General features: G+C 63.0%; 112 protein-coding genes (2 of these 112 running past the window's edge). 53 read left to right on the forward strand and 59 right to left on the reverse strand.

Translation table 11 applies throughout. The features are described from left to right. The 3 genes from GN300_RS11425 to GN300_RS11435 form a co-directional block, all read right to left on the reverse strand. Window positions 1-1200: the 5' portion of a histidine-type phosphatase gene (locus GN300_RS11425; protein WP_047272693.1), read on the reverse strand. 249 nt of this gene lie to the left of the window's left edge; only the first 1200 of its 1449 coding nucleotides appear in the window; it begins with the start codon at window positions 1198-1200; its stop codon lies beyond the left edge, outside the window. A 378-nt stretch (window positions 1201-1578) separates the two neighbouring features. Beyond that, on the reverse strand, window positions 1579-3228 hold the full coding sequence (locus GN300_RS11430) for a class I adenylate-forming enzyme family protein (RefSeq protein ID WP_063315303.1): 1650 nt from the start codon (window positions 3226-3228) through the stop codon (window positions 1579-1581). After that, window positions 3225-4178: a cyclase family protein gene (locus GN300_RS11435; protein ID WP_007735859.1), complete on the reverse strand. Its 954-nt coding sequence runs from the start codon at window positions 4176-4178 to the stop codon at window positions 3225-3227. The genes GN300_RS11430 and GN300_RS11435 overlap by 4 nt, the downstream gene beginning before the upstream one ends. A 163-nt stretch (window positions 4179-4341) precedes the next feature. Here GN300_RS11435 and GN300_RS11440 point away from each other — a divergent pair, with 163 nt between their 5' ends. Next, a complete protein-coding gene (locus tag GN300_RS11440) occupies window positions 4342-5220 on the forward strand; it encodes a TetR family transcriptional regulator (protein WP_231782780.1) in 879 nt (292 codons plus the stop codon). Window positions 5221-5266: 46 nt separating this feature from the next. Beyond that, window positions 5267-6994 carry an oleate hydratase gene (locus tag GN300_RS11445; protein ID WP_082845702.1) on the forward strand — a complete coding sequence of 576 codons (1728 nt, stop codon included), beginning with the start codon at window positions 5267-5269 and terminating at the stop codon, window positions 6992-6994. A 7-nt stretch (window positions 6995-7001) separates the two neighbouring features. On the opposite strand, the gene GN300_RS11450 is transcribed toward GN300_RS11445, so the two are convergent. Beyond that, entirely contained in the window at window positions 7002-7379 is a 378-nt protein-coding gene (locus GN300_RS11450) for a DUF5313 family protein (RefSeq protein WP_003943558.1), read from the reverse strand. Between the two features lie 30 nt (window positions 7380-7409). Beyond that, on the reverse strand, window positions 7410-8381 hold the full coding sequence (locus GN300_RS11455) for a GlxA family transcriptional regulator (protein WP_058037004.1): 972 nt from the start codon (window positions 8379-8381) through the stop codon (window positions 7410-7412). A 71-nt stretch (window positions 8382-8452) separates the two neighbouring features. On the opposite strand from GN300_RS11455, the gene GN300_RS11460 reads away from it, so the two are divergent. The 3 genes from GN300_RS11460 (at window position 8453) to GN300_RS11470 (ending at window position 11848) form a co-directional block, all read left to right on the forward strand. Next, window positions 8453-9769, forward strand: coding sequence for an MFS transporter (locus tag GN300_RS11460; RefSeq protein ID WP_030536659.1), 1317 nt, complete (start codon window positions 8453-8455; stop codon window positions 9767-9769). 78 nt (window positions 9770-9847) lie between these two features. Further along, window positions 9848-11401: a succinic semialdehyde dehydrogenase gene (locus tag GN300_RS11465; RefSeq protein WP_063315301.1), complete on the forward strand. Its 1554-nt coding sequence runs from the start codon at window positions 9848-9850 to the stop codon at window positions 11399-11401. A gap of 3 nt (window positions 11402-11404) precedes the next feature. Then, on the forward strand, window positions 11405-11848 hold the full coding sequence (locus tag GN300_RS11470; RefSeq protein WP_003943564.1) for an SRPBCC family protein: 444 nt from the start codon (window positions 11405-11407) through the stop codon (window positions 11846-11848). 61 nt (window positions 11849-11909) lie between these two features. On the opposite strand, the gene GN300_RS11475 is transcribed toward GN300_RS11470, so the two are convergent. Next, window positions 11910-12866, reverse strand: coding sequence for a proline dehydrogenase family protein (locus tag GN300_RS11475; protein WP_063315300.1), 957 nt, complete (start codon window positions 12864-12866; stop codon window positions 11910-11912). A gap of 115 nt (window positions 12867-12981) precedes the next feature. Between GN300_RS11475 and GN300_RS11480 the strand changes: the two genes are divergently transcribed. Continuing rightward, complete coding sequence (locus GN300_RS11480; protein WP_233405623.1) at window positions 12982-13386, forward strand: hypothetical protein; 405 nt, start codon at window positions 12982-12984, stop codon at window positions 13384-13386. A 9-nt stretch (window positions 13387-13395) separates the two neighbouring features. On the opposite strand, the gene GN300_RS11485 is transcribed toward GN300_RS11480, so the two are convergent. From GN300_RS11485 to GN300_RS11500, 4 genes are all read right to left on the reverse strand, one after another. Further along, the gene (locus GN300_RS11485) at window positions 13396-14211 is read right to left on the reverse strand and encodes a siderophore-interacting protein (protein WP_019746297.1); all 816 of its coding nucleotides are present in this window, start codon (window positions 14209-14211) and stop codon (window positions 13396-13398) included. Window positions 14212-14355: 144 nt separating this feature from the next. Next, window positions 14356-15594, reverse strand: a complete 1239-nt coding sequence (locus GN300_RS11490) for an HNH endonuclease signature motif containing protein (protein WP_063315298.1) — start codon at window positions 15592-15594, stop codon at window positions 14356-14358. A gap of 92 nt (window positions 15595-15686) precedes the next feature. Continuing rightward, entirely contained in the window at window positions 15687-16304 is a 618-nt protein-coding gene (locus tag GN300_RS11495; protein ID WP_003943536.1) for a response regulator transcription factor, read from the reverse strand. Continuing rightward, a complete protein-coding gene (locus tag GN300_RS11500; protein ID WP_063315297.1) occupies window positions 16301-17503 on the reverse strand; it encodes a sensor histidine kinase in 1203 nt (400 codons plus the stop codon). The genes GN300_RS11495 and GN300_RS11500 overlap by 4 nt, the downstream gene beginning before the upstream one ends. Before the next feature lie 114 nt (window positions 17504-17617). Between GN300_RS11500 and GN300_RS11505 the strand changes: the two genes are divergently transcribed. The 3 genes from GN300_RS11505 to GN300_RS11515 all read left to right on the forward strand — a co-directional run bounded on the left by GN300_RS11505 (window position 17618) and on the right by GN300_RS11515 (window position 19953). After that, complete coding sequence (locus GN300_RS11505) at window positions 17618-18664, forward strand: ABC transporter permease (protein WP_063315976.1); 1047 nt, start codon at window positions 17618-17620, stop codon at window positions 18662-18664. Then, the gene (locus GN300_RS11510) at window positions 18661-19401 is read left to right on the forward strand and encodes an ABC transporter ATP-binding protein (RefSeq protein ID WP_003943539.1); all 741 of its coding nucleotides are present in this window, start codon (window positions 18661-18663) and stop codon (window positions 19399-19401) included. The genes GN300_RS11505 and GN300_RS11510 overlap by 4 nt, the downstream gene beginning before the upstream one ends. Window positions 19402-19512: 111 nt before the next feature. Next, window positions 19513-19953, forward strand: coding sequence for a PAS domain S-box protein (locus GN300_RS11515; RefSeq protein ID WP_003943598.1), 441 nt, complete (start codon window positions 19513-19515; stop codon window positions 19951-19953). 6 nt (window positions 19954-19959) lie between these two features. Here GN300_RS11515 and GN300_RS11520 read toward each other — a convergent pair whose 3' ends face one another. Continuing rightward, complete coding sequence (locus GN300_RS11520) at window positions 19960-20586, reverse strand: TetR/AcrR family transcriptional regulator (RefSeq protein WP_003943606.1); 627 nt, start codon at window positions 20584-20586, stop codon at window positions 19960-19962. A 51-nt stretch (window positions 20587-20637) separates the two neighbouring features. Between GN300_RS11520 and GN300_RS11525 the strand changes: the two genes are divergently transcribed. Continuing rightward, window positions 20638-21609 carry a sugar nucleotide-binding protein gene (locus GN300_RS11525; RefSeq protein ID WP_037126088.1) on the forward strand — a complete coding sequence of 324 codons (972 nt, stop codon included), beginning with the start codon at window positions 20638-20640 and terminating at the stop codon, window positions 21607-21609. Here GN300_RS11525 and GN300_RS11530 read toward each other — a convergent pair. From GN300_RS11530 to GN300_RS11550, 5 genes are all read right to left on the reverse strand, one after another. Then, window positions 21556-22848 (reverse strand): YcaO-like family protein, encoded by a 1293-nt coding sequence (locus tag GN300_RS11530; protein ID WP_030535883.1) that lies wholly within the window; start codon window positions 22846-22848, stop codon window positions 21556-21558. The two genes, GN300_RS11525 and GN300_RS11530, sit on opposite strands and share 54 nt — an antisense overlap. Beyond that, entirely contained in the window at window positions 22845-24185 is a 1341-nt protein-coding gene (locus tag GN300_RS11535) for a YcaO-like family protein (RefSeq protein WP_030535882.1), read from the reverse strand. Before GN300_RS11535 ends, GN300_RS11530 begins: the two co-directional genes overlap by 4 nt. Next, window positions 24178-25608 (reverse strand): CocE/NonD family hydrolase, encoded by a 1431-nt coding sequence (locus GN300_RS11540; RefSeq protein WP_063315296.1) that lies wholly within the window; start codon window positions 25606-25608, stop codon window positions 24178-24180. Before GN300_RS11540 ends, GN300_RS11535 begins: the two co-directional genes overlap by 8 nt. Continuing rightward, window positions 25605-26417: a hypothetical protein gene (locus GN300_RS11545; protein ID WP_063315295.1), complete on the reverse strand. Its 813-nt coding sequence runs from the start codon at window positions 26415-26417 to the stop codon at window positions 25605-25607. Before GN300_RS11545 ends, GN300_RS11540 begins: the two co-directional genes overlap by 4 nt. 94 nt (window positions 26418-26511) lie before the next feature. Beyond that, a complete protein-coding gene (locus tag GN300_RS11550) occupies window positions 26512-26700 on the reverse strand; it encodes a streptamidine-related RiPP repeat protein (RefSeq protein ID WP_047272767.1) in 189 nt (62 codons plus the stop codon). Between the two features lie 92 nt (window positions 26701-26792). Here GN300_RS11550 and GN300_RS11555 point away from each other — a divergent pair, with 92 nt between their 5' ends. From GN300_RS11555 to GN300_RS11575, 5 genes are all read left to right on the forward strand, one after another. Further along, window positions 26793-28052 (forward strand): MFS transporter, encoded by a 1260-nt coding sequence (locus GN300_RS11555; protein ID WP_063315294.1) that lies wholly within the window; start codon window positions 26793-26795, stop codon window positions 28050-28052. A gap of 84 nt (window positions 28053-28136) precedes the next feature. Further along, window positions 28137-29204 (forward strand): iron ABC transporter permease, encoded by a 1068-nt coding sequence (locus tag GN300_RS11560; protein WP_063315293.1) that lies wholly within the window; start codon window positions 28137-28139, stop codon window positions 29202-29204. Continuing rightward, entirely contained in the window at window positions 29201-29995 is a 795-nt protein-coding gene (locus GN300_RS11565; protein WP_042453274.1) for an ABC transporter ATP-binding protein, read from the forward strand. Before GN300_RS11560 ends, GN300_RS11565 begins: the two co-directional genes overlap by 4 nt. Beyond that, window positions 29992-30972 (forward strand): ABC transporter substrate-binding protein, encoded by a 981-nt coding sequence (locus GN300_RS11570; RefSeq protein WP_063315292.1) that lies wholly within the window; start codon window positions 29992-29994, stop codon window positions 30970-30972. The genes GN300_RS11565 and GN300_RS11570 overlap by 4 nt, the downstream gene beginning before the upstream one ends. After that, on the forward strand, window positions 30969-31652 hold the full coding sequence (locus GN300_RS11575) for a SagB family peptide dehydrogenase (protein WP_063315291.1): 684 nt from the start codon (window positions 30969-30971) through the stop codon (window positions 31650-31652). The genes GN300_RS11570 and GN300_RS11575 overlap by 4 nt, the downstream gene beginning before the upstream one ends. A 1-nt stretch (window position 31653) precedes the next feature. On the opposite strand, the gene GN300_RS11580 is transcribed toward GN300_RS11575, so the two are convergent. From GN300_RS11580 to GN300_RS11595, 4 genes are all read right to left on the reverse strand, one after another. Beyond that, the gene (locus GN300_RS11580) at window positions 31654-31938 is read right to left on the reverse strand and encodes an SHOCT domain-containing protein (protein WP_063315290.1); all 285 of its coding nucleotides are present in this window, start codon (window positions 31936-31938) and stop codon (window positions 31654-31656) included. Beyond that, window positions 31935-32387: a DUF6325 family protein gene (locus GN300_RS11585; protein WP_007735911.1), complete on the reverse strand. Its 453-nt coding sequence runs from the start codon at window positions 32385-32387 to the stop codon at window positions 31935-31937. The genes GN300_RS11580 and GN300_RS11585 overlap by 4 nt, the downstream gene beginning before the upstream one ends. Window positions 32388-32390: 3 nt before the next feature. Then, entirely contained in the window at window positions 32391-34037 is a 1647-nt protein-coding gene (locus GN300_RS11590) for an MFS transporter (protein ID WP_050657053.1), read from the reverse strand. 68 nt (window positions 34038-34105) lie between these two features. Continuing rightward, complete coding sequence (locus tag GN300_RS11595; RefSeq protein ID WP_042920625.1) at window positions 34106-35353, reverse strand: hypothetical protein; 1248 nt, start codon at window positions 35351-35353, stop codon at window positions 34106-34108. Window positions 35354-35371: 18 nt separating this feature from the next. Here GN300_RS11595 and GN300_RS11600 point away from each other — a divergent pair, with 18 nt between their 5' ends. After that, window positions 35372-35959, forward strand: a complete 588-nt coding sequence (locus GN300_RS11600) for a DinB family protein (RefSeq protein ID WP_003944177.1) — start codon at window positions 35372-35374, stop codon at window positions 35957-35959. A gap of 1 nt (window position 35960) precedes the next feature. Here GN300_RS11600 and GN300_RS11605 read toward each other — a convergent pair whose 3' ends face one another. Both GN300_RS11605 and GN300_RS11610 read right to left on the reverse strand, forming a co-directional pair. Continuing rightward, on the reverse strand, window positions 35961-37523 hold the full coding sequence (locus tag GN300_RS11605) for a YfcC family protein (protein ID WP_063315289.1): 1563 nt from the start codon (window positions 37521-37523) through the stop codon (window positions 35961-35963). Beyond that, a complete protein-coding gene (locus GN300_RS11610) occupies window positions 37520-38896 on the reverse strand; it encodes a M20/M25/M40 family metallo-hydrolase (RefSeq protein WP_082845700.1) in 1377 nt (458 codons plus the stop codon). The genes GN300_RS11605 and GN300_RS11610 overlap by 4 nt, the downstream gene beginning before the upstream one ends. Window positions 38897-39046: 150 nt before the next feature. Between GN300_RS11610 and GN300_RS11615 the strand changes: the two genes are divergently transcribed. Genes GN300_RS11615 through GN300_RS11630 form a run of 4 tightly spaced genes read left to right on the forward strand, consistent with a single transcriptional unit; the run spans window position 39047 to window position 46026 of the window. Beyond that, complete coding sequence (locus GN300_RS11615; RefSeq protein WP_019746323.1) at window positions 39047-39682, forward strand: TetR/AcrR family transcriptional regulator; 636 nt, start codon at window positions 39047-39049, stop codon at window positions 39680-39682. A gap of 25 nt (window positions 39683-39707) precedes the next feature. After that, window positions 39708-41405, forward strand: a complete 1698-nt coding sequence (locus GN300_RS11620) for an AMP-binding protein (protein ID WP_063315288.1) — start codon at window positions 39708-39710, stop codon at window positions 41403-41405. Next, window positions 41402-44599, forward strand: a complete 3198-nt coding sequence (locus tag GN300_RS11625) for a carboxyl transferase domain-containing protein (protein ID WP_063315287.1) — start codon at window positions 41402-41404, stop codon at window positions 44597-44599. The genes GN300_RS11620 and GN300_RS11625 overlap by 4 nt, the downstream gene beginning before the upstream one ends. A gap of 56 nt (window positions 44600-44655) precedes the next feature. Next, window positions 44656-46026 carry a sulfatase gene (locus tag GN300_RS11630; protein WP_003944134.1) on the forward strand — a complete coding sequence of 457 codons (1371 nt, stop codon included), beginning with the start codon at window positions 44656-44658 and terminating at the stop codon, window positions 46024-46026. On the opposite strand, the gene cysC is transcribed toward GN300_RS11630, so the two are convergent. The 8 genes from cysC to GN300_RS11670 form a co-directional block, all read right to left on the reverse strand. Further along, a complete protein-coding gene (cysC, locus tag GN300_RS11635) occupies window positions 46023-47903 on the reverse strand; it encodes an adenylyl-sulfate kinase (RefSeq protein WP_063315286.1) in 1881 nt (626 codons plus the stop codon). The genes GN300_RS11630 and cysC overlap by 4 nt on opposite strands. Beyond that, window positions 47903-48817, reverse strand: a complete 915-nt coding sequence (gene cysD, locus GN300_RS11640; protein WP_063315285.1) for a sulfate adenylyltransferase subunit CysD — start codon at window positions 48815-48817, stop codon at window positions 47903-47905. The genes cysC and cysD overlap by 1 nt, the downstream gene beginning before the upstream one ends. After that, window positions 48814-49623 (reverse strand): Stf0 family sulfotransferase, encoded by an 810-nt coding sequence (locus GN300_RS11645; protein WP_007735934.1) that lies wholly within the window; start codon window positions 49621-49623, stop codon window positions 48814-48816. The genes cysD and GN300_RS11645 overlap by 4 nt, the downstream gene beginning before the upstream one ends. 122 nt (window positions 49624-49745) lie before the next feature. Further along, entirely contained in the window at window positions 49746-50687 is a 942-nt protein-coding gene (locus GN300_RS11650; RefSeq protein WP_003944164.1) for a copper resistance D family protein, read from the reverse strand. 4 nt (window positions 50688-50691) lie between these two features. Next, window positions 50692-51210: a copper resistance CopC family protein gene (locus tag GN300_RS11655; RefSeq protein ID WP_003944137.1), complete on the reverse strand. Its 519-nt coding sequence runs from the start codon at window positions 51208-51210 to the stop codon at window positions 50692-50694. Next, window positions 51210-51878, reverse strand: coding sequence for a YcnI family protein (locus GN300_RS11660; RefSeq protein WP_058038085.1), 669 nt, complete (start codon window positions 51876-51878; stop codon window positions 51210-51212). The genes GN300_RS11655 and GN300_RS11660 overlap by 1 nt, the downstream gene beginning before the upstream one ends. A gap of 52 nt (window positions 51879-51930) precedes the next feature. Then, window positions 51931-52446, reverse strand: a complete 516-nt coding sequence (locus GN300_RS11665) for a hypothetical protein (protein WP_063315284.1) — start codon at window positions 52444-52446, stop codon at window positions 51931-51933. Between the two features lie 14 nt (window positions 52447-52460). Further along, complete coding sequence (locus GN300_RS11670) at window positions 52461-53114, reverse strand: DUF6474 family protein (protein WP_003944178.1); 654 nt, start codon at window positions 53112-53114, stop codon at window positions 52461-52463. A gap of 124 nt (window positions 53115-53238) precedes the next feature. On the opposite strand from GN300_RS11670, the gene GN300_RS11675 reads away from it, so the two are divergent. Then, window positions 53239-54795, forward strand: a complete 1557-nt coding sequence (locus GN300_RS11675) for a TM0106 family RecB-like putative nuclease (RefSeq protein ID WP_063315974.1) — start codon at window positions 53239-53241, stop codon at window positions 54793-54795. A 138-nt stretch (window positions 54796-54933) separates the two neighbouring features. Then, window positions 54934-57261 carry a bifunctional diguanylate cyclase/phosphodiesterase gene (locus GN300_RS11680; protein WP_030535863.1) on the forward strand — a complete coding sequence of 776 codons (2328 nt, stop codon included), beginning with the start codon at window positions 54934-54936 and terminating at the stop codon, window positions 57259-57261. 55 nt (window positions 57262-57316) lie between these two features. Here GN300_RS11680 and GN300_RS11685 read toward each other — a convergent pair whose 3' ends face one another. Continuing rightward, window positions 57317-58084, reverse strand: a complete 768-nt coding sequence (locus GN300_RS11685; RefSeq protein WP_003944195.1) for an SDR family NAD(P)-dependent oxidoreductase — start codon at window positions 58082-58084, stop codon at window positions 57317-57319. 158 nt (window positions 58085-58242) lie between these two features. On the opposite strand from GN300_RS11685, the gene GN300_RS11690 reads away from it, so the two are divergent. The 3 genes from GN300_RS11690 to GN300_RS11700 are packed head-to-tail and all read left to right on the forward strand — an operon-like array spanning window position 58243 to window position 60864. Further along, window positions 58243-58833, forward strand: a complete 591-nt coding sequence (locus GN300_RS11690) for a hypothetical protein (RefSeq protein WP_063315283.1) — start codon at window positions 58243-58245, stop codon at window positions 58831-58833. Then, complete coding sequence (locus GN300_RS11695) at window positions 58826-59476, forward strand: DUF6308 family protein (protein WP_030535861.1); 651 nt, start codon at window positions 58826-58828, stop codon at window positions 59474-59476. Before GN300_RS11690 ends, GN300_RS11695 begins: the two co-directional genes overlap by 8 nt. 35 nt (window positions 59477-59511) lie before the next feature. Beyond that, window positions 59512-60864, forward strand: a complete 1353-nt coding sequence (locus GN300_RS11700) for a DUF222 domain-containing protein (protein ID WP_233405624.1) — start codon at window positions 59512-59514, stop codon at window positions 60862-60864. An 81-nt stretch (window positions 60865-60945) separates the two neighbouring features. On the opposite strand, the gene GN300_RS11705 is transcribed toward GN300_RS11700, so the two are convergent. Together GN300_RS11705 and GN300_RS11710 are read right to left on the reverse strand one after the other, a co-directional pair. Next, window positions 60946-61497, reverse strand: coding sequence for a GNAT family N-acetyltransferase (locus GN300_RS11705; protein WP_063315282.1), 552 nt, complete (start codon window positions 61495-61497; stop codon window positions 60946-60948). Continuing rightward, window positions 61494-62177 carry a TetR/AcrR family transcriptional regulator gene (locus GN300_RS11710; RefSeq protein ID WP_007735953.1) on the reverse strand — a complete coding sequence of 228 codons (684 nt, stop codon included), beginning with the start codon at window positions 62175-62177 and terminating at the stop codon, window positions 61494-61496. The genes GN300_RS11705 and GN300_RS11710 overlap by 4 nt, the downstream gene beginning before the upstream one ends. A 102-nt stretch (window positions 62178-62279) precedes the next feature. Between GN300_RS11710 and GN300_RS11715 the strand changes: the two genes are divergently transcribed. From GN300_RS11715 to GN300_RS11735, 5 genes are read left to right on the forward strand one after another with little or no spacing between them, the layout of a single operon-like run. Then, window positions 62280-63470: a lipid-transfer protein gene (locus GN300_RS11715; protein ID WP_007735955.1), complete on the forward strand. Its 1191-nt coding sequence runs from the start codon at window positions 62280-62282 to the stop codon at window positions 63468-63470. A 42-nt stretch (window positions 63471-63512) separates the two neighbouring features. Continuing rightward, window positions 63513-63944, forward strand: coding sequence for an SRPBCC family protein (locus GN300_RS11720; protein ID WP_030535858.1), 432 nt, complete (start codon window positions 63513-63515; stop codon window positions 63942-63944). A 7-nt stretch (window positions 63945-63951) separates the two neighbouring features. Beyond that, on the forward strand, window positions 63952-64827 hold the full coding sequence (locus GN300_RS11725; RefSeq protein WP_030535857.1) for a MaoC/PaaZ C-terminal domain-containing protein: 876 nt from the start codon (window positions 63952-63954) through the stop codon (window positions 64825-64827). Window positions 64828-64868: 41 nt separating this feature from the next. Then, the gene (locus GN300_RS11730) at window positions 64869-65735 is read left to right on the forward strand and encodes an SDR family oxidoreductase (RefSeq protein WP_007735961.1); all 867 of its coding nucleotides are present in this window, start codon (window positions 64869-64871) and stop codon (window positions 65733-65735) included. A 4-nt stretch (window positions 65736-65739) separates the two neighbouring features. Then, window positions 65740-67938, forward strand: a complete 2199-nt coding sequence (locus tag GN300_RS11735; protein WP_047272735.1) for an acyl-CoA dehydrogenase — start codon at window positions 65740-65742, stop codon at window positions 67936-67938. 19 nt (window positions 67939-67957) lie between these two features. On the opposite strand, the gene GN300_RS11740 is transcribed toward GN300_RS11735, so the two are convergent. From GN300_RS11740 to GN300_RS11755, 4 genes are all read right to left on the reverse strand, one after another. After that, complete coding sequence (locus tag GN300_RS11740) at window positions 67958-69370, reverse strand: amidase (RefSeq protein WP_063315281.1); 1413 nt, start codon at window positions 69368-69370, stop codon at window positions 67958-67960. A 90-nt stretch (window positions 69371-69460) separates the two neighbouring features. After that, a complete protein-coding gene (locus GN300_RS11745) occupies window positions 69461-69619 on the reverse strand; it encodes a hypothetical protein (RefSeq protein WP_003944172.1) in 159 nt (52 codons plus the stop codon). A gap of 144 nt (window positions 69620-69763) precedes the next feature. After that, a complete protein-coding gene (locus tag GN300_RS11750) occupies window positions 69764-70414 on the reverse strand; it encodes a sterol desaturase family protein (protein WP_063315280.1) in 651 nt (216 codons plus the stop codon). Next, a complete protein-coding gene (locus GN300_RS11755) occupies window positions 70411-71133 on the reverse strand; it encodes a FadR/GntR family transcriptional regulator (protein WP_063315279.1) in 723 nt (240 codons plus the stop codon). Before GN300_RS11755 ends, GN300_RS11750 begins: the two co-directional genes overlap by 4 nt. 166 nt (window positions 71134-71299) lie before the next feature. Here GN300_RS11755 and GN300_RS11760 point away from each other — a divergent pair, with 166 nt between their 5' ends. Then, complete coding sequence (locus GN300_RS11760; RefSeq protein ID WP_063315278.1) at window positions 71300-72322, forward strand: ABC transporter substrate-binding protein; 1023 nt, start codon at window positions 71300-71302, stop codon at window positions 72320-72322. Further along, window positions 72319-73332: an ABC transporter substrate-binding protein gene (locus tag GN300_RS11765; protein WP_063315277.1), complete on the forward strand. Its 1014-nt coding sequence runs from the start codon at window positions 72319-72321 to the stop codon at window positions 73330-73332. Before GN300_RS11760 ends, GN300_RS11765 begins: the two co-directional genes overlap by 4 nt. A gap of 12 nt (window positions 73333-73344) precedes the next feature. On the opposite strand, the gene GN300_RS11770 is transcribed toward GN300_RS11765, so the two are convergent. The 3 genes from GN300_RS11770 to GN300_RS11780 are packed head-to-tail and all read right to left on the reverse strand — an operon-like array spanning window position 73345 to window position 77314. Continuing rightward, entirely contained in the window at window positions 73345-74796 is a 1452-nt protein-coding gene (locus GN300_RS11770) for an amidase (protein ID WP_063315276.1), read from the reverse strand. Between the two features lie 33 nt (window positions 74797-74829). Continuing rightward, on the reverse strand, window positions 74830-76092 hold the full coding sequence (locus GN300_RS11775) for an amidohydrolase (protein WP_063315275.1): 1263 nt from the start codon (window positions 76090-76092) through the stop codon (window positions 74830-74832). A gap of 13 nt (window positions 76093-76105) precedes the next feature. After that, window positions 76106-77314 (reverse strand): MFS transporter, encoded by a 1209-nt coding sequence (locus GN300_RS11780; protein ID WP_063315274.1) that lies wholly within the window; start codon window positions 77312-77314, stop codon window positions 76106-76108. 99 nt (window positions 77315-77413) lie between these two features. Here GN300_RS11780 and GN300_RS11785 point away from each other — a divergent pair, with 99 nt between their 5' ends. Beyond that, window positions 77414-78448: an Lrp/AsnC family transcriptional regulator gene (locus GN300_RS11785; protein WP_047272740.1), complete on the forward strand. Its 1035-nt coding sequence runs from the start codon at window positions 77414-77416 to the stop codon at window positions 78446-78448. A gap of 3 nt (window positions 78449-78451) precedes the next feature. On the opposite strand, the gene GN300_RS11790 is transcribed toward GN300_RS11785, so the two are convergent. Together GN300_RS11790 and GN300_RS11795 are read right to left on the reverse strand one after the other, a co-directional pair. Next, window positions 78452-79165, reverse strand: coding sequence for a TMEM165/GDT1 family protein (locus tag GN300_RS11790; RefSeq protein ID WP_019746358.1), 714 nt, complete (start codon window positions 79163-79165; stop codon window positions 78452-78454). Window positions 79166-79459: 294 nt separating this feature from the next. Next, window positions 79460-79987 (reverse strand): hypothetical protein, encoded by a 528-nt coding sequence (locus GN300_RS11795; RefSeq protein ID WP_003944138.1) that lies wholly within the window; start codon window positions 79985-79987, stop codon window positions 79460-79462. A gap of 165 nt (window positions 79988-80152) precedes the next feature. Here GN300_RS11795 and GN300_RS11800 point away from each other — a divergent pair, with 165 nt between their 5' ends. From GN300_RS11800 to GN300_RS11815, 4 genes are all read left to right on the forward strand, one after another. Continuing rightward, window positions 80153-81502 (forward strand): DUF1254 domain-containing protein, encoded by a 1350-nt coding sequence (locus GN300_RS11800; protein ID WP_003944160.1) that lies wholly within the window; start codon window positions 80153-80155, stop codon window positions 81500-81502. A gap of 156 nt (window positions 81503-81658) precedes the next feature. Continuing rightward, complete coding sequence (locus GN300_RS11805; RefSeq protein ID WP_003944155.1) at window positions 81659-82231, forward strand: HdeD family acid-resistance protein; 573 nt, start codon at window positions 81659-81661, stop codon at window positions 82229-82231. A 4-nt stretch (window positions 82232-82235) separates the two neighbouring features. Then, window positions 82236-83384, forward strand: a complete 1149-nt coding sequence (locus GN300_RS11810) for an AI-2E family transporter (protein ID WP_042920602.1) — start codon at window positions 82236-82238, stop codon at window positions 83382-83384. A gap of 43 nt (window positions 83385-83427) precedes the next feature. Further along, window positions 83428-84777, forward strand: coding sequence for a hypothetical protein (locus GN300_RS11815; protein WP_063315273.1), 1350 nt, complete (start codon window positions 83428-83430; stop codon window positions 84775-84777). Here GN300_RS11815 and GN300_RS11820 read toward each other — a convergent pair. Further along, on the reverse strand, window positions 84774-85397 hold the full coding sequence (locus GN300_RS11820; protein ID WP_003944189.1) for a superoxide dismutase: 624 nt from the start codon (window positions 85395-85397) through the stop codon (window positions 84774-84776). The two genes, GN300_RS11815 and GN300_RS11820, sit on opposite strands and share 4 nt — an antisense overlap. Window positions 85398-85657: 260 nt before the next feature. On the opposite strand from GN300_RS11820, the gene GN300_RS11825 reads away from it, so the two are divergent. The 3 genes from GN300_RS11825 to GN300_RS11835 all read left to right on the forward strand — a co-directional run bounded on the left by GN300_RS11825 (window position 85658) and on the right by GN300_RS11835 (window position 88196). Then, on the forward strand, window positions 85658-86836 hold the full coding sequence (locus tag GN300_RS11825) for an acyltransferase (RefSeq protein ID WP_047272742.1): 1179 nt from the start codon (window positions 85658-85660) through the stop codon (window positions 86834-86836). Beyond that, on the forward strand, window positions 86775-87488 hold the full coding sequence (msrA, locus tag GN300_RS11830) for a peptide-methionine (S)-S-oxide reductase MsrA (protein ID WP_020905733.1): 714 nt from the start codon (window positions 86775-86777) through the stop codon (window positions 87486-87488). The genes GN300_RS11825 and msrA overlap by 62 nt, the downstream gene beginning before the upstream one ends. Before the next feature lie 111 nt (window positions 87489-87599). Continuing rightward, on the forward strand, window positions 87600-88196 hold the full coding sequence (locus tag GN300_RS11835) for a hypothetical protein (RefSeq protein ID WP_223304488.1): 597 nt from the start codon (window positions 87600-87602) through the stop codon (window positions 88194-88196). 15 nt (window positions 88197-88211) lie between these two features. On the opposite strand, the gene GN300_RS11840 is transcribed toward GN300_RS11835, so the two are convergent. Continuing rightward, entirely contained in the window at window positions 88212-89141 is a 930-nt protein-coding gene (locus tag GN300_RS11840) for an LLM class F420-dependent oxidoreductase (protein WP_058038067.1), read from the reverse strand. 16 nt (window positions 89142-89157) lie between these two features. Then, window positions 89158-90939, reverse strand: coding sequence for a hypothetical protein (locus GN300_RS11845; RefSeq protein WP_063315272.1), 1782 nt, complete (start codon window positions 90937-90939; stop codon window positions 89158-89160). Between the two features lie 415 nt (window positions 90940-91354). Between GN300_RS11845 and GN300_RS11850 the strand changes: the two genes are divergently transcribed. Genes GN300_RS11850 through GN300_RS11865 form a run of 4 tightly spaced genes read left to right on the forward strand, consistent with a single transcriptional unit; the run spans window position 91355 to window position 94891 of the window. Next, window positions 91355-92332, forward strand: coding sequence for a DUF4328 domain-containing protein (locus tag GN300_RS11850; RefSeq protein WP_063315271.1), 978 nt, complete (start codon window positions 91355-91357; stop codon window positions 92330-92332). Next, window positions 92329-93093 carry a glycerophosphodiester phosphodiesterase gene (locus GN300_RS11855; RefSeq protein ID WP_042920594.1) on the forward strand — a complete coding sequence of 255 codons (765 nt, stop codon included), beginning with the start codon at window positions 92329-92331 and terminating at the stop codon, window positions 93091-93093. The genes GN300_RS11850 and GN300_RS11855 overlap by 4 nt, the downstream gene beginning before the upstream one ends. Window positions 93094-93104: 11 nt before the next feature. After that, window positions 93105-94019 (forward strand): DUF5926 family protein, encoded by a 915-nt coding sequence (locus GN300_RS11860; protein WP_063315973.1) that lies wholly within the window; start codon window positions 93105-93107, stop codon window positions 94017-94019. 53 nt (window positions 94020-94072) lie between these two features. Further along, complete coding sequence (locus GN300_RS11865; protein ID WP_063315270.1) at window positions 94073-94891, forward strand: alpha/beta fold hydrolase; 819 nt, start codon at window positions 94073-94075, stop codon at window positions 94889-94891. Here GN300_RS11865 and GN300_RS11870 read toward each other — a convergent pair. Further along, window positions 94888-95433 (reverse strand): ferritin, encoded by a 546-nt coding sequence (locus GN300_RS11870; protein ID WP_030535839.1) that lies wholly within the window; start codon window positions 95431-95433, stop codon window positions 94888-94890. The two genes, GN300_RS11865 and GN300_RS11870, sit on opposite strands and share 4 nt — an antisense overlap. A gap of 154 nt (window positions 95434-95587) precedes the next feature. Continuing rightward, a complete protein-coding gene (locus GN300_RS11875; RefSeq protein ID WP_007735998.1) occupies window positions 95588-96514 on the reverse strand; it encodes a cation diffusion facilitator family transporter in 927 nt (308 codons plus the stop codon). Window positions 96515-96693: 179 nt separating this feature from the next. Here GN300_RS11875 and GN300_RS11880 point away from each other — a divergent pair, with 179 nt between their 5' ends. Genes GN300_RS11880 through GN300_RS11890 form a run of 3 tightly spaced genes read left to right on the forward strand, consistent with a single transcriptional unit; the run spans window position 96694 to window position 98655 of the window. After that, window positions 96694-97323, forward strand: a complete 630-nt coding sequence (locus GN300_RS11880) for a M23 family metallopeptidase (RefSeq protein ID WP_063315269.1) — start codon at window positions 96694-96696, stop codon at window positions 97321-97323. 28 nt (window positions 97324-97351) lie between these two features. Next, complete coding sequence (locus tag GN300_RS11885; protein ID WP_063315268.1) at window positions 97352-97711, forward strand: BlaI/MecI/CopY family transcriptional regulator; 360 nt, start codon at window positions 97352-97354, stop codon at window positions 97709-97711. Next, window positions 97708-98655, forward strand: a complete 948-nt coding sequence (locus tag GN300_RS11890; protein WP_003944128.1) for a M56 family metallopeptidase — start codon at window positions 97708-97710, stop codon at window positions 98653-98655. Before GN300_RS11885 ends, GN300_RS11890 begins: the two co-directional genes overlap by 4 nt. Here GN300_RS11890 and GN300_RS11895 read toward each other — a convergent pair whose 3' ends face one another. Beyond that, window positions 98656-99300, reverse strand: coding sequence for a thioredoxin domain-containing protein (locus tag GN300_RS11895; RefSeq protein ID WP_054188666.1), 645 nt, complete (start codon window positions 99298-99300; stop codon window positions 98656-98658). 126 nt (window positions 99301-99426) lie between these two features. Here GN300_RS11895 and GN300_RS11900 point away from each other — a divergent pair, with 126 nt between their 5' ends. Continuing rightward, a complete protein-coding gene (locus GN300_RS11900; RefSeq protein WP_063315267.1) occupies window positions 99427-100368 on the forward strand; it encodes a cytochrome c oxidase assembly protein in 942 nt (313 codons plus the stop codon). Between the two features lie 11 nt (window positions 100369-100379). On the opposite strand, the gene GN300_RS11905 is transcribed toward GN300_RS11900, so the two are convergent. From GN300_RS11905 to GN300_RS11925, 5 genes are all read right to left on the reverse strand, one after another. Then, complete coding sequence (locus GN300_RS11905) at window positions 100380-100925, reverse strand: ferritin (RefSeq protein ID WP_050657084.1); 546 nt, start codon at window positions 100923-100925, stop codon at window positions 100380-100382. Window positions 100926-100962: 37 nt separating this feature from the next. Next, complete coding sequence (locus GN300_RS11910; RefSeq protein WP_042453189.1) at window positions 100963-101433, reverse strand: hypothetical protein; 471 nt, start codon at window positions 101431-101433, stop codon at window positions 100963-100965. 98 nt (window positions 101434-101531) lie between these two features. Next, window positions 101532-102767: an LCP family protein gene (locus GN300_RS11915; protein ID WP_007736010.1), complete on the reverse strand. Its 1236-nt coding sequence runs from the start codon at window positions 102765-102767 to the stop codon at window positions 101532-101534. Between the two features lie 160 nt (window positions 102768-102927). Continuing rightward, complete coding sequence (locus tag GN300_RS11920; protein ID WP_003945405.1) at window positions 102928-103749, reverse strand: CPBP family intramembrane glutamic endopeptidase; 822 nt, start codon at window positions 103747-103749, stop codon at window positions 102928-102930. 10 nt (window positions 103750-103759) lie between these two features. Beyond that, entirely contained in the window at window positions 103760-104539 is a 780-nt protein-coding gene (locus tag GN300_RS11925; protein WP_058227345.1) for a DUF2470 domain-containing protein, read from the reverse strand. Window positions 104540-104678: 139 nt separating this feature from the next. Here GN300_RS11925 and GN300_RS11930 point away from each other — a divergent pair, with 139 nt between their 5' ends. From GN300_RS11930 to GN300_RS11940, 3 genes are read left to right on the forward strand one after another with little or no spacing between them, the layout of a single operon-like run. Then, window positions 104679-105317: a hypothetical protein gene (locus tag GN300_RS11930; RefSeq protein ID WP_003945395.1), complete on the forward strand. Its 639-nt coding sequence runs from the start codon at window positions 104679-104681 to the stop codon at window positions 105315-105317. Between the two features lie 31 nt (window positions 105318-105348). Further along, a complete protein-coding gene (gene pheA, locus GN300_RS11935) occupies window positions 105349-106263 on the forward strand; it encodes a prephenate dehydratase (protein ID WP_007736017.1) in 915 nt (304 codons plus the stop codon). Then, on the forward strand, window positions 106260-106928 hold the full coding sequence (locus GN300_RS11940) for a histidine phosphatase family protein (protein WP_007736019.1): 669 nt from the start codon (window positions 106260-106262) through the stop codon (window positions 106926-106928). The genes pheA and GN300_RS11940 overlap by 4 nt, the downstream gene beginning before the upstream one ends. A gap of 9 nt (window positions 106929-106937) precedes the next feature. Here the strand turns inward: GN300_RS11940 and GN300_RS11945 are convergent, their stop codons facing one another. From GN300_RS11945 to GN300_RS11970, 6 genes are all read right to left on the reverse strand, one after another. Further along, on the reverse strand, window positions 106938-109040 hold the full coding sequence (locus tag GN300_RS11945) for an acyltransferase family protein (protein ID WP_063315266.1): 2103 nt from the start codon (window positions 109038-109040) through the stop codon (window positions 106938-106940). 40 nt (window positions 109041-109080) lie between these two features. After that, complete coding sequence (locus GN300_RS11950; RefSeq protein WP_063315265.1) at window positions 109081-109899, reverse strand: ESX secretion-associated protein EspG; 819 nt, start codon at window positions 109897-109899, stop codon at window positions 109081-109083. Next, window positions 109899-111152: a PPE domain-containing protein gene (locus GN300_RS11955; protein ID WP_063315264.1), complete on the reverse strand. Its 1254-nt coding sequence runs from the start codon at window positions 111150-111152 to the stop codon at window positions 109899-109901. The genes GN300_RS11950 and GN300_RS11955 overlap by 1 nt, the downstream gene beginning before the upstream one ends. A gap of 60 nt (window positions 111153-111212) precedes the next feature. Continuing rightward, a complete protein-coding gene (locus tag GN300_RS11960) occupies window positions 111213-111512 on the reverse strand; it encodes a PE domain-containing protein (RefSeq protein WP_063315263.1) in 300 nt (99 codons plus the stop codon). Window positions 111513-111647: 135 nt separating this feature from the next. Then, the gene (locus GN300_RS11965) at window positions 111648-111998 is read right to left on the reverse strand and encodes a metallopeptidase family protein (RefSeq protein WP_007736028.1); all 351 of its coding nucleotides are present in this window, start codon (window positions 111996-111998) and stop codon (window positions 111648-111650) included. A 3-nt stretch (window positions 111999-112001) separates the two neighbouring features. Then, entirely contained in the window at window positions 112002-113108 is a 1107-nt protein-coding gene (locus tag GN300_RS11970; protein ID WP_081557200.1) for a septum formation family protein, read from the reverse strand. 70 nt (window positions 113109-113178) lie between these two features. Here GN300_RS11970 and GN300_RS11975 point away from each other — a divergent pair, with 70 nt between their 5' ends. Together GN300_RS11975 and serS are read left to right on the forward strand one after the other, a co-directional pair. Further along, on the forward strand, window positions 113179-113574 hold the full coding sequence (locus GN300_RS11975; protein ID WP_003945404.1) for an ankyrin repeat domain-containing protein: 396 nt from the start codon (window positions 113179-113181) through the stop codon (window positions 113572-113574). A gap of 65 nt (window positions 113575-113639) precedes the next feature. Then, window positions 113640-114140, forward strand: partial view of a serine--tRNA ligase gene (gene serS / locus GN300_RS11980; RefSeq protein ID WP_007736032.1) — the 5' end (the start) only. 753 nt of this gene lie beyond the right edge of the window; 501 of the gene's 1254 nt are visible here — the first part of the coding sequence; the start codon lies at window positions 113640-113642; the stop codon falls past the right edge of the window.

The following is a 114140-nucleotide window of genomic DNA, read 5'->3' on the forward strand; positions in this document are numbered from 1 at the left end:
GACGGTGCTTCCCGGCAGTTTCAAGAGTGCTGCGAAGGGGATGATCGTTTCTGCGTGTGCAAACCGGAAATCCGCTCCCGGGACGGCGTCGTCGCCGGTATGTTTCTGCAGGCCGCGCAGGAACTCGTCGCGCAGGACAGTTGCCATCCGGTAGGTGACGTCTTCACCGGTGAAGCCCGGGCCCTTGGCGTAGAAGTCCTCGGCATCGTTCGTGTATGCGAGCCACTGCGCGTCAGCAGGTTCGATGAACCGCTCGAAATTCCACTTGCCTTCTTCGGCCATGCCCGGAGTGATGATGTACGTGTTGTACAGCATGTACGCGGCGTCGACTTCGTTGTCGATCGTGCTGGAACCCTTGCCACGGTCGACGAGTGAGAACTCGCCCGCGCTCAGGCGGTTGACGAAGTCCTCCGAGTAGAGCCTGAGCATCATGTGCCGTGAGACCTCGAGGGTGCGCGGCAGATCGGCGATCTGGTCGTCGACGGCTTTCAGTCGAGGATCGGACTCTTCGTAGTCCTTGTAGTCGGCATTCGCATCCGAGTCGTGGAAGTAGAGGAGATCGGCATCATTCGTCACCGGTGCAACATCATCGGCGACGGCTGGAAACGCACCGGTCAGCCCTTGCGCGAAGTTCTCGGCGCTGTCCACGGCACGGTCCACACCCGACGAGGTCAAGGTGATGGTGCCCTGTTGCGCTGCGATGGCGTCGAACAGTTGGGGGAGGCGTTCGGTGACCCGCGCGCCGAGCTGTCTGTGTTCGGTGATCCCGCGTCCGCTGAGGTTGCCGTACCCCAGCTTCTTGTTGGCGGCCATGAGATCACGGAGGGCCGGGCCGAATTCCTTGCCGACGGGAGTCAATGCGTTCTCGGCTTCGGCGATTTCCCACAGCTGCAGGCTCAGGTCGTCGTACTTCAGGCTCGACAGTGCTCTGGAACCATGGCGCGCAACACTTTCCGTGTACACGGGGGAGTATCCCGTCGGCGGCGCCTGATAGTCGGCGATGCGCTGGCCGGGAGTGTAGGGCGTCTTGGACGTGAAGCCGCCGTCGCTGACGGTTGGTATCTCTGTCGAACCGGAGCTCGAACCGGCGTCGAGCGAACCGAACGGTGACGCCGTGGCGATGGACTGGACGCTGCTGGTGACAAGCACTAGTCCGACAGCGCCGGCAGCGGCCAGCACGCCGAAGCGTGAGCTTCGCATGGTGAGTTGATCCTCTCCGTCGGTGCCGAGGTGACACGACGGAAGGAAAGTTAGAACAGCTAAGCGTCCGAATTGCACCTATTTGCCCATGTGCAGATGGACGCGGGGTTACAAGTTTCGGATTCGCAGAGCTCAGGAGGGTTTGGCGGCAATCCCGATCGACACGGAGAGCGACAACGCGATGAGGGTCATGGCCAGCCACTGGTAGCTCTTGGGCGTGGGCTGCTTCTTACGTCCGAACTTGCTCACTGATGTCTCCCGTTTGTCCGTGGGTACTCAGCACATATTACTGTTCCATTACCCCAATGGCGCGGTCGACCGGAAACTGTGCGCGATCAGACAGCAGGCGGACCGCGAAGTCCGCCCGCTGCCCCGCGATCAAGAGATCGTGCGCAGTTCCCGTCGCAGTATCTTGCCGGTGACGGTCTTGGGCAGTTCCTCCACCAGCACCACGGAGCGTGGGTACTTGTACGCCGCCATCCGCTGCTTGCAGTGATCGATCAGATCTTCCGGGGTGACGGACGCCCCCGCGACGAGGCTGACAAACGCCTTCACCGTCTCACCGCGGTATTCGTCGGCGATCCCGACGACTGCCGCCTCACGGACTGCGGGGTGCTCGGCAAGAACGTCCTCGACCTCGCGTGGCCACACCTTGTAGCCGGACGCGATGATCATGTCCTTCTTACGGTCGACGACGTAGAACCAGCCGGCTTCGTCCATGAACCCCACGTCGCCGGTGTGGAACCACCCGTCGCGAATGGCCGACGCACTCTCCTCCGGCTTGTTCCAGTAACCGCGCACCACCTGTGGACCTCGGACGACCAGTTCGCCGATCTCTCCGATCGGCAGGATCGCACCGCCCTCGTCTTCGATGCGGACCACGGTGTTGGGTACGGGAACGCCGACAGACAGTGCTCCGGATGTGGGGTCGACCGGCGTATCCGCACCAACGGGAACGGCATGGGTCGGCGACGTGGTCTCGGTCAGCCCGTAGATGTTGTGCAGCGCAGCACCGGTCATGGCGCGGACGGCCTCGGCGGCAGTCGGCGAGATGGGTGCGCCGCCGGAGTAGAGCAACCGTATGGAGGTGAAGTCTTCCGGCGCGCAACCCGGAGTGTTGAGCAGTGCCGTAAAAGCAGTGATGGCGCCGACTGTGAATGTCGGTTGGTGCTCACGAATCGCGTCGAGCATCACCTCGGGGTGGAAGCGATAGGCAAGCACCAGCGGCATTCTCGCCAGGACGGACACCGCGATGTGACCGATCAACCCCGTGATGTGGAAGAGCGGTGCAACTCCGAGAACCGTGTCTTTCGGGGTGAGCCCCAACCAGTCCCGGTACACCTGGGCGTTGAAGGTCATGTTCGCGTGAGAGGTCATCGCTCCCTTCGGCGGACCGGTGGTTCCCGACGTATAGGTCAGTACCGCAATGTCTTCCGGTGCAGCGTCAGTGGTGATCGGATCGCCGAGACGATGTTCGTCGATCAGCGTCGCGAGATCGTCGGTACCGAGATCCTTCTTAACAATTCCGTCGAAAATCCTCGGATCGTTGCGACTTTGGTACTCGAGTTCCGAGGTGGTGATAACTCGCCTGACCGGCGAGTCGGAGACGACATTGCGGCCGACGGACTCGTAGAGCCCCTCGAGAGCGATCAGAACCGCTGCTCCGGAATCTTCGAGTTGGTATCCCAGTTCTCGTTCACGGCTCATGGGATTGATCGAGACTGCGACGCCGCCGGCTTTCCAGATTCCGGCGAGCGCAAGCACGAACTGCGGAACGTTCTGGAGGAACAGAGCGACGCGGTCACCCTTCACCAGTCCACCGGCTCGGAGTGCTCGGGCCAGGGCGTCACTCTGCTGATCCAGTTCGGCGAAACTGAGTTGACCGTCGAAGTACTTCACAGCCGTGGCGTCCGGATCAGAGCGGACCGCCGCTGCCAACATTTCGAGCATCGTGGGGTGCTCTACGTCGATGTCGGGGGGAACGTCGTTGCGGTACAACGCCAACCAAGGGCGATCTTCGTATGTCATTTGATGGCAACCGGATTCACGGGAGAGCCGCTGGCCTTGGCAACCTTGAGTGGCGCGGCGACGTACAGGAACGTGTACTGGCCGTCGGCCGCGCAGTCCGCGGCCAACTTCTCCAGATCGCAGATCTCGGTGAACACCACTCCGAGGTTGCGCATCAATGCGTTGTGGAGGACCAGTGCCACACCGTTTTCGGGGTCGGTGGTGACCTCGTTGGCAATGGTGTCGGTGACAAGGTTGGGGATCTCCATGTCCTGGAACCACTGGACGAGTTCGGGGCTGTAGATCAGGCCGGGCTCGCAGAAGCCCTCGTAGAAGGCTTCGCCCTGGTCGAAGAACAGCTTGAGGAAGTTGGTGCGGATGACGAGGATGTCACGCTTCTCGATGGTGACCCCCTGCGCTTCGGCACAGGCCAAAAGATCATGGTGCGTGAAGGTTTCGGCCTTGTCGAGGTTTTCCTTGCCGCGGAACTTTGCCATGTCGAGAAGTACTGCGCGTCCGACGACGCCGCGGTCGGCAATCGGTTCGACGCTGGCCTTCTCCAGGCCGCCGACAGTGGTATCAGCCGAGTATCCGTTCCACAGGGCGCCGTCGTACCAGACATGGCCGAGTGCGTCGTACTGCGTCGAGCCCTGCAGGAACGCGTCGATCTTGTCGTCCGCGTAATGCAGGCCGCCGGGGAAGTTGGGTGCGTCGTCGCCGTCCCAGCTGCTCTCGTCGAAGATCTGTGTGCGCTCGGCGGGGCTCCGGCCCGGCCAGACCGGATCACCCTTGGGATCGCCGATTAGACGTTGGAGTGTGAACACGGAACCCTGCTTGATGGTTCCGACGCCACGAAGCACCTGTCCGGCGTCGAGGTAGTTCAGTGAACCGACCTCGTCGGACTCTCCCCACTTGCCCCAGTTGCTGGGTGCGTCGCGCAGGAGTTCTCCAAGATATGGCGCCTCGGTCATGGTGATTCGATCCTCTCGCTACCGACACCGAACGATCGCTCGGGCGGACCTGGGTCTTTGTGATCCACATCATGTTCAGGCCGATAATCAGTAGTCAACAGGTTCACCGATTGCCGTGGTCATCGCATTGTTGGAAATCCAATGTTCGGGAATACTGAACACTGTGACCGAATTCGAGAATGCCGTCCTGATCGGAGCGTCGATCCGGCAAGCGCGGCGTCACAGCGGGCTCTCGCTGCGTGAATTGGCCAGGCGTCTCGATGTCAGCCCGGCTACCCTCAGCGCTGTCGAGACCGGAAAGACCAGAGTCAGCGTCGACCGGTTGGCGGCAATCGGCGGGATTCTCGGAGTGCGTTTCGACGCTCTGCTCCCGGCTGCGATAGTGCGTCCGCCGGAACAGCCGCGATGGGGAGGCGACGACGCCGACCCGGACGCACATTTTCGCCCGAACGAGTGGCGAAGGTTCGGTCCGAGTTCGTTCGATCCGGTGTTGGCTGCAGCGCTCGCGGAGATGGTGAAGACCGGATATCACGGCGCTGCGATGCGTGAGATCGCCAAACGTGCGCAGATGAGTGTTCCGGGTCTGTATCACCACTATTCCAGCAAGCAACAGATGTTGGCCGAAATTCTCGACCTCACCATGGCTGAACTGAACACGAGATCGTTGGCGGCTATCGACGAGGGCGAAAGTCCCTCCGAAAGGCTGGCTTTCCTCGTCGAATGTGTGACCTTGTTCCATATCTATCGGCGTGATCAAGGATTTCTCGGTGCCAGCGAAATGCGCAGTCTCACAGCCGAGAACAGGTTGCGCATCACGGAATCACGCAACTACCAGCAATGGTTGATGACGAAGCAGGTCGACGACGGAATCGCCGCCGGTGTGTTCGGGACGGATCGGCCGCGACAGGCCGCGCGTGCAATCGTCGTGATGTGTGTCTCTGTCGCGCAATGGTATCGGCCGAGCGGACCACAAACGCCCGAGGAAATTGCACGCGACTACGCGCGTTTTGCACTGGATCTGGTGCGCCTTCAGCGACCGTGACGGACGTCATCCGGTTCGGGTGATGCGCCTGCGGGCAAAGGGGTCCATGCTTGGAAGGTATCCGTACCGCGACTCGAGTAAGGAACGAAACCCAATGTCTTCCAATCTGTCTCACAAGGCCTACATGATCGGTGCCGGCATCGGAAACCTCTCGGCTGCCGTCTATCTGATTCGAGACGGTGAGTGGAACGGTGAGGACATCACCATCATGGGCCTGGACATGCACGGAGCGAACGACGGCGAATCTGCCGCTACGTTTCAGCACCAGTACGGCCATCGCGAACTCGGTAACGACGCGGGTTTCATCAATCGTGGCGGTCGCATGCTCAACGAGGAGACCTATGAGAACCTCTGGGACGTGCTGAGTGTGGTTCCGTCGCTGGACAACCCGGGAAAATCGGTGACGGATGACATTCTCGATTTCGACCACGCACATCCGACGCACGACGTCGCACGATTGATCGATCGCGACGGTATTCGCAACAAGGGTGAAAACGACTACAAGCACATGCAATTCGACAACAAGGATCGGTACTTGTTGACGAAGCTGATGACGATGCCGGAGTCGGACGAGGCAAAACTCGACGACATCAGTATCGAGCAGTGGTTCGAGGACACTCCGCACTTCTTCACCACCAACTTCTGGTACATGTGGGAGACCACATTTGCTTTCAAGCGGGTGAGTTCGGCGATGGAGCTGCGCCGGTACATGAACCGAATGATTCTCGAGTTCAGTCGCATTCAAACTCTTGCCGGTGTCACCAGATCCCCGTACAACCAGTACGAGAGCATCATCTTGCCGATGCGGGCCTTCCTCGAAGGCAAGGGCGTGAAGTTCGTCAACGAACTGAAGATCACCGAGTTCGTGTTCAAGGACACCCCGCTACGAGACGAGATCATCGTGGCGGGACTCGATTACGAAAACGTCCGCACCGGTGAGAAGGGCAGAATCGACGTGGCGGAGGGCGATTTCGTCTTCGACACCAACGGCAGCATCACCGACAGTTCTTCGATCGGCGATCTCGACACGCCGATCGTCGAAGACATGAGATACGCACCGAGTGCGCTGCTGTGGAAGCAGGCCACCGAGCATTTCTACGATCTCGGGAATCCCGACAAGTTCTTCGGGGACCGGGCGCAGAGTGAGTGGACCAGCTTCACCGTCACCACTTCGTCACACGAGCTCATCAACGAGATTTCCCGAATCACCAAGCAGCCCCCCGGAAATGCGCTCAACACATTCGTGGACTCGAACGTGCTTCTGTCGATCGTGGTCCACCATCAGCCGCACTACCACGCGCAGAAGGAGAACGAAGGAGTCTTCTGGGGTTACTGTCTGTTCCCGCGCAAGGACGGCGACTACGTGAAGAAGCCGTTCATCGAGATGACCGGGCGGGAAATGCTGGAAGAGACGCTCGGACACCTCGAGGCGCTCGACGAGAGCGGTGCGCTCGCCGCGCGTCGACAAGAGATTATGGACAGCGTCGTGAATTCGATACCCAGCCATATGCCTTACGCCAGTGCGCTGTTCAATCGGCGCGCCGTCGGCGACCGGCCGCTGGTGGTGCCGAAGCACTCCAAGAACCTGGCGTTCATCAGTCAGTTCGCGGAGCTGCCGTTCGACATGGTGTTCACCGAGCAGTACTCGGTGCGCTGCGCTCAGGTAGCCGTCTACAAGTTCCTGGGGATTCCGGAAGACAAGCTCACCAAGATGCATCACTACGAGAAGGATCCGAAGGTCCTCGCCAAGGCCGCAGTGACGATGTTCCGCTGAGGGGTGCTCAGCGACCGTGCCGCTTCTCGTAGTCCTCGCGAGTGCGATCGGCACGGCGCTGGGCCTTCTCGTCGAGCAGTTCGGGATCGAGTCCGTGGCTCAGCAGGCGGTGACGGCGGTAGATGGTCCCGAGCGCCACGACGAAGTACGCGAGCGGGATGAGCAACAAGGCCATCATGGCCAAGGGAATCCAGATCGGTCCCGGGATCAAGAGGAACAGCAGAAGGATCAGCGTCGCCGGCACGGTGAAGCGGATGATGTAGCGGGCCTGGGCGCCCGGGCCGACCAGATCGTTCCGTACCCAGTCCTGATACCGGTCGGGGAGCGTCTTCCCCAGGAGGTATCCGCAGTACTGAGGAAAGTTCGGGCGAGTCTGTTCGGCCATGGCATCCAGGATAGTGCCTGGTACTGCCGCTTACACCGGTGCCTTGAACGTGCGTCGGTAGGCGCTCGGTGAAACGCCGAGGGCCTCGTTCATGTGTTGACGCATGGATGTCGCAGTCCCGAAGCCGGTTCGAGCAGCAACCGCATCGATCGACAGATCGGATTCCTCCAGTAGTTCCCGCGCCCGATCGACGCGTCTGCTGGTCAACCAGCGGTTCGGTGTGGTTCCGACTTCGTCGCGGAATCGACGGCTGAACGTGCGGACGCTCATGTTGGCGCGCGTCGCCAGGTCCGCCAGGGTGATCGGGTCGTCGAGATGTTCGAGGGCCCAGTGCCGAGCGTCGGCAGTCGATTCCGAAGGTTTGTCGGCCAGGGGGCGTCGGATGTACTGAGCTTGGCCACCGTCGCGCCACGGCGGTACGACGCAACGCCTCGCGACGGTGTTCGCCACTTCCATGCCGTGGTCACGCCTGACGATATGCAGGCAGAGGTCGACTCCCGACGCCACCCCGGCCGAGGTCAGGATGTGGCCTTCGTCGACGAACAGCACGTCGGGATCCACGTTCACCTTGGGATAGACACGCTGGAAATGGTCGGTGTTGCGCCAGTGCGTCGTGGCGCGGAGTCCGTCGAGCAAACCCGCCGCGGCGAGGATGTACGACCCGGTGCAGATCGAGACCAGCCGAGTGCCCGGCCGGATGTGTTGGAAAGCCGCGGCCAACTCGGGGGAGAGGTAGCCGTCTTCGTAGGCCGGACCCAACTCGTACGACGCGGGTATGACGACGGTGTCGGCGGTGGCGAGCAACTCGCTCCCGTGGTCGACCGAGATGCTGAAGTCTGCGTCGGTCTGCACGGGATTGCCGTCGATTGTGCACGTCAGGATCTCGTACAGCGGCCGATCCTCGACGTCGAGGGCACGTCCGAAGATGCGCGCCGGGATGCCGAGTTCGAAGGGGATGACTCCATTCAGAGCCAGTACGACGACGCGATGCGGACCAGACATGGCTTGATTCTTTCATATATTGGCAATCTGGCCACTGTTCTCGATCGAATCCGAACTGCAGAATTCTCTCTGTGACTTCTGAGACCGCTCTCCCCGAATCAGGCCAACAGCAGGTGAGCCCGCCGCGCTTTCACCGCGCCTGGTCCGTCGCGATCGTGGCATTCCTGGCGTTGGTCGGTGCGGCGAGCTTCCGCGCTGCCCCATCGGTGCTGATCGATCCGCTGCACGAGGATTTCGGGTGGTCGCGCGCCAGCATCTCGGCGGCCGTCTCGGTCAACCTGATTCTGTACGGGTTGACCTCGCCGTTCGCTGCTGCCTTGATGGAGAGGTTCGGTATCCGGGCGGTCGTCACCTCGGCGTTGGCGCTCATCTCGCTCGGCAGTGGTCTCACGATCTTCATGACCTCGAGTTGGCAGCTCATTCTGCTGTGGGGTGTCTTCGTCGGTCTCGGTACCGGTTCGATGGCGCTGGCGTTTGTCGCCACCGTCGTCGATCGCTGGTTCGTCGAGAAGCGTGGTCTCGTGACCGGCATCCTGACGGCCGGTGGTGCTGCCGGTCAGCTGGTGTTCCTTCCGGTCCTGGCGAAGATCGCCGAAACGTACGACTGGAAGAGCGTCGCCTTCACAGTTTCGTTTGCCGCACTGGCCGTTGTGCCGTTCGTTCTGCTGTTCCTGCGTAACTATCCGTCAGACGTGGGTACGACGCCTTACGGAGCGCCCGCCGATTACGCCCCACCAGCCAAGCCTGTCTACCAGCGCGGCGGTGCCGGAGGCCGGGCGATCTCGGTGCTGGTGATGGCGTCGAAGACCAAGGTGTTCTGGCTTCTCGCCGGTACCTTCGCGATCTGCGGCGCGAGCACCAACGGCCTGATCGGCACGCACTTCGTCCCGGCGTCGCACGACCACGGAATGCCGATCACGACGGCCGCGTCCCTCTTGGCGTTGATCGGAATCCTCGACATGGTCGGCACCATTGCTTCGGGTTGGTTCACCGACCGGATGGACTCGCGAAAACTTCTCGGCATCTATTACCTGTTCCGCGGAATCTCGCTGCTCTTCCTGCCGCTGCTGCTCGCGAACACTGTGAATCCACCGATGATCGCGTTTGTCATCTTCTACGGGCTCGACTGGGTGGCGACGGTTCCGCCGACCGTCGCGCTGTGCCGTCAACACTTCGGCGCCGACGCCCCCATCGTGTTCGGTTGGGTGCTGGCATCGCACCAGATCGGTGCGGGTCTGGTGGCCTTCTTGGCCGGTCTCGTTCGTGATCAGATCGGCTCATACGACGCTGCCTTCTTGGTGGCCGGCGCGCTCTGCGCGATCGCCGCAGTCATGTCGTTGTTGATCGCAAAACGTCCGAAAGAGGCAGTATTGGTTGACTCTGTCTGATTCGGCACTGTGATCGGTACCACCGACGGGGTAAGTTGTGTGTAACTCCAAGAACTACTCACCAGTAGGGGTACTGAAATGCCTGCTCCGTCCGCTGCGACCTTCTCGCGGCTCGCCGAACTGATCGCCATCGACAATGTTGCCGATCGCCCGACGAAGTCCATCACCGAGGTGTTCACCGGCAAGGAGCTGGCGACCATCCCCGTCGGCACCGCCGACGACGCACTTGCGGCCATCGCCCGTGCCCGCGTCGCCCAGAAGGAATGGGCCAAGCGCTCCGTCCTCGATCGCGCCGCCGTCTTCCACCGCTACCGCGATCTCATCCTCGAGAACCGCGACGCCCTCATGGACATGGCTCAGGCCGAGACCGGAAAGTCGCGTACCGCAGCTCAGGAAGAAGTCCTCGACATCTCGATGACGTCGCGTCACTACGCACGTGTGGCGCCGAAGCTGCTGCGCCCGCGTCGCGTCTCCGGCATGCTCCCGGGTCTGACGAAGACCGTCGTCCGCTACCAGCCCAAGGGCGTAGTCGGCGTCATCTCGCCGTGGAACTACCCGATGACGCTGGCCGTGTCCGACGCCATCGCCGCGCTGCTCGCCGGTAACGCCGTTGTCCTCAAGCCGGACAGCCAGACGCCGTACTGCGCGCTCGCCTGCGTCGAACTGCTCTACAAGGCGGGTCTGCCTCGCGACCTCTTCGCCGTGGTTCCCGGGCCGGGCTCCGTCGTCGGCACCGCCCTGGTTGAGAACACCGACTACCTCATGTTCACCGGTTCCACCGCGACCGGTCAGCTCCTCGCCGAGCAGGCCGGCCGTCGACTGATCGGCTTCTCCGCCGAACTCGGTGGCAAGAACCCGATGATCGTCGCGGCCGGCGCAGACCTGCGCGAGGTCACCGACGCCGCTGTGCGTGCGTGCTTCTCCAACTCCGGTCAGCTGTGCATCTCCATCGAGCGCATCTACGTCGAAGAGTCCATCGCACCCGAGTTCATCCGCATGTTCGGTGACCGCGTCAAGAAGATGAACCTCGCCGCCGGATACGAATTCGGAATCGAGATGGGCAGCCTCGTCTCCGAGGCGCAGGTCAAGGCAATCTCCGCTCATGTCGACGACGCAGTGGTCAAGGGCGCCACCGTCATTGCCGGTGGCAAGGCTCGGCCGGACATCGGACCGCTGTTCTACGAGCCCACCCTGCTCACCGGGGTTCCCGAAGACGCCGAGTGCTACCGCGACGAGACCTTCGGGCCGCTCGTCTCGATCTACCCCGTCAAGGACGTCGAAGAGGCCATCGCTGCGGCCAACGACACCGAGTACGGCCTCAACGCCAGTGTGTGGGCGGGAAGCAAGGCTGCCGGTGAAGCCATCGCAGCGCGCATCCACGCCGGCACCGTCAACGTCGACGAGGGTTACGCACCGACCTGGGGCAGCACCGCAGCACCGATGGGCGGTATGGGTGTCTCGGGCGTCGGTCGTCGTCACGGCGCCGAGGGGCTGATCAAGTACACCGAACCGCAGACCGTTGCCACCACTCGCGTCATGAATCTCGGTGGACCGCGCGGACTTCCGGCCAAGGTGTGGGCAAAGCTCATGCCTCACGCCATCAAGATCATGTCCTGGGTTCCGGGCCGGTAACGGGTGGAAACCGCCAGCGCGTACATCGAGGCAACGCCGGTATCGGTGTGGAAGGTTGTCAGCGACATCGAAGGTATGGGTCGCTTCAGTCCTGAAAATACCGGTGGAACATGGACTTCCGGAACTCCGGGCACTGTGGGTGCAAAGTTCAAGGGCACCAACAAGCATGGTCTGATTCGGTGGAGCACGCACTGCACGGTGGTCGACGTGGTCGACTGCCGGAGGTTCTCCTTCGAATCGGACGAGCCGAAAGCGCGGTGGACCTTTGTGCTCGAGCCTTCGGGAACGGGCACTGTGCTTACCGAGACTCGTGAGATCTATGCGACGCCTGCGCTTTACGTGCGCATGATGTCGGGTAGCGGCCTACTCGGTCGGGGTCGAGATCAGCTGATGCAGACCGGAATGGAAACCACCCTGGCGCGCATCAAGGCGTTTCTGGAGAGCTAGAAACTGACACAAGTGGGGCTGCACTCGATTCGAGTGCGGTCCCACTTCTGTTGTTGGAGATCTAGTTTGCAGTGCTGATGAGCGCAGCGTCGATGAGCGCGGTGTAGACACGCTCCGGCTCTTCGGCGATGCGATTGAGTACGTACAGCCACCACTGTGTTCCGAAGATGACGTATTCGCGTGTGGTGAAGCCCGCTCCTCGGAGTGCGTCCAGTTGCTCGGTACCGAGGCCGAGCAGCATCTCGAACTCGACGTGCTCGCCTCTGAGCTTCGAATCATGCTCGGCGCGTAGTGCTTCGAGGATGTCGCGGTCATGTGTCGCGATGGAGACCTGGTGACCCGAGTCGACGATCCGGGCTGCGTAGTCGAGATACGCGCTGCGCAGTTCGGCACTACCGCGTGGGTAGGCGACGGACTCGGCTTCGAGGAAGGCGCCCTTCACGAGACGGATGCGACCGGGTCGGTTCAGCAGAGCGGCGAGATCCTTTGCCGTGCGGTGCAGTCGGGCCTGAACGGTGATCCCCACGTGAGTGAAGCGCTCGGCCAGTCGCGCGTGCATGTCGAGAACCAGGTCGGTGCGGTCGGACGCTTCGGCGGAGATGATCAGCTCAGCACCGGCGCGTTCAGTGGTCTCGGCCAGGCGCACGACATTGCGAAAGCACTGCTCTGGATCGATCACCAAGCCGATGTGCGAGAGGTCGAACGACACGGTGCTGTCGACGCCCGACGTTCCGATCCGTTCCGCCAATTCCACGAACACATCGGTTTCGGCGTTCGCGAGTTCGGGATCCCGGACGCTTTCCCCGGTGTATTCGATGCTCGCCTTGTGTCCTCGCGCGAAGATCGAGGGGAGTCGGTCGAAAGCGTCGTCGATGGTTTCGCCGCCGATGTAGCGAGCGGCGACTTTCCGTGCGAGTGCTGCCGTCGCAGCGTCCGCCATGGTGCGTTCTTTCAGGGATTCGTCGAGTGCGAGGCGGCGTAGGGCGTCCGCGGCCTGGGCTTGTAGATCCGTGTTCACGGCTTCAGCGTATCCGGACGAGGGTGCGGGAATTATTCTACGAACTCTTGCGTTCGATCTATTGTCGATATATCGTCGATACGTCAAACAAACACAGACAGTCCAGGAGGACAACATGTACGCCCCACACAACAACCCAGAAATGCAAGAACGTCGCGAGCATGGCCGCCGAGGCCCGCATCGTGGATACGGTTTCCGTCGAGGATTCGAGGGCGAGCGACCCGAGGGTCGCTTCGAAGACCGAGCAGAAGGACGCCCCGAAGGCCGGCGCGGTCGACTTGACCAGCGCGGACACGGTCGGCCGGGTTTCGGTGAAGCCGGCGCAGCGCTCCGTCCCGCGATGGGCCTACTCCGAGGTGCCGCTGTCGCGGTAGCCGCAGGTGGGACCGCCGAGCAGGTAGCCAAGGCCGAGGCAATTCTCGCCGAGGCACGCCGAGCACTGTTCGAGATGCTGGCGGAAAAGCCGGCTGACGCGCAGCAGGCTCACGCAGAATCTACCGCCACGCTGCCGGCAGAGTGATCACGGCGCTCAGGCGCCGACGGTGACTTCCTCGCTGTTCATGCCGGAAACGTGGCCGTCGGCGCCCTCTCGCCAGTACCCGACAACATTGTGCTTGTCGCGAGCAATTCCTCGAACTTCCCTCAGATGCTTACGAATGCGACGGCTTGTTGCGCTTTCGCACGCCACCCACGCGTAGATGTCGGCCGATTCGGATTCGGGAAACTCGACCTTCTCCACAGCCTCGAACAGTGCGCTCGGCGCCTTTCCGAGGCCACTCCCCACGAGCCACGTGTACGTGACGTCGCCGCGAGTGACAAATTCCTGTCGATCCTCTTCGGTTTCGACCTCGATGATCGCCTGTGCGACATCGCCCTCTCGAAGTTCTTCGACAATCCTGCCCAGTCCGGGGAGACCCGTGGCGTCTGCGACCAGCAGCTGCCAGCGAGGACCCGCCGGTGCTTGGTAGTGGGACCGCGAACTGTCCGACCAGAAGACGCCTAGTAGGTGACCTGGTTCGGCCCGCAGGGCCCAATCCGCTGCAATACCGCCAGGGTGCACGACGAAGTCGATGTCCAGACGTCGGCCGCCGTCGTGCACCTTGCGCACGGTGTAGTGCCGCCACGGTGGCTCGGTTCCGAGATCGGCCTTGCCGTAGTCGGGATTGTTGAAGTAGTCGTAATCTGCTTCTGTTTCACCGGGTTTCGGGAACGCGATGTCGATGCGCTCGTCGCCTTGTCCGCCGGTCGGCCAGTGCCAGTCGCCTTCTGCCTCGATGCTGATTCGCCGCATGTGCGGGGTCAGGGACGTGACGGTGACAACGCGGGCGGGTTCGCAGAAAGACATGCCTCGACCCTATTGGTCCTGCGTGTCGAAGTGGAGACAGATGCTGTCGCAAGACGGACATCGAGCGCAGCTGAAAACGCCAGCGTATGCCCCGGGGCATGATTCTTCCCCGGTGCACACGCTGGCCTTTTCAGTTATGTCGGTTCACGCCGCTGTCGGTGGGCTGTTCCCGCCGATCGGCTGTTGATACGGGTCGATCGACATCGGTGGATAGAACACCGATTTCCGATCCGGGCCGATCTCCACCCGCCACTCCGTGTGATGCAGCGTCCGATGATGATGACCGCACAACAAGATCAGATTGTCGAGATCTGTTGGGCCGCCATCGTTCCAGTGAACAATATGGTGGGCATCGCACCACCCCGATGGTGTTCCGCACCCCGGAAACGCACACCCACCATCACGAACCGCCAACGCCCGCCGCTGCGGCACCGTCGCCGTTCTCGCTTCCTTACCGCAGTCGAGCGGAACACCATTCTCGTCCAACAAAATTCGCGTGACCGTGCAATCGCAGGCCAACATCCGTGCGGTGTCGATGCTGATCGGGCCCACCCAATCCGTCCACGCGAACCCCAACTCCTCCGTGGACGGCAAGAGGTCCTTCAACGCCTTGAGGTCCGTCATGTCTTTCGCCGACGCAGTCACCGTGATGTGCGGTTTCACCCCGCCCTCGATCGGACCCAACCCCGCCCGCTCATACCGGCGCAACAACTCGCAAAACCCGTCCGCCCGCCGCAATGCCGGCGTACGCGTGTCCTTGACGCCGTCCTTCTCCGGCGTCGGAGCCGACAGGCTCGACAGCAACGTGATCAGACGGGCCCCGTTCACCGCATCCAAATCACCCTTCACAGTGACCCGCCCGTACAAACCTTTCGACGCGTAGAACTCGTTGCGCTCCGAATCCTCGCCGACCGGAACGCCGTCCTCACGCTTGCCGTACTGCTTCTCGATCCGCCGGATCGCCGCCCGCACCGCATCACAATCCGCAATGTTCTGCGACGCCAAACCCAACAGGATCCCGCGAGCCTTGTCCACATCCGCCGGCGTCATGTTCTTGGGCGGATGCTGACAAAACGACGCCACCTGACGGGCTTTCAACGCATCCACGTCACCACGATGAAACGCATCCGCCACAACAGGTTCGAGCATCAACAACCGCGCCAACCCGACCAGCAGACTGCACTCACCGATCTCCAGATTCGTCGAACCATGCAACCACTGCGCGATCGCCCGAAAACCCTTCCCGCCGAGAACCTCCCGGGAAAACATCTCCACGATCAGCAACACCATCCGCGACTGCAACTCGTGCCGGACACGCACCAGATCCAGAACCTCACCCTTGAGGTCCTCGCCATCCAGTTGCCACGCATCCCGACTGTCCATGCTCAAAGTTTAATCGAACAAAGTTTCGAACACAAGAGAATCGCAGGCGAAAATAGCTGCTGTTCAGCTACTTTCGACAATTCGGGCAAATGTCAGATCGAACCCAGCTCCCGCGCACGAGCTACCGCCGACGTCCGCGACTTCACTCCCAACTTGCCGAAGATGTGAACCAGGTGCGACTTGACCGTGGTCTCACTCAGGAACAGTTCTTTGCCGATCTCTCGGTTGGAGCGACCCGCCGCCACCAACTTCAGAACTTCGATTTCCCTTGGGCTGAGGCTGGTTTCGGGTTTGCGTACCCGAGTCATGAGCTTCGACGCGATGGCGGGGGAGAGAACGCTGTCCCCGCTCGCAGCGGCGCGGACGGCTGACAGCAACTCGACCGGTGGTGTGTCCTTGAGTAAGTACCCGCTGGCCCCGGCCTCGACAGCGCTCAAGATGTCTGCATCCGTGTCGTAGTTGGTCACGACGAGTACGTGCGGCGGATTCGGCAGCGCGCACACCGCGCGGGTGGCGTCGACGCCCGTCTTCCCGGGGCCGAATCGCAGGTCCATGAGCACGAGGTCGACCGGCGTGGTGGCGCAGAAGGCTATGGCTTCCTCGGCGGTGCCCGCTTCGCCGACTACCTCGATGTCGGCTTCGCTTTCGAGCAGCGCTCGTAACCCGGCGCGCACGATCGCGTGATCGTCGGCGAGCAGCAGGCGGATCACGGTTCGCCGACTTCGAGAGGAAACGTCACCGCGACGGCCGTGTGTCCCGGCTCGGACTCGATGGAGAAAGTCCCGCCCTGCAGTTCGACGCGCCGGCGAATTGCATTGAGGCCAAAAGATTCCGCGGGGCCACGTTCGAGAACTGCCACCTCGAAACCGCGACCGTTGTCGACCACGTCGAGGCTGACGGTGTCATCGGAATAGGTCAGTGTCACAGCCATTCTGGTTGCATCGGCATGGCGGAGAACATTGGACACCGCGCCCTGAGCGATGCGTACCAATGTTGCTTCGAGGGGCATCGGCAGCCGCACTGCCTCGCCTTCGACCACGGAGCGCGCTTCCAGTTCAGGACTGCTCGCGCGTTCGCAGATTCGACGAAGCGCGTCGGCGAGCGACTGACCGTCCAAGGCCGCGGGCGTCAATTCGGCTATGAGTTGGCGGGTTTCGGCAAGACTGTCCGCGGCAGTTTCCCGTGCGAGGCTGATCTGACGGATGGCCGGGCTGTCCGGATCGGCGCGTTCGGCAGCGTGAAGGAGCATCTGGATGCTCGAAAGTCCCTGGGCCACGGTGTCGTGAATCTCGGCGGCGAGTCTTTCACGTTCCGCGAATTTTCCGGCATCGCGAGACGTCGACGCCAATTCTTCACGAGTATTCATCAACTCGTCGATGAGACGACCGCGCTCGGCTGCCTCGCGGTACAGCGCTTGATATCCGAGGCCGATTGCAACCGCTACGGCAGCGCCGATGATCGGGCCGACGGCGCCGGCAATCGTCCATCCACGATGCAGGCCGGTGCCGACCACGGCGACAGCCGTTGCCGCGGTGACGGCGAGAAGACTCCAGGGGCGTCGCAGAATATGGAGATAGAGGAAGAAGAGTCCGAACGCGAGGTAGGCGGCGTCGGCGGATACCGCCATCGTCGCGATCCAGACGAGGGTCAGCACGGCCAGCCACCAGCGGGCAGCGTTGCCGCGCAGCCTTTTGGCGACCCCGAAAAGATAGACGGCAACAAAGATCACGGCCAACGCGATGATTGTTGCGGTCAGGTCGGATTCGTCGATCAGCGCTCGAAGAAACACCACACCGGCCAGCGCCATGACAAGGACATGCAGGCCCAGTTGTAGGCCGGCGAAGACAGGCGTGAGCGGAGATCGGTGCATCTCGCCCAGCTTAGCGAGGTTCGGGCCTGGTTCATCCATCAAAAGTTGTAAACCGGGATGGTTCTTTCGAGCGCTGGAATGTCGATCCGAGGTGCGATGGAAAGAGTCTGCATCCGCGAGAGCGTAGAGGCAAGCACAGGAAAGGAATTCACAGTGTTTGTCGCAATGAGGGACTTACGGGCAGCGCGAGGTCGTTTCGCGCTGATCTCCGTCGTGGTTCTGTTGGTTGCACTTCTGGTCAGTTTTCTCAGCGGGTTGACTGCAGGACTTCGCCATCAGAACGTGTCGGCCATCGAGGCCATGAATGCCGACACGGTGGTGTTCGCCGACACCGGAGCCGGGGCGTCGTTCGACGAGTCGGCGCTCACGCAGGACCAGGTCAACGCTTGGACCTCCACGTCGAAGGACGTCGATCCCATCGGAATCGGTCGCGGGAAAGCGGGATTGGCCGACGGAAATCAGAAGTCGGTGGCCCTGTTCGGCGCTGATGGCGGTTTCGGTGACGTGACGCCGTCGGCGTCAGGCACTGTGGTGTTGAGCGAAGGTGCCGCCCGCGAACTGGGGGCGGGCGCCGGCGATCAGGTGAGCGTCGGTACGAAGCAGTTCACCGTCAGCGCCGTTCGCGGTGACGACTGGTACAGCCATTCGCCCGTCGTCTGGATGACGCTCGACGACTGGCAGGCGGCCAATCCACGCGGCGGAGTTGCGACAGTACTGGCTGTCACCGGAGCCTCCGACGCTTCCGCAACGGACAAGGCGGCTGCGACGACGTCGACGACGGTCAGCGGTTCGCTCGACGCGATCGGTTCGTACAAGTCGGAGAACGGGTCGTTGACGTTGATGACGCTCATGTTGTTCGCGATCTCAGCCTTGGTGATCGGTGCGTTCTTCACGGTGTGGACGATCCAGCGAACTCCGGACATCGCGACGCTGAAAGCGCTCGGTGCGACTACCGCTTCGCTGGTGCGCGACGCACTGGGTCAGGCGCTCATCGTTCTGATTGCCGGTGTCACCGTCGGAATCGGGCTGACGGCCGTGGCCGGATCGCTGATCGGTGACGCCATGCCGTTTGTCCTGGACGCATCCACCACCGTCGTACCTGCCGTGGCATTGATCGGGCTCGGTCTGCTCGGCGCGGCCTTTGCACTTCGATTCCTCTCGACCACCGATCCACTCACAGCATTGGGGAGCGCACGATGACCATGACAACCGGCACCACAGTTCTCGACATCCAGAACGTCGATCTGACGTTTCCCGATGGGCAATCGCGGGTGACGGCGCTGGACGACGTGTCTCTGCGACTGCACCGCGGCGAGATCGCCGCGATCACCGGGCCGTCGGGTTCGGGCAAGTCCAGCCTGTTGGCGGTGGCGTCGACGCTGATCCGTCCGGATTCCGGGCACGTCTATCTCCGGACGCCGGAAGGCAGCACCGACATCGCTGCGCTGAGTCGGCGGGCGGCGTCGGAGCTGCGACGCTCGTCGATCGGCATCGTCTTCCAACAGTCGAACCTCGTGTCTTCGCTGACTGCACTGGAGCAGCTCGAGGTGATGGCGCATCTGGGGCAGTCCGTGTTCACGTCACGGGCCCGTCGCAAGGCCGTGAAATCAAAAGCGATGGATTTGCTGGACGCTGTCGGGCTCGCGGATCAGAGCGGAAAACGGCCGTCCCAGCTGTCGGGCGGGCAGCGACAGCGCGTCAATCTCGCGCGAGCATTGATGAACGATCCGCAGCTTCTCGTGGTCGACGAGCCCACGAGTGCGCTCGATCAGGAGCGCGGTGCCGCTGTCATGGATCTGATCATCGGGGTGGTGCGGGAACGCGAGGCGGCAACCCTTCTCGTGACACACGACCGAAGTCACCTGTCTCGGATGGATACTGTCTATCGTGTTGTTGACGGTTCCTTGGCGGAGGATCAGGAGGCGCTCGCGGCGTGACTCAGGCGGGCACGATTCGGGCATTCGTCACTGCATCCGGGCGGGAAGTCAACCCGCGATTTGCTGGGCAGTTAGACTGTTGTCGACTCGGGCAACTTGAGAGGACGTGTTATGGAACGCCGCCGCAACGTTGCGCAGCCGCCACAATCGCCGATCGCGGATCTGGAGCAGATGCCTGCCCTGATTCTCCTCGACAGGCTTCCGGTGCCGGTCATGGCCGTTCACCGCGACGGCAGCATCGTTTTTGCCAATCCGTCCTTCGCTGACATGCTGGGATATCCCAAGAAGGCCGTCTCGGCGTTGCGTTTGCAGGACATCCTCTACGACAAGGATGCCGACGACGTCAGTGCAGAGCAGGCCCATCGTGAACTGAGTTCCGAGCCGGGCTCGGTCAAGGAGTTCGTGCACTCCGACTCCACGTTGGTGCGCGCGACGGTCAGCCAGTCTCTGCTCCGACGGGACGACGACACGATCACCCTTGCCGTCCTCCACGATCTGACGGAGCGCCTGTGGAACAACCCACGGCACATCGACGACAAGCCCACCAAGTAATCCCAGCTACTTCCGGGATTTGACGGTTCGGTCCAGGCCGAGGGTGGCGGCAAGGGTGTTGACCACCCATTCTTCGTACTGTTGGCCGGTCCAACCCGCGCCGACCACGAGGTCTGTATAGGTCTCGGGACTGAGCAGCGTGAGTGCGACGTTCACAGCTGTTTCGAGGTCGACGGTTGGCGCTTTTTCGACGATGCCGACCATCAGATGTTCCTGCACAGTGCGTCGCTGAGTGCGGTTGATTTGCCACAGACGGGCGGCGTCCTCGTCGGCGGAAGCGGCGGCCCGCAGTGCCAGGAGGATATCTGCGGTGCGTTCCAGAATGAGCCGTCCGTGGTGAACCTGAATCCGGAGTTGCCCGAGTGGATGTGGGGCGCCGAGTGCTGCCGCCACCCACGGACGGTCGAGAGTTGCCGTCTTTTCCTCGTCGCCCGCAACGGCCACGTCGAGCAGTGCTGACAGCACGCTCGGCTTGTTGCCGAACACAAAATAGACACTCTGCACCGACACGCCCGCCGCCGCGGCAAGCTGCTTGATCGTGGCGGCCGCGTAGCCGGGATCGACAAAAACCTCACGCGCTGCCTCGATGATCTTGCGCCGCGCCGACGTGTCTTCCCGAAGAACCTCAGTCATGATTAGAGTCTAACTCTAGAGTCGAACTCTAGCGACTCGGGAGGCGAAGTAATGACGAAGGTTCTTGTACTCGGTGGCTACGGTGCCGTCGGGATTCCCCTGATGAAACAACTCGCGAAGGTCCCCGAAATCTCCGCGTACTCCGCCGGCCGTGACCCTGCCCGCGCGGACGTCGTCGTTGATCTTAAAGAACCAGGCGCGTATTCGACTGTGGTTCGAGACTTCGATGTCGTGGTGAATGCCTCGGGTTTCGAGGATGTTCGCCTGGCCGACGAAGCGGTACGCGGTGGGGCGGCATTCGTCGACGTCACGGCGACCTCGAACTACTGCGAAGAACTGGAAGCGGTCGACGGACCCGTCCTGATGGGCGTCGGATTGGCGCCGGGATTGACCAGTGTCCTTGCCGCCGAGGCGCATCGACTCGGCGGGGGACCCGTGGACATCGTGATCGGCCTCGGCGGCGGAGAACTACACGGACCGGCCGCGACGGCGTGGACGTACGGAATGTTGGGCACGAGGTTTCCTGATCCCGACGGACGATCGATTCGCAACTACACCGGGATGAAGACGTTTCGAATACCGGCCGATGCGACCGGCTACCGCACCGGTCCTGCTGTGCGGGCCGACTTTTCGGACCAGCATGCGTTGACGCGAGACCTCGGTGTTCCGGTCAGGACGTACCTGCGATTGGACACGTCCACCGCGACGCTCGGACTTGCGGCCATGACGTGGGCACCCGCGCTACAGAAGGTCGTGCCGAAGAAGCTGTGGGGCTCGGATCGTTGGGTAGCGATGGCCCGAGCGGATACCGGCCCGGCGCTGTGGGTTTCGGGGCGTAGCCAGTCGGTCGCGACGGCAGCTATCGCCGCGCGCGCCGTGCAGGTGATTCGGGATGCCGCGATCTCGAAGCCGACGTGGTTCCACGCGGTGGAAACCACCGAGTCGTTGCAAGCGGCGGTTCCCGAACTGTCAGTGCGGCAATGGGATGGTGCGAGCCGATCGTCCGGCAAGACTGTCCACTAGTCGGGGCGAGCCGAGAAACGGCAATCCGGCGGCCGCATTGGTGAGACAACCGGGTACGACGACGCGGACGACGTGCAGGCCGGCGTGGAGAACATCAGTTGTGGTGAGATCGACCCATGCCGGCCGGAAACCGGCTGCCGTCAGAGCGCTTTCGGTGCCGGCGGCTGATGTCAGAGAGTCGAGTCCCACCTCGCCGACGACGGCACCGACCAGCTCACTCTCGAATCGTGCTTGGATCTCCGGGTCCAGGTGAAGTTGCAAGTGGCATCCGTAGTCCATCACGTCGGCAAAATCCGATCGGTAGGCACCTGCATAGCTTCGGTCAGCTCGCCAAGGCGCAAGCGGACTGGTCGGGGAGGCCGCGGCTCGACCGATGCCGCTCTGCGGGTTGTCGTAGTCGGCGGAAAGCAGCTGCAGCTGAAGCGCTTCGCCGAGTGACTTGAACGCAGCGGTCTGGGCGTCTTCGTGGCAAGCGGTACCCATGGTCGAGTATCCGGTCAGTCGGTCGCAAACCAGGGCGCCCAGGACGGGGATCTCAAAATCACTCTCGAATGAAATCCACCTGGTCGAGAGGCTGTCGTGATTGCCCAGTCGAAGAAGCGCCTCGGGCATGCCGGTGACGACCCGAACACCACGCCGCCCGGTCCAGGACAGCGTCATCGCGTCTCGTTCGACTATCTCGCGCAAGGCATTGTCGATTGCGAACTTCACCGAGGGTCCGGCGGCGAGACCCGCCTGAGCTACCGGAGAGATCGCCGGACCCGTCCGGGCGACGAAATGAGGATACGAACCCCAGACGAGTTCGGCCGGTACCCAGATATCCGAACCCGTGATCAGGTCGGCTCCGCGAGTCCAGTCCATCTCCAGATCGTCGGTTGGTTCGACGAACGGGAACTGTGGCCGCGCGTACTGGGCGGCGTCGAAACGCGCGAGTTGTGACAGGTCGATGCTTGCTCCGATCAAGGCATCGGCCGACCCGCGGACGATCGGTTTGGCGACGATGTTGCCGCAATATCGTTCCACCGCTTCGCCTATCGCAGCTGCGGTAGGCCGTGCACGGTTGCCCAGATCGAAGCAATATCCGGCGCCGGCCGAGTCACTGGACCAGGGTGAAAAGCGTGCTGAATCACTGACATACGAGTGAATCAGCTTGAACTCGGGCGGAAAGTGCTGGGGAACAACGGCGTCGACCAGCTCTCGAATGATCCCAGTTCGGCGGTCGACGAGCGAAGATGTCATGCGAGGGGGACCGGCAGATGCAGATGGGTGGTCGATGCGCTGGTCAATCTGCTACCTCCAAGAAGGGGAAAGGCTGCCGGGGCGTTGTTGTACAGGCCCGGAGTCAGGACGCGGACGACGTGCAACCCGGCAATCGAGATGTCGCCGGTGGTGAGATCGACGGAAATCGGCTGGTGTCCCCGTGACGTCAGAAACGCTACGAGAGAAGCCAGATCCAACGGCGCTTCGTCGGGAATCTTTGATACCGAAAGTGTTTCGGTGTAGTCGAAGAGATGTTCCTCTGCGGCCAGAGCCATCGTGGGATCAAGATAAAGTTGGGCGACGGTCGGCAGATCGACGACGTCTTTCCATTGCGGATCGAACTCGTTCCGGTAACGACGGTCGGCCCGAAAGGGTTTGTACAGGTGCGCCGGCAGCGTTCCGTCCGCCACGCTGCGCCAGGTCGGCCCGTCGGGGTCGGCGAGGTCGATCGTGATGGCAAGTACGGCATACGCCTCGACAAGCGCCTTCGAGACTGCCGCCTCCACCGTCGGTCGACAAGCTGTGCCCAGCGCGACCAGTCCACGTCGGTCATCGCGGATCCACGCTGCGGCGACGGGAATGCCGAAGGGGGAGGGAAGCAGCAGCACTCGAACGCTCCGGGTCTGGCTCTCCAGATCTCCGAGTTGGCGGTGCGCAGGCAACCGCTCCCAGTCGGAAAGCTCGATCGCCGGCTGTGACCGGTCCCCGCACCACCACAGCGCGGTGGCATCGCGTTCGAGAAGTTCCAGCAGAGCTGACATCTCGGCCTCGTCGCGTGAGCGTCCCGCTGCGATTCCGGCGTACTGCAACGACGCGATCGGTGGCTCGCAGCGACGGGTGCCTGTGTAGTACCCGAGATAAGTCAGGGCCGCAGGCACGTAGGTGGGCACCTTTTCGTCCATGGTGTGACCCAATGCCCAGCGAATGTTCAGATCAGAGGTGAAGGGAACAAAGGGGAATCCGGGAAGGCGGTACTGATCCTCGCTGTACAACGCAAATTCAGCGGGATCGACGACCCGTGAGCCGGCCAGTTCCAGCGCTGACGCACTGCTGCGGACCAGATCCTCGGGGACCACGTTGCCGCAATATCTTTCGACGGCCTCACCGGTTGCCGCCCCGCGGGCCGCTGCATCGTCGCGTATCGAAGCCCCGAATCCGTAAGGGTCCGCGCGAAACAGTGAACCGCTGCCGCCGAAGTTTCTGGTGTCGGCCACCCTCGCGGCCCAACCGACCCAGCCTGTCGGCATGTCCGAGCGAATGTGTGGTTCCAGTGAGGTCAGCACGCCGCTCCGGTCGTCGACCAGCAAGTCATCCACCGGCAGTTCCTCCGCGTATCGGCAGGGTCAACGACCCGGAAAATGATTGGTGCAGTGCGGTACTGCGTGTTCCTCGATAGCGATCACCGTCTCCGAGATTGCGTGCGAGTCGTGGGAAGTCCGAGCCGGCGATCCGCAGCGTCAAGACATCACCCGCGCGCACAGTGTGCAACACGGGATCGAGATCGATGGTCAACGTGCCGGAGCAAAGGCTGACGCCGGCCCCACGAGCGATCGACCTGGTGACTCCGGCGCTATCGACGACGCTCAGCTCGACGATCCAGTCAGCTTCGCCCTCGGGTGAATGCACTTTCAGCTCCACCGATGGTGTTCCGGAGAGTACGGAGTCGTGCTTGATATCGAAAGTCAAGACAACACAGTTGTTTCGGTCCCGTGAGGCGTCATACAGGAAGCTGTGGGCTGCGTCCTTCCGATCTGGTTCGAGATGAACGCGATTCGCACCCGTGACAAACGGTTCGGTCGACCATTCGCCGACACCCCGGTCGAATACCCGATTGATGGTCAGGGGCCGCGCAGCGAATACCGATTCCATCCACTCGACCTGAAGGCGGCCGAAACTTGTCTCGCCGACCCTTCCAGGGCGGAGGTCGTGCGCCCAGGGGCCCACGATCAAACTCTGCGGCCCGCGCCCCACGGACGTGAAGTGCCGCAGTGTCTCCCGAATCATCGCATCGTCCCAACCGCCGATGTGCAGCCCGGCGATGTCGAGTTCGGAGAGTTCGTCCGCGGACACCAGATCATCGCCACCGAAGTCTTCGCGTTTACGAGCGCGAAGGATCGGCGTCAACCAGCCCGGTGAATCGGAGGTCAGACCAACCTCCTCGATCATCGACTGCACCGGGAGATGTTCCAGCAAAGACGAATCCGAGCGCATCAGGGCAGGGATGAAACCCTCACGAGAGGAAGACGAATCTCCGTGCTCGCCCCACCACGCCAGATGCTCGGCGAGGAGAAGTATCCCCGAGGGATCACGTTTGACGCGGTCGCTTCCGATGGTCGGCACCTTGGAGACGACGCCGTCTACACGAAATGACCGATCGGCGCTGTTGGTCTCGGTAGCAAATGCCCAGGCGGTTCCGGCCGCATACGAAGCCCCGCTTGCGATGACGCACTCCGGTGTCCACGGCTGATCCTGCAGCCACTCGGCCAGGGCGGCGCTGTCCTCGCGCTCGTGGACGTAGGGTTCCCAAGATCCGGTGGAATCGTGCCGTCCACGTACGTCCTGACAGATGAAGGCAATTCCTCGCAATCGCCATTCGATCCCCTCCGCCAGATGCCATCCACGCCCGTACGGGGTGCGGATCACGATCAGTCCCCGCGGTGAAGAATCCGGTGGGAGAAGCACATCCGTAGCCAACGAAGAACCGTCTGCTGCCGGGATCTTCACGCCGAGTGAGATCACCGGAGCGTCGGCGCGGGTTCGAGAACGCCGCCGGGCAGTGGTAGCACGGGATGGCGAGTCATCATGAGGGTTCGCGGATTCATCCGGATCTGGTGGTGAAGGTGTGATGGCGGTGCGCCATGTACACCAGCCACGACGTCCGAACATGCAAGCGCACTGGCCATTGCGGCTGCGGTGGGTTCAAGTTCGAGCGGGCGAGGTTCGCTGCCGGCGAGGTGATTCCACAGTGCCTGCAGATGATCCGGGACGCGCGACGCGGCAAGCCGTCGACCGCAGACGTCCCGGTAGCTTGCGCTGCCGATACCGTCGAAGAAGGGTCCGATGCAGATCTCACCCAGCTCCGCGTGGACGCGTTGCCACGGTGTTTGGTTTCGGCGGCACCAGGTATCGAGTTCCGACCACTCGTCGTGAGGAGGAGCACCGGCAACCGACAGTACGAGGTCCGACGACGCAATGTCGTCTTCGATTGGCGCAGTGGTGGATACGACCTCGAGATGCGGAAGAGCCTTGGAGAGCAGGGCGATGCAAGCATCGGCAACGGGCCCGATCCCGTCCATCAGCACACGCTGTGGGCGCGGAATCTCTGGCACTTGACCTGGAACAGCCAGCACGCCGCGAGAGACGAGGGCGTCGGCGATCTCGATAGCTCCCGGGCCGAGCACCGAACCAGAGCGCCTGAGAAAGTTGTCGAGTTCCGCGAGGTCTTCGGCCGGCGCGCCGATCGTGACCGCGTTCTCGTCCGGTGTCAGGTAATGCCAAACACGGTCCGTGGTCGGATACAGCTGGTGTCCGTCGGCGAGGGCGTACACGGATCTCCTTGTCGGTGCCCGCACCCGACGAGTCGGATGCGGGCGGGGTCATCGGCAGATCAGACTGTCGAAACAGTCTGGATCAGGGGAGGTTTCAGCTCTGGAAGCTGAACGGGTTGTCGACGAGGGCGTTGGTGCCCACACCCTGCAGGGCGTGTGCGGACGTTGCCTCGGCAACCGGCTCGAAGGTGAACGGGTTGTCGACGAGAGCGTTGGTGCCGACGCCCTGGAGTGCATTGGCCGGAGCCGAGTTGGAGATGCTGTCGAACGAAATGTTGCTCATTGTCATCCCTTCCGTAATGGAAACCATTTCCATTACGATGCCACCGTACGAAAGATCGCCACGGAGAGCAACAGGTACAAGAGAGTGCATACATGAGCGAGACCCCGACGACGGGATCCGTCGAAGCGCAACCACATGTCTTTCGGGACAGATCGTTTCGATTGTTCTTCACGGCTCGTACGATTGCCGTAGCCGGTGCGGCGGTCACCGGAGTGGCCATGCCGATCCTGGTGTTCGACATCAGCCGGTCTCCGTTTCTCTCCTCGCTCGCGGCTGCGGGGACGGTTCTGCCGTATCTCGTGTTCGGCTTGTTCGCCGGCGCCGTGGCAGACCGAGTCAACCGGCGGACGGTCATCCTGTGTGCGCAGGCCCTAGCTGCACTTGCTTTGGCGAGTATTCCGGCAGCGCAGGCACTCGGCGTATTGACGGCGTGGCATGCCGTCGGCGTATCGATCTGCATCGGAACGTGTTTCGTGTGGTTCGACGCCGCTGCTTTCGGAGCGCTGCCTGCTCTGGTCGGTCGGCAGAGGATACCGGCGGCCAACAGCGCGCTGTGGACGTCCAGCACGCTGATCGATGTTGTCTTTCCGGCGATAGCCGGCGTGCTTGTGGCCTCGATCGGCCCGGCCTACGCATTGGGTGCTGATGCACTGGCTTACGTACTGGCCGGGCTGGCCATGGCCTCGATCGGAGCCTCGTTTTCGATGACTCCTGCGGCGCCGAAGAAGTCGGGAACCGGAATTGCGCGTGACATACGCGAAGGCCTCAACTTCCTCTGGCAGTCGCCGCTTCTGCGGGCCTTGACCGGCGTCGGCTTCGTCAATTCGCTGACGCAGGGTGCGGTTACGGCGCTCCTGGTGGTGTACGCATCCGAGAGGCTTGGGATTTCGACGTCGAGTCCGATGATCGGCGCCGTGTGGACGGCCGTCTCCGTGGGTGGAGTGGTCGGGGCAGTCTTGCTCCCACGCCTACCGGCGCAGTGGCCGGTCGGGGCGATCACGGTCGGGGCGCTGACCATCGGCCCGGTGGTGCTGTTCGTCGTTGCGACAACCGGCAATACCGGCGCCGCGATCACGGCGCTCGTCGTCTACTCCGGCTGTGCGACCGTCACCATCCTCAATGGCATCGGTGCACGTCAGCGCCTGACTCCAGATCGTCTGCAGGGGCGCGTGAACACCACGGCGAGGATGGTCGCCTGGGGTGGTTCGCCGGTCGGCGCCTTGATTGCCGGGGCAATCGCAGGACGCTGGGACATCGGCACCGCCTACCTCGTTGCGTGCATCTTTGCGCTGGTCGGGGCGCTCTTCGCGTGGGCGAGCGCGCTGCGGACCGACCCTTATCCGCACAAATGAGCATGTGACTATTAATGAAAACGACTGTCGTTATGGTTAGATCCACCTGTTCATGACTGCGAACCCCACCGACTCAGGAGTGCGATGACGCTGACCAGCGAGGCAGCACCACGAGTGCCGTCGCGTCCACATCCCGTCGGCGAGCGCGGGTACGTCCCATTTCTGTTGGCCACGGCGGTTGTGCTTGTCGCGGTCTCCACCGTCGCGGTGTGGTCGGGTGCCGCGTCGGTGTCCTTTGCCGACGTGTTCGCGGTGTTGTACGCACACGTCGGCGGTCCGCCGGTCGACCCGTTGCTCGATCGGATCGTGTGGGGATTGCGGGTACCGCGCATTCTGATTGCGGCATTGGCGGGCGCCGGGCTGTCGCTGGCCGGCGCCGTGCTGCAAGCGTTGGTGCGCAACCCGATTGCCGATCCGTACATTCTGGGCGTGGGTTCCGGAGCATCCTTCGGTGCAGTACTGATCATGACGACCGGCATCGGCACCGGCCTGTCGATCGGTGTTCCGGTGGCAGCCTTCCTGGGGGCCATGGTTTCCCTGATCGCGGTTCTCGTACTGGGTCGGCGAGAGGGAATGCTCGTCCCGCTGCGCATGGTCCTGGCCGGAGTTGCCATCGGCTATCTGCTCTCGGCTGCAACAAGTTTTGTGCAGTTGCGCGCCGATCCGAGTCAGCTTTCGGGAGTGCTCTTCTGGTTGCTGGGCTCGGTGAGCGGGGCCAGTTGGCCGGATCTCGGTGTGCCCGCCGCGGTGATCACCGTCTGTGCGGCAATTCTGTTGACACAATCGCGCCAACTCAACGCGTTGGCCATGGGAGACGAGAGCGCGCAATCGGTCGGCGTGGACGTGCGCCGTACCAGGTTGCTACTACTGGTGATCGCGTCGTTGCTGACCGCGGTTGTTGTATCCGTCGCCGGGGGAATCGGTTTCGTGGGGCTGCTCGTGCCGCACGCCGTACGACTTCTGGTCGGTTCCGATCACGGCAAGCTGCTCCCCGCGACCGCGTTGGTTGGTGCCACCTTCCTGGTGATTGTCGATCTTGCGGCTCGGATGTTGGATGCGCCCAACGAATTACCACTCGGGATCATCACCGCCGGATTGGGTGCACCGTTCTTCCTCTGGTTGCTTCGACGGGACGGCGGTGCGCAGTCATGAGATTGTCGGCCAGCGGAATTCACGTCGTTCGGGGCGGACGCCTCGTGGTTTCGGGTGTAGACCTCGAAGCGCCCGAGGGAAGCGTGGTCGGACTCGTCGGACCGAACGGCAGTGGAAAGTCCTCCCTCCTGCGCGCGTTGTATCGCTCGATGAAGCCTCGAAGCGGAATCGTGAAGGTGGACGAGGTGAATGTTTGGGACGATCTCTCGCCTCGATCGGCGGCACGCATCATCGGTGTTGTGGGGCAGGAGCATTCATCCGATTTCTCGTTCAGTGTCCGCGAGGTGGTTGCAACGGGTCGGACGCCGCATCACAGCGCGTTCTCTCGACTCGGCGAGATCGACCGAGACATCGTCAGCGCCGCACTGGTGCGAACCGGCATGCAGGGCTTTGGATCACGTCTCTTCGCCGAACTGTCCGGCGGAGAAAAACAGCGTGTGATGTTGGCCCGGGCAATCGCTCAACAACCGTCGGTGCTGGTCCTGGACGAGCCCACCAACCACCTCGACATCCGTGCTCAACTCGAATTGATGGAATTGGTCGCCGAACTCGGTACCACGACGATTGTCGCGATCCATGAACTCGCCTTGGCCGCAGCGTATTGCGACTACGTCTGTCTGCTCTCCGGCGGGGTAGTTGTCGCGACAGGACCGACGGCCGAGGTCCTCACCGAGGACCTGCTGTCCGAAGTATTCGGGGTTCAGGTGCATCTCGGCACTCATCCGTTGACCGGGCGCCCCCTGCTCTCGTTCGCCCCTCCGCTCCTACACACGAAAGAAGCAGTGTCTTGAAATCCTCGATACGTACTGCCGCGCTGTTGTGCTCGGCCGTTACCGCCACCGCAGTACTGACCGCATGCGGAAACTCCACGGCGGATTCGGCGGCGTCGTCGTCCGAGAAGATCACCGTCACCAATTGTGATCGCGAGGTCACGGTGCCCAAGACGGCGGAGCGGATTGTCTCGCTGTATCCGTCGATGACGGAACTTCTCATTCAGCTCGGCGCCGCCGACCGCATTGTCGGACAATCGAATACCGACCTCTCTCCTCCCAGCCCCGAACTCGCTGATCAGTTCGCGGCCGTGCCGGTACTGAGCACCGGAGTTCCCGCGAAAGAAGCATTGCTCGACGCCCGTCCGGATCTGATCGTCTCCGACGGGGAATACTGGTTCGACGGTGACCGATTGCAGACCATGGACGAATTGCGTGACCTCGGCATCCCGATCTTCGTGAACAGCGGCTACTGCCACAAGGCCGTCACCGAGGGGCGGATCGACGACGTCTGGTCCGACCTCGACGGTCTCGGCGCCTTGACCGGAACTAGTGACGCGGCAGCAACCCTCCTGGCCGACGGCAAGAAGTCCCTCGCAGCAACCGAGGCATCTGTCGCCGGGCAGGAGCCGGTTCCCACTGTGATGGTTCAGGTTTCGGAGGGACAGTCCTATGCTCTGGCCAGGGGCCTCTACAGCAGTGTGCTCGAGGCCGCCGGGGGAAGCAATCTTTTCGAGAACGACCTTCCCGACGGAAAGTACTTCGGCCAGGTAGCCACGGAATCGGTGCTCGCGAAGTCGCCGAAGGCTGTCCTCGTCGTCTACTCCACCGAGTCGGCTCGGGAATCCACCCTGGATGCTGCGCGGACGGCATTTGCCGGAACCCCCGCCGCGGCGTCGAATGCGATCTTTGCCGTTCCGGAGGCGTGGTTCGCCGGCGAGTTGGTCTCGATCGACGGGGCCGGCGAGGTGTCTCGCCTGCTGCACCCGGGTTCGTGACCGCACTCGAGCGAATCGAGGCCGTCGTATCGCTGCATGCAGTGTTGGACCGGACGGTGAGTCCGTCGGAGCTACCGTTCGACGAGCACGCACTGCCGCCGGTGACGTGTGAATCCGTGGAACTGCCGGCCGCGACGCCACTGCCGGCCTGCAGGTTCGCGGACGTCTTGCAGGCACGACGGAGCCGCTACGACCCCGCACAGACGGTACTCCGAGCAGGCGAGCTGTCAAACGTGTTGCACCACAGCCTTGTCAGCAGCCCGACGGCGGGCGGGATGCGCGAACTGACGCTGTCGTTTGTTCTCAGCCGACCCGGAGACGAGCTCGGAGTCGGGGTATACCGATATGCCCGAGGCCGTGCCGAAGCTGTCCGGCCAGGCGACGTGCGAGAGCACCTTCGAGCGAGCCTTCTCCAACCCGAGTTCGTCGACGTGTTCCCGGTTCTTTTGTTTGTGGTCGCCGACGTGGAAGCGCCGCTCGAGAAGTACGCGATGCGGCACTACCGCACGATGCACGTGGATGCCGGTGTGCTGGTTCAGAATCTGTACCTCGTGACCGAGGCGATGGGACTTGCGGGCTGCGCCATCGCAGGATTCACGGATACGCGAGTGGCATCTCTGTTGAATCTCGCGACGACGCAGCTTCCCGTCATGGCCTTTGCCCTCGGGCGGCCCAGCTAGGTCAGGCGAGAATACGTGCCTTCTGGGTCTCGAACTCGGCCTTGGTCAATACTCCCGCACTCTTGAGTTCGCCCAGCTTGGTGAGCTGTTCGAGCTTCAAGTCCATCGATGCTGCCGGAGCTGCCTGCGGTGGCAGGGGTGGTAGATCGGGAATCGGCGGCACCGGCTGGGCCTGCGCTGCGCGAGCCTGATCTTCGGCGGCCCAACGGGTCCGCTGACGGCGCTGAACATTGCCGTGAATGGAGCTTACGACGGCTACCCGGCCGGCTCGCCTCAAGAAACTCATGCGTCCTTCTCCGTATTGCCTGGTGCGGTGTTGTCGAGTGCGGTGGCAAGTTCGTCCAAGCTCAGGTGACCTTCGGTGACAATCTTTGCGCCGCTGCGTGTCCACGCGTCGATCACCGGCAGTATGGCCAGTTCCTCGTAAACGAGCACGGCGGCAACACTACCGGTGGCCAACTCGTCACCAACGGCGGCGATGTCGCCGGCGTCGAGCAGTCCGGAGGCTGCGCCGTCGAACTGCGCCAGATCGAAATCTGCGAGTTCGAAGGTCGATGCCGGTACGACGGCCACTGATCCATCGGCGGCTTTGGTGACGAACTCGAGGTCGAGGATGCGGATCACGCCGGAGTCGACGAGAGTGAGCAGCTGCTCGAATCCTGCGGAGGTCGGTGCACCGCCGGGAAACTCGACGGCAACGTATTCGATCGGACCGAATTGGTCTTGGTTGGACATCGGTTACTTCTTGCCCTTCGTGGGTTGCGGTTCTTCCAGAGCAGGTACTTCGTCGGGCATGCGGCCGGCCGGAATGATGGCGAGCAGGGAGAGTCCGGCGAGGACGAGTAGCGAGGTTCGCAGGGCGCGCAAGCGCGCTTCGGTGTTGATCCGGATGGCTTCGTCGATCTGTGCTTGTGTCGCCGAGGTGTTTTCGAGCGTCACGACGAGTTGATCGTTGGGGACGAAGTTGACCTGGTCGAGATTGATCCCGGACTCGACCTTGAGTGATGCCGGGATGGTGGGGTTGTCGATCAGCTGCGAGCTGACGAGGGAACCAAGGATTCCGACGGCGAAGACGCTGGCCACCGCGATGCCGACGCTGCCGGACATGTTGTGTACCAGTCCCCGCCAGGCACCGACGTCGCCGGCCAGTTCCTTGGGAGCTGCGGTGAGGAGGGTGTTGAACACCAGCGCAACGATGGCGCCCTGCCCGAGGCCGAGGGTGATCAGTCCGATGACGACAAAGATCTGATGCCAGTCGCCACGAATGGTGAAGGCCAACAAGATGAGTCCAGCGGCAACGACGACGAACCCGGCTCGTGCGATCAGACGCGGGGAGTACGTCTTGTACAGACGCGCGACGACGGTGCTCGCGATGAAGATCGAAAGTGTGTACGGGATGATCGAGAACGACGTCTGCAAGCTGCTGCGGCCCTGGATGATCTGCATGTACAGCGGAATGAGGAAGTTGGCCGCGGTTCCCACGAACATCATCGTCGCCATGCAAATCGTGGTGGCGCGCTCGGCGCCGGTCTTGAGGACGTCGAGGTTGAAGAGCTGAGGCTTGTTCTGCGCCTTGCGGCTTCGCGTCCACTGGAAGAATCCCTGCGCGCAGATGGTGCCGAGGACGATCAGGATGGCCGCGGGTGAAACACCGATGACCGAGAACGGCGCAGCGTCGGTGGCCAGGATGACGCCCCACGAGTTCAGGCCGCTGAAACCGAAGCTGAGCAGGATGACGGCAACGGCAGCAATGGCGGCGCCGGCCCAGTCGATGGTGATGTCCTTCTGCGGGGGAACAGGTTTGACCCGGAAGCTCAGGATCAGGTTGACCACCGCGAGAGCCACGACGAGGGCGAACGAGTATCGCCACCCGATCGTCGTCGCGAAGGAACCGGCGATGAGCAGCGCCAGCACACCGGCCGCCGGGATTGCTGCTGCCAGGTAACCGATGGCCTTTGCCTGCTGATCGCCACTGAAGTTCGTGGCGATGAAGACCGTCAACGCAGGAGCGATGAGGGCGATCACGGCGCCGGATGCAGCTTGGGCCACGAACAGCATTGCCGGGCTCTGACTCAGGGCGACCGCGGCCATTGCGAGGCCGTGAATCGCGACGGCAATCTGGAAGACCAGACGCGTTCCGTAACGGGCGCCGATCTTGGCCCCCAACAGAATGAAGGCAGCCATGGCGAAGGTGCCCGCGGTGATCGCGGTGCCGACACTTGTTGCGGGCGTGTCGAGATCGGTGGTGATGCCGGCCATCGAGACGGTCAGGGCGTTGACGGCGAACGACGCCTGAATCTGGGTGAGGACCACCACGATGAGTGGTAGCCAGGAGGCGGTGCTCACGGCGGCCGTTGTGGCGGCCGCGCCAGGCTTTACGGACATGATGGGTCACGCCTTCCTCGACACTGCGTGTACTCGCGACGTGCCCGGATCAGCCACGCACGGCTACATTAGCCGGAATTGTGCTGAATGGTCGCCTGCAAGTGGTTGGTTTCTTCGCGGTAGACCACCATCTCCCGGTGCAAGGCGCGACGGAAGCGCGGTTGCTCGGCCAGGAGTACGGCCAGCACGGTCAGCAACAGCCACGTCGCGGCCGCGCTCGCGAGGAGCAGCAGGACCGGAATCCACGGACCGCCCATCTGCTCGAGCAGCGTCGTCTTTGCCCAGACGCGCCAGTAGAGCATCAGATTGACGATCAGTCCGACACCGTACGAGATGACGAAGGACAGCAGGAACTGCTTCCACGTGCCGTCGTGGCGCCGCGCCGTCATCGGTTCTGCCCGCAGCGGCAAGCTCACCGACATCACGTTCGCGACCCCCAACCAGAGCAGGATCATGGTCAGCACCTGGCCGCACGCCTTCACCAGGTCAGCACTGCTTCCGGAGCGCCACGCGAGGACGGCGCTGAGCAGGAACCCGGCGCTGCCGACGAGGAGCAGCATCACCGCGTTTTTCGCGACGAGCACGTGCCAGAGCCTCGTTCCACCGGACAACGCAGCGCGCACGCGGCCGGCGTCGAAGCTGAGCGCATTGGTGCACACGACGCTTCCGACCACACCCGAGAGTGCATACAGCGCAAGGTAAGGCAGTCGATCTTCCTTGGTGTCCCACTGGAAGAGGCGAATGAATGCCAGGTACGCCAAGCCCATTCCGAGGCTCAGCCCCAGCCGAAAAGCGATCGACCGAGGCTTACCACTCACCACGTGCCGTGCTTCCTCACGGATCCGTGAGCCGAGATCCTGCACGTGCCGGACGACGGGGTTGCCCGAGTTCAGCGGGACGTAACCACGGATCGCGGCGGCGACGGTATCGGTGTCACCGGCATCGAGCGCGGCGACGCGTGCTTCGAGAACCGCAAGGTGGGCGGCGCGCAAGGCTATCCGTGCGGTGGTAACCGCGGCGACGGCGTCGGCCTCGGCCTGCGCGGCGGTGCCGATGCCGGCGTCGGCGGGCAGTGGCGGCTGCAACGTCGTGATCAGTTCGAGTTGGCGCGCCATGTGCGGCGACGGTGACAACCCGCTGTACGACGGTCGGCTCAGCGCTGATCGTTCGTCGTCGAGCGAATCACGGACGGCCGCGGCAGCCTTGCGGACGGCTGCCGGGTTGTGCCAGCGCACCGACCGGGCGTCACGCTCGGCGGCGACGGCCCGGGAGGCAACCTCGGTCAGATCCTCGACCGCTGTCAATGTCTGCTCCACTCGGTTTAGGTTGGTTTCATGACCACCAACTCGGAAAAGGAAGATCTCCAGCGGTACCTGCAGGCAGCACGTGATGCGCTCGTCTGGAAGCTCGACGGGCTGTCGGAGTATGACATTCGGCGTCCGATGACCCGGACAGGGACCAACTTGTTGGGACTGGTCAAACACATGATCGGCGTCGAGCTCGGGTATTTCGGTCCGACGTTCGGCCGTCGGGTTCCCGATCTCCCCGCGTGGTTGCGTTCGGAGGAACTCAACGTCGACATGTGGGCCCGCGCCGACGAGTCCACTGCCGACATCGTCGAAACCTATCGCCGCACCTGGGCTTTCGCCGACGCCACGATCGAGGAGCACGATCTGGACGCCCCCGGCTTCGTGAAGCACTGGCCGGAGGATCGTCGCGACGTCACACTGCACCGGATACTCGTTCACGTTGTCACCGAGATCCATCGGCACGCCGGCCACGCGGACATCGTGCGGGAGCTGATCGACGGCGCCGCTGGGATGAAGGCGGGCGACAACAATCTGGCTCCCGGTGATGAGGCGTGGTGGGCCGAGTACACCGACCGTCTGGAGACGGCGGCACGCGAGGCCCACCACGCCTGAACTACTCGAATACCGCTGCTGCGCCGATCACCACGACAACGATCACGAAGTTGATCAGTAGCAGTGGCCAGACGAAGCGCAGGAACTTGTCGTAGCCGACCTTCGCCATGGCCAACCCGCCGACAACGACGACGTTGGTCGGGGCAACCATCAGCATCAGGCCGTGGCCCATCTGGAAGGCGGTGATGACGAGTGCTCGGCTGACTCCGGCGAAGTCGCCCAGCGGCGCGAGCAGCGGCATCGCCAGGGTGGCGTGACCGGAACTGGACGGGATCAGGAACGCCAGCGGGATGTTGACGAGCATCACCAGGATCGCGAAGACCCCCGCCGAAGCGCCGCTGACCAATTGCTCCATCGCGTTGAGGATGGTGTCGAGGGTTTCGGTGTTGGTCATGATCACCGAGACGCCGCGAGCGAGCAGGATGACGATCGCCGGTCCGACCATGTCGCCGGCTCCACGCGTGATCAGGGAGACGATCTTCTTCTCACCCATCTTCGCGACTATGCCGACGAGAACGGCGGCGAGGATGAACAGCATCGCCAATTGCGGGAACCACCAGTTCAACTCGAACCAGTAGGGCTCGGTTGCCGTGACGTGGTACGCGTCGTACTCGGCCGGACCGGTAGTGGCGCCGAAGATGCTCGACCACGGGATGACGGAGAAGATCATCAGTCCGAAGGTGAGTCCGGTGATGAGCAGTACCAGCTTCTGAGTTCCGGTGAGCTTGCCGTCGATGTCCACCGGCTCGGCCGGCTCTTCGTCTTCGTCGTCCGCGATGTCGAAACCGACAAGCGACTTGGACGGATCCTTCTTCACCTTTGCGGCGTAGCGGAGAACGAATGCCACTGCCACAGCGGTCAATACGATCCACAGGATCACGCGCAGCACGATGCCGTCACCGATGGAGACGCCTGCCTCACCGGAGGCGACGCCGATCGAGAACGGATTGACGGTCGACGCCATGTTTCCGACCAGAGCGCCGAGGATGATCATGGTGGCCGCGACCATGCGGTCGTAACCCAGTGCCGTCATCAGCGGGATGAGCAGGGCGTAGAAGCCGAACGTCTCGACCGAGAAGCCCATCGTCGAACCGAGCAGCGAGAACAGCACCATGATGACGGTGATGAGCAACCAGCCCTTGTCGCTGAGCTTGGTAGCCAGCTGGGAGACAGCGGTTTCGAGACTGCGGGTGGCAAAGCTGACCGAGATGAACGCACCGAGCGCCATGATGAAGAGGACTACGCCGACCGAACCGAAGAGTCGTCCGATGTTGTCGGTGTCGACGAACCCGGTGATCGAATCCTGTACGCCGTACAGGCCGTTCACGGGGGAGAGGATCAGTTGCTGGATTCGTTCCCAGAACGAGAGCGGAGACGTGACGGTCTCGAAGCTGCCGGGAACGGGTGAGCCGTCCACGTCGACGCCGAAGCGTCCGGCCGGAATGAACAGTGCCGCAACCCAGACCAGAATGGTGACGATCGCGAGCATCGTGACCGCACCGGGAAACTCGAACTTCTTCTTGGCGGGCGTTTGCGCGGATCCCGTATCGGTCTCGGTGCTCATTTCTTCCCCTCGAAGGTGTGTGCGTACTCCTGGAAGAACAGTGCTTTGGCGACGACGGCCTTCTCGAGCTCGTCGAGCAGGACGCGTTCGTTGGGGCCGTGGATGTTCGCGTAACCGTCGGTGGCGCCGAACAACAGCTTCTCGGCGGTGGGCACTGCTGTATCCAAGGCCATCACGAGGGGGATCGAGCCGCCGCCTGCCATCAGCCCGGCCGGCTCACCCCACGACTGCGATAGTGCAGACAATGCCGCGTCGAAGGCCGGTCCACGTTCGGCTGCCGCAAACCCGTCGCCGGTTTCTCCCGCGGTGACGGTCAGTTGCAAACCGAAGGGGCGCAGGGCTTCCAGGTGCCGGACCAGAGCAGCCTGCGCCTCGGTGGCAGGTTGGCGCGGGTGTACGCGCAGATTGATCACGGCGCGGGCAGTGCTTGCGACGGCGTTGACCGCACCGTCCACAGGGGGAGCGTCGATGCCCGTCACGGTGATGGCCGGGCCCGACCAGATGCGTTCGCCGATGCCGCCGGTTCCGAGCAGCGGAAGCCCGTCACGGATCTCGGCGAGGGTGCGGAACTCGTCCTCGGTGTATGAACTGCCGGTCCACGGTTCGCGCATGAGGCCGTCGACCGCCACGTCACCGTTGTCGTCGTGCAGCGACGCCAGTGCGCGGATGAGCGCGAGGCGGGCGTCCGGTGCGGCGCCGCCGTAGAGGCCGTTGTGCTTGTCGGCGCCGAGAGTGGTGAGTTCGACGATCACCTGGGCCGATCCGCGCAGTGCGACGGTCAGGGTCGGTGATCCGGGTCGAACGCTCCCGACGTCGGCGATGACCATTGCGTCGGCCGCAAATAATTCAGGGGCTTCCGGCGGATAGTTGTCGAAGGGGCTGCCGAATTCTTCCTGGCCCTCGATGACGAGCTTGACCGTCACCGGCGGCTTTCCGTCGAAGACTCGAAGTGCACCGATCATGCCGATGACATTTGCCTTCGAATCTGCCGTACCGCGGCCGTAAATCGCGCCGTCACGCTTGCTCGGTTCGAAAGGCGGAGAATCCCAGAGTTCGACGTCGTCGGCGGGAACGACGTCGTAATGCGAATACATCAATACCGTCGGGGATCCGGCGGGGCCGGGCACTGTCGCAATGATGACGGGCGCGGTCTTACCTGTTATTTCGAGTTTCTCTATCTTCGTGACTCCGGATTTTTCCAGTAGAGAAACGATCAGATCGTGAGCCTCGAAGAGGGGTTCGCTGGGGAAACCCTCGGTCGCTATCGACGGGATGCGAACAAGTTCGACTAGTTCCGACTCCAGAGTCGGCATCAAAGCTGCAACTGTTTCCTTGATCGTGGAATAGGAGGGTGACGCGGATTCTTCCGGCACGGAACTGACTCCTTCTGGAAAAGGCGAAAAGCATTAGAGGCAGAGTCTTACACCCGATATATGGGCTGTGAAAGGGCAACCCGAACAAAAGGCCGAAGTCGGTCGTCGGGCCCGCGATTCTTGACATTGACGTCAACGTCAACACACACTGTGACGGTGACCACCAGCGAAACGCAGGAGCGAGCGCGGACAGCCCGCAAACTCGGCGACGGTCCACGCCGTGCCGGACTGCTCGACACCGCTGCCCTCTGCTTCGGCGAACTCGGATACGACGCCGTGACGGTCGAGACGATCACGACCAGGGCTGATGTGTCCCGGGCGACCTTCTACGCGTACTTCTCGTCGAAGGACGAGGTCTTCCGCGCCGTCGCCGAAATGATGTGCCGACGCTTCCTCGACGCTCAGCACATGGAGGGCCCGGCGGCCGAGGATCTACGCGAAGTTCTCCGAACGACCACGTCGGCGTTCATCACGGCCGTGTACACCTACGGTGACCTGCTCGCGGTGATCGAGCATCGGGCGCGGGTGGATTCCGAGGTCGAGCGCAGTTGGTCGGCGGTTCGCGAAAAGCTCGTGAGCCGCTACGTCCGCTTTGTCGAACGGATTCGACAGGTTCACGACGTAGATCCCTGTGTTTCGCCCCCGGTGCTCGTTCAGATGATCTCGGACGCACAGATGGCCGGTGGAGCACGACTGAGTAAGGCGAGTGTCGAAGAGCAGAACCAGTTCATTGCAGATATGACGACGATGTCCGAGCGGTTGATCGGGTTCGAAGAGTCGAAATAGATTTCTTTTACGAATGGAGTGATCGGTGGCAGAACAAGACGTGCTCGAAGCGGCTCTGGCGGAGATCTCTGCGCTGCAACAAGCGCATTGGCCCGCCGGCATTCCCCGCGCCGTCGAGTATCCGCTCGAAGGTGGGGGACTTGTCGATTACTTGCGGCATTGGGCGATCGAGCGGCCGGATACTCCTGCCATCGTCTTCTACGGCCGGGTCATCACGTATTCCGAATACGACGAGCTTTCGGATCGTTTTGCCGGATGGCTGCTGTCACTCGGAGTCGAACGCGGCGATCGCGTCGGCGTTCACCTGGTCAATTGCCCTCAGTTCCATATCGCGATGCTCGGCATTCTCAAGGTCGGTGCGGTTCACGTGCCGATCAATCCACTCTTCCGTGAACATGAATTGATTCACGAACTCAACGATGCCGGCGTCAAGGTCCTACTGACGCAGAACACCTTCTCGAAGTTGGTGAAGAAGGTTCGCTCACAGACTCCACTCGAACACGTCGCGAAGACTGCAGTGTCGGACATGCTGACGGCGATCCCGACCGTCGAACTGCCCTTCGAGGTCGACGATCCGCGCCTGAGCGACTGGCAGTCGATCATCACCAGTGAGCGGGCGACTCCTGTCGCCACCGAACTCGATTCCCTCGCCGCCCTGAACTACACGGGCGGAACGACGGGAATGCCCAAGGGCTGTGAGCACACTCAGCGCCACATGGTTTACACCGCGGCCACCGCGACGCTTGCGGGCGGTGACCAGGTGGGTGCCAATCCGCCGGTGTCCCTGGTGTTTCTGCCGATCTTCTGGATCGCAGGTGAGGACTTCGGCATCCTGGTTCCGCTCGTCAACGGCGGAACCGTGGTCCTGCTGAATCGTTGGGATGCGGAGACCACGCTCGACGCTGTCGAGGCTTACGGCGTGACCTCGCTGGTCGGAACTGTCGACAATTACGTCGAACTGATGGACACGCCAGGATTCGCGGAGCGAAATCTCTCGACACTCCAGAACGTCATGGCAGTTTCGTTCGTTCTCAAACTCGATCCGGCCACGCGCCAGCGGTGGCGCGAGGCTACCGGCGGCGTTCTGCGCGAAGCGAGCTACGGCATGACCGAAACCCACACCGCGGACACGATCACCCTCGGCTTCCAGGGCGGCGACTACGACCTGAAAAGCGAGCCGGTGTTCTGCGGAATTCCGGTGCCCGGCACCGACGTTCTGATCGTCGATCACGACGGCAGGCCGGTTCCCGTCGGCGAGCACGGGCAGATCATCGTGCGCAGCCCGTCCATCCTTTCCGCGTACTACCGGAACGAGGCGGCCACCGCCGACGCCATCCGTGACGGCTGGCTGCAGACCGGTGACGTCGGAAAGTTCAGTGAGCGTGGCGGTTTGCACTATTTGGCGCGGAACAAGGAAATGATCAAGACCAACGGCATGAGTGTCTTTCCCTCCGAGGTGGAAGCGCTGCTCATGCTGCACCCGGCGATCGAAAAGGCTGCGGTGGTGCCGAAACCGGACCCGGACAAGGGGCAGGTGGCTTTTGCGTTTGTCCAACTGGTCGAGGGTTCCGACACTGCGGCCGACGAGATCGTCTCGTGGGCGAAGGAGAACATGGCCACGTACAAGGTGCCCGAAGTGGAAGTGCTCGAGGCGCTTCCGATGACAGCGACAGGAAAGGTGCGCAAGGGCGATCTGTTCGAGCGCACTCAGGGGGACAAGTGAGACTGCTGATTGCGAACCGCGGCGAAATTGCGCTGCGGATCATTCGAACTGCCCGTGAACTCGGGATCGAGACGGTGTCGGTGTACGCCGAGGACGACGCGTCCAGTCCGCACGTCGCGGCGGCCACGGAGTCGGTGCCGCTCGGAGCGTCGGGCTCATCCGCGTATCTCGATCAGGGGGCTTTGCTGAAGATCGCGGCCGAAACAGGCGCCACGCACGTGCACCCGGGTTACGGATTCCTCAGTGAGAACGCCGAATTCGCGCAGGCGTGTACCGAGGCGGGCATCGTCTTCGTCGGCCCGGACGCCCAGGTCCTCCGGACTTTCGGCGACAAGGCCAGTGCCCGCACCGCGGCTGTCGACTCAGGAGTGCCGGTCCTGCCGTCGACATCGGCGAACGCCGACCTCGACGAGGTGCGTGAATTCTTCGAGCGCAATTCCCGCGGGATCATGATCAAGGCGCTCAGCGGCGGCGGTGGCCGCGGCATGCGCGCGGTGCGTGACCCGAAAGCACTCGACGACGCGTACCGTGTGTGTGCGGCCGAAGCCCAGTCGGGATTCGGCAGTTCGGCACTGTTCGCCGAGGTACTCAGTGAGCACGCTCGGCACATCGAAGTGCAGATCGTGGCGGCACCGGGGCAAGGTGGAACCCACGCGCTCGCTCTGGGTGACCGCGATTGCAGCGTCCAACGTCGCCATCAGAAGTTGATCGAGGTTGCGCCCGCGCAGGGGCTGTCGGGGGCCCTGCGCGAGCGTCTTCACGCTGCGGCGGCGAGGCTGTGCGCCGAGGTCGGCTATCGAGGCATCGCGACGGTCGAGTTCCTGGTCGAGGAACGCGGGTTCGTCTTCCTCGAAGTCAATCCCCGAATTCAGGTGGAGCACACGGTGACCGAAGAGGTCACCGGAATCGATCTCGTCGCCGTGCAGCTCGCGATCGCGGACGGAGTTCCGTTCGAGAACCTGGACCTGCCAACAGGGATCACCGCTGTCGAGAAGGCCTCGGAGACAGTCGGATCCGTGGCAAACGCTTCGGGGATTGCGATCCAGGCCCGCGTCAACATGGAAACCATGACGCCGGACGGCAATGCGTTGCCCTCGTCGGGCACGCTCGACAACTTCACTCCTCCGGGCGGGCCCGGCGTGCGAGTGGACACCTTCGGTACGGTCGGACTCTCGCCGAGTGCGCGTTACGATTCGCTCTTGGCAAAGGTGATCACCCACACGCGTCGATCGGATTTCCCTGCCGCGGTGCGCAAGTCGATTGCCGCTTTGAGTGAGTTCGCCATCGACGGCGTAGCGACCAACATCGAGTTCCTGCAGGCAATACTGTCGGACAAGGACTTCCGCGACGGCCTGGTCGACGTCGACTGGTTGGGTTCTCGATTGGCGGACCTCGTCCCCGACGTTGGCCCACAAACGCCCTCCTCGTCTGTGGACGCGGCACCGGACGAGGATGTGGTCCGTGCACAGATGGCGGGCATCGTCGTCGAACTCGCGGCAGTCGGTGACGGCGTCCATGCGGGTGGCCAGGTTGCCGTCCTCGAGGCGATGAAGATGCAGCATGTTCTCTCGGCGCCCGGTGATCTCGAAGTGGTCCGGGTCCTGTCGTCACCGGGGAGGTCGGTGGGTGCGGGCGAACCGTTGCTCGTCGTCCGTAGTGCAAGCGCGGGATCGAAGCTCGCCGAGGTCGACGAGGTGGACCTCGACGACGTGCGTCCCGATCTCGCGGAGATCATCGCTCGCCACGAGGTGACCCTGGACCCGGCCCGGCCCGCAGCCGTGGCGAAGCGTCACAAGCTGGGACGCCGGACTGCTCGCGAGAACGTCTACGACCTGGTCGACGACGACAGCCTGGTCGAGTACGGCGCTCTCGCGCTGGCGGCGCAGCGGAGTCGGCGAAGCGAGGAAGACCTGATCGCCAACACTCCTGCCGACGGGTTGATCGGCGGAGTGGCGACCATCAGCGGCGGCGAGAGCGTCGTGATCTCGTACGACTACTCGGTGCTCGCCGGTACCCAGGGCATGCGCAATCACGCCAAGACCGACCGCCTGCTCGAGATCGCCGATCGCAAGCGAGTTCCGGTGGTGCTGTTCGCGGAAGGTGGCGGCGGTCGCCCCGGTGACACCGACGCCGGCGCCGGGGCGGGCCTCGAGCTGGGAACCTTCCGCGCCATGGCGGCGCTGAGCGGGCGGGTGCCCATGGTCGCCGTCGTGTCCGGGCGCTGTTTCGCGGGCAACGCGGCCCTGGCCGGCGCGTGCGACGTCCTGATCGCGACACCGGACGCCAACATCGGGATGGGTGGTCCTGCCATGGTCGAGGGCGGCGGGCTCGGAAACTTTCGCCCCGAGGACATCGGCCCCATCGACGTGCAGCGCCGCAACGGCGTCGTACACCTGGTCGCTGACGACGACGCTCATGCGGTGGCGCTGGCCAAGCAGTACCTCGGCTACTTCCAGGGTGCGAGCGGAGAGTGGACCGCTCCGGATCCGCGGCTCTCGCGGCATGTGGTGCCGGAGAATCGCCTGCGCTCGTACGACGTTCGTGGAGCGATCGACGCAATCGCGGACGTCGACAGCGTCCTGGAACTGCGTCGAGACTACGGACGCGGTGTAGTAACCGCACTCGTTCGTGTCGAAGGAGTTCCGTACGGTGTGCTGGCGAACAGCAGCGAGCATCTCGGCGGCGCGATCGACGCGGAAGCCTCGGACAAGGCTTCGGATTTCCTGGAACTGCTCGAAGCGCACCGCATCCCTCTGGTGACGCTGTGCGACACACCGGGATTCATGGTGGGCCCGGATTCGGAGGAGGAGGCGACGGTTCGAAGGTTCGGCAGGTTCTTCGTTGCCGGTGCTCGCCTCACCGTGCCGTTCGGAACGATCATCCTGCGCAAGGGTTACGGGTTGGGCGCCATGGCAATGGCCGGTGGTTCCTTCCACGCCCCCGAGTTCACGGTCGCGTGGCCGACGGGCGAGATCGGGCCGATGGGTCTGGAAGGTGCTGTGCGTCTCGGTTTCCGCAAGGAACTCGAGTCCGTCGAAGATCCGGTGGCTCGGGAAACGCTGTTCGGTCAGTTCGTGGAACTGGCCTACGCACAGGGCAAGGCGCTGATGGCGGCGACCACGTTCGAACTGGACGACGTCATCGACCCGGCCGATACCCGTGGATGGATCAGACAACTCGGCAGAAACAGTTGAGATCCTGCTGATTCGAACTGTTGCCGCACGTGGGCGGGGCAACTAGCCTTGCCCACGTGTCGGCTGCGCGAGATAACGTCCTGATCATTCATTGGCACGACCTGGGGCGACACCTCGCGAGTTACGGTGTCGCCGGGGTCAACAGCCCCCATCTCGACCGACTGGCGGCAGAAGGCATCCGGTTCACCGACGCACACGCGACGGCGCCGCTGTGCTCGCCTTCGCGCGGATCGCTCTTCTCGGGTAGGTATCCGCACAACAACGGTCTGATCGGGTTGGCGCACCACGGCTGGGAGTACCACGCGGAGGTGCAGACGCTCCCGCAGATCCTCTCCGACAACGGTTGGTACACCTCGCTGTTCGGCATGCAGCACGAGACTGCGTATCCGAAGCGACTGGGCTATCACGAGTACGACGTCACCAACTCGTTCTGCGACTACGTGGTTCCGCGTGCCCAGAACTGGCTACGACGCTTCCCGCCCGAGCCGTTCCTGCTCACCACGGGATTCTTCGAAACGCATCGCCCGTACCCCGCCGATCGCTATACCCCGGCGGACACCGCAGCCCTGGAGGTCCCCGGATACCTTCCGGACGTGCCACAGGTGCGCGAGGATCTGGCCGAATTCCACGGCAGCGTAGAGGTGGCCGACGCCGCGGTGGGGGAACTGCTCGCGACCCTCGAGGAAGAGGGGCTCGACGAGAACACCTGGGTCTTCTTCCTCACTGATCACGGCGCGGCGTTCCCGCGTGCCAAGTCGACGCTCTACGCCCCGGGTACCGGTATTGCCTTGATCGCTCGGCCTCCCGCGCGGTATCGCAGTGGCGGAAAGGAATACGAGACACTGTTCAGCGGTGTGGATCTTGTTCCGACCATTCTCGATCTGCTCGGAATCGACGTCCCCACCGAGGTGGAAGGGCGCTCGCACGCCGATGCCCTCGTCGACCGCGGAACCGAACCGTCCGAGCCCGTTCGTACCTCCTTGTTCACGGAGAAGACCTTTCACGACAGCTTCGATCCCATTCGTGCGGTGCGCACCAAGGACTACAGCTACATCGAGAACTACGCCGTCCGCCCCGCTCTGGATCTACCGCTCGACATCGAGGACAGTCTTTCCGGAAAGGCGCTCGGCACCGAGCATCTTGCGGTACGCGCACCCCGGGAGCTGTACGACCTCCGTGCCGATCCGGACGAGAAGATCAATCTGATCGATCGACCGGAAGTCTCGGCAATACAGGCGGAATTGTCCTCGCAGCTTCACACGTGGCGCGCCGAAACCGATGATCGTCTCCCGGACGAGGCATTGGGAAGCGCGATGGCGGTGCACCGCATGGCGGCGTACCTCGAGAAGATCGGTGTCCGACCCAACGTGCGGTCCGCCTACAGTGCGGACCGCGGTTACCTCGAGTCGGACACCGAAAACCCCTAGGGCCTTGCGGTCTCGCGCTCCTCCAACAATGCGATGACCCGCTCGACCAGTTCGTTGATGTCAGCGCCGGTTGTGTCGAATGCCAGGTCCGGGTCCTCCGGCGTCTCGTAAGGCGCGTCGATTCCGGTGAGCCCCTTCAGTTCACCCGCCCGCGCACGTGCGTACAGGCCCTTGGGATCTCGGCGTTCGCATTCTTCGACGGGAGTGGTGACTGCAACTTCGAGGAAGGTGAGCCCGGCAGCTTCGTTGAGAGCACGCGCAATTGCTCGATCCGAACGCAGCGGCGAGACCATCGACGCGATGGCCACGACGCCGGCGTCGGCGAACAGTCGAGTGAGATGTCCGACGCGCCGGATGTTCTCGGCCCGGTCTCCCGGCGAGAACCCGAGATCGTCGGAGATACCGTGGCGGACGTTGTCACCGTCCAGGAGATACGCGGTGCGTCCCGCGTCGACCAGCGCACGTTCGACAGCCACAGCGACGGTGGATTTTCCGGAGGCAGGAAGGCCGGTCAGCCAGATCGTCGCGCCCTTCTGGGTGGTAGACGCCCACCGCCGCTGACGTTCGAGTGAAGACGGATGCCACTTGATGTCGTTGCGGGTCTGCTCACCGGGAACGACGACGCGTGGCTCGAGAATGGTGCCGGCGCCGACGGTGTCGTTGCTCTGCTCGTCGATCAGGATGAAGGCGCCAGAGTCCCGATTGTGGTCGTAGGTGTCGGCGACCACCACGGAACTGGTTCGGAGCGTGACCGTTCCGATGTCGTTGAGCCCCAGTTCGACTGGGCTGTCCTGCTCGTCGAGCGTCTCGGGGTCGAGTCGGGTGTGCAGTTCTTGAACGGTCGCTCGCACGGTCCGGGACGTGTGTTTGAGCGCTATCCGATCGCCCGCGCGCAACGGTGTGTTGGACAACCAGCAGATGGTGGTTTCGAGTTCTCGGGCCAGAACCGGCAAATGAGCCTGCGCACCGCCACTGACCAGAACGTCGCCACGTCCGACGTCGATGTCGTCGGCCAGTTCCACCGAAACCGACAGTGGTGCAACGGCAGTACTGCGGTTGTCGTCGAGAGTATCCAGACTGATCACGGTGCTCTTCGATCCGGACGGCAGGACCACTACCTCGTCTCCGACGCTCAGTGTGCCTGCCGAAATCCGGCCGGTGTACCGGCGACGATTCTGCGGATCGGGGCGCGAAACCCATTGCACGGGAAGCCGAAGCTCCTCGATGTGCGTCGCGGGCGCATGGAGTTCGACGCCTTCGAGGTACTCGAGGAGCGTCGGCCCCTCGTACCACGCAGTGTTCTCGGACCGCGTCACGACATTGTCGCCGGCTTTCGCGGAGACCGGTATGGCGAGTACGTCCTCGCGTCCGACTTGCCGTGCCAAGGCCCGCAATTCTTCCTGCACCTGAGCGAATCTCGCTTCGTCGAAGTCCACCAGATCGATCTTGTTCACCACGGCTACAAGGTTCGGAACACCGAGCAGTGCGGCGATTCTGGCGTGCCGACGCGTCTGACGCAACACGCCGGTCCTCGCGTCGACCAGCAGGACCGCTACGTGAGCGTTGGATGCTCCGGTGAACATGTTGCGCGTGTAGCGTTCGTGCCCCGGGGTGTCGGCGAGTACGTAACTTCTTGTCGGGGTGGAGAAGAATCGGTACGCGACGTCGATCGTGATGCCCTGTTCACGCTCGGCACGTAGTCCGTCGGAGAGTGCAGCCAGGTCGGCGACACCGTGCTCGTCGGTGACGGAATCGAGGTGATCGGTTGGCAGACTGTCGGTGTCGTGCAACAGTCGGCCGATCAGCGTGCTCTTGCCGTCGTCGACGCTACCCGCCGTGGCCAGCCGAAGGAGTTGGCGAGTGATGGTGGTAGTCATCAGAAGTAGCCCTCACGCTTTCGGTCTTCCATCGCGGCGACCGAGGTTCGGTCGTCTGCGCGAGTCTCGCCTCGTTCGGAAACCGTCGCGGCCGAGATCTCGGTGACGACGTCGTCGATGGTGGTGGCGTGCGATCGAACGGCGCCGGTGATGGTCAGATCGCCGACGGTTCGATATCGCACCCACTCGGTCGTTGCCGCGGCGTTCTCGGCGTCGGTGCTGAATTCGGAAGCAGCGAGGAGTATTCCGTCACGCTCGAATACCCTCCGCTGGTGCGCGAAATAGATGGACGGCAGTTCCAGTTCCTCCTGGGCTATGTAGCGCCAGATGTCGAGTTCGGTCCAGTTGCTCAGCGGAAAGACACGAACGGACTCGCCGCGTCTGATCCGACCGTTGTAGAGCGACCACGGTTCGGCCCGTTGCGCTCGCGGGTCCCACTGGCCGAACTCGTCCCGGAAGCTGAGGACTCTTTCCTTGGCGCGCGCACGTTCCTCGTCCCGGCGGGCGCCGCCGAACGCGGCGTCGAACCCTCCAGCTTCGAGAGCGTCGAGCAGGGTTCTGGTCTGCAGGCGGTTTCGCGATCCGCTGGTCTCGGTCGACTCCTGCACTCTGCCCTGGTCGATCGAATCCTGAACGGAAGCAACCAGAAGTGTGTGCCCGCCCTCCTTGATTCGACGGTCGCGAAATTCGATGACCTCCTCGAAATTGTGACCGGTGTCGACGTGCAGGACCGGGAAAGGGAGTGGGGAGGGCCGAAACGCCTTCTCGGCCAGCCGAAGCAGGACTATCGAGTCCTTGCCGGCCGAGAAGAGCAGTACCGGTCTCTCGAGTTCTGCCACCACCTCTCGAATGATGTGAACCGCTTCGGATTCGAGAACTCGGAGTTCGTCGACGACATCGGTGACGGTGCTCATGTGACGGGATATCCGTTCTGTTCGGCGTCGATGCGATAACGCTGCACCCATTCGCGGGATCGTCCGTCGCTCTGACGACGCAGCGGCGGTGGCGGGGCCAGTTGTCCGTCGAGGCCGAGGGAGATGAGGGTTTTTGCGACCACAGACTGCGGGTCTTCGGTGAGATCGCGGAACCCGACTTCGATGGGAGAGATGTCCTCTTCCTCGAACCAGCGCTTCCATTGGCGTTCCTGCTCACCGAGAATCGTCACCAGGTGCGCGATTCCGACTGCGTTGTACTGCGCACCGTCCGAGAGATTCGGTGGAGTCGCGTCGTCGCGCCAGACCTGTGTCTGCACGGCGCGCCACATCGACACAGCTTGAGCGACGACATCTTCTCGATAGACGTGGATGAACTGCAGGTCGTGATCGAGGGTGTCGTGGAGTGCGGAACGTAGGTCCGTCCCACTGCGCCAGGGCAATCCGGCCGCGCGATCGAGTAGGAGCGGCGTCTGGTTCCACATCAGCTTGCCACCCCAGACTCCGTTGGGGGTTCGGCCGAGTTCGAGAAGTTGTGTGCGCCACTGTTCGGAGGTGCGAGTGTCCGGCGTGCCCGGGTGGAACGGGGCGAGCAGACCCAGGACGGACTCGTCCGTGACGTCTTCGAACCACTGCCTCGGTTGCGGCGATCGCGAGGTCTCGGGGAGGTACTGGAAGAACTCTTCCGGCTCACCCGCGACCCCGGTTGCTCTCAGGGATTCGACCAGCAAAGTACTGCCGCTGCGCTGCGAAGCGCAGACGAGAAACGAGCGTTGGGCCTCCGTCATGCGAGCAACGCTAAGGGGGGCCGGAAACCGCCGCAAGCTGGGAAAATGAACTCACGTAGAGGTTAAATCTCGACGTGAAACGTTAAATGTGCGGGTCACGAAATGTCGCGCTGAGGCACGTCTTACGCAGTTGTCGCAAGGGCCGCGGCAAGCCCGAATGCGATGGCCATGAAGACAACTTCACCGATGGCGCGACGCAGGGATCCGTCCGAACTCATGCGGTGTGCAGCGCTCGCGACCACCCATGTCCGGCGCCACCACCATCCCAGGGCGACGAGCAGTCCGATCGCCACGATCTTGGCGAGGATCACCCGGCCGTATGCGGTGTCGTAGAAGGCGGAGAGTGAGTCGAGTCGCACGACGGCGTTGACGATACCGGTGACGACCAGCGCGAGGACGCATCGCCAGGCGAGAGCGGAGTACTTGGGCAACCAGATCGCCCAGGCACCGCGCGACGGTACGGCAAGCGCGAGTGCGGCGAGCACGCCGAACCACAAGGCCGCAGCGAGGACGTGAACGGCGTCGAGGATCGATCCGAAGCTCTGCTGCGCCATGTGCCCGGTGATCGGGCGGGCGGCGAGCGCCAACGCGGAGACGACCAATGCCGGTGCGACGGGCACCGTCTCGGGATTGGTGAATCCGTAGATGCCGTAACAGACGACGGCAAACGCGCACGCGATGATCGCGACGCCGACGCGGCCGACGTTGACCTCGGAGACGAATGCGCCGAAGTGCCCGATGGTCAGCGAGGTGACCGGGGCGCCGTCGGCCGCTGCGGCATTGAGCACGAGGAGCGTGATCTCGGCGACGAGCCACACTGCTGCCACCGCGGTGAGCTGAGTCCACATGACGGCGGGGGTTGTTGCCGGGCGGCGTTCACTGCGGCCCATCCAGGCGAGCGTCGCGATGCCGAGGGTCAACGAACCACATCCGATCGCGAGAACGCGGACCGTGCTCGACGATTCGGGTCCCGACGGGCTGGCGAGGCCCCAGGCGATCAGGACTCCCAGCAGAGCTGTGGGTACGGCAAACAGCAACCACCACCTGTTTGCCGTACCCGTCACGCGATCAGCTCGACTTCGGCTTACGGAGCACGAAGAACAGCGCACCGCCGAACACGACGACGCCGGCGACGATGAAGATCCACACCGGCATGCTGCCGGACTCCGACTCACCCGTACTCGACGCGGCGGCAGCGCCGGGAGTGCCCGACCCCGCCTCGGTGAGGGTGAAGGTCAGAGTTCCGTTGACGGGGTGGCCGTCGGCGGAAGTGACTCGGTACGCGATGGTGTAGACGCCGGTCGGCCCGAGATCGCCGAGGTCTGCACTGACAGTGGGTCCTTCGACGGACGGATCGCTCTTGGTCCAGAGGTTGCCGTCCGGGCCGGTGACCGTCAGCGCCGCGAACTGTGCCTGCAGAGCCTCGTTGAACGTGACCGAAACCGTGTCAGGCGCAACCTGAATGGACGCACCGTTTTCCGGGTTGGAGCCGACGACCGCGGAGTGTGCACTGGCCGTGCCCATTCCGAGCATCGTGGCCAGCATCGCGAGCATGCCGACGGCGATGACCTTGATCCGGGTACTCATCAGCGCTTGCTCCTGACCAGTGCGCCGAGGCCGAGTGCAGCGCCCAACGCGCCGAGCACCAGGCCGACGCCGCCGAGCCAGCGCGCGGTGTTGTCTGACGAAGAAGATTCGGAAGCAGCGGACGTCTCGGCAGTGTTATCGGCAGCAGGCGCTCCGTGAGCATCGCCGGTGGATGCGGCGAGAGTCAGCGTCGGCGCGGGCTTGTCCGGCTCGCTGCCGTCGGCAAGTTCTTCCTGATCCCAGTTGACGACGTTGCCGTCGCTGTACGTCTGGACGGCCTTGAACTCGACCTCTTCCTGCTCGGGCAGCGGGCCGGCAGAAAGGACGAACTGCTGGAACTGGCCGGGGGCGATTCCGACGCCGGGGTCGGCGGTCCACGTCACGGACTTGGCGACCAACGAGGTGGGGTCCTTCTCCACGACGGCGGTCCAGCCGGGCATCGGTTCGGTGCGTGCCGACTTGAGGTCGGGGAGCGCCACCGTCAGTTTGGTGGTCGAAGCGGTGTCGGATTCGGTGGGCACGCGGAACGTGAGAACGGAGTATCCGCCCTGCGCAGCTCCTGGTGCGACGACGCTGACGTGTGCTGAAGCAATTCCGGCGGCCAGCAGCACGGCGCTGCCGGTAGCGACGGTCGTGACAACCGCGCGCGAAATCAGGGTGTTCTTCATGTCGGGAAGTGTCCTCTTGGTCTGGTGAAGGGGTGGGGCGTTCTACGAATCTTCAGACCAGGGCAGGAGGACCGCGCCGCGAGATGCTGGCGCGAAGTAGAGCGTCGACAGGTCCGTGATGGATTCCGGTCGAGACGGTGTGGCCGCGGGAAGTGACAGCGGCGGGAGCCAGAGACGCCAGGACGACGTGGAGAGCGTGGGTGACAACGCGGTAGAGGCGCTCGGCGGCCAGGACCGCCACCGCACAAGCGACGGTGGCACCGGCGTGAGCACCGAGCATCACCAACCCCGGAGCGGGCGAATGAGCGTGCTCGGAGAGCGTCATGGTGGTGTGCGCGGCCAACTGACCCAGACCCAGAGCAAGGATCAAGGCAGCGGGCCCCCGAGAGAGGGCGGGAAGGGTGGCCGTCACGGCGCCGACGGTTGCACAGACGGCGAGCAACAGGGTCAGCGACGACGACTGTGGCAGCTCGCCTCCGCCGATCCCGTGCGCGGCGACAGCGAGAGCAGCCGAAGCGGAACCGACAGCTGTCCCCCGAAGGGTCGCGGTCTGCTCGGCTGCTCTCACTGGCGTTCTCAGGTCTAGCGCACGCCGAGACGTGCGAGCAGATCTGCTTCGACGCCGTCGAGTTCGGAAGAAATCGCCTGGTGAGCTGCTTTACGGCGAGCCTGCGGCATCTGCTCGGCAGCGCGAACTGCCGTGCTGAGGTCGCCGAGGCGCTCACGGATGGCGGCGGCGAAACGCTGCGTCTCCGCGTCGTCGGGCTTGCGGCTGAGGATCTCGGTGACCGAGCTCTCGGCGCCGGCGATACGAGCGCTCAACTTCGCGCCGTGACCGGTGTAGTCACCGAGCTGGTCGACGGCGATGCCCATCTTCTGTGCACGCGTGGTGTCGAGCTGGGCGCGCACCGCCGTGGCTGCGCGGTAAGCGATCGGCAGGAGAACGGGGGCAAGCAGACGTGCCACTCCCAGGTACTTACGCACCTTGGCGACGGTCAGGCCCTGATTCGCAGCGGCCTTCTCCTGCGCCTTCAGGGTCGCGATCTGCGCCTTTTCGATCTTGTGCTGTGACTCGATCTCGGCTTTCTCCAGCTTCTTGAGCGACTTGGTCTCGACCTTGTCGCGCTTACGCTGGCTCTTGGCGTTGAGCTTCGCCTCGACCTCAGCCTTGTGCTTGAGAGCCTTTGCCTCCGCCTTGCGGGTGGCACGAGACTTTCGCTTCTTGAACAACCCCATCGAAAAGGACCCCGTTTCCAGGTGTTTGTGTGTTGCCAGGTACCTGCGCTTCGGCTTCAGCCTAGGGGAGCACATAATCTTCGTCATCGTGTGTTCCGTTAACAACCCCGCGCCCCAGCTCCCGATCATCGATTCGGGGGCGTTGACCCGATGCCGTCATCGGGTGCGTCTGGACGGGTTGTTTCCCGGGAAATCGGCTTCGGAACCCGTCGACACCGGCATCAAGCAGCGCCAGGATGCCGCGATCGCGAAGCGCGCGGAGATCGCCGAACTCGTGATCGGTGCTGCTCCCGAGCGTTGGGTGAAGATCAACCCCGACCAATCGGCGTCGGCTCAGGCTCGCGACACCTTGGCTGCCTGTGAGGCCGGCGCAGACCGGATCTGGGGCGCGGTCTTGCCGGTCGAGCGCGACACCGGACGCAAGGGCCGCTGCGAAATGCTCATCCGTGACGACGAGGGTGGCGGGTACATCCCCGTCATTGTCGTCAATCACAAGGTGACCGATCCCGGCCAGGGCGCGATCACCTCGGGGCTCTTCGAATGGGAGCCCGCGGCCGATCCCAAACGCAAGGTCCGCAGTCAGGTCCGCGATCAGATGCGCGTCGCGCAGGTCTATCGGATGCTCGAGCGTCGTGGGCTGGCGAGCCCGTCGCTGACGGCAGGCGCGATCGGATACAACGGAGACTGCATCCTCGTCCACGACCTCAGCGCGATTCTCGACGATTACGACAAGCGTTTCGCCGACCGTATCGCTGTGGCCCGCGGTGAGGTGCTGACGTCTCCGTCACAGGTGAGCGAGTGCAAGTCGTGCCCGTGGTGGACCGAATGCAAGCAGGAGTTGGTCCGCAACCGCGACGTCAGCCTGGTGGCTGTCGGATCGCGGGCCGAGCTTCTGCGCGACGTGGGCTGCAACACGATCGATCAGCTGGCCGCCTGGGACGGTGAGCCGCTCGAGGATTGGCCGCACGGAAATTTCGACGACGCAGTGGTGATCGCCAAGGCGTGGTTGGTGGATGCTCCGTTGGTGCGGCGGTTCGAGAAAATCTCGGTGACTCGGGCGGACATCGAGATCGACGTCGACATGGAGAGCTATCAGGAGCACGGCGCCTACCTGTGGGGGACGTTGCTCAATGTCGGTGGCTTCTCGATGTATCGAGGATTTGCGACGTGGGACCCGTTGCCGACACGTGACGAGGCGCGGTCGTTCGCAGAGTTCTGGGGCTGGCTGATGGCGGAGCGTGCCGCAGCCGCCGCTTCGGGTAAAACCTTTGCCGCGTACTGCTATTCGCGTTCGGCCGAGGACAAATGGTTGTTGGACTCGGCGCGCAGGTTTGCCGGTGAACCCGGGATTCCGAGTAAGGACGAGATCCGCGAGTTCATCGACAGTCCGCAGTGGGTCGACATCTATCAAGCGGTGAGTGATCAGTTCATCTGCCCGAACGGCAAGGGACTCAAGAAGATTGCCCCCGTTGCCGGATTCAACTGGCGTGACGCCGAGGCCGGGGGTGAAGCGTCGATGGCGTGGTACCGCGAGGCGGTCGGCTACGACGGTGAGCCGGACGAGACGCAGCGGACACGCATCCTGCAGTACAACGAGGACGACGTCATTGCCACCAAGGTCCTCCGTGAGTGGATGACGGACCGCGCGGAGAAGGAAATTCCGCTGGCTTCCGAGTTGTAGCGCTGATCCGTTCTGTCGCGATTGTCTGAAACATCCTATTTAACAGTATGTTTCAACTCGTAGTTTCTCGTCATCGTGTGTCCGGAACCCGCATCCGCGCTACCTTCATCTGGTCGGCTCCACGATGGAGGGTGTTGCATGCTGAGCAGGCTGACTTCGAGTGCGAGCGACGCCGAACTGTCTGACGTCGAGCGGCGCGACCTCTTCGCACGCCAGATACTGCAGGTGACGACGGTCGCGCCACTGGCCAACATGGTCAATGTACTCAGCGTGTGCGCTTTGCTTGTGTATGTCGTACCCCCCGGTCACAACGAGTTTCGGGTGATCTGGGGTTCTGCGGCCTTCTTGGTCGTCCTCAATTCGGTGCGCGTCTGGATACCGCGAGTCGTCCTGAAGGGCCGGTACACGCCCAAACATACGACGAGGTACGACTACTGGGCGCTCATGCTCGAGGTGATCCTGCTCGGGCTTCTGCTTGTCGTTCTCGCCGCCGCGATGCTTCCCGTGACGGACAACTCGCGAAAGCTTGTGCTTCTAGCGACATTCGCCGGAGTCATGGGCGCCGGCGCCGTAGCGTTGTCGACGGTTCGGTCGATAGCGGTAGCGTGGATTCTGGTGCACAGCATCGGATTGCTCGTCGTTATCCTGCCCAAGAGAACTACGGAATATGCTGTGCTCTCGTTCCAGTTGGTCGTTTACTCGGTGACACTGATTATCGGCGTCGTGTACCTCTGGGCGTCGTTCCGAAGTCGTTGTCTCGCCGAGTTCGAGGCTGCTGCCGAGCGCCAGACGGTCAGTTTGCTTCTCGACGATTTCGAGGGTGGGTCACGCGACTGGCTGTGGGAAGTCGACACCACCGGGACGTTGTCGCACACCTCCGCTCGGCTGTCGCAGATCTCGGGAGTTCCCGTCTCCGACCTGCGAACCCTGTCGCTGCGCGGATTGTTGGATCGGCTCGACGTGGGTTCGACGAAGAGTGGCCGAGCCGCGGTCCAGGTCATCGGAGATCACCTCGACCGCCTCATGCCGTTTCGAGAGGTCGTCATTCCCGTTCGTGTCGACGGCGTCGACCGATGGTGGTCTCTGTCGGGTCATCCCAGGCTATCCGAGGCCACGGAGTTCGTGGGTTGGCGAGGCGTGGGCTCGGACATCACCGAGAAGTACAACTACGAGCGGCGAATTCTGTGGCTTGCTGCAACCGACGGACTGACCGGGCTCCCGAATCGCCGGACGTTCGGCTCGGAGCTGTCCGACGCGCTCGGCACCGTCCGAACCGGCGAGGAAGTCCTTGTCGGAATCCTCGACCTGGACAATTTCAAGTCGGTGAACGACACGTTAGGGCACCCTGTCGGTGACAAATTGTTGATTTCCGTTGCTGCACGGCTCAATCGGGTGGTCGACGGCGCCATGTGCGCGCGAATCGGTGGTGACGAATTCGGCGTCGTCTTGCGGGGAACAGGGGACGGCGGAGAGGTGTTCGCTCGCTATCTGGATGCATTGCGTGAGCCGTTTTACGTGCGGGGGAATCGCATCGAGGTTCGTGCATCGATCGGCTATGCCGGAGCACCCGCAGATTCCGAAGACGCGGACACGCTTGTCATGTCCGCCGACCTGGCGCTGTATGCGGCAAAATCCGCCGGCAAGAACCGGGTAGGAAGATACTCACCGGTGCTGCGGGCGCGGGCCAGGGAGCGAGCATCGGCCCTGCAAGAACTTGGGCTTGCGATCGAGTCTCGGCAGTTCGAGCTGTACTACCAACCGCAGGTTCGTGCGGACACCGGCCGCGTCGAGGGTTTCGAGGCACTGCTTCGCTGGAATCACCCGGTGCGGGGCGTGCTTGCACCGCACATTTTCATCGATGTCGCGGAGGAGACCGGCCTGATAGTCCCTCTGGGGCTTCAGGTACTGAACATGGCGTGCGCCGAAGCCGCGACGTGGCCCGACGACACTTACGTGACGGTGAACGTCTCTCCGGTGCAACTGATGTCGTCCGGCTTCGGATCGGCCGTGAACGATGCGCTGGAGGCAAGCGGTCTGTCCGGCAAACGGCTTCAGCTGGAAATCACAGAGACGGGAGCAGTGGAGGAGCTTGCCGTCGCCGAGTTGGATCGCCTGCGTGCCACCGGAATTGCGATTGCCCTGGACGACTTCGGAACCGGCTATTCGTCTTTCGAGAGTTTGAAGAAACTGCCGTTGGACATCCTCAAGATCGACCGGTCGTTCATCACCGAACTGAGCGAGGGTGATTCGGCAGTTGTCACTTCGGTGGTCGAGGTGGCGAAGGCGCTCGGTATGCAGTCATTGGCGGAAGGCGTGGAGACGGCCGACCAGCTGAGGCTCTTGCTTACCGCCGGTTGCGAATTGGTTCAGGGCTACTACATCAGCCGACCGATGCCGGCGAAGGAAGTGGCCGAGTACCTCAGCGCAACTGCCCACTCCAACGGTGGGTATTTTCATTCGTTCTGACAACTGTGCGCCTTTATTAACCGCGGGCGGTTAATAAAGGCGCACAGCAGGGAGGTTAGCGCGGCGCCATGCGCAGTGCGCCGTCCATGCGGATGGTCTCGCCGTTGAGGTAGTCGTGCTCGACGATCATCTGCGCGAGCTGCGCGTACTCGGACGGCTGGCCCAGGCGCGACGGGAACGGAACGCCGGCCTCGAGGCCCTTGCGGTACTCGTCGGTGACGCCTGCGAGCATCGGGGTGTCGATGATGCCAGGAGCGATCGTGTTGACGCGGATGCCGAACTGCGCAAGGTCACGGGCAGCCGGAACCGTCATGCCGTGCACGCCGCCCTTGGAGGCGGAGTACGCGATCTGGCCGATCTGGCCTTCGAAGGCAGCAACGGAAGCGGTGTTGATGACAACGCCGCGCTGGCCCGACTCGTCGACGGCCTCGGTCTTGGCGATGGCGTCGGCGGCCAGGCGCATGACGTTGAAGGTGCCGAGCAGGTTGACGGTGATGACCGTGCGGAACAGCTCGAGGTCGTGCGGACCCTTCTTCGACAGGATGCGTCCGGCCCAGCCGACACCGGCACAGTTGACGACGATGCGCAGCGGGGAGCCCGACTCGACGATCTGGTTGATCGCTGCTTCGACCTCTTCGCCGCTGGTCACGTCGGTGGGGATGAGGGTGACGCCGGCGGGGACGTTGTCGCCTGCGCGCTCGATCGACGCGGGCAGATCCAGGCCGAAGACGGTAGCGCCGGCGTCGGCGAGGCGCTTGGCTGTTGCGGCGCCGAGGCCTGATGCCGCTCCGGTGACCAGTGCTGCGGTTCCCTTGATTTCCACTTCGTGTGCTCCTCGAGTTAGCGATCGGTAAGGCGGTGGTACGTGTCGAGAACCATAACGCGAGGGTGTATGTGAGGGCGAACGCGCGAGACCCGCGTAGGGCTGGGTACCTTGGACGCGAGGTCTGAGAGCAAAGCACCGGACGAGAGGGGACCTGCGTGAGCAAGGCGCCTGTGCGTCCCGCCGCTTCTGTCGAGAATTTCGAGCGGTTGCAGCGCGACCCGCTCTTCGAAGATCTTGCCGAGCTGATTGCCGAGGTTCTCTCCTACGCGTTCGACGCTCCGGCCGCCGTCGAGATCGAACAGTGGACGATCAGTTGCCTGCCGTCGACCAACCGATCCGCGGAGCGCCATCGCTTGTTCACGCTCAATATCGGTCCGATGGAGATTCTGAGCGTCGAGTGCCATCTGGTCGGCGGTAAGGCGATCGAGCACGTCATGTCCGTGTACGTATCCAGTTCGGCACTGGAATCGCGAACCGGCTGCAGCATCGAAGAACTCGACGCCAAGCACGATCTGGTCGCCATCAGACGCACCGAGTTGGCGTCCGCCGACGGCGACGGGACCGTGATCGACTGCAGTCTCGAGGACTCGGATGCGTTGGAACAGTTTGCTCAACTGCCCGTCGACATGACGACGGTTCGTCCGCTCGCGGAGCATCTTGTTGCCAAGGGCAAGGGCCCATTTCGGCAGTATCACAACGCCGGGTTCGCCAAATATGTACTGGAAAGGTCGCTCGACCATGGTTGATCAGTTGCCCATCCGACTCCCGCGTGTGCTGCGAGACGGGGACGATGACGGCGCGGTCGACGTGCTGCAGGAATATTTCACGAGGCCGCTCCGAAAGACCGGTTATCTCCGAACCGGTGCGTTGTGGGATTCCTGGGATCCCAGTGGCAATCGCGATCGTGATGCGAACATCTTCACCGCGGAAGATCTTGTTGCGGTGACTCTTCTGTCGGTTCAGGTTCCGGCGCAAGGAGCCTTCTTCCTGCTCGGGGAGAACAATGCCGAACTGAACCGACTCCTGGCGGACGTGGGCCCGGATCGCGATCTGTCGAACGAACCCGATCCCTTCACTCCGGAATCCCCGGTGTGGCGGTTGGAGACGGCGCTTCGAGAGATTCACGGTGTCGGGCGAACCATGGCGTCCAAACTGATCGCGCGCAAGCGTCCGCGACTCTTCCCGATCTACGACGACGTCATCGGGCGGGAGTTGGGAACGAAGTCGGCCCACCTGGAACCCGTTCGCGTAGCCATGCGGGAAGACGAGTTGCAGAGTCGACTCCTCGATCTACGTGCACGAGCAGGTCTCGACGAATCCGTTCCGGTCATCAGGGTGTTGGACGTGCTGGCGTGGATGCAGGGTAAGGGATACAAACCGGCACTCTAGTTTTCTTGTCGGTGGGTGGGTTTATTGTCGAATGTATGTTCGATAACGGATCGACGGGCGGTGTGGGCACATCCGTCGATGACGGCCGTCCTGTCGTCGACCCACTCGTGTTGCCGGACATGCTCTTTGCGACGGCGCAGAGCGAGAACATGCTTGCCGCGCAAAAGGTGCTCGGTGCATCCATGTTGTCGGAGTCGCGATTCAACGCCGAACTCGACGTGTCCGGTGATGTCGACAAGGCGTGGCGGATCGCATGCAACGAGATCGCGGTCATGCTCACGTGCTCGCGTCGTACTGCCGAAGTCCACATCGAGATCGGTGATGCCCTACGGGAGTTCCTTCCGCTCACCAAGGCCGCCTTCGCTGCCGGCGAGCTGGACTATGCGCGTGTGCGCAAGATTGTCGACGGACTCACCGGGGCCGACCCGGAGGCGATCGCAGCACTCGAGCGCCGGGTACTTGCCTCGGCGCACCGTCTTCCGCCCGGGCAACTGGAGCGCGACATCGAGCGCCAGCTCTTTGCCTACGATCCGGATGCTGCCGCCGAACGTCGCCGGAAGATGCTGGAACACCGCGATGTTCGCACGCGAGCAGACCGTCACGGACTCGCCCAGTTGCAGGCAACACTCAGCGCGACCGAGGCCGTCGAAGCGCTTGGCCTGATCAACGAGGCCGCCGGAAGCGTCTGCAACCACGATCCACGAAATGTCTCGACCCGTAGGGCCGACGCACTGGTAGCTCTCCTGCACGGCGAACAGGGGCTGACGTGCCAGTGTGGCAGCGAAACGTGCGAGGCAGTATCCCCAGCAGCTCGATCGACTGCGCCCACACGTAGGAAGCCGGTGTTGCACATCGTGTGTGATCTGGCGACGCTCCTCGGATTGACGTCAGATCCCGCGAGCATCGACGGATACGGGCCGATCGATCCTGATTTTGCTCGCGAGCTCGCCGCTGATTCCACCTGGCAGGCCTTGTTCGTCGATTTCCGCGCCCAGGCCGCGGGGAACCGACCGCGTCGGCAGCATGCTCCGACTGTCCTGCCGCTTGTCACCCGACGTGATCGCCCAAGTCGCGATCCGAACGGCTGCGGGGATCGGATTCGGGCGATGCAACGGTTGGTCGCGCGATCCCCGGACATCGTTCGAAGATCGGATGGGCATGGCACCCAACCCGATCCGCCTCCCGGCGCGCTGACCTATGCTCCGGGAGCGGCTCTGGCCGCATTGGTGCGGGCCGTCGACGGTCACTGCCGGTTCCCTGGTTGTTCGGTGCCCGCGAACAGGTGCCAACTCGACCACGTCACCGAGTTCGATCCTTCCGATCCGAGACGCGGTGGGTGGACCATTGCGAGCAACCTCCAATGCTGTGTCGTCATCACCATCAGGTGAATACATACAGGTTGTGGACGCCGGTGATGCTGGAGGACCGTGCCATTCACTGGACCGATAAAACCAGCGGGTTGACGGCGGTCACGGTTCCGGAGAGGCACTGACTTCGAAGATGGTTTCCAGACCGTCTTCTTCGTCCCACTGCTCACCGACTTCGCAAAAATTGTACTGGCTGATCAGGTTTCGAGATGCGGCATTGTCCGGGCTGATGGTCGCGCGAACGATGTGTACTTCGGATTCGCGACTCGCGACGTCGAGAAGTATCTCGAGGGCGGTTCGTGCGTAGCCCTGACGCCGGAACGCCGGGTCGATGCGATATCCGACCTCCACCATCCCGCGCGCATCGGGGCGACCGTGGAATCCGGCCAACCCCACCGGCGTCGAGGTGCGGGCATCGACGGCGATGCGGGTGATCCACGCGCTGTCGAGGGGATTCTCTGCTATCTGCTTGCTCCGGTAGCGCCACAAGCCCTGGCATTCTTCGCCGAGGAGATACGGGGTCAGGAGGTCGGGTGCGAGTTCCATTGCAAGAGTGGCGTTGTCTTCACCCAGTGCGTGCAGGGCGAGTGATGGAACCTGGACCAGTTGAAGTCCACGTCCGCCGAGTGTCCAGGGTAGTTCGGTGACTGTCACAGGTCGGCGATCGGAGTCGACAGCGTTATGTCGACACCGATGCTCCGGAGATTGCCGTCGAGGACTTGCCAGATGGAGCGTTCGAGGAATTCGGCCAATTCCGCACTGGTCACATCGGAACCCGGCTGGCTGAGCCAACGGTTGACGCTGACGTCGACCAATCCGATGACGCCGAAAGCCAAGGGCTCCGCCATCTTCGACGGTTTGCCACGGCTGGTGAGGATCGTGCCCAACAAATTTCCCAATTGGACGGCGATTGCCGTCTTGGTTCCGGTCACCACTTTCGAACCGGTGGCCCGCGTACTCGGCGAGCCCTTGCCTAAAAAGTGGTGCAGTCGTGGATATTTCACAATCCACTGGAGGTAGGTCTCGACGGCCCGTGAGATGGCCTCGCCGACGGTGCCTTGTGGCGTGAGGGTGGGGGTCAGGTCGGTCATCATCATCTCGAGGATGCGGACTCGCAGCTGCTCGTCGAGGTCGGCTCGATCCTTGAAGATCCGGTAGACAACGGAACGGGGGACGTCGGCGCGCTCGGCGATCTGCTGGACGCCGACGTCGGCGCCACCTTCGTTGACTGCATCGAGTGCTGCGTCGAGGATCCGCGCTTTGCGCTGTTCCTTGTGATCATTCCAGCGAGTGCTGCGCCCGTCGGGCTGCGCCGACTCGGCTGTTTTTGTCATAAATCGAACGATACTCACCCCGCCATTGACTGGACAAGATGTCTCACATACTTTGGTGGGACAGCGTGTCACACACAGATACCGTTCTCTTCAGGAGTGGCAATGAGTAACAGGGTTTTTGTCGTCGGCGTCGGCATGACGAAGTTCGAGAAGCCGGGAGCCCGCGAGTGGGACTACCCCGACATGGCACGCGAGTCGGGTACCAAGGCGCTCGAAGACGCGGGTATCGACTACACCGAGGTCGAGCAGGCATACGTCGGCTACGTCTACGGCGAGTCCACCGCAGGTCAGCGCGCTGTCTACGAGCTCGGTCTGACAGGTATCCCCATCGTCAACGTGAACAACAACTGTTCGACGGGATCGACCGCGCTCTACCTCGCCACGCAGGCAGTCAAGAGTGGCCAGGCCGACTGCGCACTGGCGCTGGGCTTCGAGAAGATGCAGTCCGGGTCCCTCGGATCCACCTACGACGACCGTGAACAGCCCCTCATGCGGCACCTCCTCGCTCTCGCCGAGCTGCAGGAGTTCGCGATGCCGCCGGCTCCGTACATGTTCGGCGCCGCGGGCGTCGAGCACATGGAACGCTTCGGAACCACTGCCGAGCAGTTCGCGAAGATCGCCGTCAAGAACCACAAGCACTCACTGAACAACCCGTACGCGCAGTTCCAGGACGAGTACACCCTCGAGCAGATCCTCGAAGCACGCCAGATCCACGGGCCGCTCACCAAGCTCCAGTGCTCGCCCACCTCGGACGGATCCGGCGCGGCGATCATCGCCAGCGAAGCATTCGTCGAGAAGCACGGGCTCGCTGCTCAGGCGATCGAGATCGTCGGACAGGCCATGGTCACCGACATGAACAGCACTTTCGAGGACAAGAGCGCCATCAGCCTCGTCGGCGCAGACATGACCCGCAAGGCCGCCGAGAAGGTATACGCCCAGGCCGGGATCACCGCCGACGACGTCGACGTCATCGAACTCCACGACTGCTTCTCCACCAACGAGTTGCTGACCTACGAGGCACTTGGACTGTGCGCCGAAGGTGACGGCGGCAAGCTCGTCGACGCCGACGACACCACCTACGGCGGACGCTGGGTGGTCAACCCGTCCGGCGGCCTCATCTCGAAGGGCCACCCCCTCGGAGCAACAGGCCTCGCGCAGTGCGCCGAACTCACCTGGCAGCTCCGCGGAACCGCGGACAAGCGTCAGGTCGACGGCGCGAAGGTCGCCCTCCAGCACAACATCGGACTCGGCGGTGCAGTTGTCGTGACCGCATACAAGCCCTACGCACGCTGAATCACACCCTCAACCCGCCAGCTACCCACTAGGAGTTTCATCATGGCTTCCGTTTCCGTCTCCGCCGTACTGCCCGCATCCCCCGAGAAGACCTGGGATGCGCTCTCCGATCTGTCTCGCTGGGAAGAGTGGCTCACCATTCACCAGGGCTGGAAGAGTGAACTCCCCACCGAGGTCGCGTTGGGCGCCAAGTTCACCGAGGTCGTCTCCGTGATGGGTATGGCCAACAAGATCGAGTGGACCGTCGAAGAGGTCGAGGTTCCGAAGATGGTCAAGATTGCCGGTACCGGAATGGCCGGCGTCACCGTCGAATTCATCCTCTCGGTCGAGGCCGACGGTGCGGGTTCGAAGGCAACCGTCGACGCCAGCTTCAAGGGCACCATGATCGTCGGGCCGATCGGCAAGGCAGTTGCCAAGAACGCCAAGGCTGATCTCGAGGCCTCGCTGGCCAAGTTCGCCGAGCTGGTCGGGTAACGGCTCGATGACGACACCGAAGACCAACGCGGTCGAATTCGATACGTCCGGGCTGGACGTATGGACCGATCCGGAGCACTTCGAGGTGACAGCCGAGCGCATCGCCGAATATGCCGCTGCCACAAACGACCCCATCGAGCGACACCTGAAAGGCGAGATCGCTCCGCCGGTCTTCGCGGTGGTACCCGTCTTCATGTCGATGGCACCCGCTGCGCTGTCGGTGGCGCCGGTCGAACTGCTGATGAAGCTCGTTCACGGTGAGCAGGACTTCCTGTTCCACCGTCCGATCTACCCCGGTGACCACCTTGTCGCTCGTGCCAAGCCCATCGGATTCGAGGGCCGGGACAACGGATCCACCGTCGTCATCTACGTCGAAACCAAAACCGACAAGGGTGAATTGGTCAACGAGCAGTGGATGACGGCCTTCTTCCGCAAGGTCGACGCGGGCCCCGGACTTGGCGAGAAGGCTCCCGAACACCGATTCGACGACGCTCTTCGCGCTGGTAGACCCGCAGCGGTGGTGAACCAGCACATCGACGAGGACCAGACATTCCGGTACTCACCGGCTTCCGGCGATCCGATGCCGATTCACCTCGACGAGGAGATCGCTCGGATGTCCGGTCTCCCCGGAATCATCAACCATGGACTGTGCACGATGGCGTTCACGTCATGGGGAGCCCTGACCGAACTGGCAGGCGGCGAGACCGAGCGGTTGCGCCGTCTCGCAGTGCGATTCGCGAAACCCGTACTCCCGACCCAGGACATCGAGACGGTGTTCTACAAGTCGGGTTCGGCAGACGGAGCCACGTCGTACTCGTACGAAACCAGCGCGGTCGGTGACCTGGTCATCAAGGACGGCCTCGCGGTCATCGCCGACAAATGAGTCTTCATGTCCGACAACTGAACTGATGGGAATTTGAACTGATGGGAAGTCTCGACGGTCGCGTAGCGATCATCACCGGAGCAGGACGCGGCATCGGCCGTGAGCATGCGCTGCTCTTCGCTCGTGAGGGTGCGAGCGTCGTGGTCAACGACCTCGGCGGCGCAAACGACGGTTCCGGTGCAGATGCCGGCCCCGCGCAGCAGGTAGTCGACGAGATCGTTGCCGCAGGCGGCAAGGCCGTTGCCAACACCGACAACATCGCCACCTGGGACGGTGCCGAGGGCCTCGTCAAGCAGGCCGTCAGTGAGTTCGGCCGACTCGACGTCCTGGTCAACAACGCCGGCATTCTTCGTGACGCCTTCATCGCGGGTATGGACGAGAGCCAGTGGGACGCAGTCATTGCCGTGCACCTCAAAGGGCACGCAGCGACACTGCACCACGCTGCCGCATACTGGAAGGACCAGAGCAAGGCAGGCGAGACCGTCAACGCTTCGGTCATCAACACTGCTTCGGCTTCGGGTACCTTCATGCCCAATGCGGGCCAGGGCAACTACGGTGCAGCCAAGGCGGGCATCGCAGCCCTGACGTTGGTGGCCGCTGACGAGCTCGATCGATACGGCGTGCGCGTCAACGCAATTGCGCCGATCGCGCGTACTCGACTGACGCTGGCGACACCCGGTATGGGTGCGCTCTTCGCGGCCGAGGTCCCCGAGGGTGAGTTCGACGCGTTTGCGCCGTCCAACATCTCGCCGCTCGTGGCCTATCTCGCGGCGGCGGACTGCAAGCTCACCGGCAAGGTGTATGCCGTTCAGGGTGGGGCCATCACGGAACTCGCCGGCTGGCACGGTGTGAACACCATCGAGAGCGAGGGTCCCTGGACCACCGCTGACCTCGCAGAACGACTGTAAGCGCATGGCACGCAACGCATACGAACTCGGCCTCGGGCTGAGTGAGGAGCACACCGCGCTTGCAGATTCGGTGCGCTCCTTCGCCGAGCGCACCATCACCACCGAGCAGGTACGCGCGGCCGTGGAGTCGCGGACCGAGGACAAGTTCCCCCAGTTCTGGACGGCACTCGTCGGGCAGGACCTTCTCGGGCTCGCGGTTCCGGAAGAGCAAGGTGGTCACGGCGCCGGCCTGCTGACCTTGGCGGTGGCACTGGAAGCATTGGGCCGCACAGTCTCTCCCGGCCCGTTCGTTCCGACGGTATTGGCAAGTGCCGTTCTCGGTGTCGCCGATTCCAAGGCGGGACCCGAGTTCCTGCCCGGTCTGATCGACGGAAGTCGTACGGCAGCAGTCGCCTTGGGTGCACCGTTGGCGGCCGAGTCGTCGGACGGTGGGTACAAGATCACGGGCGCACTCGACGGTGTGCTCGGTGGTGAGCACGCCGACGTACTGCTGGTTCCGATCCAGTTGCCCGAGGGCGTTCGCTACGCGGTGCTCGAGAGCAGCGCAGTCGCGATCACCGTTCAGGACAGCATCGACGTGCTGCGCGGTAGTGCGCGGATCGAAGCTGACAATGTTCAGATCAGCGCCGAACGGATACTCGACGGTCTCACCGAGGCGCGGGTACGGTCCATTGCCGCAGTCGTTCTCGGCGCCGAAGACGTCGGTGTCATGTCCTGGTGCGTCTCCACTGCATCGGAGTATGCCAAGACGCGTGTGCAGTTCGGGCGACCCATCGGTCAGTTCCAGGGCGTCAAGCACAAGTGTGCGCAGATGGGCATTGCGCTCGAGCAGGCACGCGCCGTTGTGTGGGATGCGGCAAGCGCATTGGACAAGGGCGACGACACGGCAGATTTTGCCGCCGACATCGCCGCAGTCATCGTGCCGGACGCCGCAGTGCAGGTAGCGCAGGACTGCGTGCAGGTCCACGGCGGCATCGGCTTCACGTGGGAGCACGACGCCCACCTGTACTACCGGCGCGCGCTCTCGATCCGCGGCATTCTCGGTACCCGCGAGGATCGTGCCAACCGTGTTGCGCAGCAGGCACTTGACGGTGTCAGCCGGGCTTCGGTTCTCGAACTGCCGCCGGAGGCAGAGGAGATCCGCGGCGGCATCGCGGCCGAGCTTGCCAAGTTGGTCGAGCTCGACGAGGACGACCAGCTGATCGCGCTCGGCGACGGCGGCTGGGTTCAGCCTCACCTGCCGAAGCCGTACGGGCGCGGCGCCGCTCCGCTCGAGCAGATCGTCATCTCCCAGGAAATCAAGGCTGCCGGTATCTCGATGCCGCAGCTTCTGATGGGAACGTGGGCAGTGCAGGCCGTCGTGGCACATGGTTCGGACAAGCAGAAGCAAGAGCTGGCCGTGCCTACCCTGCAGGGTGAGCTGGTGTGGTGCCAGCTCTTCAGCGAGCCCGGTGCTGGTTCCGACCTTGCGTCATTGTCCACGAAGGCCGAAAAGGTCGACGGCGGTTGGAAGATCACCGGTCAGAAGATCTGGACCACGGTTGCGCAGTTCTCCGACTGGGCAATGCTGATCGCCCGCACGGACGCCACTAAGCCGAAGCATCAGGGCATCACCTACTTCGTGCTCGATATGTCGACACCGGGCATCACCGTCCGCCCGCTGCGTGAGATGACGGGCTCGGCGTTGTTCAACGAGGTGTTCCTCGACGACGTGTTCATCCCCGACGAGAACGTGGTCGGTGAGGTCAACGACGGGTGGAACGTCGCCCGGACGACGCTGGCCGGCGAGCGCGTCGCGCTCAGCCAGAAGATGGAGGCGTACGCCTCGGACTCCGATCTGCTGAAGTTCGCGAAGTCGGCAGACCTGAGCCCGATCGGACGCTACCGTGTCGGCGAGCTGGTTGCGGAGAGTCAGGCGATCGATCTCATCGGTTCCCGCGTTGTGCTCAAGCAACTTTCGGGAATCGACGTGAGTACGACGTCGAGCGTCGGCAAGCTGTTGGCGATGAAGATCAGCCAGTCGATCGCCGAGTTCGTCGTCGCCGAACTGGGTGCTGCCGGAGCGGTCAGCATCCCAGGTCAGCCAAGCGACAAGGCGATGGAGCAACTCATTTCGGGCCGCGCCACCACCATTTACGGCGGCACAACCGAGGTGCAGCTCAACGTGATCGGTGAGCGCATGCTCGGATTGCCGCGAGACTGAGGGTATTTACCGGCGAGGCTCAGTCCTGGATTCTTCTCCAGGGCTGAGCCTCTTCCAGTTCGAAGGCCAATTCGAGGAGTGTGCGCTCGTCGCCGAGATCGGCGGAGAAATGCGAAGCCAACGGCAAACCGTTGCTGGTCTGATGCATCGGTAGCGAAATCGCGGGACCTCCGGAGATGTTGTTCAGTGGCGTGAACGATGTGTACGCGATCAGCTTGTCGAAGAGTTCCTCGAAAGGCTGAGCGGGAGAGAGGTATCCCAGCTCGGGGGTGGTGTGCCCCAGGGCCGGCGAGAGCACGACGTCGTACTTCAAGAACATGGCGCTGTATTGCTGCTGGAGCCGTCGCAGACGATAGAGCACGCGCGGCGTCTTCACCAGGTTCTTCCGGTACAGCGTGTAGAGGCCCTTGGTGAGATTGTCGGTGCCGGACTTGTCGAAGTCGGGTGCGAGCATTTGTTTGCCACCGGTGGAGATGGCAAACGACAGAAAGCCCCAGTAAATGCTGAAGTCGTCGACGAATTCGGGCCCGACGGGCAGTGCTGCGTCCTCGACATGATGGCCAAGGCTTGCAAGGAGTTCGGCCGTAGCTTCGACGGACTTGCGCGTCTCGTCGTCCGTCTTGGTGACGGTGACGGAATCGGCGATCACGCCGACGCGCAGGCGGGTTGAGCTGGGTCCTTCGATCAAGCGAACCGGTGCGAGTCGCGGATTGCGGTAGTAGTTCTCAGCCGCAGACATCCATCGTGCAGAGTCGCGAACAGTGCGAGTAACGGCGCCCTGGGCGATCAACCGGATCGGCATCGACTTGTCGGCTGGATCGGCGATGGTGCGTCCGCGAGTGGGTTTGAGTCCGACGAGTCCGCAGGCAGCGGCGGGAATGCGAATCGATCCACCGCCGTCGTTGGCGTGCGCGATCGGGAGTACGCCGGCAGCAACAAGCGCGGCTGCGCCTCCCGAGGAAGCGCCCGACGAGTACGCCGGATTCCACGGGTTGTGGACGGGTTCTTCCGTCATGTATTCGGTGGACGCACTGAATCCGAACTCGGGCAGTCGGGTCTTGCCGATCGAAATGGCCCCGGTGGAGAGGAACTGCTTCGCGAAATCGCTGTCGGCTTTGGCGGGGATCGCGGTGAAGGCGGTACTGCCCTGCTGGGTGGGAAGGCCGGCGCTGTCGGTGTTGTCCTTGATCGCGGTGGGGACACCGGCAAAGACGCCCTTGGCGGGCCGGTTGCTCCTGGCGAGGGCACGATCGAAATCAGTGCAGGCCAGACCGTTCAGTTGCCCCTGCACTGCCTCGGCGCGGGCGATTGATGCCTCCATGACTTCCCGTGCGGTCACCTCGCCTGATTCGATCCGGGCGGCGACGCCGGTGGCGTCGAGGTCGCCCAGGGCGTCGTCGGTGAAAGCGTGGATGGGGGTGTTCGCGGTCATGGGGATCCTTGTCAGGCGGAGGCACTCAGGTCGTCCGTCCAGCATATTGGACGGACGACCCCTGAGTGGCGCTATCTGTGGATTGCGGTATCAGCTACCGAAGATCGTCACTGCCTGCTCTGCTGCCTGCGGCGCCTGCTGGAACACTCCCTGTGGGATGAACTGCTGCGGAATGAACTGCTGGGGGCCCAACTGCTGGAAGTTCGTGACCATCGGGTGGATGACGTTGTTGAATACATCGTTGAACATGTGTTGTGTCCTTCGGTTACAGCGTTTTTCGAACTTCTGACTCCATCGACACTAAGCACGGTTCTGACGAGTTTCAACGAAAATTGCTGATACACAGGCAAGTTCAAGTTCATTGCCAGCTGGGGGCCAGGAATCGGTCTTCCTTCACAGCTTGGACGCTGCGCCGTGCAGGTTCTTGGCTGTCGGGGAGGTCTCGACGGATTTGGGATCGGGGTACGTGCCCAGTACTCGATCGGCAGTTCCCGCGGTGGTGACGGTGAACCAGTAGTGCTCGTTCTTGAAGTGGTGGTTGCGGTGGTTGCGCCAAACTGACCGGTAGAGAGCAGTTTTCGGCTTGTAGTCACTGTGGATGAGGAAATGTGTCCACTCGTAACCGAGGCCGAGCACGGAAATGCAGGTCAGGAACGTCAGACCGAGTTCGACGCGGGGAAATGCCAGGAGGGCGACGGCTGTCAGAACGGGAATCACGATCAGGAGCGTCTGCCACGGGATGAAGATGAGTGAGACGGTTCGCGGCGCAAAGTGGTGTTCCCGATGGCTGCGCGCCAGCCGTGAATCGAGTGTGACGCCGGCAATGGTTCGTGGCTTCCAATGAAGAACGAAGACGTGAATGATCCACTCCACGAAGGGGAATGCGGCAAGCATCACGAGCGGAACGAGGGCGTCGGTGATCTGCCAGTTGCCCACTGCGATGCGCGCCGCCGCGGCGGCCAGCAGCATGGTGCCGATCATCCACGGCGTCGGTGACTTGCCGAACGTCCGTGCCGCATCGGCGAGAGTAAGAGGCTTGCTCATGGTTTCAGTCCTTCCAGGAAGGTGAGAGCGTCGCCGATTGCCGTCGTGCCGGTGTGAAGGAGCTGTGCGGCTGACGCCTCGGCAGTTGGCTCGTCGTGTGAAGTGATGGCGGAGGCCAGTTTTCGATACAGGTCGGTCTGGCCGACTTCGGCGACCATGACGGATGCAAGTGCAGTCATAGCCGGCTCGTATGCAGCCCGAAGGCTGTTGAAGATCAAACGGAAGGCAATGGAATCTGCGCTGTCGACGACGACGTCCCAGAACGCCAGAGCGCGGTCTTGCAACTCCACTGGATCTTCGGTGGCGCCTAGTTGATCAACGGCCGTGTCGAGTTCTCGGGCGGATTCCGCGGAGATGCGACGGGCGGCCAGCACAGCGATCTGCGGTCCCATCAACTCGCGAGTTTCCAGGACGCTGCGCACCACGCTCAGGTCGGGGACGCCGTCGCGCACCAGCAGCTGGGGGAGAAGTTCGGGTCCGGCCTGGCGTCGAAAATCGCGCACCGACGTGGACTCGCCCTGGCGGACCTCGACGAGTCCGGCCTGGGCGAGCTTCTGAATTGCCTCGCGGACTGCGGGCCGCGAGACGCCGAATGCCTCGGCGAGCTTGCGCTCGCTGGGTAGTACCTCACCCGCAGCCAGCTCTCCGGCCAGCACTTTCACCGATATCTGGTCGAAGACTGCGCCGGAGGCCGAGGTACGTGCAACGGGTTGAAACATGTACCGACCGTAACCCGCTTCTCGGTAAGAGGTCAAGTGGTAATACCAGTTCAACGATTGGAGGCTTGGCGCGAAAGAGATATGTCTTGGCCAAGAGGCTTCACCGTAACGGCGCAGGTGAGAGTAATTTTAGGTAACCCTAATTCGGATAACCGTCAGGAAACCCATGATATCGCTCCTGTTACCGACTCCAGATACCGATGCAGAGTTCGCTCGCATCACCGCTGCCCTGACTCGACGCGGCTTTCTCGGCGGAAGTGCCGCCGCGCTGTCCACACTTGCTCTCGTCGGATGCAGTAGTGGGGAGGGCGGGGACGGTGCGGACGGCGCAACTCGTACTGTGCAGACGCACTACGGATCCGTGGATGTTCCCGTCGATCCGCAGCGCATCGTCGCCGTCTCATACAACACCCCGTGGCAGTTGCAAGCCGTCGGCGCCCGACCCGTCGCGACGCTCGACTACAGCGCGTACATCGACCAGTTCACCCCGACACAGCAGAAGTTCATCGACGGCTTGTCCACGGTGGGGGTTTTCCTCGAGGTCAACCGCGAAGCCGTCGTGGCTGCCGCGCCTGATCTCATCGTCGGCGATGCGTACGAGATCGACGAGGACATGTTCCGCGAGCTCTCGAAAATTGCTCCGACAGCGGTGTATTCGGGCACGAACCGATCGGATTGGCGCGCTGTCGCCGAGGGTGTCGCAGACGCGGTCAACAAGGGTTCGGCATTGACGTCGAATCGCGAGAAGTATCAGGCGATGCAAGAGCGAATCCGCACCGAATACGCCGCGCAGCTTGGCGAGAATCGGTGGGCCCAGGTTGCTATCGGTGGTTCGGAAGGGCACTTCTCCATCTTGTATCCAACCGGAGTGACCGGCGCGATGCTCGCCGACCTGAACGTGACCCGCGGCGAATTCATCCCGGACCTGCGCCCAGCCACCGGCTTCGAAGCCTTCCCGCTCGAACAACTCGAAATGCTGCGGGACGTCACCGTCGTCATCTACCCGAAGCAGCCGAACGGAACTGATTCTGCAGGAATGAAATCCGTCTTCGCCAGCCCGCTGTGGAGCCGCATTCCGGCAGCAGCTTCGGGCCGGGTATTCGGAATCAGCACTCAGGTCACCGACTACGGCACTGCAATCAATTGGCTCAACGAACTCGAAACCGGCGCTTTGGAGGCACTTTCATGACATCACTTCTATTGCCCAGCGCTGACACCGATGCCGAATTCGCTCGCATCACCGCAGCACTTACCCGACGCGGTTTCCTCGGAGCCGGTGCCTTGGCGGGGATCGGATTGCTCACGGCCTGCGGAACCAGCTCCGGTGAATCGGCCGAGGGTTCGATGCGCACCATCAACACGGCTCTGGGGCAGGTGGAAGTGCCCACCAACCCGCAACGGGTGGTCAGCGCCGATTACTACACGGGCCCCGCGATGTTCGACGCCGGGTTCACACCGGTCGGATTGCCGGTCGACTACGAGAACGCCGACGGCGTCCCGGAACCCTATGCGTCCGCTCTGCGGTCTCTCCCGAAGGTGGGACGCTGGTACGAGCCCAACGCCGAGGCGATAGCGGCTTTGTCTCCCGACCTGATCGTGATGACCAACCTGCTGTCGGAGAACAACCCGGATCTTTACGAGCAGATCCGGTCGATCGCACCGACCGCGGTTTTTGCCGAGGACGGGCAGTACGCATGGAAGGAGCGCGCCTTCGGAGTCGCGGACGCGCTGAACCAGAGCGCGAAGGTTCAAGAGTTGGCAGATCGGTACGAGGCGCGGATCGCCAAGTTCCGCAGCGACAACGCTGATGTGCTGAGCAAGGTGAAGGTCGTCTACACCACGTACTTCGAGGAGAGTGGTTTCTCGCTGTACTCGCCGACCAAGTATCAGACGACGGTCATCAGCGAGGCCGGGTTCCAGTTCAACGACCGTTCACTCGCAATTCCCGCCGGCAGCAACGAGTGGTTCCCGAGGGAGCAGTTGGAGCTACTCGACGAGGCCGACGTCATCATCACGAACAGTGGCAAGGGCCCCATCAACGAGAAGTTGGCGAACGACACCATCTTCCAGCGTCTGCGCGCCGTCAAGAATGATCAGGTGTACTCGTTCGACTACGAGGGCGTCGCGTCCTTCGGTTGGGCCCTGACATTCCTCGAGCAGTTCCAGCCGATCGCTGAGGAGATCAGAGCCAAGCTCTGATCTCCTCAGCAATCAAGAGGACGCCGGCGTCACCACATTCAGCTTCGGTTGATGCTGGTCGGTGTATGCCCACGGGCGGATCTTCTCCAGTGCTTTGCCGATCCGGAACACGGTCGGTTCGTCGTACGTATGGCCGACGATCTGGACGCCCGTGGGAACGCCGTTGTGTGCGTGTCCACTCGGCACCGCCAATACGGGGCACCGATTGGCGACGTTGAACGGCAATGTGAGAAGTGCTTCGGCGGTGTTATTCACGTGCTGACCCGCCACAGTGAGGCCGTCGAGCAAAGACTCGCCTGCCGGGAAGGCGATGGTGCCCGAAGTCGGGCAGATCAGCGCATCGAAGGGAGCCATCGCCTCGGCGAGCTCTCGTTGCATTTGGGTTTCCTTGCGAAGGCCGTCCAGAAATGACATTTCCGCAGCGCCCTTCGACGTGATCGCGACGTTGTCGAGCGTGTAGTCGGCAAGAAGATCACCGTGGACGCGAGCAACTTCCGCGACGGATGCACCCATGATCGTTCCGAAATGGACTTTCACCGCTGCTGCCATCGAATCACGAGTCCACGGCAACTCGATCTCCTCGACGATCGCGCCGGCATCGACCAACGACTGTGCGAGAGCCCGGGTGTTCGCCTCGATGTCAGGCTCGATGGGGAAGTCACCGAGCCGCAGGCACAGGGCAATTCGCATTCCCTCGACCGACGGGTACTCGTGTGGCAGCGTGATCGCCGGCCTCAGGGAAGAATGGTCACGCGGATCCGGCCCGATCAGAACGTTGGCCAAAAGAATTGCGTCGTCGACAGTTCGGGCCATCGGACCGTCGCCACGGTAGGAATCCATGGACAGCGGGGCGACCCCGGCGATACGCCCGTACGAGGCCTTGAGACCGACGGTGCCGGTAAAGCCTGCCGGGCCTCGTGTCGACCCGCCGATGTCGGATGCTGTTGCCAGAGTAGTAGTTCCGGCGGCCAGTGCGGCGCCGGCTCCTCCGGATGAACCTCCGGGGCTGTAATCGAGGTTCCAGGGATTGCGGGTCACGCCCCACAAAGGAGAGTGTGTGAATGCCGCGACGCAGAATTCCGGTGTCGTCGCGCGTGCGTGAATCAGACCGCCTGCTGCCAGAACTCGGTCGATCACCGGTGCGTTCTCGCGGGCGATGTTGCCGCGCCCCGCCAGAGAGCCTTCGGTCAGCGACTTTCCGGCAATGGCATGTTTTTCCTTGGCAGCTACCGGAATTCCCTCCAGTGGCCGCGGGTCGGGTCCTTGGCCGCGATACCGGCTCTCGGCATCCCGGGCGCCTGCGAGTGCCTCGTCGAACATCTCTTCGGTGAAGGCATTGATGTGAGGTTCGAACTTCTGAGTTCGGTCGATGATTGCCTGTAGCAGTTCGACCGGAGACAATTCCCGCGCGCGAAAGTGAGCAATGGCTTCGGTGGCGCTGAGGTAGTGCAGTTCGTCTGACATGACGTTATCTCCCTGGGACAGTATGCGTGGGAATCACGCGCTCCGCGCAAGGGCTCCCAGCGCGGCCGCGGTCATGGCTGTAACACCTTCGGGTAGGGCCGCGGCGGGATCTGGGGCGAAGCGCGGTGAATGATTCGACGGCGTGCCGGGTGGTATCCGTCCCTCAGCGAGCGCGGCAAGGGCGGTTCCGTCGAAACTTTGAAGTGCCGTTCCGCCGAAATGCCAGAATACGGAGGGGCATTGGGCGGCGGTGCCGAAGATGCCGAAGTCCTCGCTACCCGAAAGTGGTTGTGACAGAGTATGCATTCCCAAGCCGGCCTGTCGCAGGTCGGATATCACCGTGGACGTGGCGTCCGGAGTGTTGACCGTGGCCGGAAAGCCGTTGTACGCATGAACGTCCGGCGCGTCGGCGGCGCCTGCCCCGTCAGCTTCTGCGCGAGCGATCCTGCCCACCGATTCGAGCATGTGATCTCGCGACGATGCACTGAAAGTTCGCAGGCTGAGTAGCAGTTCGGCGTCGTCGGCAATGATGTTCGCAGCTGTGCCGGCGTGCAAGGCTCCCACCGTGAGCACAGGTGCTGTCGGGGTTGCCGCTTCATGAGCGACCAGACTTTGAATGCGCAGCGCGAAAGACGCTGCCATCAACAAAGGGTCGATGCATGCGTACGGTGAGGACGCGTGTCCACCACGGCCGTGAAAGACCACTCGTATCGTGTCGGATGCTGCCATCAAGATGTCGGGTTTGCTGACCAACATCCCCGCAGGAGTCGGGCCCACGTGCTGTCCCAGGCAGAGGTCCGGTCGTGGGAAGCGGTCGAAGATTCCGTCGTCGACCATCGCACGAGCGCCGGAGCCGGTCTCCTCGGCAGGCTGGAAGACCGCGACAACAGTCCCGGTGATCGATGTCGGATCCGCGGAAAGTGCTGCGCACGTGGCAAGCAGCGCGGTTACGTGGACATCGTGGCCACACGCATGCATGACTCCATCAGTTCTGGAGGCGTAGGACAGACCGGTGTCTTCTGCCACCGGCAACGCGTCCATGTCGGCGCGTAGCAGGATCACCGGACCGCTGCTCCCTTCGAGAACACCGACGACACCCGTACCGCCGACACCGACCGTGACGTCCCAGCCGCCGATTCGCCGAAGTTCCTCGGCAACAATTGCGGCGGTGCGAGTTTCGTCGCCGGACAACTCGGGGTGTGCGTGTAGGTCCCGGTAGAGCTCGAACCAGTGCGGCTCGACGGTTCGCAACCGCGACGGGTCTCCGAACTCGAGATTCGAAAGCAGTTGATTCATGGTTGATCTTCTTTCAGTTGGCGGTTTTCAGTTGCACCAGGTTCAGCATCTTTTCTCGGGTTTGTGGTGCTGCCATGACCGCGACGATCGCCACGACGGGCCCGAGTGCGAGCGATACGAACGCCGCTGGCCAGGAGAGATGGTCCACGATGAATCCGAATACAAGCGGTGCGACTATTCCGGCGACCATGCCGCCGAAAATGATCATCGACGAGGCTGCTCCGACCACCGACGAAGGCAGGCTACGAAGCGGAAGTGCAAAACACGGCATGAAAGCGAAAGAGGCAGCGGCAGATCCGAGGGTGACGAGAACGACGAACAAGGCCGTGTTGGAGACGAAAGGAATCGAAACGAGCATCACGATGCACGCGAGCATGGACGGCACTACGACGACACGACTGTTGCCAGCCAGCCGATCGGAGATTCGCCCGCCGATGACGGTGGTCACGGCGGCCACCACGGTAGCCGGAATCAGAAGGAGGCTTGCACTCGAGAGGGCGATTCCACGTTCGTCATGGAGGTAGGACGGAACCCACGACGACATCCCCCAGATCACGAAGTCGTATCCGAAGAACATCAAGGCGAAGAGCCACATCGCGCGGGAGCGAAGTACGGTGCGCATGTTGTCCCAGGAGGAATCCGGACCGTGGTCGTTCTCCGCCGGAAGTGCCGGCGGGAGCCACAACTTGATGCTGACAAGCGAGAGTACGCCGAGCGCCGCGACGGCCAGAAACATTCCACGCCAGCCGATCAACGGGAGAAGTGCTGCCGCAACAACGATGGCAAGAAGCGTACCGACGGCGTTGGAACTGTTCATCCATCCTGTGGCAGTGGCACGTTGCTCCGGGATGCTCCGCTCGGCAACGAGCTTTACTGCAGCTGCCGGAAACACGCCCTGCGCGAGACCGAAGAGAAAGCGAACAACCAGAAGCGTCCCGAACGACCAGGCAAGGGCAGTGAGGCCGGTGAAGACACTCCACGCCACCAACCCGATCAGAGCCATCCGGACTGCGCCGTATCGATCGGCGAGCAGTCCACCAGGCAGTTGGGCCAGCGTGTATGCAATGAAGAACGTGGAGATGATCAATCCACGCTGGGAGTAGTCGAGATCGAACTCCTCACCGAGCAAGGGGAGAGCGAGGTTGATCGCCAGCCGATCTATGTAGTCGATCGCGTACGCGAAGAACAGCAACGCGACCGTGACTTTGGTGGAGCGAAGCACTGGGCCTCCAAGTGGTGAACCTGTGAAGTGATTCACACATCTTTGGCAAACAGGCAGGGATCACCGACCAGAATGCAGTAATCCGGCAATACTGGGCCGATGAAGCCGGAATCCGACGCATTTGTCATCGCGGAATCTGATCTGGAGATCATCAATGCACTTCAGCTCAACCCCCGCGCGTCGTGGACGCAGTTGTCGTCAGTGCTCGACATGGATTCGACGACGATCGCCCGCCGGTGGCGTCGCCTCGTTTCGAACGGTCATTCGTGGGTCAACGCGGTCGCAATCGGTCGAACCCACATATTCGGCTATCTCTTGATCAGGACCACACAGGATTCCGTTGCCGACGTGGGGGAGCTGTTACGTCAACTCTCCTGTGCCTATCTGTTGGCCAGGACGGAAGGCGAGTACGAATATTTCGTCGGAGTCGTGGCCGCCGACCACAAGAGTTTGGACGCTTTGGTGTGTGAGCACCTTGCCGCCGATCCTGGAATTCTGTCGATCAGAAGCCGGGTCGGGGTGAAGGTGTACCGGGACGGGTTCAGCTGGGAGCCGGGCGCTCTGGGGCAAGCGGGTCGGGCTCAGCTGGCAACGGCATCGACAAAGGGCGCTGCGGTGCCGGCAGATCCGACAGAGTTCCGCGAGTCCGACGGTGCCCTGTTGGAGGCGCTCGGCCGTGACGGACGTGCCAGCTATGCGCGTCTCGCCGCGATTTGTGGAACGAACGAGACTGCGATTCGACGGCGCTTGGCCCAACTGACTGCGTCGCAACAGTTGATTTTCCGCTGCGATGTCTCGCAACAGGCTGTCGGTTCACCGTTCGAAGTGATCTTCGACGTCGCTGTGGACGGTTCCACCGACGAACTCGGCAATCTTGTGTCGAGTTGGCCGGAGATCAGATTGTTGGTGGCGACTACCGGAACAGCGAACATGTTGATCAGCGTGTGGCTGAGCAGCCTCGCGCAGAGTCTTGTCGTCGAGGATCGACTCCGCCGAATCGGTAGTGTGCGGATCCTCGATCGACGTGTCTCGCTGTACCCGATGAAGCGGTTCGGGCAGCTACTCGGACCGAGCGGAGTGGCGGAAGGTCATGTCCCGGTCGCAATTTGGGGCGCCGGCGACGTTATTCGTTGAGCGTCAGTCGATCGGCGTCCGATTGTCGTCGACGAGGTGTGTATCGGAGTCGGTCGCACGGGAGCGCTTCCAGATCATCCGTGCCAGCGCACCCAGTACGGACACTGCCAGGACAACGCCACCGCCGATGATGCCGGCCGACGAGTCGGGGAAGATGCCCTCGAGCAGCAGCCAGACACCGAAGACGAAGAACAGCACCGCGGCGCCGATCTTGATGAATCCGTCCGGAAGGTGCTTGCCCAGCACCGAGCCGACGATGATGGCGAGAGCGTCGGCCGCCACCATGCCTACCGTCGACCCGATCCAGACGCCGATCCAGTCGTTGTCAGTCGCAAGGGTGATGGTGGCGAGCATGGTCTTGTCGCCGAGTTCTGCCAGGAAGAAGGCCGAGGCGACGGCGATGAAGGCGGATCGCGTGACGCGACCGGCCTTGTTCTGCTCGTCGTCGGTGAGATCGTCACCGCGCAAGGTCCAGAGGCCGAAGATCAGGAAAGCGATACCGCCGACGATGGAAATCGCCGCGGTGGGGAGGGCGACGCCCAGGTAGTGGCCGACGGCGACCGAGACGAGGTGAACAAGGGTGGTGGCGACGGTGATTCCGCCGAGGACGACCCACCAGCGATAGCGCAAGGCAAACGTCATTGCCATCAGTTGCGACTTGTCACCGAGTTCTGCGACGAAAATGACGCCGAAACTCAAAAGTATTGCGGCAAGCAAGATTTACTCCTCCGGTCGGTGTAGGTCGGAGGAAAAATGCGAGCCTCCGGCCTGGGCAGGCGCAGTGGGTGCGCTTGTCCGGCCGAAGGTCTCGCCCACCGAGGCCACAGGACCTTCGGTTCGCCAGGCCGGGTGCTTCGCGATCCGCACCAGGCGGAGCGCGTCGAACCAGTATGTCGACACGGGCGATTGGGGGCTACTCCCCTTCGTTGCTGCCCACGTTAGCGCGCCTGAAACGAATTGGCAAAGCGCACAGCAAGTTTGGGAGTCCGAACTTATCGCTTACCGGGGCCGTCACGAGGCGAGGAGCATGGCCAAAACAGCGGTGTCGGGATCGCTGATCGGATCGATGCCGACACGACTGATCATGGAGACGACTGTGCCGTCCGGCTCAGCCTCGACCCACGCCGCACGATGCTCCAAACCCAGATAGGGAAGGCCTGGCAGCAGTACGCACCCCGACGCGCTGCCCTCGCATTCCGGCAGGCTGGGCGTGGTTTCCGACGGTGGGTGCAGCATGATCAGCGCCGGTGGCTGATGGTCGGAGAAACGGCCGGGTGTCAAGGCGAAATCGCCGAGTACCGGACCTTCGGCGACCACCAGACCGACGGTGCCCGGCTGCGGATCTTCGGGAACGTCTTCACGGACCCCGAAGACCGTCGTGGTCGGCAACAAACCTGGCATCGAGGCCACGCGGACAGCCAATGCGAGAAGCTGCGCCCACTCCTGGGTGGTGTCCGGCCAACGACCGGAAATGACGAACCCCTGCAAAGACCCAGCGGCTTGGAACGGAGAAATGCCTATTGCTTCGTTTCTGTTCATTTCTGTTCCTCCCTCGGTGCTGGGGCAAATCTCGGGCAGACGCGCATGCGTCGGTCCGGCACACCTCGTTGGGTAATCGAAATATGCACCCATTCGGTACTGGCACACAAGAGAGGGAGAGTGCCAGCCAGGTTTGCGCTGGTGAGGGCGGTGGTATGCGCAGACATGACTCTGTCGAAGAACCGTTCTCGGCTGGAAGACCTGGCAACGCAGGCGTGGATCTTCGGATATCCCCTGTTGATTGCTGCGGTATCGCGGGATGTCATGACGGCGGTGCCTTCGCCGGTGGCGATGAAAGCCCCGCTCAACCAGTTCGCATACGCGCGTACGACGCCGGATGCGACCTTCACCGATGTCGTCTCACCCAACGCGGACACTCTCTACTCGTCGGGGTGGCTGGACGTCTCGACGGAACCGCAGGTGCTCTCACTGCCGGACTTCGGCACGCGGTACTGGCTGGTCCCCATCCTCGACGCGTGGAGCGACGTGTTCACGGTGCCGGGATCTCGGACAGTTGGGCGCACCGGGGGACCGTACCTGGTGGCCGGGCCGAATTGGAAAGGCAACGTGCCCAAGGGTTTGACGCTGCTGCGGTCTCCGACGGCGATGAACTGGATAGTCGCCCGCTACGCGACGTCGGGGGGAACGGACCTGGCAGAAGTGCACAGCCTGCAGGACCGGACGCGACTCACTCCTCTGTCGGAGTGGACGGGTGACCCGCAGGACTACACGCCCGGTGAAATGCCGGTGAACCCTGCCGTCGACACGCGGACGCCGCCGGTGGACCAGGTGGCCGCCATGGACGGCGAGGCATTCTTCACCAGACTCGACGCACTTCTCGACGACAATCCTCCGCGTCCGGAGGACACCGAGATGATGAAACAACTGTCCGACATAGGAATCGGCTCCTCCTTGCCCTGGAGGTCGCGTCCGCAGGAGGTACGTGATGCCCTCGATAGAGCTGCGCGAACCGGTATGGACGTGCTGAGCGAGATCGCCGAAGAGGCCGAGGGCAGTCCGAAGAACGGCTGGACGATGCACCGCGGCTTGGGGCACTACGGAACCCATTACGCTCAGCGGGCTCTGATCGTCTGGCTCGGTTTCGGGGCCAATCTCGACGCTGATGCCGTGTACCCGCATGCCACGACGGACGTCGACGGGAAGCCGCTGACCGGGGCGAAGAAGTACGTCCTGCACTTCGAGAAGGACGAGCTGCCACCGGTCGAGGGCTTCTGGTCGCTCACGATGATGAACGAGCGGCAGTTCTTCGTGGACAACCCGATCGACCGATACGCGATTGGCGATCGAAGCGATCTGGTGTTTGCCGACGACGGTTCCCTCGACATCTATCTTCAGCACGAATCCCCTGGTGGTGAGAAGGAGCGGAACTGGCTGCCGGCTCCGTCCGGCGACTTCAACGTCTTTCTGCGCCTGTACTGGCCGAAGGCTGCAGTGCTGTCGGGATCGTGGACTGCGCCCGGTATTCGAGAAGCAAGTATTCGAGAAGCAGGCTGAAAGTCCCCTCGCTTCGTACCCGAAGAGCGCAACTCGGTATCAGCCGCGCGTTTCGATGGGCGGAAAGGTCACAAGAGTCATACGATCTGTCGGTATTGCCCTGTTTGAAGAGCTGTTGAATCGGTCAGAGACACCCGCTTGTTTCGGAGGCTACTGATGGTCACGCAGAATCCGTTCGTGCAGTACGGCAAAGAGATCTGGTGGATGATCCTGATCCGCGGAATCTTCGGCGTGATCTTCGGAATCATCGCGCTCGTGTGGCCGGGAATTACCGTGGTGGCCTTGGTTTTCCTGTTCGGTATCTACTCCATCGCCGACGGTTTGATCACGATAGTTCGCGCCATCCGGGACCGCGAGCATCTGAGCTCGTGGGGTTGGTGGGTGTTCACGGGCGTCGTCTCGGTCGGAGCCGGCATCGTCGCGCTGGTCTGGCCGGGCATCACTGCGCTGGTGCTGCTGTACATAATTGCCTTCTACGCCATCATGTTCGGAATCTTCGGAATTGTCGGCGCCTTCAAGATGAAGGCGCTGCCCGGATCCAGTTGGGGATGGTTGCTCGCCGCATCGGTGCTTGCTGTCATCTTCGGCATCATTCTTCTCATCGCGCCCGGCGAAGGCATCATCAGCCTCATCTGGTTGTTGGGTTGGTACGCAATCCTGTTCGGCCTCTTCATGATCGTGGGAGCATTCCAGATCAGGAGCCGGGCAAAGGAAGCCGGTGTTCTCTAAGCCGGTGTTCTCTAAGAAGGGAAAGCCGGCCGTCGAGGCTCCCACTCCGATCCCCACGCTGTCCGGTAGCGAGAACTGGTCGATCCCGCGCGGTTTGATCGTCCTGCTCGGTATTGCCGCCACCGTGGTCGCCGTCGGCGGAATGAAGGTGTTCGGCGGCATCCTCGGACCGGTATTCCTGGCCCTGGTGCTGACGATTGCCGTTCAGCCCATTCAGGATTGGTCACAGCGCCGAGGGTGGCCCAAGTGGGTCGGGATGCTCGGCTCACTGGTCACCGTGTACTTGATCCTGCTCGGGTTGGCGGCGTCGTTGATCGTGTCGACGGCTCAGTTGGCGACGATCCTGCCGCAGTACTCCGAGGAGATGACCAACCTCCTCAACGAGGGCCGCGACAAGTTGGCCGACTTCGGAGTGAGCACCGAACAGATCCAAAGCACGCTCAGCAGTGTCGATCTCACGAAGGTTGTGGGCGTACTCGAAAGCGGGCTGGAGGGCCTGCTCGGCATCCTGTCGGATCTGGTGTTCATTCTCGCGTTGTTGTTGTTCATGGCCTTCGACGGCATGAGCATCCGCTCGCGGTTGCATGTGTTGTCCGAGCAACGTCCCGAAATCTCCTACGCGCTCTCCACCTTTGCCGCCGGAACTCGCAAATACCTGGTGGTCTCGACGGTCTTCGGTCTCATCGTGGCGGTACTCGACGGTGGCGCGCTGTGGCTCATGGGCATTCAGCTGCCCGTCCTGTGGGCGTTGCTGTCCTTCATCACCAACTACATCCCCAACATCGGGTTCGTCATCGGCGTGATTCCACCGGCGCTCCTGGGACTGTTGCAGGGCGGGCCGTGGCTGATGCTGTGGGTGATCGTCGTCTACTCCGTCATCAACTTCGTGATCCAGTCCATCATCCAACCCAAGTTCGTCGGCGACGCCGTCGGACTGTCGGTGACGATGACGTTCCTCTCACTTGTCTTCTGGTCGTGGGTTCTCGGGGCGCTCGGAGCGCTGCTGGCGATCCCGCTCTCGTTGTTGGTGAAGGCCGTCCTGCTCGACATCGACCCAGCCACGCGCTGGGCCGACATCCTGATCAGTGGGCCTCGGGACATGCCGAAGGAGGAACCCGAGGAGTCTGAGAAGCCGGCCACGCCCGCAGACTAGGGCTCTCAGTGTTTCTACAAGTTGTTGCTTTATCGTCTCGCCCATGAGCGCCGAGAACACCACAGAAAACTCCCATCGCCGGCCGTCACGACTCGGTCGACGGCTGGCAGTCGGTGGTGTGGCCGCGATCGTCGCGGCTGCGGTGGCGGGGATCGGGTTCGTGATCTTCGCGGGCGGTGCCGACACCTCGAACACCGTCGCGATCGTGAACGCCGACGCGGGAACCACGCTCGACGGCAAGGAACTTCGGGCCGGCGACACGCTGGTGGACACGTTGGGCAAGAACGAAGACTTCGACTTCCAGGTGGTCGACAACCCCGGCGGGAACTACTTCGCGACGTTGACCGTGCCGGAGGACTTCAGCGAAACCGTCGCGTCGATGTTCGGCATGGATCCACGGCAGGCGAGCGTCGACCTCGAGGTGAAGGGCTCGGATTCGGAGAAGTCGGCCGAGTTGACTCGGGCCGTGTCGGCGCAGGTCGGCGCGGACGGCATCAAGGGTCTGCTGGCTCAGACGTCGGCCGCCAGACGCTCGATCGATCAAAACCTCACCACCGCACAGATTCTGGTCGCCGGAACCAACGAGGCCGGAAAGTCGATCGATCAGGTGAAAGCAGGCGCAGGCACTCTGCTGCCGTACCTCGAGACCGCACGGTCCGGGGCGTTGGAGCTGATGAGCGTCGCGGATCAGGTGTCCGGTGTTGTCGATCAGGCGTCGGGGTCGGCGGAAGAGCTGGCCACGCGCGCGGACTCACTGGGCCTGACGCTGGGGGAGGCGTCTTCCTCGACCGCGGAACTGAAGACACGAATCGACGCGCTGCAGACTGCGCTGAACGGCCTTCCGATCCCGCCTGACGTGACAGCGCAACTGGCCGGTGTGAGTTCGGATCTCGGTGCGCTGAATGCGCAATTGGGCACCGTTCCGGCGCTGTTGGGTGGCTCGGTCGGGCCCGATACGGAGCTCGGGGATCTAGTCCGCACCGCTGTCGGGCAGCTGCAAGGCGCGAGCGATCAACTGAGCAGTGCTGCCGGACAATTGAACGACGGCCTCATTCCCATCGCTGATCAGGCGCCGCAGATGCTCGGTGACGTGACCGATCAGATCACCCAGGGATTCACGACGCTGCAAGGAATCGCCAAGTCACTGGTCACGGGCCTCGACGGCGCAAAATCCGGTATTCCCGCGATGACCACCCCGCAGCAGGTTCAGCTGACCTCGGTGCTGTCGGATCCGGTGGCCGTGAATCAGACCACCGCGAGCAGCGGTGACTCCGGAACTCGCACACTGGCATTGGTCTTCGGAGCCACGACGGTCCTGCTCGGTGGTGCTCTGCTGACACGAACGGCGGCGCCCCTGGTAAGGCGCCGCCGTTCGCAAGAAGCGCGTGACTAGACGATCAGACCTGCGGTCTGGGTACGTGCACGGTCGAAGCGAGCCGAAACGTCGTTCCAGTTGACGATGTTCCAGAATGCCTTGACGTAGTCGCCCTTGACGTTCTGGTAGTCGAGGTAGAAAGCGTGCTCCCACATGTCGAGGAGCAGCAGCGGCGTGAGGCCGATGGAGATGTTGCCCTGCTGATCGTAGAGCTGGACGATGATCAGACGCTGTCCGATCGAGTCCCACGCGAGGATGGACCAGCCGGAGCCCTGGATGGCGTTGGCGTTCGCGGAGAAGTGAGCGCGGAAGAGATCGAACGAACCGAAGTTGTCGTCGATCGCTGCGGCGAGTTCACCTTCGGGCTTGTCGCCACCGTCAGCGCTGAGGTTGTTCCAGAAAACGGTGTGGTTGGTGTGGCCACCGAGGTGGAACGCCAGGTTCTTCTCGAGCAGGTTGGCCTGCGCTGCGATGGTGTCGTTCTCACGAGCCTCGGCCAGCTTCTCGAGTGCAGCGTTGGCACCGGCAACGTAAGCCGCGTGGTGCTTGTCGTGATGCAGCTCCATGATCTTGCCCGAGATGTGCGGCTCGAGGGCTGCGTAGTCGTAGGGGAGTTCCGGCAGCGTGTAAACAGACACGAGGGTCCCTTCTTTGCGGGCTGGTGAGCCCTGGTGCTTTAGAGTGCGTCGATCACCGGTCACGGCGTGACGTCACTCGCGTATGTGCAAATCATTCTTCGGGTTTCCACCCAATAACATTCGTACACCGTCCGCAACAGTCCGGCTCAGGTAGTAATCACCAAAGAATAAAGTTTGGGAAACCGAACTTGCCCCGATCTAAGGGTAAGCTAATATGCGCAAATTCGTCGTAAAGGTGAACGGAACCTTAAACTTGCGCGATGCCCGCACCAGTTTTCCTCCCGGAATCACCAGAGGCGGCCGCGCCTCGGGTGAATCTTCCGGGCGCTGACCTGCTGCGAGCCCTGGCGGTTGCCGCCGTGATCTACTCCCACATCTCTTTCTACGTCATCGACGATCTCGGCTCGGGTTGGTGGGTGATCGACGTCGTCTACGGCGTTTTGATCGAGCCTGCCGAACTCAACCAGCACCTCTCTTTTGTCGGCGTCGCAGTATTCATGATGCTTACCGGTGCTCTGGTGACGCGATCCGCGATTCGCGACGGCCCCGGAAAGTTCTTGACCAACCGATTCAGTCGACTGCTGCCCGCATTCTGGGTGGCGACCGCGATTGCCATTCTTCTGGTCCGCCTCGGAATCAACGGAATGTTCAGCGGTCAGGAAGGTATTTCCGATACCGAAGCGTTGATGAGCTTTTTTCTCGGCGGATTCTTTCTCAAGCCCGAGGTAGCAGTTCTGGGAGTGACCTGGACACTCACCGTTCAATTCCTCTTTTATCTCGCATGTGTAGCGGCTCGCCCGATACTGCGGCTGCGACCGATCGTCATGCCGCTCGCCGGTGGTGCGCTGTGCTCGCTGGTGCTGCTCTACAACGTCTACGCGCCGCTGCCGTACACCGTGCCGATGCTGTCCAAGATCGCCGCGACGCTGCCGGCCGTCTTCCTCGGCCAGATCATGTACCTCGCGTGGGCGAAGCTCGCTCCCGGCCGCTGGCTGATCGCGGCCGTCCTCGTCCAGATGCACGTCATCATCGTGGCGACCCAGTTCCGCGTCTACTGGGCCGGTGAGCACTATCTGTGGACCATTTCGGTAGTCGCCGCAGCGGTAGTTCTCATCGGCCGCTACGACGGCGTCCCGACGCGCTGGCCGGTCGTGAAGTGGCTCTCGACGCGTAGTTACGTCATCTATCTCGTGCACACCCTGATCCTGTACCGCGTCGTCGAGAACACTGTTTTGTACGTCGGACCGACGCTGGCGTTTGCGCTCTTCCTTCTGGCCACGGCCGCGGTAGCAGAAATCGGCTACCGGTGGGTGGAGCTGCCCGGCGCCCGCGCGATCACGGCGTGGCGAAACAGTCGCTCGCGCGTAGCATCGAAGCATGAGCTGGTACGACGACATTCTGGGACGAGCGTCCGCAAAATCCACGCTGATCGCGCCTGAGGACGCACTCCCGGGCCGAGAGCAGAAAATGCCGGTTCCGACCGCGCACTACGTCAACGGGCATCCGTTGACGCCGCCGTTTCCGGCCGAACTGCAGACCGTCGTCGTAGGGATGGGTTGTTTCTGGGGCGCCGAGAAGGAGTTCTGGCAGCTTCCCGGCGTGTACACGACCGCTGCGGGTTATGCGGGCGGCTTCACGCCCAACCCGACGTACGAAGAGACGTGCTCCGGACGTACGGGTCACACCGAAGTCGTGCTGGTGGTCTTCGATCCCGCAGTGATCTCCTACGAGCAGATCCTGGCGCACTTCTGGGAGAACCACGATCCGACGCAGGGGATGCGTCAGGGTAACGACCAGGGCTCGCAGTACCGTTCGGCGATCTTCACGACGTCCGCGGAGCAGGAAGAAATCGCTCATGCGTCGGCCGTCGCTTTCGGTGAACGGCTTGCCGAAGCCGGATATGGAGCGATCACCACCGAAATCGGCCCGCTGCGCGACTTCTTCTACGCGGAGGATTACCACCAGCAGTATCTGGCGAAGAATCCCGGCGGTTACTGCCCGGTGCATGCCACGGGCGTCAGTTGCCCGGTCGGATTGCTCCGTCAGGATCAGGTTCCGGCGCAGACGGACATCCTTCCGCCGAGCGAATAACTGGACAGGTGTTGGAGGACACATGTGATTCAGCTCGTTAACACTTGCAACTAGATCGAAACAAAGGGAATCTCGATGTAAGAGTGTGTCGTCGAGAGAACTGAGCTCACAATGTCAGGTAGTACGCGAGGAACTGCGTCGCTGCTCCGACGCACCATTCATGTAGGCCACGATCCGATGGTTCGCCGCAGTGATCGGATCGAAGGGTTCATGTCCTTCGGTCTGATCATTTTCGCGATTCTTCTGCTGCCTCTCGCGGTATGGGCAGGGGCTGCGACTGCTTCGAGCCAGAACGCACTGATCGCCAAACAATCCGCCGAATTACACAGTATTTCGGCGACGACGACAGCAGATTCGACGCAGACCACCGCCTCGACAGCCGATTACATTGCGCCGACCACCGAAATGGCCAGCGCGCAGTGGAACTGGAACGGCCAGGTTCACACGGGTGATGTCACTGTCGACTCGGCGACGCCCGCCGGCACCGAGGTCCCCATCTACGTCAATGATCAGGGCGACAAGACCGTAGCTCCGATCACTCAGAGCGCTGCCGACGTCGCAGCCGTGGTGACCGGGGTTTTCACCTGGTTCAGCGTGATGTCGCTGCTGGTCATCGCTTTCATGCTGGTGCGCGTCTTTCTCGACCGTTCCCGCTCGGCCCAGTGGGACCGAGACCTACGCGCGTTCCTCGACGCGAACGCGCTGTAGATCCCGGCCCATTCTTTACTGCAGTTGGGGCATGACCTCGCTTGCGACGAGTTCGAGATGATCCAGATCGGCGAGATCGAGAGTCTGCAGATACACGCGCTGTGAACCGGCCTCGGCGAAAGTGCCGATCTTGTCGACCAGCTCCGAAGGTGTTCCGGCCAGACCGTTCTCACGTAGCTCGTCGACGTCGCGTCCGATAGCCTCGGCGCGCTTCTTGATCTCCGCCTCGTCGCGGCCGCAGCACAGGACGAGAGCGTTGGAGTACACCAATTCGTTCGGATCGCGCTCGTGCTCGACGCAAGCCTGACGAACCCGCGCAAAGATGTCCTTCGTTTCCTCGAGGGACTTGAACGGGATGTTGAACTCGTTTGCGAACCGAGCGGCGAGCGCCGGAGTCTTCTTCTTGCCCGTGCCACCGATCAGGATCGGCGGACCGTCGACCTGGTGCGGTTTGGGAAGCGCGGGAGAGTTCTTGATCTGCACGTGCTTACCGTCGTAGTCGAACGTGTCGCCGACCGTCGTACGCCACAGACCGGTCACGACGTCGAGAGTTTCCTCGAGCAATTCGAAGCGATCCTTGAGCGCCGGGAACGGGATGCCGTACGCCTGGTGCTCTTCCTCGTACCAGCCGGCGCCGATGCCGAGGTCTACGCGGCCACCACTCATCTGATCGACCTGTGCGACCGAGATGGCCAGCGGTCCGGCGTGACGGAACGTAGCCGACGTCACCAGAGTGCCGAGGCGGATGGTGGATGTTTCGCGGGCGATTCCGGCGAGCGTGATCCACGCGTCGGTGGGCCCGGGAAGGCCGTCGGAATTCATGGCGAGATAGTGGTCCGAGCGGAAAAATGCGCCGTAGCCGAGTTTTTCGGCGGTCTGGGCAACAGTCAGTAGTTGTTCGTAGGTAGCGCCCTGCTGGGGTTCGGTGAATATACGCAGCTCCATGACTTCCACTCTGCCACTATTTTGCGGAGGTCGGGACGACGGCACCGACTTGTCCGGCGCCGAAACACAGGGTCGGTCCCGGTGTTGTCGGCGTGATCTTCACACTGTTTCCGTGGCCGACCAGGCGCACGAACACCGAGTGCAAACCTTGGGTGACGGGTACGGATACTGCGTCGCCGGACTCCAACGCAACATCGATCGTTCCGTCGGCGCTGGCGAGGTAATTGAGCTGAACCGTCCATTCCCAGCCGGCCAGGGGGCCGTCGAGGGGGAGCTCGGTCGGGCCTTCGGCACGGGTGCCGCAGTTCGGCGCCGTTCCTTCGGGAATCCTTCTCGTCCAGGTCACTTCGGCATCGACGATCTGACCGCTGTCGTCGATGGTGCGCAGAATCGGAGTGCTGGAAGAGAATTCGGGGCGATCAGGCAGCGGCGCGAGAACGTTGCTTGCCAAATTGTTCGGAAAGGCGACGGGAAGGAGCACTTCGATCGCGACGGGTTGCTCGAGCAGTGGAGCATCCTGATTCTGTGACAACGACATTCGCGCGTTCGCGAGGTAGTCGCGGGTCGGGTTCTCGCGCCAGATGTCGACGAACGTGACGGTCGAGACGAGCGAACTGATCACGAGGAGCACTGACAGGCCGGCGGCGACTGCGACGGGTATACGGGCCGGACGTCGCCGAGGCGCAGCGAGAATCAAAGCGGCGGCGAGGGCGAACACCGTCGCCGAATCCGTGAAGTAACGCAAGGTCTGCGCCAACTCGTACGTGGTGTCGGCGTCGGATCGGGTAGCGGTCATCGCCACCACTGAGGCCAGGAAGTACAGCGCCGCGGCGACCCAGATCCAGGCAGCGCCGCGTCGGGCACGCACTGTCATCACGGCCGTCGTCAGCAGCGCGGCCCAGGCTGCGACCACCAAAAGCGTCGGCGGATCGGCCCAGGCGGGGCTGGGGATCCACCGCTCCCAGCGCCAGGGGCCGCCGAGAAGAGTGGGAAGCATCCCCAAAGACGTTCCGTGATGCAGCAGTTCGGTGGACATCGAACGGCCGTATCCGGTGATCGGAGATTCGACAGTTGTCAGATACACCGGAATCCAGATCGCGAGCACGGCGGCGCAGGCCGTCCACAGGAGTCGGCACTTCGTGATCGCACTTCGTATCGGCGTTTCTTCACCTTGTGTGCGCAAGTGCAGCACCAGAAAAGCGAGTGCCACGAACGGAACGAGCACTGCTTTCTCGAAGAACAGCAAGGAGATGACAAAAACCGCGGTGCCCGAGAACACGTAGCGCACCTGCCCGGTGCGGTACAGCTTGATCGCGTCGCCGCATGCCCAGGCCAGCGCGATCTGGAGCGGCAACGCATTGAGCGCGGCTGCCCACCACGAGAACGCCGGAAGTGTCAGCGGGACGAACAGATACAGGAGCAGCGGAATCAACAGTGCCGGTCGCCGGCCGAGGACCAACCGAAGAGTGCGCAGAAGCGCCAACGACGCGGCGGCCTGACCGATGACGAGCAGCGTTGCCGACAGCGCCCAGTTGTACGGCGCGATACGGGCGATCAACCCGGTGAAGAAGAAGGCCGCGGGCATGAAGTGACCGTCGTGGTCGTAGAGCAGGAGTTCGCTCGAGAAGAGTGGGAAGCGTCCTCCGCGGCCCATCAGGATGAGGTCGTCCCAGTAGAAGTAATTGCTCGCGGCAACCCAGACGCGAATGACGAGCTGACATCCGATCAACACGAACGCGAGCTGCGTGACCCGTCTCGGGGTGAACGTCAGAGTTGGCTCGGGCTGTGGAGAAGTCATCGACGGTCATGCTTCCAGGTGTGTCAAAAACCGACTTCTCATAAAAAGGGGATACCGGTCTTTTCTGTCTTTTCGGGAGCAATTTCTGAATGGATTGTGAACTTTGCCGGGATAAATGACGTCGACGCCCGAAAGTTCACTGACCTGCGGTGTCAAATTCATCCTCGAGCCTGTGCATCGTTCGCTAACACCTGTCAGCAAATTCTCAGGGTCTTGCCCGTGACCTGTGGATAAAGCCCGATTCATTCATCCAGAACTGTGGATGAACCTGTGGAAACTGTGGATAACTCGAGTTTTTAAGTGGCGGAGGTCACATTATTCGAACAATGCAGGTGAACGCGGTGGAGGTTCGATCACAAATCGGGAGTGAATCCATTTGCTGCCGTTACCGATACGGCGTGACAGAATCGAAGTTGTGAGTGTCGTTCAGGTCTGCGCCCGGTGCGCCGCACGCTGGCCTGTCGTCGGCGGCCCGACGCAGTGGTGCCCGCGCTGCAGCGGCGTCCTGCTGATCCCCACCCGCACCGAGATCTACCAACCGCCCAACCGCCGTGGCTTCCGCTGGATCGCGCGCTCCCCGTCCGACCCCCGCGGCGTGGGGGACGCACCAGTGCGTCGTAGCTTCTCCACTCCGCGCTACGACGCTGTCCCGCAGTGGGGACTCCAGGACGTCGTCGACACCTCACCGGTGCCGCCCTCGCGAGCGGACCGGATGGCCGACCGAGTCGGGCCGTTGCTGACGCTCGCAACGATCCTCTACGGACTGGCGGTGTTCGCCGAACTGGGCAGATACGCGATCCTGGTCCGCAACCGCACCAGGCTGATCCCGCAGCCGCTGCTCACGGTCTCCGACGCCGCCGTGTACTTCACTCAGTTGGGTGGACTGCTGATCTCGGTCTTCGCGGCAATCGCCGCTGTGTGCTGGCTGCTTCGTCGGCGTCGTGAACACTTCGCAGGTGCCCGGGAATCCGATCCACGCACAGCGTCGGAAGTTGTCGTCGGCTGCGCTGTGCCGATCCTCAACCTGGTGATGCCGGCCGTTTATCTCTTCGAGTTGGTCCGCCGCGATCCGCGCGGAACCCTGTTGGTCAAGATCTGGTGGGGCTTCTGGGCATTCAGCGCTCTGCTGCTGGTGGTCAATGCGTACTGGCGATCACGCCCGGGGATTCAGGCAATGGCCGACGGGGTTCTGCTGAACGCTTTCATCGCACTGATCGCTGCCGTCACCGCGGCGTTGACACTCGTCGTGATCCGCCGGATCGAGCGCAAGAGCTGGCGCGGTGAACCGGAATCGGAAACCCGGTGGGTGCCAGTGCCGCGCTCGGTGCTGGAAGAGAAGACGGTGCTGGACGAGAAGACGGTGCTGGACGAGAAGGAGACCGCTGCCCTGTGAGCCCAGATCGTCGAGGTCCACTCGTCGTTGCGCACCGAGGTGCGTCGGCTGCGCGGCCGGAGCACACCCTCGCCGCCTACGAACTGGCCCTCGAGGAGGGTGCCGACGGGCTCGAATGCGACGTCCGGCTCACCCGCGACGGACACCTGGTCTGCGTTCACGACCGCAAGGTCGACCGCACCTCCAGCGGGACGGGGATCGTCAGCGAGATGACGCTCGATTCGCTGACCGCTCTGGACTACGGGTCGACGAGCGAACCGGCCGAACTGCTGACTCTCTCCGATCTCATCACCCTCGCTCTGGATTTTGCGCGCCCGGTGAAGCTGTTCATCGAGACCAAGCACCCCGTGAGGTTCGGCGGATTGGTCGAAGCCAAACTCCTGGCGGAACTGCACCGCTTCGGGATCGCGTCGCCGCCGTCGGCCGATCACTCGCGGGCAGTGGTCATGTCTTTCTCGGCGAGTGCGGTCTGGCGGGTGCGTCGTTCGGCACCGCTGCTGCCGACGGTCCTGCTCGGTGACGCGTCGCGGTACCTCGGTGGCGGTGCGTCGACGGCTGTGGGCGCTACGGCGATCGGGCCGTCGATCAAGGCGCTGCGCGAACATCCCGATCTGGTCGATCGGGCCGCCGCTGCGGGTCGCGCGACGTACTGCTGGACCGTCGACGACAAGGCGGATGTGGACCTGTGTCGTGAGCTCGGGGTCAGTTGGGTTGCCACCAACCATCCCGGGCGCACGAAGCAATGGCTGGGCAGCGTGTAGATTTTGCCCTCGTGGCCAAGAAGAGCAAAAGAAACAGTGGACCGAAGCAGGGCAGCGCACGCGCAGAGAAGCTGGCGGCACGCCAAGCAGAGCGTGAAGCCGCTGCCGGCGTAGTCAGCCGCCCGTTCGAGGGCCTTGCCGCCGAGTGCGATCTGGTCGCGCTGCGTGAATTCGTTCCGTCCGCCACGGCTCCGTTGCCGGTCATCGGCTCCGACCGTCCCGTCACGTTGGCAACGGTCCTCCCCGGCGCTGTTGCCGCACTCGTCCGCGACGAGGGCGAGACGGCCACTGGATTTGTCGGTGTCCAGGTTCAGGCGCACTCGGCCGACCTCGGCGCAGACCTCGCCGCTTCGGTGAACTGGATCAAGGACGCGGCCCCCGGCGACGCGCTTTCTGCCGCGAACCCCGATTCCGAGACCCCCGCTGTCACCACTGTCGTCGATCCCTCGGCACTGCTCGACATCACCGTGCACCAGAACTTCAACTGGTGGATCCCCGAGGGCGTCGAAACCGATCCCGAGGTTGCCGCCACCGTGCAGCACGCCAACTCGGCGATCATGCCCTCTGCACGCCTCGAAGGCGACGGCCTCGTTGCCGCGTGGTGGGTCGACGCCGGCGAGAAGGCGCACCTGCGTTGGGTTCGTCCCGAGAGCGAAGACGACCTGATGCTCGCGCTGGCGCGCGTGCACGCGACCGGTGGACTGCATCTGGGTGAGGGCTCGCGCTACGCAGGCTCGTTCCGCACCCACGGCCTGTTGGTTCCCGTCTTCGATCTCGACCGCGAAAAGCATGCAAACGAGTGGGTAGCGGCAACCGTCGAGCTCGGTGAGCGTCTTGCCGAGGCTCTGGCCGTCGATGCTCCGCTGACCTCGGCCGAGCTTCGCTCGCGCGACGGACTTCGTGGTCGCCAGGTCACGCTGCGCTGATTTTTTCGCCCGAACTATAGGCGTTACGCGAAGTTACGGTTAATGTTGGTGACATGACCTTGTCGCATGACATCTCCGGTAGTGGTCCCACGCTTGTGCTCGTCCATGGCATCGTCCATCGACGGCAGGCGTGGGATTCGCTTTTGAACCAGCTGACGCCGTACCGCCGCGTCGTCACCGTCGACCTGCCGGGTCACGGAGAGTCGCTGCTGCCCGAACTCGGTCCGGACGTCATGGGACAGCTGATCGACGATGTCAGTGAGTTCGTCAAGGAAGTGACGCCGGCGGGGGAGCGTGCCCACGTCGCGGGAAACTCCCTCGGCGGCTGGATTGCCCTCTCGCTGGCAGCGCGCGGAGATGTCGCGTCGGCGACAGCTCTTTCGCCGGCCGGGTTCTTTGTCAATCACCTCGATCAGGTGCGAGCGATCAACACGTTCCGTGCACTGCGCGGCACGGCCAAGCTCATGGGTGACGGATTGCCACGCGCATTGCGGTACAAGCTGATTCGCTATCCGGCGCTCGCCGCGTTCTTCGCTCATCCGAGTCATGTCGGTTATGCGGCGGCGTTGGCCGACTGCCGTTCGCTCGTGTCGAACGAACTCGTCGATCTCGGTCTCGAGATGGACTTCGTGCTGCCGCCCATCGTGGATCCCACTGTGCCGGTGACGGTTGCGTGGGGTCGACGCGATCTCATCCTGCCCGTGTATCAGGCGCAGCGCGTGAAAAAGCCGTTCCCGCAGGCAAAGTTGATGGTTCTGCCCGGCCTTGGGCACGTACCGATGACAGATGCCCCCGAGCTGATCAGTTCGATCCTGCTGGCAGGAAGCGAACCGTTCGGCTCGAGGGCAAAATCCGTGAGTGCTGCAGGCTAGATGGTTCCGCCGGCTGCGCTCGGTGCACCGGTGGTGTCACCGACGGTGCTCATCTCGCGGGACACGAAGTCTTCGAGGTCGAACAGGTTGGCGCCTGCGCGGTCCGCGATGGTGAGAAGTGTTGTCATGCTTGCAACTTCCTCGACCTGCTCCTTGAGGAACCACTGCATGAACTGCTCGCCGAGGTAGTCGCCTTCTTCGCGGGCAGTGCTCGCGAGCTGGACGATCTGCTCGGTGACCGTCTTCTCCTGCGTCAGCGCGAGAGCGATGGGCTCGCGGGCATCCTTGAAGTCGGCCTTCGCGGCGTCGACGCCGGTGAGTTCGACATTGATGTCGCGATCGAGGAAATACTGAACGATCATCATGGCGTGGTTACGCTCTTCCACAGCCTGCTTGTAGAAGTGCTTTGCCAACTGTGGCAGATCCGCATTGTCGAAGTAAACCGCTGTCGCGATGTACTGATGCGAAGCGTTGAACTCGTTGCGAATCTGGTCTCGGAGTAGTGCGTGGAATTTGGTCATGTGAGTCTCCCCAGAAGTCATGAATTCCAAGATAGTGCAGGTCAGAGGCCCTGTCATCCCAGTATGACCTTATTGTGGTAAGCGTTCCCAAACTAAAGAAGACCTAATTTTTCTTCGAATTCGGTGAGGTTATCGAGCCCGGTGAATTCGAATGTTTCATTTAGGAATGTCCATTTCACCAGGCGAGTTCCGCGCATTTACCGTCGCTTCCCTGTAGTTCCACCTGTACGGTGGCGTGCCCCAGTTCGAATACCTCGGCAAGCAAGGTTCGGGTTGCTGCGAGCACCGTTGTGGGATCGGCGTCACTGACCGCGGTGACGTGAACGGAAGCAACTTCCATCCCCGAGGTGAGTGTCCAGACGTGCAGATCGTGCGCGTCGACGACTCCCGGCAGAGCGTTGATCTTCTCGATGATCGAGGTGACGTCGATGCGGTCGGGAGCCTGCTGGAGGAGGATGCGAACGGCGTGGCGGCCCAGGTTGAAGGCACGTGGCAAGACGAAGAGGCCGATCGCGACGCCGATGACGGGGTCGGCGTAGCGCCAACCGAACGCAAGCGTGACCAAGCCGCTGACCAGGACGCCGATGGACCCGACCATGTCCGCCATGACTTCGAGGTAGGCGCCGCGGATGTTGATGCTTTCCTTCGCGCCGCTGCGCAGCATGAGGAAGGCGATGACGTTCATCGCCAGACCGACGACGGCGACTGTCGCGACGGGAAGGCCGGGAACCTCGGGCGGATCCGTGAAGCGGCTGGCGGCCTCGTAAAGCACCCACCCGGCGACTGCGAAGAGCAGGATCGCATTGGCCAGTGCCGCAAACACTTCCGTGCGGTACATGCCGAAAGTACGGTCGGGGCGCCGGGCGGCACGCTGTGCGACGAGGATCGCGGCGAGCGCCATGAAGATGCCGAAGATGTCTGTGAACACGTGCGCCGAGTCCGAGAGCAGGGCCAGTGACGAGGTGAAGAGGCCGACCGTCACCTGCAGCACGAAGGTCACCAACCCGAGGCCGGCGGCGATCCACAGTTTGTTGACATGCTTGCCGCTGTTGCTGGTCGCAGCCTCGGCGGGGGAGATTCCGTGCCCGTGTCCGTGTGACATCGAAGGTCCTTTCGTCGACGCCAGCCTAGACACATATGCATATATGCGCAATAGTGCATGTCTTAAAAACTATGCAACATAGTTGTAAGGTGGCGGCGTAGACCTTCATTTGTCATCGACGCGAGGACCGAGAAGTGGGAAGACATCGAAAATCCGAGCCGATCAGACCCGGCGGGCGCATGGCCGCGGTTTCCGTGGCGACGGGTGCAATCCTCGCGTCCGGCACTTCCATCGGGCACGCGTCGCCGCCGTCGGTCGTAGTCGAGGATGTATCTGCGGTGTCGGCGCCGGAGATCCTCGACCTTGTCCGGTCGACGGATCTTGCCGGAATAGCCGAACAACTCGGCAAGACGCGACAACTCGAATCCGAGCGAGCGGCGCTGGTGTACGAGGCCGAAAAGCCACAGGTGATGGCCCCCGTCAGCGGGACGATGACGTCCAACTTCGGTCCACGGTGGGGAACCACCCACTACGGTCTCGACATCGCGAACGCGATCGGAACGCCCATCGTGTCGGCGACCGACGGTGTTGTGCTCGAATCCGGTCCCGCCGCGGGATTCGGGCTCTGGGTCCGCATCCAGCAGGACGACGGGACCGTCGGCGTCTACGGACACATCAACGAGGCGCTCGTGGTTGCGGGTCAGAAGGTGCGGGCGGGTGAGCTGATCGCGACCGTGGGCAATCGTGGACAATCGACAGGACCACACCTGCACTACGAGGTGTGGCAACCTGACGGACAGAAGACCGATCCGCTCGCGTACCTGAATTCCCGGGGCGTGTCGTTCGGGGAGAAGACCACGGGCGACTGAAGTTCTGTCACGACGCGATGGAGGAGCAATGCAGGGGCTGGGCGGACTCGAAGCCGAGGTCATGGATGTGCTCTGGCAGTCCGACGACGCGCTCTCGGTCAAGGATCTGGTCGAGATCCTGGGTGAGCGTCGACAACTTGCGTACACCACGATCCTGACCGTCGTGACGCATCTCTTTGACAAGGGCTGGGTGAGTCGTGAGAAGAAGAGTCGCGCCTACTTCTATCGGCCGAGTCGCAGCCGTGAAGAGGCCACATCCAGAGCGCTGCGCGAATTGTTGGACAGCAGTTCCGATTCCGCTGCCGTGCTGTTGCACTTCGCCAAGACCATGACAGATGCCGAGAACGAGGCCCTGCGCCGGGGTCTTTCCGGGGAAGGTGTGCAATGACATTGGCGTTGCCGATGTTTCTCGGTGCGATGCTCGTGGGATTCCTGGTTCCGAGAGTGTTGCGAGCCGTTTCCTCGGCGTTGTCACCGGCGGTGCTGCTCGCGGCGTGGCTCGGCAGCATGGCGTCGGCTTTGTATCTCGCTCTCTCCGCGGTCTTGGTTCTGGTGTGGCCGAGCCACGCGCCGGTCGAGGGGCTGGTCGACGGTATCGCTCGGTGTTTCAGCGCCTTCGCGCACGGCACGAGTTCATGGGTGGGTGAACTGATCACCGGCACAGCCGTTGCTGTGGTGGGTGTGATCGCCGTTCGGATCGTGCTGGCCGGCCGCAAGCAGGCACGTGAGCACGCGAGGGTCCGAGATTTCCATCGTGATGTTCTCTCGATCGTCGCGCGCCGCGACAACTCGGAGTCCGACGTGTTGTGGTTGGATCATCCGCTGCCTATGGCGTACAGCGTCGCCGGAAAGCCTGGATTTGTTGTTGCGACGCAAGGCTTGTCATCCGCTCTCAGTGGAGGCGAGCGTGATGCTGTCCTCGCGCACGAGCGTGCACACCTGAGCGGCGGTCATCACCGAATTGTCGGTGCGTGCGAAGTCTTGGCCGCTGTTCTTCCGCGAGTGCCGTTGTTCGCGGCGGCACCCGCTGCCGTCGGCGCGATCGTCGAACTGTCGGCGGACAGACACGCCGCTCGCGTCACCAGCCCGGCTGCGGTGCGTTCCGCCCTTGCCGTGGTGTCGAAATCGCCGCTTCCTCAGCCGGACTGGAGCTTGAGCGATCGCGGCAGCGCGACCGCGGTGCGATTGAGTTCCCTGGTCGACGGCGACGTGGCGTCGCCTCGGCGACTGACCTGCGCGGTGGCGGCCTGTGCGCCGGCCGCTGTCACGACGGCCGTTGCCGCAGCCGTGACGGTGGCCGTCTCCGCGGGGATCTGCGCTGTTCTGACCTGATCATTCTCCCAAGGCCGAATCGATCTGGGCTTTCAACTGCTCGTAGCTCGGCATCTGGTCCAGCTTCACGTCGTTGAGGAACAGCGTCGGAGTACCTTGGACGCCGAGGCGTCGGCCTTCTTCGAAGTCGCGCTCGACCCGCTCGCGGACGCCGCGGCTGCCGAGGTCGGATTCGAATCGGGCCATGTCAAGTCCGAGATCTTGTGCGTAGGAACGGAACAGCGCCTCCTGTGATTCGGCGGATTCACCCCATTGCGACTGCGTCTCGTACATTTGCTTGTACATCTCGACGAATTTGCCCTGGCGAGATGCGGATTCGACGACCTGCGCCGCGAGAGTGCTGTTGGTGTGACTCGGAATCGGAAAGTATCTGATGCCGAACGTGATTCGACCCTCGTACTCCGCTCTGATCCGCTCCATCGTCGGGTACAGCGCGAGGCAGGCTTCGCATTCGAAGTCGAGGAACTCGACCAGGTTCACCTTGCCGTCGGCGGCCGAGGTCAATCGGTACGCGTCGTCGGTGAGGACGGCGGTGGATTGTGCTGCCCGATCGGCGTTCTCGTTGTCTGCCCGAATCGGATCGACGGTGATGAACGTGATCAGTGCTACCGCGAACACCGCGATCAGGGCGGCGGATATCTTCATGCTTCTGGACACTGCTGTGCACCTGTACCTTCCGTCGAATTCCTAAATACTATCCAACATAGTAGTTAGGTGTAGAGTCGACGGTACCCGCATGGAGACGAAGGAGGACCCGCCGGTGAAGCGTTCGTGAATGACACGCCGCCGCCGTCGATCGGGCAGATGCTGGAGTGGGATACCTCATCCCTCCCGCTTCTTCCTGCCCTGGGAGTTGTTCTTGCACTCTGGTATTGGACTGGCGCTCAGCGAGTTCGCGCGAGTGGGCGACCGTGGCCGTGGCATCGGACAGCGTGTTTCCTCGGTGGGTGCCTGCTGCTGATCGCGGTGACCGGACTGAAGGTCGAGAGCTACGGCTACGAACTCTTCAGCGTCTGGATGTTCCAACACCTGACGCTCTCGATGGCGATCCCGCCGCTCTGGGTACTGGGCTCGCCGGGACTGCTGCTACTACGTTCGACGCCGCACCGAGGAATAGGAAAAGGCATTCTCGCGCTTGCCCTCTCGGCATTGCGCAGCCCGCCGGCGCGGTGGATGCTGCACCCCGGGTTCACGATCCCGGTATTTCTGTTCAGCTACTACGGGATCTACCTGTCGCCGATCTTCGACACCGTCTCGGCGTTACCGGCTGGACACGTCTTTCTCGAGATCTTCTTTCTCGCCAGCGGTCTGCTATTCTTCATGCCGGTGCTCGCCACCGGCCCACTGCCGGTGCGACAGAGCTACCTCGGCCGGTGTTTCGACCTGTTCGTGGAGATGCCGCTGCACGTGTTCATCGGCGTCGTACTCATGATGGCGACAAAGCCGCTGCTGACCACGTTCGTGGATCCGCCTCCCGAGTGGGGCGTGGACGTGATGCAGGATCAGCAGCTGGCGGGCGCCCTCGCGTGGTCGTACGGAGAGCCCGTCGCGCTGGTGGTGGTCGTGATCTTCGCGATGCGCTGGAACCGCGACGACAAACGGATGAATGCCGACCTGGACCGCCGCGCCGAGATCGACGGCGACAGTGATCTTGAGGCGTACAACAATTTCCTCAGATCACTGAACGCCGCCGAGCGGCCTGAGACTCGGTAGGCCGGTGGCCCTCAGACGCCGCCGCCGGCGGGCGTCGGCGCCATTGCATCGGCAGCGGCCGGGGTGTTCATCTCGCGTGCGACAAACGTTTCGAGGTGGAACAGGTTGTCGCCGGCGCGGTCGACGATGGTGAGAAGTGTTGTCATGCTTGCCACTTCCTCGACCTGCTCCTTGAGGAACCACTGCATGAACTGCTCGCCCAGGTAGTCGCCGGTATCGCGCGCGGTGCGTGCCAGCTGCGTGATCTGCTCCGTGACCTTCTTCTCCTGCTCGAGTGCCAACTCGACCGGAGCCCGGACACTGTCGAACTTCGTCACGACGTCGTCGATGCCCGGAACGTCCACGTCGAGGTCGTTGTCGAGCAGGTACTGGATCATCATCATCGCGTGACCGCGTTCCTCGGTGGCCTGGCTGTAGAAGCGCGCGGCCATCTGCGGAAGATCGTGTGCATCGAAGTACACCGCTACCGCGATGTACTGCTGCGATGCAGTGAACTCGTTACGGATCTGCTGACGCAGCAGAGTGGTGAATTCGCTCGAGTTCTTCGCCTGTGTCATCCCAACAGGTTACTGGGTCGTCGCCGCTGAGAGGGAGCTACTTCTTGTCGAGCTGATCGATGACAAAGCCCACAGTTTCCGGTCGGTACCCGTAGACGAACGAGTCCTTTTCGCCGACGTACCAATCGCCGCACTGAAAAGAACTGCCCTTCTCGACCCCCGTCGGCCACCACTGTGCGGACAACGATGCGGGACGAGTTTCGACGGTGGGTCGTGCGATGCAGCTGTTGTGATCTATCTCCGCGATGTTCGCAGTCATTCGCAGGATGCGTTCGTTGCCGGTGGTGCGGATGACCTCGTCGATACCCGTCGCGCCGGCGGGAACCCAACTCGGCAGTGTGTCGATTCCGTTGGATGCTTGTGCAAAAGAGAAGGTTTCGGTTTTCTTGTACGCCTTGGAGTCGTCGAACTTCTCGAAGGTTCCGGAGCAGGACGTCACGAGTGCAGCAGCTCCGACGGCGGCGGCAACGACGGCGAGAGTGCGGAATCGGCGGTGTGTTGTGTTCATACCTTCACGGTATTTTCGGCTGCCGATTCCGCGTCCTGCCGGAAAGCGATTTGTTCGCCGGGCTTGTCCTCCCGCGGTACTACCGGAACTCAGGGCGATTACCCCGTGGTGATCAGATCCTGTGGAATCTGCTGATCGTTGGCCAGGGCGTCGAAGAACTGCGAAGCGCGCGCCTTGTCCCACAACAACACGTTGCCCGAACCGTCCACGTCCTCGAAACCGGCGACCGGAACCGTCGTGGTGGTCATCCCGCCGCGAAGCGCCCAGGCGAGTGAGGCCAGATTCCAGATGTGATCGCCTTCGTCGACCTGTAGAGATTTGGCGGTATCGGAGACGAGTGGCCACAACCGGAACGGATTGAGGAACGTGGTCGGACTCGTCGCCTTCGACAGCAACGCCGACATGAACTGGCGCTGGTTGTTCATGCGGTCGAGGTCGGCGAGCGCCGTCGCGCGAGTTCGCACGAACCCGAGTGCGTCCGAACCCTTCAAGTCCTGGCATCCGGCGGGGAGGTTGATCCCGGCCAGCGGATCGTCGATCGGCTGTGCCAGGCACACGTTGACGCCACCGACGGCGTCGACGATGCCGGCGAACCCGCTGAATCCGATCTCGGCGTAGTGGTCGATGCGAAGCCCCGTTGCCTCTTCGACGGTCTGCACCAGCAATGGAGCGCCACCGAAGGCGAAGGCGGCGTTGATCTTGTCCGACCCGTAGCCGGGAATCGGAACGTACGAATCGCGAGGGATGCTGACCATGGTCGTCTTCCCACTTTTGGGGACGTGGACCAAGATGACCGTGTCAGTGCGCTTGGGGCCGGTGTCACCGCCCGTCGCAAGGGCTTGCTCCTGCTCTGGGGTGAGCCCCTCACGACTGTCGGACCCGACGATCAGCCAGTTCGTGCCCGGAGTATCGGCGACGCGTCCCGCGTAGTCGGGCAGCGCGTCGATTCGATTGAGCGAACTGTCGACGTAGTAGATCGCGCCGGCCAGCGCGAGCAGCAAGACCAACAACGTGATGCCGATACGTTTACCCCAGCTACGACGCTTGCGGGGGCGTCGCTGCTTCGGAGGTTCGGGAGGGCGCGGCGGGGCGTTCGGCGGGGTTCGGCGCGGCGGTGCGGGCGCATACTTCGCCTGGCGCTGCGGATCCTGACGCGGCGGGCCCTGCCTGCGCGGGTCGTCCTGAAACGGTTGCGGGCGCTGGGTCGGCGCCCAGTCCTCACGCCTGGGCTGCTGCGGCGCTTGTGGTGGGACCTGTGACCAGGCCTGATTGGCCGGATTCTGCTGCTGCGGGCGTCCGTCGCGGCGAATGACCGTCGGCCCTTCCGGCGGCATCGGTGGACGCCGCTGCGGGGGTGGGCCCTGACGGGGTGGATTCTGGCGTGGAGGGTTCTGCCTCGGAGGCATCGGTCCACGCGGAGGTGGCCCTGGCGGCTGGCGCCGCGGAGGGCGCTGAGGATATTCGGAGTCGCCGGTCACCAGTTCACGGTACCGGTCACGGCAGCCAGGAGACGTGATCGCGCAGGAGGGCGTAACCGATGAACGCCACCATGTCGATGAGAGCGTGGGCGATGACCAGCGGCCAGAGTTTCCCGGTGCGCTGCCAGTACCGGCCGAACACGAGCCCCATGATCACGTTTCCGACGCCGCCACCGAACCCCTGATAGAGGTGGTAACTGCCGCGCAGGAGTGACGAGGCGAGCAGTGATTTGTTCTCGCTCCAACCCAGCGTTCGGAGGCGAGTGATCAGGTAGGCGACGACCAGCACCTCTTCGGCACCGGAGTTCGCGATCGCGGACAGTACGAGGATCGGCACTCGCCACCAGTGATCGTCGAGCGCGCTGGCCTGGACGGTGAGGTTGATGCTCAGTGCCTGAGCCACGAGATAGAACAGCAGACCGGGGAGACCGATCACAGCGGCGAGGCCGAATCCCGGAGCGATGTCGCGCCCGAATCGAGGCTTGGGGGTCAGTCCCGCAGCACGTGGACCGATCCCCGAACGCCACAGTAGATAGAGTCCCAGCGCTGCCCACGCGAGAAGCTTTGCGACGCCCAGCAATTGGCGCGCCAGGTCGATCCAGTCGATGGCGGCCCGCGACGGGTTGAGTGCAACCGTCTGATCCGAGAGCGCAACCGGCGTCGCCAGGGATTCGGCGAGCGAGAGGATCCCGGACAATCCGCTGAGTCCGAACGTGACCAGCAGAACGATGGTGATCTCGATCCAGACTCCGCGTCTGGCGGCCGGATCGAGGGCCGGGCCGGCCGGGACGGGAGTCGGCGGCCGTAACCAGGTGCGGACGGTTTCGCGGGCATTCACCCGCGCAACGCTAGCCGTTTGATGCGCCGCCCGATCGGAGGCCGTTGAGGAAAGGGCACCCGACCAGCATGCGGATGGCGCGGCTCAGCGCGGGAGCGTCGTCGACGGGGTTGGCGAACGGCATCCACACGTCGCGGTCACCGGTGTGATCCTCGACCCGCAGGCGAAGTCCGTAGCGGTCGATGCCGAGTGGGCGAACGCGTCCGGTGCGCATGTACGGGGGAAGCTTGCGCACGAGCAGGTCCACGAGGTCGCGGTGGTCTTCGTCGAGATGCTGCAGCCATGCGGTCTCCATTTCCCAGAAGGGATCGGGGCTGGCGTTCAGCAGTTCGTCCACGGCGACGGGTTCTGCCCCCGTTGCATCAGCGACTACAGCCGAGGCCAGGCTCAAGCGAAGGAGGACCGAGGTGTGACCGATGTCGAGGAGCCCCGGGTGGGGATGTTCGGATGCGACGTCGTCGGCGAGAACGCGTGCCTCGTAGTCGGGCACGGCGTGTAACGAGCCGCGAAGCCACACGAGGGAGCGCACGGGCTCACGCAGACGCAGTGGTGCGTGATCGGTGATCTCGAGGACGGCAGGCAGGCCGCCGCCGCCGGAGTTCCAGGCCAGGGCCGCAGCTGCGGAGGCATGTGGGACTGCAACGACGACGTCACCGTTCGAACGCAGGTGATGCACCGACGTGACGGTGGGATCGCTGCCTTCGATGGCGAGAACTGCGTCTTGTGCGCGCACACAGGCGCTGCGGACGCGTTCGGCGGTGGACGGGCCGGTGCTGGTCTTCGTTGCCATGCTGCCCCCTTGGCGGGTGTTCTCTCGAACTCCATCGGATGATGAGGTAACCCTAACCTAAGGTGCTTCGGTGTGAATCGCAAGACTTTTGCGCAACTCGCGTGGAATCCGCCGCCTGCGCCGGGGTTACGGTTTGTCTGTGGCCATTCCTCTCTCACTCGGGCTGCCCGCCCCGAGAAACTCGCGCGGACTCCTCGAAGCACTCTTTCTCCCGGTTGTTCCGGCGTCGGCTCTGATCGGCGGCGAAGCAGCAGGCCGGGTTGTCGTCCGCCTCGATATCGATCCGGAAGAACTGCGTGCGGACACGGAAGCGTCGTACGAGGCCGTCCGTTTCGACGTCGACGTCACCACCGACCAGATCGACGACGCGATCGCGCTGCGCCTGCCCGCTCCGCTCGCTGTGTATGTCGACGGCGGCGAAGAGGATCTGACACCCGCCGAAGCGGCGCTGCGTCTGTGCGAAGGTGGCCGGATCCCCGGACTCGCCGCCGGTCTTACGCCCACCGAAGTGGCTGATTTCCTGGCGGTACTCGCGCACGAGTCCGTCGGTTTCGTAGCCCGCGCGGCCGACGGCGACGAGGTGATCGCCCTGCTGTGTGGCACCGTCGCTGCACTGCGCGGCGACGACGTGCGCGCCGCGATGGTCGATCCGAAGCCGGAAAAACTTGCCGCGCTGATCCCCGAAGCCGCGTCGGCCATGCGTGAGGTGCTGCTCACGATCGAGGTCGCGGATCTGCCTGCAGTGGAAACGGCTTTGCGTGCCGCGGGTTTGCAGTGACCGGCGTGGGTCGGTGCGTAATCTTTTAGGCGTGCCAAGAATCGCGTATTTCGGTCCGTCGGGAACCTTCACGGAGATAGCTCTCGCCCAGTTGGAGGCTGAGGGCGCGTTCGGCGAAACCGTCGAGCGAGTACCGGCCGGCAGTCCGCCGGCGACTCTCGACATGGTTCGCGACGGTTCCGTGGACGGAGCCGTGGTTCCCTTCGAGAACTCGGTGGAAGGCGGCGTAGCTCCGACGCTCGATTCACTCGCTCTCGGTTCGCCGCTGCAGATCGTCGCCGAAACCGATCTGGACGTGAGTTTCTCCATCCTGGTTCGGGCCGGGACCACCGCCGATCAGGTCCGAACGATCGGCGCGTACCCGCATGCGGGCGCGCAGGTCCGCGGATGGATCGCCGAGAACCTGCCCCAGGCCGAGGTGGTGTTGGCCTCGTCCAACGCCGGTGCGGCCCTGGATGTGCAGGCCGGAACCGTCGACGCCGGTGTGTCCACGGCTTTGGCCGGTCAGATGCTCGGACTCGAGAGCCTGGCGGACAACGTCGCCGATGTAGGCGGCGCCCGCACACGTTTCGTGTTGGTCACCAAGCCGGCCCCGGTTCCGGCGCGGACCGGTGCCGATCGCACCGCGCTGGTGCTTCACCTCGACAACGCTCCCGGCTCCCTGGTGCGTGCACTCTCCGAATTCGCCGCTCGCGGTATCGATCTGACTCGGATCGAATCACGGCCGATGCGAACGGAATTGGGCACGTACCGGTTCTTCGTGGACTGCGTCGGACACGTCGAGGACTCGCTGGTGGCCGAGGCGATGCGTGCGCTGCATCGTAAATCCGGAGTCCGCTTCCTGGGGTCGTGGGCGACAGCGAATTCGACCGGGCCACAACCTCCTTCGGACGAAGAAGCGATTCGGTGGATCGACGAACTCAAGCATGGAGGGGGAGAACGATGACCGGAAGGCTCATCCTCGTTCGGCACGGTCAGACGGAGGCGAATGTCGCCAAACGTCTCGACACCGCACTACCCGGAGCAAAGCTCACGCCGGAAGGGTTGGCACAGGCCGAGACTTTGGGCATCGGCCTGGCTTCGGCGCCGCCGCTGGCACTCGTATCGTCGTTGGCTTTGCGTGCCCGGCAGACAGCAGGTTTCGTGGAGCAGGCCGCCGGTGTCTCTCTGGACGTGCGGGACGGATTGCACGAGGTGCAGGCCGGTGACCTCGAAGATCGTACCGACGAGGCCGCGCACCGACTGTTCATGGAGACGTTCCATCACTGGCACACCGGCAACCTCGGCGCTCGCATCCCCGGTGGTGAAACGGGATACGACGTCCTGGAGCGGTACGTCCCCGTCGTCAATTCGTTGCGCGAAGAATTTCTCGAAGGCTCACGAGACGGCGGCGACATCGTCGTGGTCAGTCATGGTGCGGCGATCCGTCTTGTCGCAGCCCAGCTTGCCGGTGTCCCCGGTCTGTTCGCAGCCAACAACCACTTGGCCAACACCGAGACCGTCGAACTGTTGCCTTCGGTCGACGGCGGTTGGGAGTGCCTGCGCTGGGGAACCGTCAACCCGCCGTTCGAGCACCGACTCATCCCCGGTGCCGACGACGTGATGGGCTGACGGCCGGCTTCACCACCAACCGGTCTGGACGCTCAGTTGGCGCCCGAGTTCAGCGGACAGCGTGCTCACGTAGCTGGCTGTCAGGTGGTGGGAATCGTGATACACCAACACATTTCCCTCCACGACGCGGCACAACTCCGGTCCGCAGACGCCGTCGCTAAGGTCGAGTAGACGGACGTTGGTCAGATCGCCGATCGCCGACGGCGCCGGATTGACGTCGCTGAGCATTTCGGACCGTGGCATCGCGCAGTGATCGGGTGACGTGGTTGTCGCCAGACAGTCGATCGCGCGGTAGGCGACGCCGTCGTGGTGCAACCACGGGGTATCGCGGATGGCGAGCACGTCGATACCGTCGCGCCCCAGTTCCTCCCACACGTGTACGTAAGACTCGGGCGTCACGTCGCCAGGGCCGTCGGAGCTCGGCCTGGTTGCCGTCGTGAACACGAAATCGGGTGAGGCGTCGGCCAACTCGGTCAGCACTCCACGCGACCAGTCGACGCAATCCGGATAGTCGTTGTCCGACAACGTCTGCATGGAGTCGATGGTGAGCGGGCAGCCCATCTTCAGATACGTGTCGACGCGGAACCCGTGACTCTTGCCGAGTTCGTCGAGCGCAGTGAGCCAGTGCTCGGAGTGCGAACCACCCGCGAGCGCGATGGTTCTGTCTGCGTCGGCGTCGCCGTAGGTGCAGTGGACGACGTCCCGCTCGAGAAAATCGGCGATACAGCCGTCGAGCGTACTGGCCGGAAGGTCCAGTGGCGCATCGAAGATCGAGGGAACCATCGACGCCTTGGGTACTTCGGCACCGTCGGTGAGCGCGAGTGCGCCGGGATGGGTCGGGAGGTCGAGGGTGTCGACTGCCCGCTGGCCCGTCGTCTGGCTGCTCGCGTACGACTGCCAGGCGACCGAAGCGGCGAGGACCACGGCAGCGGTGACGACGCATGCCAGGACGGTGTACCGGCGCGAGCGGCCTCCACGTTCCACCGGAACCTCGATCAGGCGCCGGAGTGCAAGCGCCCCCGCGACGGAGAGGGCGATGATCAGTGCCCCACCGAGCAGGCCGGCTTCGGGGCGTCCGGTGATCACGAGTGCAAACACCAGAATCGGCCAGTGAATCAGGTACAGCGCGAATGCGAACGAGCCGAGCCACGTCAGTGCCGGATGGGCAAGCGTCTTCGACGTCCAAGGCGTGTCGTCGCCGACTCCGGACAGGATCAGCGCAAGAGTGGCCAGCACCGGCACCAGCGCCCACGGGCCGGGGAACTGCTGGGCGCCGTCGAGCACTATGCCGCACAACAGGATCGACGAAAGCCCCGCCCAGCCGATCGTTGCTCTGACCGAGAACGGCAGGGATGCGATCTGCCGACTGCGTGTGCTGGTCATCAGAACGGCCAGCAGACCACCGAGGGCCAATTCCCACAACCTGGCGCCGGAGTCGTAGTACGCCCAGGCTTGGTGACGCGAAGATTTGGCGAGTGCGTAGAGGAAAGATCCTGCGGTCAGAACCAGAAGGGTGACCGCGAGTGACGGGCGGAAATAGTTGGGATTCACGCGTGAAGCGACATAAGCGATCACGGAGACCAGTGCGATGGCCAGGAGATAGAACTGACCTTGTACGGCCATCGACCACAGGTGCTGCAGGGGAGTGACCGAGCCGTCGGCGGCCAGGTAGTCGCTTGCGGTGCTGGCGAGCTGCCAGTTCTGGAAGAACCCGAGCACCGCGATCAGTTGATCGCCCAGATCGGCCCAGCGTGTGCGTGGCAGCAGCAACGCGGTCCCCAGTGCGGTCAAAATGCTGACCACCGCGATCAGGGGGAACAGCCGCAGAAACACCCGCCGCAGTGCCGGGACCGGGTTGAGTGAACCCCCGGCTTCGGCGCGTCGAACCAGTGAGCCGACGAAGAAGTATCCGGACAGAACCAGGAAGACGTCCACCCCGCCCGATACCCGTCCGAACCACACGTGGAACACGACCACCAAACCGATGGCGAGGCCACGCAGTCCGTTCAGGTCTTGTCGGTGCGGTGTTGTTGCCCGTTCATCGTTCGGCCGGTCGATCGTGGCGACCGAGCCTTGTTCGCCCGGTGACGACGGTTGACGCGAGAACTGCATGCTGAAGTAAGGCTCCGGGCGTTGAAGGGACGCCCCGAGGTTACCCGGAAGTCTCCGGCGCCGATTCCTCGAGTTCAGTTACCAGAGCGTTCACGGCTTGTCGGAGGCGATGGGATGTTCCGGAACTGATGGACGTCCATTCGGTGCCGTCGGCGGCCCGAGTGGTCGAACCGACCAGCCGACCCGACAAGGTGTCGTACACAGTCACTGCGCCGGTCATGAGCGTCGTCGCTCCCAAACTGTGTGGTATTCCGACCAATTCGGCGAAGGCGGTGCATGTGACGATTGCGCTACCCAGTTGGCGCGCGTCGTCTTCGGGTATCCCGGCGTTGATCAAGGCCGAGCTCACGCTGTCTGCATCCGGGCCGGCGCCGAATGCCAGGCTGAGCATCTCGGTCGGTGCGTTGATCACGGCAATCGGCATTGCTTCGGCGCTGCCGAGCGCGGTGACAACGGGTGCAGTCGGTTCGGCGGTGACGCTGCGCAATGCGAACGAAGAACCGGTTGAAGTTGCTTCGACACAAAGGAACTCGCCCTGCGCGACGCAGAGGCGTGAAATCCCTCCACCGACATGCCGACGCAGCGCCAACTCCCACTTGGGGTGGGTCAGGACGCGCAGGCGGGCACTGAGGTCGTGATGGATCTCCCCGCCGGGGAGGAGATCGCGCTCGGAGAGTGAATCTGCCGCGGACTGCATCGCCGTACGGTGAGCGCTCGCACTGCCGTGAATCGTCGCGCCACCGAGAACCACGGGAAGCGCATCGAGTCCGAGTCGCTCACGTACATAGTCGATTTCGTCCTGTGACAGGGCGACGACAGGTAAATTACACCCCTCAGGTGAGGTGCCGAGGTCCACCATCAATGCTCTGCAGTTTCGAGTGCGCCACCGATCACGGACGGGATGACTGTTCGGCCGTCGGCGAAGTGCTCGAAGTGCTTCAGGTAATCGGGTGTGTCGTGCTCGGTCTCGTCTTCAGATTGGGCCGCATGACGGCCGCCGGCGATCGGCGCAGATCCGCCTGCGGTTCGGGCCGGATCCACCTTGACGGTATGCGCGGTGCCCTGAACCGGCGAGGTCACGGGGTTCTGGCGCGTGGCGCTCTGGCCGGTGGAGGGATCAGGAAGAGCGTGCCGACCGGTGTTGCTGCTCGACGACGAGCCCGCGATTGCTCCGGCTCCTGTAGTCGCGGATGCTGCGCTGACCTGTGCCGGTGCCCGGCTTGCCCACGGGGTGCCGAACAGTGATGGTGTGGAAGCGCCGAGTCTTGCGCCGCCGAGTCCCGCGCCGCCCAGTCCGGTGAGTCCTGCTCCTGCCGTCGCGAGAGCTGATGCGGCAGTGGTGGCGCCTGTGACTGCGGTGGTGGTGGCGCTGGCTGCGGTGGCAACTCCACCGGAGATGGCACCGGCCTGTGAGGCAGCGGCGGCAAATACCGGGTTGGAAACTACGGATGCGACAGCAGCGGTGGCGGCGCGCACGGGATCCGCGATTGCGTCAGCGAGCGTGGATGCCGCTTGCACGACGGACTGTCGTGCGGCGCTGCCTGGGCTTTCGGTCGAAGCGGATGCCCCAGCTGTGGGTTCCGCGATGGACGGTGGTGAGTCGAAGTTCTGCTGCACGGCCAGGTGGGCCGTTGCGGCGTCGTACGTTTCCATTGTCACCGCCGCTCGAATTTTGAGAGCTTCTTCGGCAGCCTCGGCGGCGGCGGCACCGCCGACCAGGGCACCGCCGATGGAGTACGCGGCTACCTTTGCCGCTTGAACTGCCGCGATCTCCGCCAGCGACGGCATGGCCAGGGTGGCGACGGTGTAGGAACCGGACTGTACTTGGGCCTTACCTGCGGTTTCTCCCGCGAGCAACGCGGCCGCTGCAGCCCATTCCTGGAACGGTGCGAATTTGCTCAATGCGGCATCCGCTGCTTCTCCGGACCACCCGGTGCGAAGATCCGCCATCACGCGAGAGATGGACGCAGCGGTGTCGGTGAGTCCGGACGACACGGTGGACCAGGCTCCGGCCGCCACGCCGAGAGGGACCGGCCCGGCTCCGGCGACCAGTGCTGCGGAGTTGGGTGCTGCGCCCCGTGGATACCAGATGACGCCGGTGATGCCGACCATTGTTCTTCCCCCCAGGAAGTGTGACTGTGTTGCCGAGTTACCGAGTTCGATTTCTGTCGATCAGATCGGTGCGGCTGCCAGGCTGGACTTGGTGAGCTGGTCTTCGAGCTCGTAGGCAGCTGCATTCTTGCGCAGAGCTGCCGCAGCCGCGGTGAGCTCCTCGATTGCCCGATCGGTGGACGAGGCAAGGCTGCCCGAGATGGTGTTGAAGTAATTTGCCGCGCTACCGGACACTTCCTCGGATCCGGCTGGGAGAACGCGTAGCGTCGGCTGCGCAGTAGAGACGATTCCGCGCAATCGCGTCGCCGCAGACTCGAGTTCCAGTGCGGCGGCAACTAGGGCTTGAGGGTCGACGTGCATAGTGCCGAACTCCTTCCTGACCAGGGCGGATAAGTGGTCGGGAGGCCGTGCGCACAGCCGTCGATATTCCCCCCGCACATACTTTGATGCATACCGCCCGCTTTTGGTTCCCCCCGAAATCGGACGACTTTGTCCTCAGCCCCAGCCGAGTTCGTGCAACCTGTCTTCTTCGATGCCGAAGTAATGCGCGATCTCGTGGATGACGGTCACTGCAACCTCGTGAACTACCTCGTCCTCGGATGCACAGATATCGAGGATCGAATCGCGGAAAATTGTGACCGTGTCCGGCAGGTACCCGCCGTAATGAGAATCCCGCTCGGTCAGAGCGACGCCCTGGTACAAACCGAGCAGCCCCGGTTCTTCCTCGTCACGTGCTTCGACCAGCACCACGACATTGTCGATGGCCTTCGCAAGTTCCGGCGGAATCAGATCTAGTGCCTCGCCGACCAGTTCCTCGAATCGGTCGGGCGTCATAGTCACTGTCATGGCTTACGACGGCGGAGCTGCGCCGGGCAACGGCGTCGGCAACGACCGACCTTCCGGTGCAGCGGGTGGCGGAACCGGAGCGGCACCGTTGATCAGGATCTCGCCCTTGGCGCTTCCGGTGATCGCGGCAAACCCGCCGGTTTCGACCTCTTTGCCGATCGAACAATTGACTCGGCGGCTACCGGCCAACCAGCTTTCCAGTGAAATGTTGTCCCAGAACAGCGTCAGCGTCTTGTCGCGAAGTGCGTCTGCGGAACCCAGGTACTCGTTGGATGCCTGAGTACAGACGCCTTCGAGATAGCGGTCCTGATCTTCCACCGACGGCATCGCGCCGGGGAACTGAGTGCCGAGGTCGATCACCGAAATAACTTCGTATGCATGCGGTTTCGCACAGTCGACCGGATCGGTCGGGAGGTTCTGGTTGATGCCGATGCACGTGCCGACGTCCCACACGTTCGACTGGTCCTGATCCGCCACGCGGCCCGCGAACGGTTGAAGTTCGCCGGTCGTCGTCGAGAACTGCAAGCCGCAACGCAGTGCGCGCTCGCCCGAGGCCCAACCGGATTCGCTCGGGAACATCAGGCCGACGCTGAACTTGCCCTTGGGATCGAATTTCGAACCGAGGTAGGACATGACGATGGGTGTGCAGTGCTCGTCGCGGAGTTCGGCGAATCGAAGGGCGCCCGGGTACCGGGAACCGGGGCCGAACTCGGCGCCGGGGAACACCGACAGGTCGAGTGGACCGGCGACCTCGAAGCGATGCTCACTTCCGCACTGAACCTTCGACATGTCCGTGCGGTCCCCGCCCGACTCGGTCGCAGGCGTCCAGTTGAGGCAGTCTCCGGCCGCAGCCGCGGTGAAAGCGTCGTCGCGAGCAGAGCCCGTCGCTGCTGGACCGCCGCCACTGACACTGACCGAGGACGAGTCGTCCTTGTTCAATCCACCGGAAATCGCGATCGTTGCGATCGCGGCGACCACCGCACCCACCGCGACGGCGGCCAGGACCCGACGGGTGCGACTCGCGGAGACAGTTTTCTTCGCCGGCGCCCCCTGGGGATCTGCCGGATCTGGCGACTTCTCGATCTTGTCTTCGGACATCGATTCCATCATGCCTGTTGCCGTGGCGATATCGAACCTTCACTACAAAACTCACAATCGCGTCTGTGAGTATTTTGTAGTCATGAGCGAAAACACCCCACTCGATCCCGAGGCTGTCGAGCTGGCGGGCCGGCTCTTCGACATGGCACGAACCGGTGATGCAGCCGGGCTGGCGTCGTACGTCGATGCCGGAGTTCCCGTCAATCTGACCAACGAGAGTGGCGACACGCTCGTCATGTTGGCGGCGTACCACGGTCACGCTGACGCCGTCGTTGCCCTGATCGAGCGCGGCGCCGACGTCAACCGGCCCAACGACAAGAACCAGACGCCCCTTGCCGGGGCGGTCTTCAAGGGCGAGGATGCGGTGGTGAAAGCGCTGGTGAGCGGGGGAGCCGACCCGAAAGGTGGACACCCGACGGCGGTCGACGCGGCTCGGATGTTCGGACGCGAGGACTACCTGAGTCTGCTCGAATCGTGATCTCTCCCTCTCCGACGTGGACGTGACCGTCGGAGAGCTGCAGTGAGTGGGTAAAGTTCGAAGTCGTGATTGACCTCAAGTTTCTCCGTGAGAACCCCGAAATCGTCCGCGAGTCGCAGCGCACCCGTGGAGAAGATCCAGGACTGGTCGACGCTCTGCTCGAAGCCGACGCGTCCCGACGCGCTGCCGTTCTGACCGGAGACAACCTCCGTGCAGAGCAGAAGGCCTTCGGCAAGAAGGTCGGACAGGCATCTCCGGAGGAGCGTCCCGCACTGCTCGAAGGTTCCAAGGAACTGGCGGCAAAGGTCAAGGAAGCCGAGGCCGCGCAGCACGAGGCGCAGGCCGCGCTCGACGCCGCACACCGCGCGATTTCCAACGTCGTACAAGAAGGTGCGCCGGCGGGCGGCGAGGACGATTACATCGTTCTCGAACACGTCGGTGAGATTCCGAAGTTCGACTTCGAGCCGAAGGATCACCTCGAGCTGGGCGAGTCGCTCGGCCTGATCGACATGGAACGCGGCGCCAAGGTTTCGGGTTCGCGCTTCTACTTCATGACCGGCTACGGG

The organism is Rhodococcus sp. Ni2, from assembly GCF_021352185.1.
Taxonomy (GTDB): Bacteria; Actinomycetota; Actinomycetes; order Mycobacteriales; family Mycobacteriaceae; genus Rhodococcus_F; species Rhodococcus_F qingshengii.

Bases quoted from the DNA above. Each gene is read 5' to 3' on its own strand.
- GN300_RS11430 (WP_063315303.1), bottom strand. From the start codon at position 3,228: ATGACATACGAAGATCGCCCTTGGTTGGCGTTGTACCGCAACGACGTT.
- GN300_RS11435 (WP_007735859.1), bottom strand. From the start codon at position 4,178: ATGACCGAGGCGCCATATCTTGGAGAACTCCTGCGCGACGCACCCAGC.
- GN300_RS11445 (WP_082845702.1), top strand. From the start codon at position 5,267: ATGCTTGGAAGGTATCCGTACCGCGACTCGAGTAAGGAACGAAACCCA.
- GN300_RS11450 (WP_003943558.1), bottom strand. From the start codon at position 7,379: ATGGCCGAACAGACTCGCCCGAACTTTCCTCAGTACTGCGGATACCTC.
- GN300_RS11455 (WP_058037004.1), bottom strand. From the start codon at position 8,381: ATGTCTGGTCCGCATCGCGTCGTCGTACTGGCTCTGAATGGAGTCATC.
- GN300_RS11465 (WP_063315301.1), top strand. From the start codon at position 9,848: ATGCCTGCTCCGTCCGCTGCGACCTTCTCGCGGCTCGCCGAACTGATC.
- GN300_RS11480 (WP_233405623.1), top strand. From the start codon at position 12,982: ATGTACGCCCCACACAACAACCCAGAAATGCAAGAACGTCGCGAGCAT.
- GN300_RS11485 (WP_019746297.1), bottom strand. From the start codon at position 14,211: ATGTCTTTCTGCGAACCCGCCCGCGTTGTCACCGTCACGTCCCTGACC.
- GN300_RS11490 (WP_063315298.1), bottom strand. From the start codon at position 15,594: ATGGACAGTCGGGATGCGTGGCAACTGGATGGCGAGGACCTCAAGGGT.
- GN300_RS11500 (WP_063315297.1), bottom strand. From the start codon at position 17,503: ATGGATGAACCAGGCCCGAACCTCGCTAAGCTGGGCGAGATGCACCGA.
- GN300_RS11510 (WP_003943539.1), top strand. From the start codon at position 18,661: ATGACCATGACAACCGGCACCACAGTTCTCGACATCCAGAACGTCGAT.
- GN300_RS11515 (WP_003943598.1), top strand. From the start codon at position 19,513: ATGGAACGCCGCCGCAACGTTGCGCAGCCGCCACAATCGCCGATCGCG.
- GN300_RS11520 (WP_003943606.1), bottom strand. From the start codon at position 20,586: ATGACTGAGGTTCTTCGGGAAGACACGTCGGCGCGGCGCAAGATCATC.
- GN300_RS11525 (WP_037126088.1), top strand. From the start codon at position 20,638: ATGACGAAGGTTCTTGTACTCGGTGGCTACGGTGCCGTCGGGATTCCC.
- GN300_RS11530 (WP_030535883.1), bottom strand. From the start codon at position 22,848: ATGACATCTTCGCTCGTCGACCGCCGAACTGGGATCATTCGAGAGCTG.
- GN300_RS11550 (WP_047272767.1), bottom strand. From the start codon at position 26,700: ATGAGCAACATTTCGTTCGACAGCATCTCCAACTCGGCTCCGGCCAAT.
- GN300_RS11555 (WP_063315294.1), top strand. From the start codon at position 26,793: ATGAGCGAGACCCCGACGACGGGATCCGTCGAAGCGCAACCACATGTC.
- GN300_RS11560 (WP_063315293.1), top strand. From the start codon at position 28,137: ATGACGCTGACCAGCGAGGCAGCACCACGAGTGCCGTCGCGTCCACAT.
- GN300_RS11565 (WP_042453274.1), top strand. From the start codon at position 29,201: ATGAGATTGTCGGCCAGCGGAATTCACGTCGTTCGGGGCGGACGCCTC.
- GN300_RS11580 (WP_063315290.1), bottom strand. From the start codon at position 31,938: ATGAGTTTCTTGAGGCGAGCCGGCCGGGTAGCCGTCGTAAGCTCCATT.
- GN300_RS11585 (WP_007735911.1), bottom strand. From the start codon at position 32,387: ATGTCCAACCAAGACCAATTCGGTCCGATCGAATACGTTGCCGTCGAG.
- GN300_RS11590 (WP_050657053.1), bottom strand. From the start codon at position 34,037: ATGTCCGTAAAGCCTGGCGCGGCCGCCACAACGGCCGCCGTGAGCACC.
- GN300_RS11600 (WP_003944177.1), top strand. From the start codon at position 35,372: ATGACCACCAACTCGGAAAAGGAAGATCTCCAGCGGTACCTGCAGGCA.
- GN300_RS11605 (WP_063315289.1), bottom strand. From the start codon at position 37,523: ATGAGCACCGAGACCGATACGGGATCCGCGCAAACGCCCGCCAAGAAG.
- cysC (WP_063315286.1), bottom strand. From the start codon at position 47,903: ATGACTACCACCATCACTCGCCAACTCCTTCGGCTGGCCACGGCGGGT.
- cysD (WP_063315285.1), bottom strand. From the start codon at position 48,817: ATGAGCACCGTCACCGATGTCGTCGACGAACTCCGAGTTCTCGAATCC.
- GN300_RS11645 (WP_007735934.1), bottom strand. From the start codon at position 49,623: ATGACGGAGGCCCAACGCTCGTTTCTCGTCTGCGCTTCGCAGCGCAGC.
- GN300_RS11655 (WP_003944137.1), bottom strand. From the start codon at position 51,210: ATGAGTACCCGGATCAAGGTCATCGCCGTCGGCATGCTCGCGATGCTG.
- GN300_RS11660 (WP_058038085.1), bottom strand. From the start codon at position 51,878: ATGAAGAACACCCTGATTTCGCGCGCGGTTGTCACGACCGTCGCTACC.
- GN300_RS11670 (WP_003944178.1), bottom strand. From the start codon at position 53,114: ATGGGGTTGTTCAAGAAGCGAAAGTCTCGTGCCACCCGCAAGGCGGAG.
- GN300_RS11680 (WP_030535863.1), top strand. From the start codon at position 54,934: ATGCTGAGCAGGCTGACTTCGAGTGCGAGCGACGCCGAACTGTCTGAC.
- GN300_RS11695 (WP_030535861.1), top strand. From the start codon at position 58,826: ATGGTTGATCAGTTGCCCATCCGACTCCCGCGTGTGCTGCGAGACGGG.
- GN300_RS11700 (WP_233405624.1), top strand. From the start codon at position 59,512: ATGTTCGATAACGGATCGACGGGCGGTGTGGGCACATCCGTCGATGAC.
- GN300_RS11710 (WP_007735953.1), bottom strand. From the start codon at position 62,177: ATGACAAAAACAGCCGAGTCGGCGCAGCCCGACGGGCGCAGCACTCGC.
- GN300_RS11715 (WP_007735955.1), top strand. From the start codon at position 62,280: ATGAGTAACAGGGTTTTTGTCGTCGGCGTCGGCATGACGAAGTTCGAG.
- GN300_RS11720 (WP_030535858.1), top strand. From the start codon at position 63,513: ATGGCTTCCGTTTCCGTCTCCGCCGTACTGCCCGCATCCCCCGAGAAG.
- GN300_RS11725 (WP_030535857.1), top strand. From the start codon at position 63,952: ATGACGACACCGAAGACCAACGCGGTCGAATTCGATACGTCCGGGCTG.
- GN300_RS11730 (WP_007735961.1), top strand. From the start codon at position 64,869: ATGGGAAGTCTCGACGGTCGCGTAGCGATCATCACCGGAGCAGGACGC.
- GN300_RS11735 (WP_047272735.1), top strand. From the start codon at position 65,740: ATGGCACGCAACGCATACGAACTCGGCCTCGGGCTGAGTGAGGAGCAC.
- GN300_RS11740 (WP_063315281.1), bottom strand. From the start codon at position 69,370: ATGACCGCGAACACCCCCATCCACGCTTTCACCGACGACGCCCTGGGC.
- GN300_RS11745 (WP_003944172.1), bottom strand. From the start codon at position 69,619: ATGTTCAACGATGTATTCAACAACGTCATCCACCCGATGGTCACGAAC.
- GN300_RS11750 (WP_063315280.1), bottom strand. From the start codon at position 70,414: ATGAGCAAGCCTCTTACTCTCGCCGATGCGGCACGGACGTTCGGCAAG.
- GN300_RS11755 (WP_063315279.1), bottom strand. From the start codon at position 71,133: ATGTTTCAACCCGTTGCACGTACCTCGGCCTCCGGCGCAGTCTTCGAC.
- GN300_RS11760 (WP_063315278.1), top strand. From the start codon at position 71,300: ATGATATCGCTCCTGTTACCGACTCCAGATACCGATGCAGAGTTCGCT.
- GN300_RS11765 (WP_063315277.1), top strand. From the start codon at position 72,319: ATGACATCACTTCTATTGCCCAGCGCTGACACCGATGCCGAATTCGCT.
- GN300_RS11770 (WP_063315276.1), bottom strand. From the start codon at position 74,796: ATGTCAGACGAACTGCACTACCTCAGCGCCACCGAAGCCATTGCTCAC.
- GN300_RS11775 (WP_063315275.1), bottom strand. From the start codon at position 76,092: ATGAATCAACTGCTTTCGAATCTCGAGTTCGGAGACCCGTCGCGGTTG.
- GN300_RS11785 (WP_047272740.1), top strand. From the start codon at position 77,414: ATGAAGCCGGAATCCGACGCATTTGTCATCGCGGAATCTGATCTGGAG.
- GN300_RS11795 (WP_003944138.1), bottom strand. From the start codon at position 79,987: ATGAACAGAAACGAAGCAATAGGCATTTCTCCGTTCCAAGCCGCTGGG.
- GN300_RS11800 (WP_003944160.1), top strand. From the start codon at position 80,153: ATGACTCTGTCGAAGAACCGTTCTCGGCTGGAAGACCTGGCAACGCAG.
- GN300_RS11805 (WP_003944155.1), top strand. From the start codon at position 81,659: ATGGTCACGCAGAATCCGTTCGTGCAGTACGGCAAAGAGATCTGGTGG.
- GN300_RS11815 (WP_063315273.1), top strand. From the start codon at position 83,428: ATGAGCGCCGAGAACACCACAGAAAACTCCCATCGCCGGCCGTCACGA.
- GN300_RS11825 (WP_047272742.1), top strand. From the start codon at position 85,658: ATGCCCGCACCAGTTTTCCTCCCGGAATCACCAGAGGCGGCCGCGCCT.
- msrA (WP_020905733.1), top strand. From the start codon at position 86,775: ATGAGCTGGTACGACGACATTCTGGGACGAGCGTCCGCAAAATCCACG.
- GN300_RS11835 (WP_223304488.1), top strand. From the start codon at position 87,600: ATGTCAGGTAGTACGCGAGGAACTGCGTCGCTGCTCCGACGCACCATT.
- GN300_RS11840 (WP_058038067.1), bottom strand. From the start codon at position 89,141: ATGGAGCTGCGTATATTCACCGAACCCCAGCAGGGCGCTACCTACGAA.
- GN300_RS11845 (WP_063315272.1), bottom strand. From the start codon at position 90,939: ATGACTTCTCCACAGCCCGAGCCAACTCTGACGTTCACCCCGAGACGG.
- GN300_RS11865 (WP_063315270.1), top strand. From the start codon at position 94,073: ATGACCTTGTCGCATGACATCTCCGGTAGTGGTCCCACGCTTGTGCTC.
- GN300_RS11870 (WP_030535839.1), bottom strand. From the start codon at position 95,433: ATGACTTCTGGGGAGACTCACATGACCAAATTCCACGCACTACTCCGA.
- GN300_RS11875 (WP_007735998.1), bottom strand. From the start codon at position 96,514: ATGTCACACGGACACGGGCACGGAATCTCCCCCGCCGAGGCTGCGACC.
- GN300_RS11880 (WP_063315269.1), top strand. From the start codon at position 96,694: ATGGCCGCGGTTTCCGTGGCGACGGGTGCAATCCTCGCGTCCGGCACT.
- GN300_RS11885 (WP_063315268.1), top strand. From the start codon at position 97,352: ATGCAGGGGCTGGGCGGACTCGAAGCCGAGGTCATGGATGTGCTCTGG.
- GN300_RS11890 (WP_003944128.1), top strand. From the start codon at position 97,708: ATGACATTGGCGTTGCCGATGTTTCTCGGTGCGATGCTCGTGGGATTC.
- GN300_RS11895 (WP_054188666.1), bottom strand. From the start codon at position 99,300: ATGAAGATATCCGCCGCCCTGATCGCGGTGTTCGCGGTAGCACTGATC.
- GN300_RS11905 (WP_050657084.1), bottom strand. From the start codon at position 100,925: ATGACACAGGCGAAGAACTCGAGCGAATTCACCACTCTGCTGCGTCAG.
- GN300_RS11910 (WP_042453189.1), bottom strand. From the start codon at position 101,433: ATGAACACAACACACCGCCGATTCCGCACTCTCGCCGTCGTTGCCGCC.
- GN300_RS11915 (WP_007736010.1), bottom strand. From the start codon at position 102,767: ATGCCGCCGGAAGGGCCGACGGTCATTCGCCGCGACGGACGCCCGCAG.
- GN300_RS11925 (WP_058227345.1), bottom strand. From the start codon at position 104,539: ATGGCAACGAAGACCAGCACCGGCCCGTCCACCGCCGAACGCGTCCGC.
- GN300_RS11940 (WP_007736019.1), top strand. From the start codon at position 106,260: ATGACCGGAAGGCTCATCCTCGTTCGGCACGGTCAGACGGAGGCGAAT.
- GN300_RS11945 (WP_063315266.1), bottom strand. From the start codon at position 109,040: ATGCAGTTCTCGCGTCAACCGTCGTCACCGGGCGAACAAGGCTCGGTC.
- GN300_RS11950 (WP_063315265.1), bottom strand. From the start codon at position 109,899: ATGGTGGACCTCGGCACCTCACCTGAGGGGTGTAATTTACCTGTCGTC.
- GN300_RS11955 (WP_063315264.1), bottom strand. From the start codon at position 111,152: ATGGTCGGCATCACCGGCGTCATCTGGTATCCACGGGGCGCAGCACCC.
- GN300_RS11960 (WP_063315263.1), bottom strand. From the start codon at position 111,512: ATGCACGTCGACCCTCAAGCCCTAGTTGCCGCCGCACTGGAACTCGAG.
- GN300_RS11965 (WP_007736028.1), bottom strand. From the start codon at position 111,998: ATGACAGTGACTATGACGCCCGACCGATTCGAGGAACTGGTCGGCGAG.
- GN300_RS11970 (WP_081557200.1), bottom strand. From the start codon at position 113,108: ATGATGGAATCGATGTCCGAAGACAAGATCGAGAAGTCGCCAGATCCG.
- GN300_RS11975 (WP_003945404.1), top strand. From the start codon at position 113,179: ATGAGCGAAAACACCCCACTCGATCCCGAGGCTGTCGAGCTGGCGGGC.